At 53.8% G+C, this 115,343-nt stretch carries 106 protein-coding genes and 6 pseudogenes (2 of these 112 cut by a window edge); 89 read left to right on the forward strand and 23 right to left on the reverse strand.

Annotated features, from left to right (window positions below):
* From ACHHV8_RS05265 to tenA, 3 genes are all read left to right on the forward strand, one after another.
* Positions 1 to 297, forward strand: the final stretch of a protein-coding gene (locus ACHHV8_RS05265; RefSeq protein WP_395157340.1) for an ABC transporter ATP-binding protein. Its footprint begins 1,239 nt before the window's first position; only the last 297 of its 1,536 coding nucleotides appear in the window; its start codon lies beyond the left edge, outside the window; its stop codon occupies positions 295 to 297.
* A 186-nt stretch (positions 298 to 483) separates the two neighbouring features.
* Positions 484 to 1,293, forward strand: a complete 810-nt coding sequence (locus ACHHV8_RS05270; RefSeq protein WP_395157341.1) for an energy-coupling factor transporter transmembrane component T family protein — start codon at positions 484 to 486, stop codon at positions 1,291 to 1,293.
* Between the two features lie 19 nt (positions 1,294 to 1,312).
* The gene (tenA, locus tag ACHHV8_RS05275) at positions 1,313 to 1,981 is read left to right on the forward strand and encodes a thiaminase II (protein ID WP_395163426.1); all 669 of its coding nucleotides are present in this window, start codon (positions 1,313 to 1,315) and stop codon (positions 1,979 to 1,981) included.
* 155 nt (positions 1,982 to 2,136) lie between these two features.
* Here tenA and ant(6) read toward each other — a convergent pair whose 3' ends face one another.
* Positions 2,137 to 2,991 carry an aminoglycoside 6-adenylyltransferase gene (gene ant(6), locus ACHHV8_RS05280; RefSeq protein WP_395157342.1) on the reverse strand — a complete coding sequence of 285 codons (855 nt, stop codon included), beginning with the start codon at positions 2,989 to 2,991 and terminating at the stop codon, positions 2,137 to 2,139.
* A 121-nt stretch (positions 2,992 to 3,112) separates the two neighbouring features.
* Between ant(6) and ACHHV8_RS05285 the strand changes: the two genes are divergently transcribed.
* On the forward strand, positions 3,113 to 3,565 hold the full coding sequence (locus ACHHV8_RS05285; RefSeq protein ID WP_395157343.1) for an HIT family protein: 453 nt from the start codon (positions 3,113 to 3,115) through the stop codon (positions 3,563 to 3,565).
* A gap of 11 nt (positions 3,566 to 3,576) precedes the next feature.
* Here ACHHV8_RS05285 and ACHHV8_RS05290 read toward each other — a convergent pair whose 3' ends face one another.
* From ACHHV8_RS05290 to pyk, 3 genes and pseudogenes are all read right to left on the reverse strand, one after another.
* Positions 3,577 to 3,921, reverse strand: coding sequence for a cupin domain-containing protein (locus ACHHV8_RS05290; protein WP_395157344.1), 345 nt, complete (start codon positions 3,919 to 3,921; stop codon positions 3,577 to 3,579).
* A gap of 8 nt (positions 3,922 to 3,929) precedes the next feature.
* A complete protein-coding gene (locus ACHHV8_RS05295; RefSeq protein ID WP_395157345.1) occupies positions 3,930 to 4,754 on the reverse strand; it encodes an EcsC family protein in 825 nt (274 codons plus the stop codon).
* Between the two features lie 231 nt (positions 4,755 to 4,985).
* Positions 4,986 to 6,405: pseudogene (pyk, locus tag ACHHV8_RS05300) on the reverse strand (pyruvate kinase).
* Positions 6,406 to 6,531: 126 nt separating this feature from the next.
* Between pyk and ACHHV8_RS05305 the strand changes: the two are divergent.
* A complete protein-coding gene (locus tag ACHHV8_RS05305; RefSeq protein WP_395157346.1) occupies positions 6,532 to 7,329 on the forward strand; it encodes a helix-turn-helix transcriptional regulator in 798 nt (265 codons plus the stop codon).
* A gap of 36 nt (positions 7,330 to 7,365) precedes the next feature.
* On the opposite strand, the gene ACHHV8_RS05310 is transcribed toward ACHHV8_RS05305, so the two are convergent.
* Positions 7,366 to 7,824 (reverse strand): Lrp/AsnC family transcriptional regulator, encoded by a 459-nt coding sequence (locus tag ACHHV8_RS05310; protein WP_395157347.1) that lies wholly within the window; start codon positions 7,822 to 7,824, stop codon positions 7,366 to 7,368.
* 309 nt (positions 7,825 to 8,133) lie between these two features.
* On the opposite strand from ACHHV8_RS05310, the gene ACHHV8_RS05315 reads away from it, so the two are divergent.
* The 10 genes from ACHHV8_RS05315 to ACHHV8_RS05360 all read left to right on the forward strand — a co-directional run bounded on the left by ACHHV8_RS05315 (position 8,134) and on the right by ACHHV8_RS05360 (position 18,907).
* A complete protein-coding gene (locus ACHHV8_RS05315; RefSeq protein WP_395157348.1) occupies positions 8,134 to 9,519 on the forward strand; it encodes an amidohydrolase family protein in 1,386 nt (461 codons plus the stop codon).
* A 66-nt stretch (positions 9,520 to 9,585) separates the two neighbouring features.
* Positions 9,586 to 10,599 carry an aromatic ring-hydroxylating dioxygenase subunit alpha gene (locus ACHHV8_RS05320; RefSeq protein WP_395157349.1) on the forward strand — a complete coding sequence of 338 codons (1,014 nt, stop codon included), beginning with the start codon at positions 9,586 to 9,588 and terminating at the stop codon, positions 10,597 to 10,599.
* A 306-nt stretch (positions 10,600 to 10,905) separates the two neighbouring features.
* Positions 10,906 to 11,406 (forward strand): 2-oxo-4-hydroxy-4-carboxy-5-ureidoimidazoline decarboxylase, encoded by a 501-nt coding sequence (uraD, locus tag ACHHV8_RS05325; RefSeq protein WP_395157350.1) that lies wholly within the window; start codon positions 10,906 to 10,908, stop codon positions 11,404 to 11,406.
* 82 nt (positions 11,407 to 11,488) lie between these two features.
* A complete protein-coding gene (gene uraH / locus ACHHV8_RS05330) occupies positions 11,489 to 11,866 on the forward strand; it encodes a hydroxyisourate hydrolase (protein ID WP_395157351.1) in 378 nt (125 codons plus the stop codon).
* A gap of 95 nt (positions 11,867 to 11,961) precedes the next feature.
* Positions 11,962 to 12,375, forward strand: a complete 414-nt coding sequence (locus ACHHV8_RS05335) for an amidohydrolase family protein (protein ID WP_395157352.1) — start codon at positions 11,962 to 11,964, stop codon at positions 12,373 to 12,375.
* Positions 12,320 to 13,384, forward strand: coding sequence for an allantoinase AllB (allB, locus tag ACHHV8_RS05340; RefSeq protein ID WP_395157353.1), 1,065 nt, complete (start codon positions 12,320 to 12,322; stop codon positions 13,382 to 13,384). Before ACHHV8_RS05335 ends, allB begins: the two co-directional genes overlap by 56 nt.
* A gap of 77 nt (positions 13,385 to 13,461) precedes the next feature.
* A complete protein-coding gene (allC, locus tag ACHHV8_RS05345) occupies positions 13,462 to 14,772 on the forward strand; it encodes an allantoate deiminase (protein WP_395157354.1) in 1,311 nt (436 codons plus the stop codon).
* Positions 14,769 to 16,001 carry a pyridoxal-phosphate-dependent aminotransferase family protein gene (locus tag ACHHV8_RS05350; protein ID WP_395157355.1) on the forward strand — a complete coding sequence of 411 codons (1,233 nt, stop codon included), beginning with the start codon at positions 14,769 to 14,771 and terminating at the stop codon, positions 15,999 to 16,001. Before allC ends, ACHHV8_RS05350 begins: the two co-directional genes overlap by 4 nt.
* A 65-nt stretch (positions 16,002 to 16,066) precedes the next feature.
* Entirely contained in the window at positions 16,067 to 17,662 is a 1,596-nt protein-coding gene (gene ggt / locus ACHHV8_RS05355) for a gamma-glutamyltransferase (RefSeq protein WP_395157356.1), read from the forward strand.
* 669 nt (positions 17,663 to 18,331) lie between these two features.
* Positions 18,332 to 18,907 carry a DNA-3-methyladenine glycosylase I gene (locus tag ACHHV8_RS05360; RefSeq protein ID WP_395157357.1) on the forward strand — a complete coding sequence of 192 codons (576 nt, stop codon included), beginning with the start codon at positions 18,332 to 18,334 and terminating at the stop codon, positions 18,905 to 18,907.
* Between the two features lie 43 nt (positions 18,908 to 18,950).
* Here the strand turns inward: ACHHV8_RS05360 and ACHHV8_RS05365 are convergent, their stop codons facing one another.
* On the reverse strand, positions 18,951 to 19,820 hold the full coding sequence (locus ACHHV8_RS05365; RefSeq protein WP_395163427.1) for a YheC/YheD family protein: 870 nt from the start codon (positions 19,818 to 19,820) through the stop codon (positions 18,951 to 18,953).
* A complete protein-coding gene (locus ACHHV8_RS05370) occupies positions 19,748 to 20,101 on the reverse strand; it encodes a hypothetical protein (RefSeq protein ID WP_395163698.1) in 354 nt (117 codons plus the stop codon). The genes ACHHV8_RS05365 and ACHHV8_RS05370 overlap by 73 nt, the downstream gene beginning before the upstream one ends.
* A 275-nt stretch (positions 20,102 to 20,376) precedes the next feature.
* On the opposite strand from ACHHV8_RS05370, the gene ACHHV8_RS05375 reads away from it, so the two are divergent.
* From ACHHV8_RS05375 to ACHHV8_RS05385, 3 genes are all read left to right on the forward strand, one after another.
* Positions 20,377 to 21,543 carry a glycosyltransferase family 4 protein gene (locus tag ACHHV8_RS05375; RefSeq protein WP_395157358.1) on the forward strand — a complete coding sequence of 389 codons (1,167 nt, stop codon included), beginning with the start codon at positions 20,377 to 20,379 and terminating at the stop codon, positions 21,541 to 21,543.
* Between the two features lie 186 nt (positions 21,544 to 21,729).
* Positions 21,730 to 22,389 (forward strand): chromate transporter, encoded by a 660-nt coding sequence (locus ACHHV8_RS05380; protein WP_395157359.1) that lies wholly within the window; start codon positions 21,730 to 21,732, stop codon positions 22,387 to 22,389.
* 26 nt (positions 22,390 to 22,415) lie between these two features.
* Positions 22,416 to 22,952 (forward strand): chromate transporter, encoded by a 537-nt coding sequence (locus ACHHV8_RS05385; protein ID WP_395157360.1) that lies wholly within the window; start codon positions 22,416 to 22,418, stop codon positions 22,950 to 22,952.
* Here the strand turns inward: ACHHV8_RS05385 and ACHHV8_RS05390 are convergent.
* Positions 22,926 to 23,264 carry a hypothetical protein gene (locus ACHHV8_RS05390; protein WP_395157361.1) on the reverse strand — a complete coding sequence of 113 codons (339 nt, stop codon included), beginning with the start codon at positions 23,262 to 23,264 and terminating at the stop codon, positions 22,926 to 22,928. The genes ACHHV8_RS05385 and ACHHV8_RS05390 overlap by 27 nt on opposite strands.
* A gap of 111 nt (positions 23,265 to 23,375) precedes the next feature.
* Between ACHHV8_RS05390 and ACHHV8_RS05395 the strand changes: the two genes are divergently transcribed.
* The 29 genes and pseudogenes from ACHHV8_RS05395 (at position 23,376) to ACHHV8_RS05535 (ending at position 57,690) form a co-directional block, all read left to right on the forward strand.
* A complete protein-coding gene (locus ACHHV8_RS05395) occupies positions 23,376 to 25,145 on the forward strand; it encodes a hypothetical protein (protein ID WP_395157362.1) in 1,770 nt (589 codons plus the stop codon).
* 101 nt (positions 25,146 to 25,246) lie between these two features.
* On the forward strand, positions 25,247 to 27,880 hold the full coding sequence (locus ACHHV8_RS05400) for a WIAG-tail domain (RefSeq protein ID WP_395157363.1): 2,634 nt from the start codon (positions 25,247 to 25,249) through the stop codon (positions 27,878 to 27,880).
* A gap of 425 nt (positions 27,881 to 28,305) precedes the next feature.
* Complete coding sequence (locus ACHHV8_RS05405) at positions 28,306 to 28,734, forward strand: MarR family winged helix-turn-helix transcriptional regulator (protein ID WP_395157364.1); 429 nt, start codon at positions 28,306 to 28,308, stop codon at positions 28,732 to 28,734.
* A 9-nt stretch (positions 28,735 to 28,743) separates the two neighbouring features.
* Positions 28,744 to 29,400, forward strand: a complete 657-nt coding sequence (locus tag ACHHV8_RS05410) for an HlyD family secretion protein (protein ID WP_395157365.1) — start codon at positions 28,744 to 28,746, stop codon at positions 29,398 to 29,400.
* A gap of 13 nt (positions 29,401 to 29,413) precedes the next feature.
* The gene (locus ACHHV8_RS05415; protein ID WP_395157366.1) at positions 29,414 to 30,733 is read left to right on the forward strand and encodes an efflux RND transporter periplasmic adaptor subunit; all 1,320 of its coding nucleotides are present in this window, start codon (positions 29,414 to 29,416) and stop codon (positions 30,731 to 30,733) included.
* Positions 30,734 to 30,744: 11 nt separating this feature from the next.
* Positions 30,745 to 32,436 (forward strand): DHA2 family efflux MFS transporter permease subunit, encoded by a 1,692-nt coding sequence (locus ACHHV8_RS05420; RefSeq protein ID WP_395157367.1) that lies wholly within the window; start codon positions 30,745 to 30,747, stop codon positions 32,434 to 32,436.
* 47 nt (positions 32,437 to 32,483) lie between these two features.
* Entirely contained in the window at positions 32,484 to 34,265 is a 1,782-nt protein-coding gene (locus tag ACHHV8_RS05425) for a hypothetical protein (protein WP_395157368.1), read from the forward strand.
* A 213-nt stretch (positions 34,266 to 34,478) separates the two neighbouring features.
* Positions 34,479 to 34,919 (forward strand): MarR family winged helix-turn-helix transcriptional regulator, encoded by a 441-nt coding sequence (locus ACHHV8_RS05430; RefSeq protein WP_395157369.1) that lies wholly within the window; start codon positions 34,479 to 34,481, stop codon positions 34,917 to 34,919.
* 171 nt (positions 34,920 to 35,090) lie between these two features.
* Positions 35,091 to 36,452: a hypothetical protein gene (locus tag ACHHV8_RS05435; protein ID WP_395157370.1), complete on the forward strand. Its 1,362-nt coding sequence runs from the start codon at positions 35,091 to 35,093 to the stop codon at positions 36,450 to 36,452.
* A gap of 231 nt (positions 36,453 to 36,683) precedes the next feature.
* The gene (locus tag ACHHV8_RS05440) at positions 36,684 to 37,487 is read left to right on the forward strand and encodes a DeoR/GlpR family DNA-binding transcription regulator (protein WP_395157371.1); all 804 of its coding nucleotides are present in this window, start codon (positions 36,684 to 36,686) and stop codon (positions 37,485 to 37,487) included.
* Positions 37,488 to 37,522: 35 nt separating this feature from the next.
* Entirely contained in the window at positions 37,523 to 38,497 is a 975-nt protein-coding gene (locus ACHHV8_RS05445) for an ROK family protein (protein ID WP_395157372.1), read from the forward strand.
* A 268-nt stretch (positions 38,498 to 38,765) separates the two neighbouring features.
* Positions 38,766 to 39,479 (forward strand): response regulator transcription factor, encoded by a 714-nt coding sequence (locus ACHHV8_RS05450; RefSeq protein WP_395157373.1) that lies wholly within the window; start codon positions 38,766 to 38,768, stop codon positions 39,477 to 39,479.
* 114 nt (positions 39,480 to 39,593) lie between these two features.
* A pseudogene (locus tag ACHHV8_RS05455) lies at positions 39,594 to 41,021 on the forward strand (PAS domain-containing protein); the annotation flags it as partial.
* Entirely contained in the window at positions 41,019 to 43,082 is a 2,064-nt protein-coding gene (locus ACHHV8_RS05460; protein ID WP_395163428.1) for a hybrid sensor histidine kinase/response regulator, read from the forward strand. The pseudogene ACHHV8_RS05455 and the gene ACHHV8_RS05460, both read left to right, overlap by 3 nt.
* Positions 43,083 to 43,367: 285 nt before the next feature.
* Positions 43,368 to 44,927: a putative bifunctional diguanylate cyclase/phosphodiesterase gene (locus tag ACHHV8_RS05465; protein ID WP_395157374.1), complete on the forward strand. Its 1,560-nt coding sequence runs from the start codon at positions 43,368 to 43,370 to the stop codon at positions 44,925 to 44,927.
* Between the two features lie 295 nt (positions 44,928 to 45,222).
* Positions 45,223 to 45,945 carry a sugar phosphate nucleotidyltransferase gene (locus tag ACHHV8_RS05470; protein ID WP_395157375.1) on the forward strand — a complete coding sequence of 241 codons (723 nt, stop codon included), beginning with the start codon at positions 45,223 to 45,225 and terminating at the stop codon, positions 45,943 to 45,945.
* A complete protein-coding gene (gene rfbB / locus ACHHV8_RS05475) occupies positions 45,942 to 46,964 on the forward strand; it encodes a dTDP-glucose 4,6-dehydratase (protein WP_395157376.1) in 1,023 nt (340 codons plus the stop codon). Before ACHHV8_RS05470 ends, rfbB begins: the two co-directional genes overlap by 4 nt.
* On the forward strand, positions 46,961 to 47,851 hold the full coding sequence (gene rfbD / locus ACHHV8_RS05480; protein ID WP_395157377.1) for a dTDP-4-dehydrorhamnose reductase: 891 nt from the start codon (positions 46,961 to 46,963) through the stop codon (positions 47,849 to 47,851). The genes rfbB and rfbD overlap by 4 nt, the downstream gene beginning before the upstream one ends.
* Positions 47,838 to 48,299, forward strand: a complete 462-nt coding sequence (locus ACHHV8_RS05485; RefSeq protein ID WP_395157378.1) for a dTDP-4-dehydrorhamnose 3,5-epimerase family protein — start codon at positions 47,838 to 47,840, stop codon at positions 48,297 to 48,299. The genes rfbD and ACHHV8_RS05485 overlap by 14 nt, the downstream gene beginning before the upstream one ends.
* A gap of 88 nt (positions 48,300 to 48,387) precedes the next feature.
* The gene (locus ACHHV8_RS05490; protein WP_395157379.1) at positions 48,388 to 48,678 is read left to right on the forward strand and encodes a hypothetical protein; all 291 of its coding nucleotides are present in this window, start codon (positions 48,388 to 48,390) and stop codon (positions 48,676 to 48,678) included.
* The gene (locus ACHHV8_RS05495; RefSeq protein ID WP_395157380.1) at positions 48,642 to 49,460 is read left to right on the forward strand and encodes a CgeB family protein; all 819 of its coding nucleotides are present in this window, start codon (positions 48,642 to 48,644) and stop codon (positions 49,458 to 49,460) included. Before ACHHV8_RS05490 ends, ACHHV8_RS05495 begins: the two co-directional genes overlap by 37 nt.
* A gap of 1 nt (position 49,461) precedes the next feature.
* Entirely contained in the window at positions 49,462 to 50,592 is a 1,131-nt protein-coding gene (locus ACHHV8_RS05500; RefSeq protein ID WP_395157381.1) for a CgeB family protein, read from the forward strand.
* A gap of 64 nt (positions 50,593 to 50,656) precedes the next feature.
* Positions 50,657 to 50,962 carry a FliH/SctL family protein gene (locus ACHHV8_RS05505; protein ID WP_395157382.1) on the forward strand — a complete coding sequence of 102 codons (306 nt, stop codon included), beginning with the start codon at positions 50,657 to 50,659 and terminating at the stop codon, positions 50,960 to 50,962.
* Positions 50,963 to 51,289: 327 nt separating this feature from the next.
* Positions 51,290 to 53,098: a glycosyltransferase family 4 protein gene (locus ACHHV8_RS05510; RefSeq protein ID WP_395157383.1), complete on the forward strand. Its 1,809-nt coding sequence runs from the start codon at positions 51,290 to 51,292 to the stop codon at positions 53,096 to 53,098.
* A gap of 25 nt (positions 53,099 to 53,123) precedes the next feature.
* Positions 53,124 to 54,205 (forward strand): annotated as a pseudogene (wecB, locus tag ACHHV8_RS05515) (non-hydrolyzing UDP-N-acetylglucosamine 2-epimerase).
* A gap of 1 nt (position 54,206) precedes the next feature.
* Positions 54,207 to 55,195, forward strand: a pseudogene (locus tag ACHHV8_RS05520) (polysaccharide biosynthesis protein).
* Complete coding sequence (locus tag ACHHV8_RS05525) at positions 55,192 to 56,037, forward strand: dTDP-4-dehydrorhamnose reductase family protein (protein ID WP_395157384.1); 846 nt, start codon at positions 55,192 to 55,194, stop codon at positions 56,035 to 56,037. Before ACHHV8_RS05520 ends, ACHHV8_RS05525 begins: the two are co-directional and overlap by 4 nt.
* Positions 56,034 to 57,011, forward strand: a complete 978-nt coding sequence (locus ACHHV8_RS05530) for an SDR family oxidoreductase (RefSeq protein WP_395157385.1) — start codon at positions 56,034 to 56,036, stop codon at positions 57,009 to 57,011. Before ACHHV8_RS05525 ends, ACHHV8_RS05530 begins: the two co-directional genes overlap by 4 nt.
* The gene (locus ACHHV8_RS05535; RefSeq protein ID WP_395157386.1) at positions 56,971 to 57,690 is read left to right on the forward strand and encodes a glycosyltransferase; all 720 of its coding nucleotides are present in this window, start codon (positions 56,971 to 56,973) and stop codon (positions 57,688 to 57,690) included. Before ACHHV8_RS05530 ends, ACHHV8_RS05535 begins: the two co-directional genes overlap by 41 nt.
* 148 nt (positions 57,691 to 57,838) lie before the next feature.
* Here ACHHV8_RS05535 and ACHHV8_RS05540 read toward each other — a convergent pair whose 3' ends face one another.
* A complete protein-coding gene (locus ACHHV8_RS05540; RefSeq protein ID WP_395157387.1) occupies positions 57,839 to 58,912 on the reverse strand; it encodes a glycosyltransferase family 4 protein in 1,074 nt (357 codons plus the stop codon).
* 300 nt (positions 58,913 to 59,212) lie between these two features.
* Here ACHHV8_RS05540 and ACHHV8_RS05545 point away from each other — a divergent pair, with 300 nt between their 5' ends.
* From ACHHV8_RS05545 to ACHHV8_RS05595, 11 genes are all read left to right on the forward strand, one after another.
* Positions 59,213 to 59,983 (forward strand): glycosyltransferase family 2 protein, encoded by a 771-nt coding sequence (locus ACHHV8_RS05545; protein ID WP_395157388.1) that lies wholly within the window; start codon positions 59,213 to 59,215, stop codon positions 59,981 to 59,983.
* Positions 59,984 to 59,990: 7 nt separating this feature from the next.
* Positions 59,991 to 61,283: a glycosyltransferase family 2 protein gene (locus ACHHV8_RS05550; RefSeq protein WP_395157389.1), complete on the forward strand. Its 1,293-nt coding sequence runs from the start codon at positions 59,991 to 59,993 to the stop codon at positions 61,281 to 61,283.
* Positions 61,283 to 62,011: a glycosyltransferase family 2 protein gene (locus tag ACHHV8_RS05555; RefSeq protein ID WP_395157390.1), complete on the forward strand. Its 729-nt coding sequence runs from the start codon at positions 61,283 to 61,285 to the stop codon at positions 62,009 to 62,011. The genes ACHHV8_RS05550 and ACHHV8_RS05555 overlap by 1 nt, the downstream gene beginning before the upstream one ends.
* Before the next feature lie 192 nt (positions 62,012 to 62,203).
* Positions 62,204 to 62,494, forward strand: coding sequence for a nucleoside-diphosphate sugar epimerase (locus tag ACHHV8_RS05560; protein ID WP_395157391.1), 291 nt, complete (start codon positions 62,204 to 62,206; stop codon positions 62,492 to 62,494).
* Positions 62,495 to 62,570: 76 nt separating this feature from the next.
* Complete coding sequence (locus ACHHV8_RS05565; protein WP_395157392.1) at positions 62,571 to 62,909, forward strand: alpha-helical endospore appendage domain-containing protein; 339 nt, start codon at positions 62,571 to 62,573, stop codon at positions 62,907 to 62,909.
* Positions 62,906 to 63,295, forward strand: a complete 390-nt coding sequence (locus tag ACHHV8_RS05570) for a hypothetical protein (RefSeq protein WP_395157393.1) — start codon at positions 62,906 to 62,908, stop codon at positions 63,293 to 63,295. Before ACHHV8_RS05565 ends, ACHHV8_RS05570 begins: the two co-directional genes overlap by 4 nt.
* A gap of 103 nt (positions 63,296 to 63,398) precedes the next feature.
* Positions 63,399 to 63,890, forward strand: coding sequence for a ferritin-like domain-containing protein (locus ACHHV8_RS05575; RefSeq protein WP_395157394.1), 492 nt, complete (start codon positions 63,399 to 63,401; stop codon positions 63,888 to 63,890).
* 193 nt (positions 63,891 to 64,083) lie between these two features.
* Entirely contained in the window at positions 64,084 to 65,184 is a 1,101-nt protein-coding gene (locus ACHHV8_RS05580; protein ID WP_395157395.1) for an S-layer homology domain-containing protein, read from the forward strand.
* A gap of 44 nt (positions 65,185 to 65,228) precedes the next feature.
* On the forward strand, positions 65,229 to 67,691 hold the full coding sequence (locus ACHHV8_RS05585) for a CARDB domain-containing protein (RefSeq protein WP_395157396.1): 2,463 nt from the start codon (positions 65,229 to 65,231) through the stop codon (positions 67,689 to 67,691).
* A gap of 97 nt (positions 67,692 to 67,788) precedes the next feature.
* Entirely contained in the window at positions 67,789 to 71,703 is a 3,915-nt protein-coding gene (locus ACHHV8_RS05590) for a glycoside hydrolase family 78 protein (RefSeq protein ID WP_395157397.1), read from the forward strand.
* A 123-nt stretch (positions 71,704 to 71,826) separates the two neighbouring features.
* Complete coding sequence (locus ACHHV8_RS05595) at positions 71,827 to 73,701, forward strand: adenylate/guanylate cyclase domain-containing protein (protein WP_395157398.1); 1,875 nt, start codon at positions 71,827 to 71,829, stop codon at positions 73,699 to 73,701.
* Between the two features lie 111 nt (positions 73,702 to 73,812).
* Here ACHHV8_RS05595 and ACHHV8_RS05600 read toward each other — a convergent pair whose 3' ends face one another.
* The 3 genes from ACHHV8_RS05600 to ACHHV8_RS05610 are packed head-to-tail and all read right to left on the reverse strand — an operon-like array spanning position 73,813 to position 75,062.
* Positions 73,813 to 74,142 carry an ROK family protein gene (locus ACHHV8_RS05600; RefSeq protein ID WP_395157399.1) on the reverse strand — a complete coding sequence of 110 codons (330 nt, stop codon included), beginning with the start codon at positions 74,140 to 74,142 and terminating at the stop codon, positions 73,813 to 73,815.
* Between the two features lie 37 nt (positions 74,143 to 74,179).
* On the reverse strand, positions 74,180 to 74,818 hold the full coding sequence (locus ACHHV8_RS05605; RefSeq protein ID WP_395157400.1) for an ROK family protein: 639 nt from the start codon (positions 74,816 to 74,818) through the stop codon (positions 74,180 to 74,182).
* Positions 74,772 to 75,062, reverse strand: coding sequence for a MarR family transcriptional regulator (locus ACHHV8_RS05610; RefSeq protein ID WP_395157401.1), 291 nt, complete (start codon positions 75,060 to 75,062; stop codon positions 74,772 to 74,774). The genes ACHHV8_RS05605 and ACHHV8_RS05610 overlap by 47 nt, the downstream gene beginning before the upstream one ends.
* Before the next feature lie 165 nt (positions 75,063 to 75,227).
* Between ACHHV8_RS05610 and ACHHV8_RS05615 the strand changes: the two genes are divergently transcribed.
* The 16 genes from ACHHV8_RS05615 (at position 75,228) to ACHHV8_RS05690 (ending at position 89,045) form a co-directional block, all read left to right on the forward strand.
* Entirely contained in the window at positions 75,228 to 75,653 is a 426-nt protein-coding gene (locus tag ACHHV8_RS05615; protein WP_395157402.1) for an RbsD/FucU family protein, read from the forward strand.
* A gap of 23 nt (positions 75,654 to 75,676) precedes the next feature.
* Positions 75,677 to 76,450, forward strand: a complete 774-nt coding sequence (locus tag ACHHV8_RS05620; RefSeq protein WP_395157403.1) for an aldo/keto reductase — start codon at positions 75,677 to 75,679, stop codon at positions 76,448 to 76,450.
* Positions 76,342 to 76,725 (forward strand): aldo/keto reductase, encoded by a 384-nt coding sequence (locus ACHHV8_RS05625; RefSeq protein ID WP_395163429.1) that lies wholly within the window; start codon positions 76,342 to 76,344, stop codon positions 76,723 to 76,725. The genes ACHHV8_RS05620 and ACHHV8_RS05625 overlap by 109 nt, the downstream gene beginning before the upstream one ends.
* 54 nt (positions 76,726 to 76,779) lie before the next feature.
* Positions 76,780 to 77,388, forward strand: a complete 609-nt coding sequence (locus ACHHV8_RS05630; protein ID WP_395157404.1) for a sugar phosphate isomerase/epimerase family protein — start codon at positions 76,780 to 76,782, stop codon at positions 77,386 to 77,388.
* A gap of 209 nt (positions 77,389 to 77,597) precedes the next feature.
* Positions 77,598 to 78,572: a Gfo/Idh/MocA family protein gene (locus ACHHV8_RS05635; RefSeq protein ID WP_395157405.1), complete on the forward strand. Its 975-nt coding sequence runs from the start codon at positions 77,598 to 77,600 to the stop codon at positions 78,570 to 78,572.
* 77 nt (positions 78,573 to 78,649) lie between these two features.
* Complete coding sequence (locus tag ACHHV8_RS05640; protein ID WP_395163430.1) at positions 78,650 to 79,576, forward strand: ABC transporter permease; 927 nt, start codon at positions 78,650 to 78,652, stop codon at positions 79,574 to 79,576.
* Positions 79,577 to 79,592: 16 nt separating this feature from the next.
* Positions 79,593 to 80,486 (forward strand): carbohydrate ABC transporter permease, encoded by an 894-nt coding sequence (locus ACHHV8_RS05645; RefSeq protein WP_395157406.1) that lies wholly within the window; start codon positions 79,593 to 79,595, stop codon positions 80,484 to 80,486.
* Positions 80,487 to 80,551: 65 nt separating this feature from the next.
* The gene (locus tag ACHHV8_RS05650; protein ID WP_395157407.1) at positions 80,552 to 82,234 is read left to right on the forward strand and encodes a type 2 periplasmic-binding domain-containing protein; all 1,683 of its coding nucleotides are present in this window, start codon (positions 80,552 to 80,554) and stop codon (positions 82,232 to 82,234) included.
* A 119-nt stretch (positions 82,235 to 82,353) separates the two neighbouring features.
* On the forward strand, positions 82,354 to 83,349 hold the full coding sequence (locus ACHHV8_RS05655; RefSeq protein WP_395157408.1) for a hydroxyacid dehydrogenase: 996 nt from the start codon (positions 82,354 to 82,356) through the stop codon (positions 83,347 to 83,349).
* A gap of 239 nt (positions 83,350 to 83,588) precedes the next feature.
* Positions 83,589 to 84,437: a sensor histidine kinase gene (locus tag ACHHV8_RS05660; RefSeq protein ID WP_395157409.1), complete on the forward strand. Its 849-nt coding sequence runs from the start codon at positions 83,589 to 83,591 to the stop codon at positions 84,435 to 84,437.
* Positions 84,434 to 85,108: a response regulator gene (locus ACHHV8_RS05665; RefSeq protein ID WP_395157410.1), complete on the forward strand. Its 675-nt coding sequence runs from the start codon at positions 84,434 to 84,436 to the stop codon at positions 85,106 to 85,108. The genes ACHHV8_RS05660 and ACHHV8_RS05665 overlap by 4 nt, the downstream gene beginning before the upstream one ends.
* Positions 85,109 to 85,191: 83 nt before the next feature.
* Positions 85,192 to 85,839, forward strand: coding sequence for a YcnI family copper-binding membrane protein (locus ACHHV8_RS05670; RefSeq protein WP_395157411.1), 648 nt, complete (start codon positions 85,192 to 85,194; stop codon positions 85,837 to 85,839).
* A gap of 118 nt (positions 85,840 to 85,957) precedes the next feature.
* Complete coding sequence (locus ACHHV8_RS05675; RefSeq protein ID WP_395157412.1) at positions 85,958 to 86,722, forward strand: CAP domain-containing protein; 765 nt, start codon at positions 85,958 to 85,960, stop codon at positions 86,720 to 86,722.
* Positions 86,723 to 86,917: 195 nt separating this feature from the next.
* Positions 86,918 to 87,391, forward strand: coding sequence for a large conductance mechanosensitive channel protein MscL (gene mscL, locus ACHHV8_RS05680; protein WP_395163431.1), 474 nt, complete (start codon positions 86,918 to 86,920; stop codon positions 87,389 to 87,391).
* 129 nt (positions 87,392 to 87,520) lie between these two features.
* Positions 87,521 to 88,651, forward strand: coding sequence for an alginate lyase family protein (locus tag ACHHV8_RS05685; RefSeq protein ID WP_395157413.1), 1,131 nt, complete (start codon positions 87,521 to 87,523; stop codon positions 88,649 to 88,651).
* 169 nt (positions 88,652 to 88,820) lie between these two features.
* Positions 88,821 to 89,045: a helix-turn-helix domain-containing protein gene (locus tag ACHHV8_RS05690; RefSeq protein WP_028547616.1), complete on the forward strand. Its 225-nt coding sequence runs from the start codon at positions 88,821 to 88,823 to the stop codon at positions 89,043 to 89,045.
* Positions 89,046 to 89,159: 114 nt separating this feature from the next.
* Here ACHHV8_RS05690 and ACHHV8_RS05695 read toward each other — a convergent pair whose 3' ends face one another.
* Together ACHHV8_RS05695 and ACHHV8_RS05700 are read right to left on the reverse strand one after the other, a co-directional pair.
* The gene (locus tag ACHHV8_RS05695) at positions 89,160 to 89,654 is read right to left on the reverse strand and encodes a hypothetical protein (RefSeq protein WP_395157414.1); all 495 of its coding nucleotides are present in this window, start codon (positions 89,652 to 89,654) and stop codon (positions 89,160 to 89,162) included.
* Positions 89,614 to 90,291: a hypothetical protein gene (locus ACHHV8_RS05700; protein WP_395157415.1), complete on the reverse strand. Its 678-nt coding sequence runs from the start codon at positions 90,289 to 90,291 to the stop codon at positions 89,614 to 89,616. Before ACHHV8_RS05700 ends, ACHHV8_RS05695 begins: the two co-directional genes overlap by 41 nt.
* A gap of 489 nt (positions 90,292 to 90,780) precedes the next feature.
* Here ACHHV8_RS05700 and ACHHV8_RS05705 point away from each other — a divergent pair, with 489 nt between their 5' ends.
* The 8 genes and pseudogenes from ACHHV8_RS05705 (at position 90,781) to ACHHV8_RS05740 (ending at position 99,869) form a co-directional block, all read left to right on the forward strand.
* On the forward strand, positions 90,781 to 91,779 hold the full coding sequence (locus ACHHV8_RS05705; protein WP_395157416.1) for a cache domain-containing protein: 999 nt from the start codon (positions 90,781 to 90,783) through the stop codon (positions 91,777 to 91,779).
* A complete protein-coding gene (locus tag ACHHV8_RS05710; RefSeq protein WP_395157417.1) occupies positions 91,703 to 92,482 on the forward strand; it encodes a sensor histidine kinase in 780 nt (259 codons plus the stop codon). Before ACHHV8_RS05705 ends, ACHHV8_RS05710 begins: the two co-directional genes overlap by 77 nt.
* A 16-nt stretch (positions 92,483 to 92,498) precedes the next feature.
* The gene (locus tag ACHHV8_RS05715) at positions 92,499 to 94,055 is read left to right on the forward strand and encodes a response regulator (RefSeq protein ID WP_395157418.1); all 1,557 of its coding nucleotides are present in this window, start codon (positions 92,499 to 92,501) and stop codon (positions 94,053 to 94,055) included.
* Positions 94,056 to 94,205: 150 nt separating this feature from the next.
* Positions 94,206 to 95,522 carry an ABC transporter substrate-binding protein gene (locus tag ACHHV8_RS05720; protein ID WP_395157419.1) on the forward strand — a complete coding sequence of 439 codons (1,317 nt, stop codon included), beginning with the start codon at positions 94,206 to 94,208 and terminating at the stop codon, positions 95,520 to 95,522.
* Positions 95,523 to 95,859: 337 nt separating this feature from the next.
* On the forward strand, positions 95,860 to 96,768 hold the full coding sequence (locus ACHHV8_RS05725; RefSeq protein ID WP_395157420.1) for a carbohydrate ABC transporter permease: 909 nt from the start codon (positions 95,860 to 95,862) through the stop codon (positions 96,766 to 96,768).
* A gap of 19 nt (positions 96,769 to 96,787) precedes the next feature.
* The gene (locus ACHHV8_RS05730; protein ID WP_395163432.1) at positions 96,788 to 97,612 is read left to right on the forward strand and encodes a carbohydrate ABC transporter permease; all 825 of its coding nucleotides are present in this window, start codon (positions 96,788 to 96,790) and stop codon (positions 97,610 to 97,612) included.
* A 32-nt stretch (positions 97,613 to 97,644) separates the two neighbouring features.
* The gene (locus ACHHV8_RS05735) at positions 97,645 to 98,670 is read left to right on the forward strand and encodes a glycoside hydrolase family 88/105 protein (protein WP_395157421.1); all 1,026 of its coding nucleotides are present in this window, start codon (positions 97,645 to 97,647) and stop codon (positions 98,668 to 98,670) included.
* 31 nt (positions 98,671 to 98,701) lie between these two features.
* Positions 98,702 to 99,869, forward strand: a pseudogene (locus tag ACHHV8_RS05740) (rhamnogalacturonan acetylesterase).
* A gap of 298 nt (positions 99,870 to 100,167) precedes the next feature.
* Here ACHHV8_RS05740 and ACHHV8_RS05745 read toward each other — a convergent pair.
* Positions 100,168 to 100,941 (reverse strand): Cof-type HAD-IIB family hydrolase, encoded by a 774-nt coding sequence (locus tag ACHHV8_RS05745; RefSeq protein WP_395157422.1) that lies wholly within the window; start codon positions 100,939 to 100,941, stop codon positions 100,168 to 100,170.
* Between the two features lie 212 nt (positions 100,942 to 101,153).
* Here ACHHV8_RS05745 and ACHHV8_RS05750 point away from each other — a divergent pair, with 212 nt between their 5' ends.
* Positions 101,154 to 102,167 (forward strand): phosphotransferase, encoded by a 1,014-nt coding sequence (locus tag ACHHV8_RS05750; RefSeq protein WP_395157423.1) that lies wholly within the window; start codon positions 101,154 to 101,156, stop codon positions 102,165 to 102,167.
* On the opposite strand, the gene ACHHV8_RS05755 is transcribed toward ACHHV8_RS05750, so the two are convergent.
* Positions 102,164 to 103,072, reverse strand: coding sequence for a helix-turn-helix domain-containing protein (locus tag ACHHV8_RS05755; protein ID WP_395157424.1), 909 nt, complete (start codon positions 103,070 to 103,072; stop codon positions 102,164 to 102,166). The two genes, ACHHV8_RS05750 and ACHHV8_RS05755, sit on opposite strands and share 4 nt — an antisense overlap.
* 84 nt (positions 103,073 to 103,156) lie before the next feature.
* On the opposite strand from ACHHV8_RS05755, the gene ACHHV8_RS05760 reads away from it, so the two are divergent.
* The gene (locus tag ACHHV8_RS05760) at positions 103,157 to 103,603 is read left to right on the forward strand and encodes a phytanoyl-CoA dioxygenase family protein (RefSeq protein WP_395157425.1); all 447 of its coding nucleotides are present in this window, start codon (positions 103,157 to 103,159) and stop codon (positions 103,601 to 103,603) included.
* Positions 103,587 to 104,288, forward strand: a complete 702-nt coding sequence (locus ACHHV8_RS05765; protein WP_395157426.1) for a phytanoyl-CoA dioxygenase family protein — start codon at positions 103,587 to 103,589, stop codon at positions 104,286 to 104,288. The genes ACHHV8_RS05760 and ACHHV8_RS05765 overlap by 17 nt, the downstream gene beginning before the upstream one ends.
* Before the next feature lie 261 nt (positions 104,289 to 104,549).
* Here ACHHV8_RS05765 and ACHHV8_RS05770 read toward each other — a convergent pair whose 3' ends face one another.
* From ACHHV8_RS05770 to ACHHV8_RS05790, 4 genes are all read right to left on the reverse strand, one after another.
* Positions 104,550 to 105,653, reverse strand: a complete 1,104-nt coding sequence (locus tag ACHHV8_RS05770; RefSeq protein ID WP_395157427.1) for a Ger(x)C family spore germination protein — start codon at positions 105,651 to 105,653, stop codon at positions 104,550 to 104,552.
* Positions 105,646 to 106,728, reverse strand: coding sequence for a GerAB/ArcD/ProY family transporter (locus ACHHV8_RS05775; protein WP_395157428.1), 1,083 nt, complete (start codon positions 106,726 to 106,728; stop codon positions 105,646 to 105,648). The genes ACHHV8_RS05770 and ACHHV8_RS05775 overlap by 8 nt, the downstream gene beginning before the upstream one ends.
* Positions 106,713 to 108,296, reverse strand: coding sequence for a spore germination protein (locus ACHHV8_RS05785; protein ID WP_483874874.1), 1,584 nt, complete (start codon positions 108,294 to 108,296; stop codon positions 106,713 to 106,715). The genes ACHHV8_RS05775 and ACHHV8_RS05785 overlap by 16 nt, the downstream gene beginning before the upstream one ends.
* 141 nt (positions 108,297 to 108,437) lie before the next feature.
* Positions 108,438 to 109,265: a phytanoyl-CoA dioxygenase family protein gene (locus tag ACHHV8_RS05790; RefSeq protein ID WP_395157429.1), complete on the reverse strand. Its 828-nt coding sequence runs from the start codon at positions 109,263 to 109,265 to the stop codon at positions 108,438 to 108,440.
* A 178-nt stretch (positions 109,266 to 109,443) separates the two neighbouring features.
* Between ACHHV8_RS05790 and ACHHV8_RS05795 the strand changes: the two genes are divergently transcribed.
* Positions 109,444 to 110,331: an AraC family transcriptional regulator gene (locus ACHHV8_RS05795; protein WP_395157430.1), complete on the forward strand. Its 888-nt coding sequence runs from the start codon at positions 109,444 to 109,446 to the stop codon at positions 110,329 to 110,331.
* Positions 110,332 to 110,448: 117 nt separating this feature from the next.
* Here the strand turns inward: ACHHV8_RS05795 and ACHHV8_RS05800 are convergent, their stop codons facing one another.
* On the reverse strand, positions 110,449 to 111,378 hold the full coding sequence (locus tag ACHHV8_RS05800) for an HD domain-containing phosphohydrolase (protein ID WP_395157431.1): 930 nt from the start codon (positions 111,376 to 111,378) through the stop codon (positions 110,449 to 110,451).
* Between the two features lie 102 nt (positions 111,379 to 111,480).
* Entirely contained in the window at positions 111,481 to 111,702 is a 222-nt protein-coding gene (locus ACHHV8_RS05805) for a hypothetical protein (protein WP_395157432.1), read from the reverse strand.
* Positions 111,703 to 112,153: 451 nt separating this feature from the next.
* Between ACHHV8_RS05805 and ACHHV8_RS05810 the strand changes: the two genes are divergently transcribed.
* Genes ACHHV8_RS05810 through ACHHV8_RS05820 form a run of 3 tightly spaced genes read left to right on the forward strand, consistent with a single transcriptional unit; the run spans position 112,154 to position 114,499 of the window.
* The gene (locus tag ACHHV8_RS05810; protein ID WP_395157433.1) at positions 112,154 to 112,927 is read left to right on the forward strand and encodes a DNA sulfur modification protein DndB; all 774 of its coding nucleotides are present in this window, start codon (positions 112,154 to 112,156) and stop codon (positions 112,925 to 112,927) included.
* Positions 112,890 to 113,330, forward strand: a complete 441-nt coding sequence (locus ACHHV8_RS05815; RefSeq protein ID WP_395157434.1) for a hypothetical protein — start codon at positions 112,890 to 112,892, stop codon at positions 113,328 to 113,330. The genes ACHHV8_RS05810 and ACHHV8_RS05815 overlap by 38 nt, the downstream gene beginning before the upstream one ends.
* Positions 113,330 to 114,499, forward strand: a complete 1,170-nt coding sequence (locus tag ACHHV8_RS05820; protein ID WP_395157435.1) for a DNA sulfur modification protein DndB — start codon at positions 113,330 to 113,332, stop codon at positions 114,497 to 114,499. The genes ACHHV8_RS05815 and ACHHV8_RS05820 overlap by 1 nt, the downstream gene beginning before the upstream one ends.
* 124 nt (positions 114,500 to 114,623) lie before the next feature.
* Here the strand turns inward: ACHHV8_RS05820 and ACHHV8_RS05825 are convergent.
* A pseudogene (locus ACHHV8_RS05825) lies at positions 114,624 to 115,343 on the reverse strand (formylglycine-generating enzyme family protein) (it continues 304 nt past the right edge of the window).

Consider the following 115,343-nt stretch of genomic DNA (forward strand, 5'->3'; position numbering starts at 1 on the left):
GCGACGGCGATGACGAAAAATCAGCGGCTCATACTGCTGGATGAGCCGACCTTCGGCCAGGATGCGGCCAACACTTTCGCCATCCTGGAGCGTCTGGAGCATTGGCGCAAGCAGGGAACTACACTGATCATGGTCACGCATGATATGGACATTGTCCGCTATTTCGCGACGCGCGTATGGCATATCGAACGGGGACGGCTGACAGCGGACACGGAGCCTTCGCAGTATCTCCGTGCCTTGGAGGCGGCGGACGACAAACAAGCGCTCAAGGAGACGCAGGCGTCTTTGGTTCATTAGCGCGGCGCAGTATCGGGCAGACCCGGGGTCTGGGGCTGCCTGGTCGGCTTGCCGGTTGGCTTGCGGCTGGCTTATGCCGGCGGAAAGCCTGATTTTCTGCGCGAAGCGGGCGCGGCCTGCCTTTGCCAATGCGGTGACCGGCGCGCGTCCGAAAGGAATTTTGTATATAAAGGGAAGTGAAATGCATTGCTTAACCTATGGACCGGCAAGGAAACATGGCTGCACCGGGTCAACCCAAGCCTGAAGCTGCTGGCTTCCCTCGTGCTGTTCTTTATCATCCTGCTGACGGACAACATTAACGTGCTGGTTAACTTGACCGCTGCGCAGCTGCTTTTGCTGCTCTGCTGTTCAGGTCAGCCGCTGCGCCGCCTGGGCATTATGATGCTTCCGTTCGGGCTGCTGTTCGTCTCCTCGTCCGTTTCGATGATGCTGTTCGGTAAAGGCGACACGTCCTGGTTTCAATGGGGTCTCATTCATATAAGTGAAGAAAGCTTTTTCCGAGGGCTGCATATCGGGCTGAAGACCGTCAATATGGCTTTGATGGGCTTGGCGTTCGCTCTCACCACGCAGCCTGTAGCGCTGTTTTATTCGCTTATGCAGCAGGCCAAGCTGCCGTCTAAATATGCTTACAGCTTTATGGCGGCGCTGCGGCTGATGCCGATCATGGTCGGGGAATTCCGCACGCTCGGCATGGCTTTGAAGGTGCGGGGCGTCGAGCGGAAGGCCGGCTTCCGCGGAGTGTATGACACGCTGCGGCAGTATGCGGTACCGCTGCTTGCGCAAAGCATCCGCCGTGCGCAGCGCATCGCGGTGGCGATGGAGGCCAAACGGTTCTCTGCCGCAAAGGAGAGAACCTATTATTACCGGATCGGCTTCTCGGCCGGAGATGTGTATTTGTTGGCTTATTTGGCTTTGGCGCTGGGCATAGCGCTGTATGTGGGGCTGCATTTTCCTTATTTCCATATAGGAGATGTCCGGTATAAAGTAAATCAATAAGGGAGAGAGACTGATGACGATGAAATTTTCACAAGAGCTGCGGCAGGCTGTAGATGCCAGCTGGAATGCGAGCTTCGAGCATCCATTCGTAAACGGCGTTGCCAAGGGAACGCTGCCTTTGTCCAGCTTCCGCCATTACTTATTGAATGACGCCTATTACTTGTCCCAATTCGCGCGGGTGCAGTCGCTGGGCGCGGCCAAAGCGGACAGTCTGGCTGTTTCGAACCGGATGACCGTTCATGCGCAGGGAACCTTCAACGCAGAGCTGTCGCTGCATGAAACCTTCATGAAGCAAATGGGCATTACGGCGGAGGAGCGCGCGGCGTTCCAGCCTTCCCCGACAGCCTACGCCTATACGTCGCATATGCTGCGTGCAGCCTATAACGGCCACCTGGGCGATATTATCGCTGCGATTTTGCCGTGCTACTGGCTGTATTATGAAATCGGGCAGCGGCTTCAAGGCTCGGCGCCGGATGAACCGATCTACCGCGAGTGGATTGCCGCTTACGGCGGCGAATGGTTCGGCGAGCTGGTCCGGGAGCAGATCGACCGGCTGGACGCTTTGGCCGAGGGGCTGTCGCAGGCGGATTTGGCGCGGATGAAGCAGCATTTTATCATCAGCAGTCACTACGAGTACCTGTTCTGGGAGATGGCCTATACGCTGGAAACATGGCCCACTTACGAGTAGGCCGGCCGATGTTCTGCGGTACAAGCGAACAGCTCCTTTAAAGTAAGGATGAGGAGCTTTGCGTCTGGGATTGAAGCCTGAGAGAGGGGACTTCTCGGGCTTCGACCGAGACGGCGGAAGGAAGTTCGTAACAAGAGGACGATTCATTTACATAATTACTTTAACGAGCTATAAATGCTGGCAGTATACCTGGTGACAGCTTCATCGTAATCCGGGTACACATATTCGAGATTTCCTGCCACCGTTTTCGCATATTTTCTAAATAACTCATAGCATGTAAACAACGATTGCCACATTTCTTGACAGCCATGCTGGGCAAAGGTCGAGAGCAATGCTTCCCAATCTTTCTTTGGAAGGTAATGATTAATAAATTTATAGTTTTTTCCCACGCTGAACGTATACCCTCGCTCCGATCCGATCTGCCAGGTCATCATTCTCAACAAATTGGGCCGTGCAATGCCGTTCAAATGGTCAATGGCAAAAAGAATTTCATTCCGCGCCAATCCTTTCACTACATAGGTTGAAACATTCCAGAATTCATTGCAGCAATCGTCAAATTGTCTCGCAGTCGGTTTTTGAATCCAGTAATTACGGTCAGTTGCAACGATTTCCGTGGTGACCAGCGTATCCTTATCGAGCAAAACTTTCACCAGTCCGTCGCTCTGGGCGAAGTAACTTTGCACCTCGTCCATCGGAATCAGCGTGAGATCCAATTTATTGCCGTCCTCAAAAAGAATAATATATGAAAACCAATTGCCCAGCTCCGGCGGAAAAAGCTCCATAGCTTCGGGCTTTTGCATCATCGCGCGTTTACCGAAAATATGGAGCCAGTCATCATTCTCTTTGAAGGAATTCATATCTGTCACAAAGTATGAAATATCAAAATCCTGGAAGGGATCACGGGGAATATGTTTATTCGTTCTGGATCCTTCCAGGGTGACCAGTCGGATTCTGCTGTCATTCTCGGCAAAGCCTATCAGCATACTCATCATTTCTTGTTCGCTTCTCAAGGTTCGGACCTCCATCTTAACAAAATGTTACGCAGCATGCCGTGAGTCTTACAGCAGGCGCATCCCTGCACTGGTCTATGGTATGATGGATAAAAAGGCAAGCGAGTGAGGAGGATGGAAAATGGCGGTTCACCCCCATGCCTGCTTGGGCTGCCGGTTAGCCCTAGGCATAGAGCCGGCGCATATTGTTTATGAGGACGAACGGATCACTTGTCTGCTGGATATCGAACCGTTATCGGAGGGGCATACGCTGATTTTGCCGAAAAGCCACGCCCTGGATGTGGATGAGCTGGACCGGGATACGGCGCTTGCCGTGATGGACGCCTCCATACGGCTGTCGGGCGTGCTAAAAGCATTATACCGCCCCGACGGAATTACGGTTATTCAGAACGGGGGCCGGTTCAACGACCTGCGCCATTATCATATGCACGTATTCCCGCGCTATGCCGGCGACGGCTTCGCCTGGATGGAACCGGCCGCATCCGGCCTCGCCAGAAAGCGGCTCGGGCTCACCAAAGGACAGATGATCCAAGGGCTCGAACGTCTCAGGCAGGAGGCGGAACGGCCGTATTAAACGAAACCGCCTTATTCATCGGCGGCGATCCGGTCTCCGCGCGTTTGCGGGTGGGAAATGACGAGAAACTCCACATCGGCTTCCGACGTATTTTTCATCTGATGCGGTAAGCCGGGCCCGACCTCAATTCCCTCGTGGCTCTGAAGGCGGAACGTCTCGCCGTTCAGCTCCAGCTCAGCCGTGCCGTTCAGCACGAAAAAAAACTGCCTGGCCTGTACATGGTAATGCCGGATTTCGCTCGTTCCGGGAGGCATTCTTTCATGAATGACGCTCAGATCCCGGTTCTTCACCAGATGCCAGCCGTCGCACGCTTCTCCCCATATATAGTGCTCACCGTTATTTTTGCTGATTTTCATAACCTTTCTTACTCCTTGCGCGGCCGCTGACCGGGATTCGGGTCAGGCTGGCTTTCATTCGGGCGGTCGCTGGCAGGCAGCTCGCGTGCGGATTCCTCCAGCCAGCGGAGCCGGTAGCAGTTCATGCCGACACGGCCGAGCTCCTCCAGCAGCCCGTAGTTCGCCCATGCGCCCACGACTGCGCCGATGCCGGGCACAAGCTGAAGCATTTTGCGGAAATCGATCGTATCGCGGTATTCCTGCTGGAGTAGCTGCCAATCGATATGCTTTACATACGACTCGGCCGGCGGCAGGGATCGTGCCGTTTCCGGCCAGCGGCGGATCGTCTCGAACAGAGGCGGCTTTTTGTTCTGGCTGGAGAAGGCGAGCTGGAACACATGCAGTACGAACAGTCTCTCGCGGTAATCGCGGGTGGAATGGCCGTAGAGATGCGCGAGCTCGAACAAGAACTTCATTTTGATCCCGATCAGTATCGGGAAATCCGCCAGACCGAGCAGAATGCCCCCGGCTCCCGTTCCGGCCCCTTCGGCGGCGGCCAGCTTTTTATAAAAGGCGAGCAGCTCCTCGGCTTTGCTGGTCCGCATGGCGAGCGTTAAGCCGGTCAGCGGCGGATTTTTGGGCATATATTCTATACTGAACAGGGCTGTCTGCACGATGCCTTTGACTGCCGCCGTAATCGTCTGGTGCACTTTATCGGGAATCACTTGATTGATGCGGTTGGACACGGCCTTGGACGTCTTCTCCAAAAAGCCGGGCGGCTTGAGCAGCTCCTTCTCCCAATGCTTCAGCGCGCGGGCGGTCTGCTCTTCATATAGACTCCCGTAGGTATTCATGCGGGTGGATGCCTCCTTCTTGTCGTTCCTTCGTCCCCGGCCTTCTCCATCCCGGAGGAGCGGGTATTCTCATTATACATGGCTTCGGCGGCAAATCCATCATCGGCTTGCGGACGGGGAGCAGGTTGCGGCGATGCGCATTCTCTTATAATGAAAGATGAAAAAGCAGCAGAGTCCAAGAGCGGAGACCCTGCTGCTTTATTTTGTTATTTCTATGCTTTACCGTTCGGATTATACGTGCTGAATCTTGATCAAATTCGTCGAGCCGGATTGGCCGACCGGTACGCCCGCACTCACGACAACCAGGTCGCCGGTTTCCAGCAGACCGGATTTTTGCCCCGATTCCAGCGCGGAGGCAAACATGGCGTCGGTCGAAACGACCTTCGGCTCGATTTACCGGAATGACGCCCCAGAACAGGCTGAGACGGCGCTGCACCCGTTCATCTGCCGTGACGGCGATAATCGGCGCTTTCGGGCGGTATTTGGCAACCATTCTGGCGCTAAATCCGCTTTCCGTCGGCGTAATGATCGCTTTGGCATCCAAGTTAAGCGAAGAGCTGACCGCCGCTTGGCTGATCACTTCGGTGATGTTCGTTTTGTGAATCGCGGTCTTCTTCTGAAAAATTTCATCATAATTCAGAGAAGCCTCGATATTCGCTGCGATGGCCGACATCGTGCGAACGGCTTCGATCGGATATTTCCCTGCAGCCGTCTCGCCGGAGAGCATCAGCACATCGGTGCCGTCATACACCGCATTGGCCACGTCGCTCGCTTCGGCGCGGGTAGGGCGCGGATTGTACTGCATGGAATCGAGCATATGCGTAGCCGTAATGACCGGCTTGCCTACGGCGTTGCCTTTTTGAATCATCTGCTTCTGAATGATCGGCACTTCCTCGACCGGAATTTCGACGCCGAGATCCCCGCGCGCTACCATCAGACCGTCGGAAGCTTCCAGAATTTCATCGAGATTGTCGACGCCTTCCTGGTTCTCGATCTTGGAAATGATTTGAATGTGCGAAGCGTTATTTTCCTCCAGCAGGCGGCGGATTTCAATAATATCGCTCGCTTTGCGGACGAAGGAGGCGGCAATAATGTCGATGCCCTGCTCGATGCCGAACTGGATGTGCATAACGTCGCGCTCGGTTACGCCCGGCAGAGAGGTACGGACGCCCGGCAAGTTAACGCCTTTGCGCGATTTGATGACGCCGCCGTTGAGGATGCGGCAGTGAATTTCCGTGCCTTCGATCGCTTCGACTTTCAGCTCGATGAGACCGTCGTCGATCAGAATGCGGGAACCGACTGCTACGTCGCGGGTCAAGCCGTCATAGGAAACGGACACCCGGCTAGCTGTACCTTGAATCTGCTCCGTCGTCAAGGTGATCGTCTCGTTCGTTTGCAAATGGTAAGAAGGCTCCTGCAGGACGCCTGTCCGGATTTCCGGGCCTTTAATATCGAGCAGAATGGACACGGTGGCGCCCAGCTCGCCGGCTGCTTGACGCACGCGGTCGATTCTTCCTTTATGTTCGTCCAGGTCGCCATGGGCCAGGTTCAATCTCGCGGCGTTCATGCCGGAGCGGATTAATTCTTTAAGAGTTTCTACGGAATCACAGGCCGGGCCCATGGTACACATAATTTTCGTTTTACGTAACATTGGTCAATTTCACTCCTTAGTTAGCTGCTGTTGACCTCATTGTAGGGAAAAATGTCGAATCGCGCTATGAACTATAGTACGATAAATGTATAATAGTACATAATTGATACGGGACGGGGGTTTGTTATGCTGCAGGTTCACTCGGTAGTTCAAGATACGGGCGTCCATTGGTTCGATGAGGGAGAGCGCGGCGTTCATCTGCACTCTATCATCCTGATGACTTACGGCAAATGCTTGTATTGGGTGGAAGGGGAGAAAAAGATGCTCGACAAAGGCGATCTGCTGTTTCTTCCTCAGCAAGCCGCCTATTACGGCAAATCGATTCCGACGGTAACGCATGCTAAATACGTTGTTACCTTCAGCTATGCGGAAGGGACTGCGGGGGAACCGGCGCTGCTGCCCATTCTGGAAGAGCTTCAGCCAAGGCAATGGAAGACCGAGCGGTTCGAGCTGCTTCAGCAGCGGTTCAAGACGATGTTCGATCAGTGGAACGAACGGCTTCCGTACCGCGAAGCGATGTGTCAGGCGCTGCTGCTGGAGTCGCTGACCCACTGGAACCGGGAAATCGACGAGGGGCACCGGTCCGACGTGAAGCACCGGCATGCGGAGCAGATGAAGCAGTATGTGCAGAATCATTACAGGGAACGCGTGACGAAGGAGGAGCTGGGCACCGTTATCGACAAAAGTCCGAACTATGCTGCGGTGCTGTTTCGGGAAATGACCGGGCAGACGATCGGAGATTATATTCATGCGGAGAGAATCCGGCGTGCTATCTACCTGCTTCAGCATTCCCGGATGACGGTTGCGGACATCGCCGAATATTTGGGCTACTGCGATCCTTCTTATTTTCACAAGGTATTCAAACGGAAAATAGGGCTGCCCCCGTCCTCCTACATCAAGGAGAGGGAGCATCCCGCTCAATAGCTTTTCCTTGCGGAATCGTCCAGGCTTGGCTGTGACTCACAGCTCAAGTCCGGTACCCTGCTTGAATCTCCGGATTGTCAAATGCGTTTCCACACGTACTACGCCCTCCAGGGCATATATTTTTTTGTACAAAAACCGCTCCAGATCCGGCTCGTCTTTGAGCAGGGCGTGCATATGAAGCGTGCTGGGGCCTGTCATCTGATAAATGCTGACCACATTTGGATCCTCCGCCAGAGCATTGCCTACCGCCTCTGCATAACGAGGCTCCACCTCCACCTCAAAAAAAACAGGCACCGATTGACCGAGCTTCGTCGCATTGACACGGATCGTGAAATTTTCGATAATTCCAGCCTCCACCAAAGCCTCTACCCGTTTTTGAATGGCAACGCGGGACAATTTCAACAGTTCTCCGATTTTTGAATAAGACATTCTGCCGTTTTCGAGCAGCATTTTTATAATTTCTTGATCGGTTTGATCGACAGCAGGCTGTTCCAACGCAGAGCGCCTCCTTTTTTTATATTCCATGAACCTCTGAAATCGAATGAGAAATAGGATTGTTATCGATTATAGCATGTTTAAAAGGTTTTGTTCTCTCTCGGCAATGAATTTGTTATAAATCGTAACAAAAAACGGATGTTTATATGTTATTCGTAAACAAACAGATGAAAACGGGTTAACAATTTATTGACGGCCTCTCTGAAACCATTTTATAATCATGTCAAGAAATCTGACATAAATTATTGAAGTATTCAACGAGCAGCCAGCGTGAAAGAGCAGGATGCAATTGGTGAGGGAGGCGGCGGAGTGACCAAGAAGCTTATTTATAATGGAACGGTGCTGACAATGAATCCGGATCGCAGCGTATATAAGCCCGGCTATGTGTATATCGAGCACGATACCATTCGGGAGGTCGGCGAATGGCCGCAGGACGGCTCCAAGCAGGCGCTGCTTGAATCTGCAAGCTGGGTCCATGATGCGGAAGGGAAGGTCATCGTTCCCGGACTGGTCAATACGCACACGCATTTGTTCCAGACGTTCATCCGAGGCGTGTCGGACGATATGCCGCTGGCCCAGTGGCTCAGACAAATTATTTGGCCGTCGTCCCTTGCGATGGAGGCGGAAGATTTTTATTTGGCCGCTCTCATCGGCTGCATCGAGAATTTAAAGTCGGGCGCTACCTATATCATGGACCATCATTATGTGCATACGTATCCGGAGAATGACGACGGTGTACTGCGTGCGATGGAGGAATCGGGCATCCGGGGCTGTATGGCGCGGGGAGGCGTAGATTTAAGCTACGAACCGAAACTTCGCGAGACGGAGGAAGAGATTTTCGCTAACACCGACAAACTGCTCGATCAATGGGACGGAGCGGCGTCGGGGCGGATCGAAATTGCGATGGGCCCGCTGAATTTGTACGGATGCTCCAGAGCATTTCTTGAGCATGCGGCCAAATACAGCGAAAGGCGGCAGCTGATTTCCCATATTCACGTAGCTGAAACCAGCGATCAAATTGAAAATACGAAGGCGCGGTTCGGTCTGCGCAATCTGGAGCTGCTGGAAGCTGTCGGCCTCCTTGGGCCGAAGACGCAGGTGGTGCATGGCGTCTGGCTGGACGACGGGGAGCTGGAATCGATCGCCAGGGCAAAGGCTTCAGTCGTGCACTGCCCTGTATCCAATATGTATCTGGCCTCAGGCGTAGCCCGGGTGCCCGATATGCTGAAGCTTGGAATCAACGTCGCGCTCGGAACCGACGGGCCGGGCAGCAACAACTGTCAGGATAACCTGGAGGTATTGAAGTTTACCGCTTGTCTGCACAAGGTCAATCAGCTGGATTCCACCCTGCTGCCTCCGATGGAGGTACTGCAGCTGGCCACCGTGAACGGGGCCAGGGCGATGGGGCGCGAGCGGGATTTGGGCAGCCTGGAGCCTGGGAAAAAGGCGGACGTGGTCGTTGTCGATCTGAGGAAGGCGCATATAAGTCCCGTTCACCGGGCCAGCTCCGCGCTGGTGTATAACGCTAACGGCAACGATGTCGACACGGTGCTGGTTAACGGTCAGGTTGTCGTGGAGCATGGCGCCTGCACGCTGGTGGATGAGCAGGAGATCATACGCCGCGCGCAGGCGAGAGTGGACCGGCTGAGAGCCAAGCTGGCGCCGGAATATCCCGTTTTTCGTGTGGTGGAGTAGATAAGAACAGCCTTGCCGGACTGACTGAATCCTAATTATACATTGAATCTATGGAGGCGTTGAACGATGAAACAACAAGCTGCTGTGCAATTGGAAAGATTGGCCGATCCGGTATTGGAAAATGAATGGCATCCTGTGCTTTCCGCTCAGGAGCTGGGCGAGAAGCCGGTCGGCGTGATCGTTTTAGGCGAACGCGTGGCGGTTTATCGTACGCCCAAAGGGGTTCACGCCGTCCGCGATTTATGTATCCACCGCGGGGCTATGCTGTCCAAGGGCTGGGTAGAGGACGGGGTGCTGGTCTGTCCTTACCATGGCTGGAAGTACGATACCGCAGGCCAATGCGTCTGTATTCCGGCGCAGCGCAAGGACGAGAAGATTCCGGTGAGAGCGAAGGCGACGACGTATGCCTGTGTGGAGAAATACGGTTTGATCTGGGTATGCATAGGAGAGGCGAAGAAGCCTTTGCCCGATTTTGAGGAATTCGATAACCCTGCATTCCGGCCGCTCGCCTGCGGGCCTTACCATGTGAATGCCGCCGCCACCCGCATCATTGAAAACTTCACCGATTTCGCCCACCTGATGTTCGTGCACGGGGGCTTGCTGGGCCATCCGGATTTTGCCGAGCTGCCTGATTTCAAGATTTTCAAGGAGCCGGACCGGATCTACACGGAGGATATTCCGATTTTTCAGCCGGTCGCTCATTCCGGATCGGATGCCGAGGAAGGAACGACTTACGTCTATGTGAAGGAAGTATTTCGTCCGCTGGCGGCCAGATTGTCCAAGAAGGATGCGGATACGGGGCAGACGCTGTGGATTTTGCTGACGATCAATCCGGTAGGTGACAAAGAGAGTGTTGTATACATGGTTGTATCGCGCAACTATGCATTCGATGTGCCGGATGAGCAGTTTATCCATTTTCAAAACACGGTGTTCGAGCAGGACGCCTGGATTATCGAAACGCAAAAGCCGGAGCTGCTGCCGCTGGATCTTCAGGCGGAGCTGAATCATAAAGCGGATGTGCTTTCCGTGGCGTACCGCCGCTGGTTAAACGAGCTGGGCGTCAGGGTTGGGACGGTATAAGGACAAGAATCAATCGGGGAATGGGGCGAGGGATTGGAGGGATTCTCCAATCCCTCGTTTTTTAGATTAAAGGCGGGGGCCGAAGCCCACAGGGGATTGCGCCGGGCGTATCCATAAGGACTGAAAGCGCGCTTGTAAAATACGGTTGGGCTCACCGAATAATTTAGGTTTCATTAGTCCCGATGCACAAAAACGGTCTGAATGCCACGGGAGTCTGTTGACACCTTCCCTCTGCGACCTCATAATCGTGTAATAAAACATAACATATCATAAAGCGATTTATATAAAAAGGAGGCGATATCTATCATGGAAATCACATTGGGACAAGTGAACCGAATGACCTCCGAAGCATTCGCGGAAACGCTTGGCTGGATTTTCGAGCATTCGCCCTGGGTAGCCAAACGGGCATGGACAGCCCGGCCGTTTCAGTCGATCGAGCAGCTGCACCGGGCCATGGTCCGCGTAGTGGAGGAGGCGGCGCTTGCAGAGAAGCTGGAGCTGCTTCGGGCGCACCCCGATTTGGCGGGCAAGCTTCATATGACCGACGCCTCCGTTAAAGAACAGCAGGGAGCCGGTTTGGATCAGCTTTCACCGGAAGAGTTCGAGGCTTTCACCGCCTGGAACCGGACTTATACGGAAAGGTTCGGGTTTCCGTTTATTATGGCGGTCCGCGGGCAGACGAAGGATACCATCGCCGCGTCCATGCGGGAGCGGGTAGACAATGAAGCCGATGCCGAGCTTGCTGCGGCGCTCAGGGAAGTATTCAAGATCACGCGGTTCCGTCTCGACGATCTAATCTCCTTATAAAGCAATAATGATCTGGCACAACGATGCCTTAGTGAATGTTAAGTCGCGCGGCACGAAATGAATGGTGAAAGAGGGGAAGGCGATGGCGGGAAGGTTAACGACGCACGTGCTGGAGCTGTCCTGCGGCCGTCCGGCCGTAGGCATGCGCCTGGAGCTGTTTCGATTGAGCACAGGAGGGGAGCGAAAGTATCTGCTGGGCAGCAAAACCAATGCGGATGGCCGCGTAGATAAGCCGCTGCTGGAGGGAGAAGCGCTGCAGCCCGGCGCGTATGAGCTGGTATTTCATGTGGCGGAATATTATCGGCTGGCGGGGCAGGACCACGGCGATGAAATCTCCTCCGGGCAGTTCCCGTTCCTGGATCAGGTACCTGTCCGCTTCGGTGTCGGCGACTCCGCGAGTCACTATCATGTGCCTCTTTTGGTCGCTCCGGGCGGGTACAGCACGTACAGAGGAAGCTAGTTCTTCTATATAAATAGATAAATGTAAGCAGCCTTAATATAAATTTCCTCAAATAAGCTAAACAGCCAATCAAACGAGCGAAGGAGGAGCCGGCCATGTCTGACCGATTGGATACTATTATTAAGAACGGTTTGGTTGTGTTAAGAGGCGGGACACGGAAGCTGGATATCGGGATTCGAGACGGCTTGATTGCGCAGCTGGCGGACCGTCTGGAATCGGAAGCTTCACGGGTTATCGACGCTGAAGGGCATTATGTGCTTCCCGGTCTGGTCGATGCGCACGTGCATTTGAATGAGCCCGGCATGGGGCATTGGGAAGGGTTCGCCACAGGCTCGGCGGCGCTTGCCGCAGGGGGCGTCACGACTTACATCGATATGCCGCTGAACGGAACGCCTCCGACGGTCAGTTTATCCGCCCTTCAGCAGAAGCTGGATGCCGCTAAAGAGCATTCGCATGTGGATTATGCGATATGGGGCGGTTTCGTGCCCCGGCAACCGGGACCAGCTTGAAGGGCTAGCCGAAGCCGGCGTGGTCGGCTTCAAGGCCTTTCTGTCCGCTCCGGGTGGCGAAGGCGAGGACATTTTCCGCGAGGTCGATGACCTGACCCTGTACGAAGGGATGAAGCGGATCGCCGCGCTGAATGGTGTGCTGGCCCTTCATGCGGAGAGCGACTCGCTCACCTCCCGCTTGGCGGAGCGGGCCCGGAGCGCAGGCAAGACGTCCGCGCTCGACTACGCTGCGACCCGCCCGGTGCTGGCGGAGCTGGAGGCGGTCAACCGGGCGTTGTTTTACGCCCGGCATACCGGCTGCGCGCTGCATTTCGTCCATATCAGCAGCGAGGCGGCGATCGAGCTGATCGATCGGGCGAAGCAGGTGGGGATGAATGTGACCTCGGAGACATGCCCGCATTATTTGGCATTCACGGAAGAGGATATGGAGCGGCTCGGAGCGGTGGCTAAGTGCGCGCCTCCGCTGCGCAGCGAGTCCGAGCAGGAGAAGCTGTGGCGGGCTGTGGAGCAAGGGCGCGTCGATGTTATCGCTTCGGACGATTCGCCCTGCCCGGCCTGGATGAAATCGCCGGAGAGCGGCAGCTTCTTCGACGCATGGGGCGGCATTTCCGGCGCTCAGAACACGCTTGAAGTGATGCTTCATGAAGCGCATGTGCTCAGAGGCATGCCGCTTGAGAAGCTTGCCGAGATGCTGTCCTACCTGCCGGCCAAACGGTTCGGGTTGGATTACCGGAAGGGCGAGATCCGGATCGGCGCGGATGCCGATATCGTTCTTGTCGATCCGAAGGCCGATTATACGCTGGAAGCGGCGCAGCTGTATTCGCGCCATAAGCACAGCCCTTATACAGGCCGGACATTCAGCTGCCGTGTGGCTGTGACTTTGTGCCGAGGGCAGGAAATATACAACAGCAAGGATGGCGTAGTAGGTCCGCTTGGATTCGGCCAGCGGGGCCTGTCATCCTCCGCAGGGGCCGGCGCTGCAGCTCAGAGCGCCGCCGCGGTTGAATAGCGCCGCCCGGAAGCCGGCGAGGTTACCGGGGGGCTCCAAGCGAGCGTCATGCGCAGAACAAGCAAGGGGGAGCAGCGATGAGCGAATGGATGTCCGTTACGGATGAGGAGATGAAGGAGCTCTGTGCGGGCTTCGGGCAAAAGGCGGAGCAGCTGCTGCAGCGGCTGTCGGGCTACGGCGCCGACGCCGCAGGCGGCGTTACCCGGCTGCTCTACTCGGAGAGCTGGGTTGATGCGCAGCAAGCGCTGGCTGAACGGATGGAGAATGCTGGCTTGACGGTCAGCTTTGACCGGTCCGGCAATCTATACGGCCGTCTGGAGGGAACGGACAGCGAAGCTCCTGCTATCTTGACAGGCTCTCATATCGATACGGTTACGCAGGGCGGACGGTACGACGGCGCTTACGGGATAGCCGCTGCGCTGCTGGCCGTCAGCTTTTTGAAAGAACGGTATGGCCGGCCGAAGCGTCCGGTCGAAATCATTTCTTTGTGCGAGGAAGAAGGCAGCCGCTTCCCGAAAGCTTATTGGGGCTCGGGTAGCATAACCGGGGCTTTCCGCGAGGAGGATATGGAAGGGCTCCGGGACGGAGCGGGCATCGGTTTTATGGATGCGATGCGGGCTGCAGGCTTCGGACGGGCGGATCAGAAGGAAGCGGCCCGCTCGGATTTCGCCGCTTTCATCGAGCTGCATGTGGAACAGGGAATCGTGCTGGAAAACGAAGCTTTGTCCGTAGGTATCGTCGATGCGATAGTTGGGCAAAGGCGGTTTACCTTCGAGGTGTACGGCGAAGCCAATCACGCGGGCACGACGCCGATGCTGATGCGCAGGGATGCACTGGCCGGTGCGGTAGAGATGATCCGGCAGCTGCGCTTGTCCGCATTGCAGGAGGGCGCGCCGCTGGTTGCGACGGTAGGCCGCTTGGAGCTGGAGCCGAACACGTCTAACGTTATTCCGGGCAAGGTGACGTTTACGGTCGATGTCCGGCATGACCGGACGGATGTGCTTCACGGCTTCTGCTCAGCCATGCTGGAGCAGTTCTCGGCAATCGCGGCCGCCCAGGAGCTGAGGCTCTGCCATTCGCTATGGATGGATGTGGAGCCTGCGCCGATGACGGCAGCTTTATCGGCAGAAACGGAAGCCGTATGCCGGGAGTACGGCATCCCTTACCGCCGCATGGTCAGCGGTGCAGGGCATGATGCGCAGATGTTTCAGCGCAGCTGTCCGACGGCGATGCTTTTCGTGCCGAGCCATCGGGGAATCAGTCATTCCCCTCTCGAATATACGTCCCCAAGGGACTTGGGAACCGGTGTTTTTGTGCTGGCCCAGCTGCTGTACTCATTGTGTTACACGAACGCCGGCACCGGAACGAACAAAGGAGCGATACTATGAAGACCTACGGCGATTTATCTCCTTCCCCGCGCACCATTATGACTCCGGGTCCGGTAGAAGTGGATCCGCGGGTGCTGCGGGCGATGTCATTCCCGATTCTAGGGCAGTTTGATCCGGAATTTACCGGACTGATGAATGAAACGATGGAGATGCTCAGGCATCTGTTTCAAACGCATAACCAATGGGCGTATCCGGTCGACGGAACGTCGCGAAGCGGGATTGAAGCGGTATTAACGAGTGTAATCGAGCCTGGTGACAAGGTGCTGATTCCGATTTACGGCCGTTTCGGCTACCTGCTGTGGGAAATTGCCGAGCGCTGCGGAGCCGAAGTAGCCACGATTGAAAAAGAATGGGGACAGGTCTTCGACCCCCGGGAAATCATCGAAGCCATGGATCGTGAACATCCGGCCATTGTAGCCGTTGTCCATGGAGAAACATCTACCGGACGCATACAACCGTTGTCTGAGCTGGGCGCTGCCTGCAGAGAACGTGATATATTGCTGATTGTTGACGCTGTCGCTACGATCGGCGGCGTGGAAGTGAAGACGGACGAATGGATGCTCGATGCGGTTATCGGGGGTACGCAGAAGTGCTTGTCCGTTCCGAGCGGAATGTCCCCGATTACGTACAATGATCGCATCGAGGCGAAGGTGCTCCGGCGTAAAAAAATCGAGCGGGGCCTGCGGGACAAATCGGCTCCTCCTGCTGCGCCGGGCCGCACCATTCAAAGCAATTACCTGGACTTGAGCCAGCTGCAGGACTATTGGAGCCCTGCCCGTCTCAATCACCATACGGAAGCGACTTCCATGCTGTATGCGCTTCGCGAAGGTCTTCGTATAGCGCTGCTGGAGGGCCTGGAGCCAAGGTTCCGGCGCCATTTGCTGCACGAGCGGGCGCTGGTGGCCGGTCTTGCCGCGATGGGGCTTGACTTCTATGGAGATCCGGACTGTAAAATGCCGGTGGTGACCTGCATTGAAATTCCGGCAGGGATTGACGGCGAATCCGTCCGTTCCATGCTTCTGGAGCAGTTCGGCATCGAAATTGCGAGCTCGTTCGGTCCGCTGAAAGGGAAAATATGGAGAATCGGGACGATGGGCTACAGCTGCAATAAAAAGAACGTGCTCCATTTGCTCGGAGCGCTTGAAGCGGTGCTTATCCGGCATCGTGCCGATGTGCATGCCGGCAGCGCTGTGCAGGCTGCTTTGGACGTATACGCCGACCAGCTGTAGCCGTTCCGCTTCGTATGAATAATAGGAACGTGTTCGGTAAAATGAACTTAATGGAGGGAGATCCAATGAATCCGATCATGCCGACGGCTTTTCATGCAATGATTGCGACGCCTCACTATCTGGCCAGCATGGTGGGAGGAAGGATTCTGCAGCAAGGCGGCAATGCATTCGACGCCGCGGTTGCGATCAGCGCCGCATTGGCTGTCGTTTATCCTCATATGACAGGCTTGGGCGGAGACGCTTTTATGCTGATGTATTCTGCCAAGGAGAAGTGTATTACCGGTCTTAACGGCACGGGAAGGTCCGGCCGCCGGGCGACGCCGGAATTTTATTTGAGCCAAGGGCTGACCGCGATCCCGCAGAGGGGGGTACAATCGGCCGTAACGGTACCGGGGATGGTCGACGCGTGGTGGGAAGTATCGGCGAAATACGGACGCCTGCCGTGGGACGCGCTGCTTGCCCCTGCTGCCGCTTATGCGGAGGAAGGCTTCCCGATTTCCCGCAATTTGTACTATTGGATATGCCGCAACGAACAGCTCATCCGCGGGCAGGCCGGGCTGGCCCGTACGTATATGCGTTCCGGCAAGCTGCTGCTTCCGGGCGACCGGCTGGTGCAGCCGGAGCTTGCCGCTGCATTGAGGGCCGTACAGGAACAAGGCCGCGATGCGTTTTATAAAGGTAAGGTCATGCAAGCTATCGTAGATGCCATCCGCAAGGATGGAGGCTGTCTGGAGGAGGAAGACTTTGCGAGCCATCGGAGTGATTGGGTGAAACCGCTGTCGACGGCCTACCGCGGTCATGAAATATATCAGATGCCGCCGAATTCGCAGGGCTTCTCAGCTCTGATGATGATGAATATGCTGGAATCGCTCGATTTGGCGGCTGTCCCCAGGGAATCCGCACAGTTTTATCATCTGATGACGGAAGTGGTCAAAAAGGCGTTTCGCGACCGCGACCGGTATCTTACAGATCCGGATTTCGCGGATATTCCGCTCGACAGGCTGCTGTCCAAGGAATATGCCCGCAAGCTGTTTCAGGAGCTGCCGCTTCATCCGCCGCAGGGAGCCCCGTTTCTGTCGCGGGCGATCGGACAGGATACGGCCTATGCCGCTGTGGTGGATGACGAGGGCAACGCGGTTTCTTTTATTCAAAGCTTGTATTTCGACTTTGGCTCCGGATATGTGGCCGGTGAGAGCGGCGTGCTGATGCAGAACAGAGGCTCCTTCTTCTCCTTGGACGCCGGCGAGGCCAATGTGCTGGCTCCCCGCAAACGGTGCTTTCATACGCTGATGCCTGCGATGATCTGCCGCGGCGGCAAGCCGACGCTGCTGTTCGGCACGCAGGGAGGCGAAGGACAGCCGCAGACCCAATTGTCCGTGATGACCGGGGTCTTGGACTACGGCTGCACCATCCAAGAAGCGCTTGCGCTGCCGCGCTGGGTATACGGCCGGACCTGGGGTGAAGACGGAGACGCGCTCCGTATCGAGAATCGCGGCTTCGAGGCGATTGGCGCCCAACTTCAGCAGTGGGGGCATAAGGTTGAGCTGATGCAAGCATGGGACGGCATGATGGGTCAGGCGCAAGGCATTTCGATCGGTCCGAACGGGCTGCTTAGCGGCGCCGCCGATCCCCGCGGCGACGGGATTGCCTTCGGCTGGTAGTCACAGAACCGACATAGAGCCGCTCCCGCGCTTCCTTGGGCGTTAAGCTCTTGCCGAGCGGGCGGGTGGAATCATCGTACGGCGCGGCGCTGTTGACGGGCGGCGGCGCGTTCGGTACGAAGAGACTTTAACGAAGGCGGCGAGAGACGGATCGCGCTTAATTTTCCGACATGCGCGATGCGGTGCTGTGCAGCGGCCGGCCGAGCCCCGCGTGCGGTGCGGAAGGACACCGCTCCGGGGCGGTCTGGTCCGCATTTTTTTCTAGGCCCGTACGGGGCGAGGCCGCTGTAACTAGAGGAACGTAATGTAGAAGCGCGAGCGTTCGCCCTTGCTCCCGGATTTCAACCGCTGCAAGCGGAAGATAACCCAAGAAATCCAGGGACAACAGCGAGCGTAAGCATGTTCCGTACTCGCAGCGATGACTTTTTCAGCGGCCTCCACTGGGCAGGGGCCTTTTTGCTAAGGGTTGATTGGCCGATTTTGTTCTCTTATACTTCAGCGGCTGGACTTCGCTCTTTACGGGACGGGGTCTTTTCGTGCTGTGCGCTTATTCACTTCAAGGTAAATTGGCAGCTTGATTTGCGTTTGTTTTTCCTTAACTATGACAAAACTTGTCCATATGATATGGTATGATCGTTTTAAACGAAGAGAAAGGGAGCGAACAGGCTGATGCAGAAAGAACGCTGTGGGTGGGTCAATTCCGATCCGTTGTACATAGACTATCACGACAAGGAATGGGGGGTTCCCGTTCACGACGACCGCAAGCTGTTTGAAATGCTGGTGCTGGAGGGCGCGCAGGCCGGGTTGAGCTGGTACACGGTTCTGAAGAAGCGGGCCCGTTACCGTGAAGTGTTTGACGGATTCGATCCGGAGCGGGTGGCTCTCTACGATGAAGCGAAAATGGCGGAGCTGCTGCAGGATGAGGGGATTATTCGCAACAAGCTCAAGGTGCAGTCGGCTGTGACGAATGCACAGGCTTTTTTGCGGGTAAAAGAGGAGTTTGGGAGCTTTGACCGGTACATTTGGCAGTTTGTTGGGGGCAGTCCATTGCACCATCACCGGCAATCGCTCGGCGAGGTGCCGGCGCGCACGGCAGAATCCGACGCGATGAGCAAGGATTTGAAGAAGCGGGGCTTCAAATTTATCGGCACGACGATTTGCTACGCGTATATGCAGGCGACCGGGATGGTAAACGATCATACGATCCGCTGCTTCCGGCATGCCGAGGTGGAAGCCGCACGCTAGAGCGTCCCGGGTTCGGGATCTGCGCATTGAACCGGTCCGGACTTTAAAACGAGGGGATGCTGCCTATATCCGGAGCGACCCTGTTAGGGATCGCTCTGGGGGGAGCGGAGGCTTTGTCCAGCAAATATTTGGCATAGGCCATAGGGGTGAAATAAGTAGCTCTCCACTCTTGATTCATGCCTGCCTCCCGGAAGCTGTACCGCTGATCCTTGCTATTGCATTCAATGAAAAGCGGGAAACCGTCTGCGGTTATGCCGATATCCAGCCCGAGATCGGCGATATGAGGCAGCTTTTGTGCCAAATAACGAGCGATGCGAATCGAGAAATCTTGAATATCCCGCACGACTTCGTCCATGTTGAGATGGGAATATTCTTGGCTCAGAATCTCCTTCAGCTTATGAACGGAGCCGCCCTGCGCTACATTCGTTAAAAATGTTTTGGTGGAGGCCACCTTCGCGACAATACCTGTAACCTGCCATGTGCCCGATCCGCCGCGCTGGACCGAAACCCGCAGATCGAAGGGACGGCCGCGGTAGGTAGCGAGAGGAAGACGCTGCTGTACGATGTAGCTTGTGCTTCTTAATCTTTTTTGGAGCACCGAAGGCAGCAGTGAGCCCTTGAAGCGAACGGTTTTCCACTTTTGGTTGTGAATGCTTAAGCTGGCCGGGTACGTCAGCTTCCAGCCGGACGAAATCCGTTCCATCTTCATCACGCCCCGCCCGATGCTGCTTTTATTCGGCTTGATGATAAGCTCATCGTAAAGCCGCATCATGATGGCAATATTGCCGGCCGTCGCTTTATAAGTTCCCGGCAGGTGCGGACGCAGGTTAGGATCCTGGTTTAGCAGCTGTTGAATACGAAGCTTGCCGTATCGGTTCCAGCGGTTGAAAATCTGCTTGCCTGCAAGGGACAGGACCTCAGCTTGCGGTTCTGGCTTAAGCTGGAATAGATCGCGCGGTTGTGAATGACATTCGGCGCCGGGACGTCTTTTTTGGTGAACGCTCCGGATTCCATTACATAAGCGCTCATGAGCCGTCCGGGACGGTAATCCTCGATCCGGAAAAAACAAGGCGTAAAGCCGTATTTTTTTCCTGCTTCTACATAGAATTCAATGGCTTCGTATTTGGTTTTCCCTAGAGGGATTCTGCGGTGTAGCTTGTTGTTAACGAGGATGCCCACATAGGGAGATTGCATGGGATTCACTCCTTCCGCAAAACGGGTATGGTATCTGCCTGACTCTACAGCATATGTCGTCCTTGCCCTCAGTGTATGGACAGGTGCGGTGGGCATTGATTGATCTCTGTGATGCCTGTCTCATATAATCGGTCCTGATTCTGGCTTTGGTCCGTAAAATTACATTTCCGGACTCATTTTGCCTGATCCATAACCTCCCGGCTTCCACCTGAATATAATGAAGCAATTTTCCGAACGATATCGCATTCGGTAATCTTCTAGGAGGGGGCAACAATATGAGCCGACCTGTGGTAGTGATCGTGACCCCGGGCTCTTTTGCTATTCCGTCTGCGGTAAGCAGCTCGGTGGAGCTTGTGGTGGAGCAGGTGGCCAAGCGGATGACGCAGGAGGTGCAGCCGGTCGTATTTGGCAAAATAGTGAAGGGGAGAGCGCTCTCCGAAACTATCGAAGGCGTCCAGTACGTCAGGGTTCCCTGCCCGTCTCCGTTGGGCTACATTCGCCAGGTTGCCCGCAGGCTTGCCGAGCTGCGTCCCGCTATCATTCAGGTGGAGAATCGCCCGCGGTTTATCCGTCAGCTTCGCCAGGCTTATCCGAAAGCGAGACTGTGGCTTTCCCTGCATTCCCTGACCTTTGTTTCACGGCCGCATATCGGTGAAGCCGAGCTTCGAAGCTGTCTGGCTGCCGCGGACCGCATTGTGGTCAACAGCTATTTTTTGAAGGAGCAGCTTATTCGCAAAGTGCCTGCCGTCAGAGGCAAGGTGGCCGTTAACCATCTAGGGGTCGACAGCGGCGCCTTTCTATCCCGGTGGTCGGAGGAGGGGGAGCGGCAGCGGCGGCTGAAGCTAGCGGAGCTTGGCTATACAGGTAAAAAGATCGTTTTGTATGTGGGCCGTTTAATCGAGATGAAGGGCGTTCATCACCTGCTTCGGGTTATGCGGCAGATTGCGGCTCAGGTGCCGGAAGCTGTGCTTCTGGTAGTGGGCAGCGCTCATTACGGCTCGAATAAAATGACGCCTTATGTACGGAAGCTGCACCGGATCGGCGCGCAGATGCCCAAGCACATTCGTTTCGTGCCGTTCGTTCCGCATTCGGAGATCGCGTCCTGGTTCCGTCTCGCCGACGTGCTTGTCGTTCCCTCCAATCATAAAGAAGCGTTCGGCCTGGTGAATGTAGAAGCGATGGCTTCCGGCGTGCCGGTGGTAGCGACGAGGGCTGGGGGCATGAAGGAGATTATCGGCAATGGAGTTACAGGATATTTAATTGGCCCTTCCCAGCTAGACAAGGAGCTGGCGCCCAGAATTGCTTCCCTGCTGACGAACGAAGCGTTGGTACGCCGTATGGGGGAAGAAAGCGTTCGAAAGGTAATGGAGCAATTCACCTGGGAACGGACGGCCATGAGATGGCTGGAGATGTATAGACGAGCGCTCAGGATGAAAAAATAAAAATGAAATAAAGTAGGAGTTTAATTCATAGTATCCCGCTGAAAAAAGAAGCTTTTTCTGTTGTGAAACGATTATAACCATCCCTTTTATCTAAAATAAAAAAGAATTATACTATAGTTTATTTCAAAAAGATAAAAAGTCAGTTATAATGGACATAACAGGTCAAATGAACAGGGGATGCTGTAGATGATTGGGGAACGCAACGGGGAGAAAGCGTCTTTACTGTGGAATTTGTTAATTTCGTTTAGCAAAATAAGCCCGGTAACATTCGGCGGGGGCTACGCTATGATCCCGGTTATAGAAAAGGAAATCGTAGAAACCCGGGCATGGATGGATTCGGAGGAAATGAACAATGTGCTGTCTATCGCTTCGTCCGCTCCGGGCGGGATCGGTGTCAATACGGCTACTTTAATCGGATTCCGATTAGCCGGTCTGCCGGGGGCGATTGCCGCCGTTCTAGGCATTTCATTGCCTACTTTTGTTATTATGCTTCTGTTAACGATCGGATATTCCGCAGTGCAGGACAACAAGAAAATAACAGCGGCTTTTGAAGGTATTCATGCCGCGGTCGTTGCCTTCATTGCCGTCTCCGGCTGGAGAATGTGGAAGTCGGCGGTATATGACAAAACGACTATGCTGATCGTATTGGGGGGCTTAGCTGGACTGCTGTTCACCGGCCTTCATCCCGCACTGCTCCTGCTTATGGGGACAACTGCCGGTTATGCGGTATATAAGTGGAAAGAAAAATGGGGTGTCTTCTTAAGCCGGGAAACGTCCGCCAAGACAAAAACAAGGGCTTCCGCCGTTGTCGATCCAGGTCAATATATTTGGGGCGACGGGATATGAGCCGCGCTGAGAGGGGGCGTTGATCTGTGCTTTGGGCTTTGTTTTGGACTTTTTTTAAAGTAGGCTTGGTTTCCTTCGGCGGAGGCTTTGCCATTTTATCCGTCATTGAGCATGAGGTGGTGTCCCAAGGCTGGCTGACGCCGGGAGCGTTTGCGGATGCCGTCGCTCTTGCGGGCATGTCGCCCGGACCGATAGCTACGAACAGCGCGGTATTAATCGGTTACAAGGCTGACGGGCTTCTCGGAGCGGTTGCCGCATCGGTAGGCATGATTGTACCATCCTTTCTTATTATAATAGCGTTAGCCTTGTTTTTTTATAAATCGAGCAGCGAAAAGTTTATGAAGGCTATATTTTACGGCTTGAAGCCAATGGTTGCCGCTTTGGTACTGTATGCGGCCTACCGGGTCGCAAGAAACGGACAGCCTTTGCTCGGCTTGAATCTGCACACACTGCTGATGGTATTTATTTTTGTCTTTGCGGTGCTGGGGATGGCCAAGTTTAAGCTTCATCCATTGATCGTGCTTTCCATATCAGCGTTAATGGGAACAGCCTTTTTCGTATAGAAAAAGGCTGAGCTTGTCGAAGCCTGAATTTGTGTGATACTCCGGTGGGGTATCCTCCTCCAGCCGCTGTTGAAACTCGTGAATTGGATTAGATTTGAAGGTATTTTCACGAATTTCAAAGGCGGACGTAAACTCTTCCGGAAAGATACCCCACCTGCGTTGGTACGCATGGTTCACTTCGTGTGGCTTTCTTGACAGCCTGAGCCTTTTTCGTATAGAAAAAGGCTGTTTTTGTTTTTTGAAATAAATAGCGGTTCGAGATGGCTGCTGCACGAAGCCGGCTGGGTTTCCGCCTATTTTTACCGGACGCAATGACTTCCTTCTGGGTGAATGCATATGTTACAAATGACTACTTATGGTGAATTCCAAGGAATCGATTCGAGGCAGACAATGCCGTGGAACCATAAAGGGAGGATGCACAGCATGAGGAAGCGTAACGGAGGAAGAGAGGTCACGGGCAAGCGGACCCAGCGAAGAAGTACGTTTATCAACGAATTGAAATGGCTTGACCGGATCACGGAAGAAAATAAATCAAGTAAATCAAGTAAACCGACCCAGGAGGGGAGCGTGCTGACGGATGTTTCGGTCAGTCAGCTCTCCGCGGTTGAAGCCAAGCCGGAATCGGTTCCGGCTCCTGCGGCTGTCGCCCCGCCGGCCCGGTCGCTTTCTACAGGTCCCGTGCTTAAGGAGCGCAAGCTTGCGTCCGAGTCCACGGCCATTGTGTACACGGATGATCTTGCGGACGAAGCCGTGACTCATGAGAAAATCGCCCGCAATGCCATTGACGGAAGCAATGTGAAAAGAGGCGGAATCGGAGGGGAGCAGCTGGGGGATTACGCCGTCAGCACTTCAAAGCTCGCAGACCGAAGTGTCACCCAGCAAAAGCTGGCGCATCGTTCGGTGACGGAGGAGCATATCGCTCCCTTTTCGATTACAAGTGAAAAAATTCAGGAGCGGGCGATCAGCGGAGAAAAGCTGCAGGACAACAGCATCACCTCCGATAAGCTTGCAGATAAAACCATCGATGCGATGAAAATTGCCGAACGCTCGATTCAAACCAAGCATTTGGCCGAAGAAGCGATTACGGGCGACTTGATATTGAATCAGTCGATCACCTCGGAAAAAATCAAGAGCGGCACGATCCAGACGACGAATCTGGCTAACTATAGCATCAATACCGCCAAGCTTTCCGACTTATCCGTGACGACCGAAAAGCTGCGCGATCATTCGGTGACCGGCAGAAAGATTGTCGACGGAGAAATTTCGACGCAGAAGCTGTCCGATCATGCGGTCACCGAAGAGAAGCTGGCCCCATGGAGCATTGCATCGGAGCATTTGCAATCCAATGCGGTGCTGCACGAACATTTGTCCGGCGGCATTGTAAGGAGTACGAACATCGCTCCCAAGCAAATTTTGACGGAGCATATCGCGTCGGCTTCCCTCCTTACGGATCATTTGCTGGATGGTGCCGTAACCTCCGAAAAGCTGGCGAAGCAGTCCGTAGCGGGGGTGCATGTTCAAGAAGCTTCTATTGAAGGGAAGCATCTGCACAATAAGTCGGTAGAGGCGCGTCATTTGGCGGAAAACGCGGTGACGGGCAGCAAGCTGGCTCCCCAGAGCGTAGGCGCGGAGCAGCTGGCGGATGTGTCGGTCGATGCGTCGAAGCTGGCGAATCAAGCCGTCACTTCAACGAAAATTGCTCCCAAAGCGGTAACGGGAGAGCATCTGTGCACAGGGATCGTAGGGAGCATGCATGTCGCGGATAGAGCGGTGCAATCCGGTCATATCGCCACGCAATCGATAGGAAAAGAACATCTCCAGGATCAAGCGGTAATTGCTTCTAAGCTGGCGGACCGGTCGGTTACCTCGGAGAAGCTGGGCATTGCATCGATTCAATTTCAGCATATCCAGGAAGGTGCCGTGCTGTCCAACCAGCTGGCCAATCACAGTGTCACGACTTCGAAGCTGGCGAGCGAATCCGTCTCAACTGACAAATTAACGAATTTGTCAGTCACCACCGCCAAGCTTGCGCAGGGCAGCGTCACTTCCGATAAGCTGGGCCGGGAAATGGTGCTCGGAGAGCACTTGTCGGCAGGTGCCGTACAAGGAATTCATATTGCAAAAGCGGCGGTAAAATCGAGTCAGCTGAGCAATGAAGCGGTCACACGGGATAAATTGGCGGGCCGCCCGTAACCCAGGAAAAGCTGGGCGAAGGAGCTGTCGGCACGGCTCAGCTAGCTGCCGGTTCGGTTACTGGAACGCAGCTGGCGGCAGGGGCTGTAGCCGCGGAGCACGTGTCCCTGGGCGCCATTACTTCGCAGCACATCTCCGCCGAAGCGATTGGACGTGAGCAGCTCGCCGAAGGAGCTGTCGGCGCTGCCCAACTGGCCGTCGGCGCGGTAACGGGCTCACGGCTGGCTTCGGGGGCTGTGACCTCCGAGCATTTGGCTGCAGGAGCGGTAGGCTCCGAGCAGCTGAGCAATGGCGCCGTCGGAACAGAGCAGCTTGCAGCGGAAGCGGTAACGGGAGCTCAGCTTGCTTTCGGCACGGTAACCGGATCCCATTTAGCATCCGGAGCGGTAGGGCGAGAACAGCTGAGTGAAGGCGCCGTAGGCACAAGACAGTTGGCGATCGGCGCGGTGACGGGATCTCGGATTGCTTCAGGCTCGGTGAACACTGAGCATTTGGCAATCGGAGCGGTAGGCCGTGAGCAGCTCGCCGAAGGGGCCGTCGGCACCGCCCAGCTGGGAGAAGGAGTGGTGACAGGAAAGCAGCTGACTCCTGGAGCGGTGAGCGTCGAGCACTTGGCGGCAGGCTCTGTGGGCCGCGAGCAGCTGATCGAAGGCGCTGTCGGGACAGAGCAGCTGGCAGAGCGTTCGGTGACGGGAGCACAGGTAGCTATAGGAGCCATCACGGCTGCGCACTTAGCGGCTGGAGTTGTAAGCGCCCGGCACCTGGCCGCGGGCTCTGTAGGCCGCGAGCAGCTGATCGAAGGCTCGGTAGGAACGGAGCAGCTGATCGAAGGCTCGGTAGGAACGGAGCAGCTGGCTGAGGGCGCAGTGACGGGAGCACAGCTGGCCTTTGGCTCGGTAAGCGTCGAGCACTTGGCCGCAGGTTCCGTAGGCCGCGAGCAGCTGATCGCAGGCGTCGTGGGGACGGAACAGCTCGCCGAGGGATCGGTGACAGGAGAGCAGCTGGCCTTTGGCTCGGTAAGCGCCCGGCACTTGGCCGCGGGCTCTGTAGGCCGCGAGCAGCTGATCGAAGGCTCGGTAGGAACGGAGCAGCTCGCCGAGGGCTCGGTGACAGGAGAGCAGCTGGCCTTTGGCTCGGTAAGCGTCGAGCACTTGGCCGCGGGTTCTGTAGGCCGCGAGCAGCTGATCGAAGGCTCGGTAGGAACGGAGCAGCTGGCTGAGGGCGCAGTGACGGGAGCACAGCTGGCCTTTGGCTCGGTAAGCGTCGAGCACTTGGCCGCAGGTTCCGTAGGCCGCGAGCAGCTGATCGAAGGCTCGGTAGGAACGGAGCAGCTGGCGGAAGGCGCAGTGACGGGAGAGCAGCTGGCTTTTGGCTCGGTAAGCGTCGAGCACCTGGCCGCGGGCTCCGTAGGCCGCGAGCAGCTAATCGAAGGCTCGGTAGGCACGGAGCAGCTGGCTGAGGGCGCAGTGACGGGAGCACAGCTGGCCTTTGGCTCGGTAAGCGTCGAGCACTTGGCCGCGGGTTCTGTAGGCCGCGAGCAGCTGATCGAAGGCTCGGTAGGAACGGAGCAGCTGGCGGAAGGCGCAGTGACGGGAGAGCAGCTGGCTTTTGGCTCGGTAAGCGTCGAGCACTTGGCCGCGGGTTCTGTAGGCCGCGAGCAGCTGATCGAAGGCTCGGTAGGAACGGAGCAGCTGGCGGAAGGCGCAGTGACGGGAGCACAGCTGGCCTTTGGCTCGGTAAGCGTCGAGCACTTGGCCGCGGGTTCTGTAGGCCGCGAGCAGCTGATCGAAGGCTCGGTAGGAACGGAGCAACTGGCGGAAGGCGCAGTGACGGGAGAGCAGCTGGCTTTTGGCTCGGTAAGCGTCGAGCACCTGGTCGCAGGCTCTGTAGGCCGCGCGCAGCTGATCGAAGGCTCGGTAGGCACGGAGCAGCTGGCTGAGGGCGCAGTGACGGGAGCACAACTGGCGGAAGGTGCAGTAAGCGTCGAGCACCTGGCCGCGGGCTCCGTAGGCCGCGAGCAGCTGGGTGAAGGCGTCATTGACACCATCCACTTGGCTAACGGCTCCGTCGGTACGATGCAAGTGCAGACCGATGCGATTGACGGGCTTCATATTAGACAGGAGTCGATCTCCGGATATCATCTGCTGCCGGGAAGCATTTCGGCATTGCATCTGGACCCTGGATTTCTTCAGCAATGGCAGGAACGGATCCTCTCGGTTGTACTTCCTGCCGCGCAAGCGCAGGAAACCGCAGCGGAGCCGGAGACTTTAGTGAAACCGGAGACCGTAGCGGAACCGGAAACAGCCGAGATATTAGCCGAAACGGAACCTGTAAGCGAGAGCGACACGCTAACAATCCCGGCCATCTCGGGCGATCAGCTTGCGGACGGCATCATTGAATCCAGGCACCTGGCGGAGGGAACCGTAACGCCGGAACATCTTTCATTCACGCCTGTGCAGTGCGCTCAGAGCCTTCCTGCGCTGCAGCAGTTTGGGCTTGCACCGTTTCAGGTGCGCGTGGAGCAGGAATTCGCGGAGCTCCGGATCGAGTTCGACCAGCCTTTTGCCAACACGGATTATGCGCTTGTAGCTATGACGAATGAAACGGCCTGCTATGCGACTGTGCACGAGAAGCAGCTGGACTGCGCCATCCTTCAAGTCGTCAGAAGCAAATATTCGCCCGAGCTGCGGGGGATCGTAAACTGGATTGCAATGGGAACGCTGAGTGTGCAATAAAGGTTTAAAGAAGGGAAGACTGCCTTTTTTCAACAAAGGGCGGTCTTCTTTTTATATGGTATAAGGGCTGTGAAACGGCGGTTTGCTTAAAGAAGGGAACTCGTCGTTTAATCGTAAAAAATTTACTTTTCAAATCATTTAGTTCGTGGTATATTTCTTTAAGAATTATTTCTTATGCGAAATATATGAAGTAAAGGGCTTCCGGCGGTTGAAGTTTCCTTTCACGAAGGGGGAATTACATAAGAATGGAACCCTGGCTGCTTTACTGCAACAATTACGGCATCTAAGCTTCGGCACATCGGATTTGTCATCAGGCGGGGATAAGTATCCCGTCTGTTCTTTCATCTTGTCGCATCCTCCATCCTATGGTATATTTTTATCTATTAATATTTCGTTTGCGAAATAAATGGAGGTTGCAAAAATTCATGAGTCGAGCAATGCAAATTGGCCATTCCATTCGAAGACTGACGAAAATTTTCAATGTAATCATGAGCAAGGATCTGAAAGAGCTTGGGCTGACGACACCTCAGATTGCCATTATAGGTCAAGTTTATTTTGAACCTAAGACGATCGGTCAAATTTCCGAGCATACCCATCTTTCCTACAGTACCGTATCTGGGATTATCGACCGGCTGGAGCGGGACGGTTGGCTGGAACGGATTCGGGATGAAAGCGACCGCCGTATCGTTTGGATCAAAAAGACGAGCAAGATTGACGGATTGAAAGAGAAATTGCAATTTTTCCAGGAAAGCTTTTATGAAAAGCTGCTGGCCGATTTAAGCTCGGAGGAGCTGGATACGATTATTCGATCCTTGGAGCTTTTGACTACTTACTTGGAAAATAAAGAAGGTTGAGGAGATTTTATGAAGAGGAAACAAGTACTGTACTCCATCTTGGCTATTGCGATCGTTCTTGCATCCGGAGGAGGCTATTGGTTCTGGTATGAATCGCACTATTTCATTAAGTCTGAGGATTCCCGCGTTGCCGGCGATATTTACCGCGTAATGCCGCGTATTTCCGCAAAAATGACCGCCCTTCAAGTGGAGGAGGGGGATACGGTGCTGGCAGACCAGATCGTCGCCCAGCAGGACAGCACGAATCTGGCTACGAGCGTGCTTGATCAAGCCGCACTCCGTTCGCCGATCACCGGCACGGTAATCAAAACGATGGCGAAGGCTGGAGAAGTGGTTTCGCCGGGCCAGACCGTTGCGATGGTCGTAGACAAAAAGCATCTGTATTTGAATGCCAACATCGAAGAAGGCGACATTAACCGGGTCAAAGTAGGCCAGCCCGTTGAGTTTACGGTGGACACCTTTCCGGGGGCAACCCTGATGGGCAAAGTACAGGAGATCGGTGAAGCGACTGCCGCAACCTTCTCGCTGCTGCCTGCAACCAACACAAGCGGTAACTTTACCAAGGTTACCCAGCGCGTACCTATCAAAATCTCGATTGACGATCAGCAAGGACTGGCATTATCGCCAGGTATGAGCACCGTCATCAAAATTCATCTGAAAGGATAGGGAAGAACTAGCCATGAGAACAAAACAAATGACATGGATCCCTGCGATCCTTTCTTTATTCGTTATTGCCGCACTGCCCGGATGCGGAGGGGCGGACGCGCCGAAGACCGGCGCAGCGCAAGAAATTTCCGTCAAAGCGATCAAGCTCGGCCAGAGCGCCGGTTCCGCTCTCAGCGGGAAGGTCATCCCCGACCAGGAAGTGAAAGTCGTTGCCAAAACATCGGGCAAAGTATTCGAAATGAAAGCCAATGAAGGCGACAAGGTGAAAAAGGGCGATGTGATCATTCAGCTCGAAACGGACGATCTTACATCGCAGGTGAAGCAGGCGGAAGCAGCTGTGGTCGCCTCGCAAGCCAAGCTGGCCGATACGCAAGCAGGTGCCAGAAGCCAAGAGATTCAAGGTCTGGAGAGCGCTGTGCAGCAAGCGCAGGCAGCTGCTAATCAGGCGAAAGCAGGCGCAGATCAGGCCAAGGCCGGTTTTGACCTCGCTCAAAAATCGTACAATAAGCTTCGCAACCTGTATGACACGAATTCTTCGGTAACGAAGGAAGATCTGGACAAAGGCACAGCCGATTACGAGAAGGCCCAAGCGGCATACCAGCAGACGCTGGCTTCCCAGCAGTCCGCTGAAGCGGCGGTATCCGCAGCCAAATCGAAGCTGGATCTGGCGCGCAGCGGTGCGACAGGCAATACAATCGAGGCGCTGCAGGCCGATGTTAACCGGCTGAATGCGAGTCTGGAGCTCGCCAACAACGCGCTGGCCAATGCAACGATCGTAGCTCCGATTGACGGCGTGGTCGTGAAGAAGAACATCTCCGTCGGCGAAATGGCGCAGCCTGGCGTAGCTTTGGTCAACATTGTCAAAATGGATCAGGTTCAGGTGGAGCTGAGCGTTCCGGATACCTTGATCAATACATTGAAGCCGGGCATGGATGTGGATGTGAAGGTCAGCAACGTGCCTGACAAAGCATTCCCTGGGAAAATCGATTTTGTGTCCCCGGTTTCCAATACGAACACAAGCACGTTCCCTGTAAAAGTGACTGCGCCTAATCCCGATGGCTTGCTGCTTGCAGGGATGACGGCAGAAGTGAATTTGAAGGATTCGAAGCAAAGCGGTCTTGAAATTCCGAAATCCGCCATTATTAAAAAAGATAATAAATCGTTCGTTTATATCATTCAAGATCAAACCGCCAAGGCGGTAGAGGTTTCCGTCGAAGATAAAAATGCGGACTGGGCTTATATGAAAGAGAATGCTTCGATCAAAGCCGGACAGCAAATCATTATTAATCCGACAGATGCATTGGCGGACGGCAGCAAAGTGAAAGTCGAATAGGGGGAGATCACGTGCCTGACGAATCTCAAAAAGCGCAAGCTCCCGCTGCAAACGGCGAAGCCGAAAAAAAAGAACATAATTTCTGGCTTCCCCTGATTGCCATCATTATGGCGACCTTCGTATCCGTGCTGAGCAGCAGCTTGGCTAACGTGGCTTTACCGAAGCTGGCCTCGGTGTTCGGCGTTCCGACCACAACGATCCAGTGGGTTTCCACAGGCTTCATGCTGGCTTCCGCCGTCGTTATCCCGATGAGCGGATTCCTTGTCGGACGGTTCGGCAGCAAACGGATTCTGATGATGTCCGTAATCGGATTTACGGTCGGTTCCGTCCTGTGCGGTATGGCTTGGAACGATTCCAGTCTTATCGCTTTCCGGATTTTCCAGGGACTTACAGGCGGTTTTATTATGCCCGTCGGGATGGCGGTTATGTATTCCATCGTTCCGAGAGAACAAATCGGCTCGGCGATGGGCGTTTGGGGCGTAGCGGCGATGGTTGCTCCTGCCCTTGGGCCTACGCTGGGCGGTTATATCGTAGAGTATTTCAGCTGGAGGCTGCTCTTCTTCGTCAATGTCCCGATCGGGGTGCTGGCGGCGATCTTATGCTTTGCCCTGCTGAGAGAGAGCCCTACGAACAAAAGCTTGAAATTCGATATTCCCGGCGCGGTGCTGTCCATTCTGTTCTTCGGCTCGCTGCTGCTGGCTTTGAGTAAAGGGCAAACCGAGGGCTGGGGCTCGCTTTATATTGTATCTTTGTTCTATGTAGCCGGCGTCAGTCTTGCGCTGCTGCTATGGGTAGAGCTTACGGTAGAGGTGCCTCTGCTCAAGCTGAAGCTTTTTACGAACATAAGATTTTCATCAAGTACGCTGATCGCGGGATTGCTGATGATGGCGATGATGGGCGGTACGTACCTGATGCCGATTTATTTGCAAAATGCGCTTGGGATGACGGCATTGGATTCGGGGATTCTGCTGCTGCCCCAGTCGATAGCGATGGCATTGATGATGCCGATTAGCGGCAAGCTGACCCAAAAGTTCGGGCTGGTGCCGCTGGCCATTATCAGCTTGGCGGTATTGGGTGTAACCACCTACGAGCTGCATCGTCTTACCGGGGATACGTCGCATTTGTGGATCAACGTCCTGCTTACTATCCGGGGCACCGCGATCGGCGCATGTATGATGCCAATTACAAGCTCGGGCTTGGGCTCAATTCCGAAAAAGGATATTAACGACGCTTCTCCGCTGTCGAACGTGTTCAGGCAGGTCATGGCGACAATGGGTATTGCTATTCTGACGACGATTATGAGCGGACGCCAGACGTTCCACAATGTGCGTATCGCGGAAAATGTGCCTGCTACCTCGGAGCCGGCCAACCAGCTTATTTCGCAGCTGACCGGGCTTCTGGTTCAGGGCGGGATAGATACGGCAACGGCGACAGGCAGCGCAACGACGACGCTTGCCGGTTTGATGGCCAAGGAATCCTTGATTCGTGCAATTGCCGATACGTTCTTTGTCTCGTCGATTCCGGCCTTTATTTGCATCCCGCTTATGTTCCTGCTGTTGAACAGGAAAAAGGCTGCCGACCAGCCTGCGCAGCAGGGCGCGTCCGGCGGAGGGAGCGAATCGGGCCAGGCGCCTGCTTCCGCTTCGCAGACGCCGTCTTCCCAGGGGCCTGGCATGAAAGCGCCGGAGCCCGTAAAAGTATAGAGAAAACAATAGTAACCTGATGCTGACCATTTGGAGGAATTCGATATATGTATAGAATGTGGGGAAAAACGGCGCTGGCGCTAACCTTGGCGTTAGCGGCAGCGTCCGGCTCTGCCGGGGCCGTTCGGGCCGAGCAGCCTGAGCAGCAAGCACAGGAGGCGGCTGCTAATGCTCCGGTATACCAAGCTTTGACGGATGCGCTGCAGGTTCAGGTGAAAAGCATCCTGAATGAACGGACGTCGGACAGCGTCAAAATCGGCGTTGTCGTCCGCTTGAAGAACGAAAGCAACGATAACCGGCGCGTGCCCGATTATGAACTGCGCGCCAAGACGGCGGACGGCGCGGTTTACACGCTGCTTCCAAGCGCAGGCAATATACGCTCGGCTTTGGCTCAATCCGAGAATGAGTTGAGTTATTTCGTCAAGCTCGATAATAAAAAGCCGGTCCGGCTCACGGAGCTGCAATGGGTCGACGTCGATTGGAATGTGTATCCCAAAACGGAGAACGTCATGCTGACGACACCGGTTTCCGGTCAAGGCTGGGCGGGCTCGGACGCGGTATTCCAGGATCCCGCATCGATCAAGCCGTGGGGGGAATCGTTCACCCTGGCTTCAAGCAATTTGCCCCTGACTTATACTCCGGTAGATATCAGCAAACAATATGACGGGCAAAAAACGGAATATATCGTCAAAATGCTTGTCGAAAATACAGGCGAATCGACGGAAACGATCCCCGCTCTGATTCTCGAAGGCAAAGACGGCCAGTCTTCCTTCCAAGGTCCCCGCGTAGAGCAGGGGAGTGTAACCATTGAACCGAAGGAGAAACGGTATATTCATTTCGCCGTCGGTACGGAGCAGGACACAGTTCTAAAAACGATCAATGTGCTGACTCCCGAAAGCTTCGTAACGACGGATGCTAAAGGCCAAGCGGCTTCGGTCGGCTACAATGTCGGCCGGCTGCAGATCGTCCTGCCGGACGGCGAGCTGCCTGCCTCCCAAATTCAGCCGGTGGATTACGCGGGAAGCAGCATCATTTCATTTGATCCGCTGAATAAAATGATGAACCCTGATGTCAACGTATCGCTGGTGGACATTACGATGAACGAAAGTCAGGGCGTAGGCTACAAAACGGCCGTGGCCAAGTTTAAACTGACCAACAAGAGCCAAGCGCCTATTCCGGTGCCTGCCTTTGGAGCGGAATTGAATACGCCGGAAGGCATCAGCTATTCGGGCAGCCGTCAGGTAAGCTCGTCCAAGCAGCTGATGCCCGGATTAACGCAGGTGGTCAGCTATGCTTTTATTATCCCAAGCTCGGAGCAGGGTAACCATCTCGTATTGAAGCTTTCCGACACCCAATCGGCGGCGCCGTTTAAATCGACGATGGCTGCCCTGAGTGTGGCGGCAGTTCCGCAGCCTGAGCCGAAGACGGGGATGGGGGATACGCTGTCCTTCTATCCGTTTGAAGTGAAGGTGGACAGCTGGTCCATCGCAGCGACAACCAATGTGGTGACCGCAGCGAATACGCAGTTAACCTACGGGTATAAGCTCAAAATGCATCTGGATGTCCAGCAAACCGACAATATCGTGGTGGATCAGGATTTCTCCAAGATGAAAGTGGCGCTTGTGGATAGCGCGGGACGCACTGTGGCGGAGCAGAATCTGTCCTTTACCCAAAGCGGCGGCGTCAACCAATTGGTCACAGGCGAAATCAACATCCGATTCGACAACGTCAAAGCAGAGCAGCAGGATAACAACATGACCCTTCAAATTTATGAAGCGGTCAGTACCGAATTCGGTGAAGCCAAACGGCTGCTGGCTGTGTACAAATAAATGGAGCAGGAAAGCATCCAAGGCTGCAAGGAAAAGTAACGGAGCGTATGGAAGCCTTCTTATAGAAGCGCCGGTATTCGCCGTGTCCCCGCGATCGGAAGCGGAATTTCATACGTACAGCAGTTACTTTTTCAGCGACCTTGAAGCATCCCGCGGTTTCTTTTCGGAGAAAACGCGGGTTTTCCTTGCTTATCCAGTGGGAGGCAGTGCGATATGCTTACAAGCCAAGTGATGGAAGAACTGGAATTAACGCTTCAGCACATCATGCGCAAAATGATGCATTATAACAAAATTATGGATAACCATTTCTCAGGTTCGCAGGTGAACGCTCTGGAAACGATTCGCTCTAAGCAGCCGCTGAAGGTTTCCGAGCTGGCCGAGGAGCTTTTCTTATCTTCGAGCGCAGTGACGCTGTTATGCGACAAGCTGATTGAAAACGGCTATGTCAAAAGGGAGCGGATCACCGGCGACCGCAGGGTCGTCTGCATGAGTATTACCGAGCAGGGGAACGAGCTGCTGGAAACACTGCAGGATAAAGAGCGGGATTTGGTATCGCAATGGCTGTCCGGCATTACCGTGCAGGAGCTGCAGGTGCTTAACCAAACCTTAAAGAAAATAAGTGAAAACGCAAAAAAACATAGAATGCGTTCGTGACCCCTTCACATTTTATTCACAATTTGCTTCCGAAAAAGGATTCACAACTCACTTTGATTGTGATATATTTCGTGTAGAAACTATTTAATAAGGAATATTTGTTCTAATAATTTTTCGATTAAAAATATTTCTTATACGAAATAGTTACATTGAGGAATGGAGAGAAACAAAATGAAGAAAAATCAACTGGCAAGAAAAACAATGACCGGCGGTGTAGCTTGTGCACTATTGCTGGGCAGCTTTGTGGGAGGCGGCTTCGGTACCAAAGCTTTTGCACAGACGGCTTCCGTATCCGCAGCGGCGGGATATTCCCCGCTTGTCGCCCAGCATCTGAACAGCATTGTACGTGACACGGCTTGGCTTGCAGACAAAGATGCGGCTGTCATCAACGAGGCGCTGCTTAAAGGCCAGACGCTTGCTGAAGCGTCCGGATTGTCCGCTTCCGAGTTGACCGACAAGCTGACCGGTCTTCTGAAAGAAGACATCAATCACTTATATGAGGATTCGGATGCAAGCTCCTCTGAACTGGATGCATTGAAGGCTCAAGGCGCTGCAGCCATCGCTTCCGCGGTTTCGGAAAAAGGCTTCCAGCCGGCTGCCGCGGCAGCTGTTGTTGATTTGAACGCTGTCATTCAAAGTCAGCTGAGCCTGGTATTCTCGAATGCATCTGCGTTTTCCTCTGAAGATTCGAGTGACATCGAGCAGCGTCTTCAATCAGGCCAATCGCTGGCTCAGGCAGTAGGCCTTTCCCAAGCAGAGTTGACCTCGAAGCTGACGGCACAATTGAATCAAACGATCGATAACGCAGTCAGTCAGCAGCACATCGCTCCGAGTGTGGTTCAGAAGGCGAAGGAAGATGGTGCCCGTCAATTGGCCGAAGTGATTGCAACCGGGAAGACTAGCGCTTCGTTAACCGGCAATTCCGCTACCGTGTCTTCGTCAGTGTACGAGGCCGTATACGCCCGACTGGACAGTATCGTAGCAGATGCTACTTTACTTTCGGATAAAGACTATATCGACGTGACGGATGCCCTGCAATCCGGAGCGACATTGGTTCAAGCGACAGGTTTGTCCGAGAGCGGTCTTTACAGCTCCTTGAAGGCGCTGATGGACAGCGATATCGATCGTGCGGCTCAAGGCGCGGTCTTAGAGGGCGACTTGAATCAAGTGAAGAACGAAGCTTACGACCAAATTCAAACCATCATCACTACACCCGGATTTACAGCAACGGGGAAGAAAGCCGCGGATGATCTGAAAGCAAACGTAGAGGCGCATCTGAAGCTTGCGGCTTCCGAAGCGGCTACTTTGGCGGATAAAGAGCTTTATGAAGTCGAGGATGCCTTAAAGCAAGGATCGAGCCTTGCAGCTGCAACAGGCTTGAACAGCTCCGAATTAACTCAGAAGCTCCTGGCTTCCGTAAACCAATACATTGATGCCAATTCGGCGAACGTGGACGCGGATACGGTAGCTAAAGTAAAGCAGGATGCAGCGGCTTATATCAGCCAGCTTGTACAGACCGGAACTGCTGAATAATTATTATTAAGAAAGAACTAAGCAAAGCGCAGGCTGTCTCAGGACGGTTTGCGCTTTTTTCTAGTCTTTTTCCTGTCAACATTGGAGCTTGCTGCCGATTCGGAAGATTGTATTGTGAACGGTGATGAGCTAAAAAAGCATGGTTATGATTGAAAAAGTCAACCGAAAGCCATATAATAGCGTCATAATCAGGGATGTGGGAGCTTCCCGCGCAGTTGGAGTGTGTAAAGAATGAGCGAGCAGGAATTATCCAAAGGCGAAGAACGCCGAAGCAGGATCATGAACGTGTTGAAGACCCAGGGACGTATTACGATTCAGGAAATTATGGACAAATACCAATGCTCCGAGGCGACCGCCCGCCGCGATTTGGATTATCTCGTTCGTACGGAAGCGGTGATCCGGACCATCGGCGGCGCGCAATTCGAGGGGATAGGCGGCATGCGCGAGGTTTCCTTTGACGAGAAGAAACAGCTTTTATGGCTGGAGAAGGAAAAGATTGCGGCGAAGGCCGCGGCATTGATCGAGGAAGGCGATGTGATCGGTTTAACCGGGGGAACCACGACGTATTTGATCGCAAGGGCCGTCAAGTCCCGAAGAAATATTACGGTGGTGACGAACGCAGTCAATATCGCGATGGAGCTTGCGGACAGCGAGGGCGTGCAGGTCGTGCTGACGGGCGGCGTGCTTCGCAAAAATACGTTTGAGCTGTGCGGTCCGCTTGCGGAAAAAATCGTCGGGGATCTGAACATCGGCAAAATGTTTATGGGCGCCGACGGCTTTGCCCTCGCGCAGGGAGTGACGACGTACTCGGAGCTTGAAGCGCAGATCGCGCGCCTGCTAATCAAACGCTCGTCCCGGACGATTGCGGTCGTGAGCCACTCCAAGGTAGGGAAGGCGTCCTTGTTCGGTATCGTTCCGTTGTCGGCGCTGGACGGCTGTATTACCGACGCGCCCTTAACGCCGGAGCTGGCTTCCGCCTTGGAGGCGTCGCAGGTCGAAGTGTACCTTGCCGGATCAGACGAATCACCGGCATAAACTAATTAGAGGCTTTCAGGGAGCGGAGGATGGGCATGAGCAAGTTGATTGGGATGGACATCGGGGGGACGAATATCGTATGCGGCTTAGTGGACGTTCAAGGCAGCCTAATCCATAAAGTTAAGCAGCCGACGGAGGCGCTCAAGGGAAGCGGCTACGTATTTGATAAAATTGGGGGAATGATCGATCAGCTGCTTCGCGAGACGAATACCCCGCGTACGGACGTTTCAGCGGTTGGCGCGGGGACGCCGGGCTTCATCGACCCGGAGCGCGGCGTAACCTTGTTCGCGGGGAACCTGAAGTGGACGGATATTCCGACGGCGGAGGAAATCCGCAGGCGGACCGGCATCCCAACCTTTATCGATAATGATGTGCGAATGTACGTATACGGCGAGACGGTATGCGGAGCTGCGCAAGGATATGAGCATGTGCTGGGCATTACTATTGGAACCGGCCTCGCGGCGGCTTCGGTGAACCGGGGGCATTTATTTTACGGCAGCCGTTATATGGCGGGGGAAATCGGGCACCTCATCTTTCCGGAGCAAATCCCTTATACTTGCGGATGCGGTATGACAGGATGCCTGGAGACGGTTGCCTCCGCAACGGGAATAGCCAGACAGGCCCGCGATCTTATCCGCAGCGGCAGATCCAGCGTGCTTCGGGAGTGGTTCCGGGATACTTCCATTGAAAGCATAACGGCGGCGGACGTGTCCAAAGCCTATGATGTGAACGACCCGGTTGCCGTCGAGGTCATGAATCATACGGGACAGCTGCTGGGCAGAGGCTTGGCCTATGCGGTAACGCTGTACAGCCCGGATATGATTGTGATAGGGGGAGGCGGGGCATTAGCCGGAGAGCGGCTGTTTGCGCCGATGAGAGAACAACTGCAGCAGTCGGTTTACAGCGGCTATTGGGAGCGTCTGACGATAGCGCCTGCACGGCATATCGACGATGCCGGCATTATCGGAAGCGCCTTGGCTGCCGGACAGCGGCAGGCTGCTATGAACTAGGCAAGAAGACCTAATAGAGAAGAAGCTCTTTTATTGTGTACAATGGAGCTTCTTCTTTTTTATTTGCGGGGAACGGGTATTTTTTCCTCTAATTTTATGGACGACCTTTTACGACATATAGTATATTAGAGTAGGAGCAATTAGCTAGATTCGACAATCAAATCTATATCTTACTTGAAATTCATGTAATAAATATCAATTGATCGTTAATAAATTGCTAACTTTGCTAACACTTTACTAACATATGAGCGGAAACAGGTGGTTCGGGATGTACAAAGTACTACTTATTGAAGATGATAATATGGTAGGCGACATGTCCACGATGTATTTATCGGAAGAAGGCTACTCGGTAAAGAGAGCGGTCGACGGTAAGGAAGGCATGCAGCAGCTGGAGCAATTTCATCCGGACCTGATTATACTGGATATCGTGCTTCCTGACATTAACGGGATCGAGCTGTGCAAGGAGCTCCGCAAAATATCCCCGATCCCGATCCTGGCCGTTTCGATGAAAACGGATGTGCTCGATCGTGTGGATGCCCTGATGGCAGGTGCGGACGATTATTTATGCAAGCCCTTCAGCATGCGTGAGCTGACCGCCAGGGTAGCGGCGTTAATCCGGCGCACGAATATGAACGCGCATGAATACGCCTACAGCTCGACTCCGCTGATGAAATTCATGGAGGACGGAGATCCGATCACCTTGGATTATGAGCGCAGAGCGATTTTCGTTCATCAGAATTTTGTCGAAACGACATATTCCGAATTTGAAATCATGAAGCTGTTTGTCGTAAATAAGGAAAAAGTATTCAGCCGGGACGAGCTGATCAATGCGCTGCGCGGCATCGATTCTTTCGTCAACGACCGGTCAATCGACGTACATATAGCCAACCTCCGCAAAAAAATCGAACAGGATCCGAAGGAACCGAAATTAATCAAGACCGTATGGGGCATCGGTTATAAATATATGGGTGGAAACTCTTAGGGAGAGCGCTCCTTAAGAGTTTTTCTTTAACTACCGCCTCTGGCAGGCAGGGGCGTACCATTTGGCAGGGAGCGGATACAAAGCATGAAGACATGGTCGCTGCGCTTTAAAATGATGGTGGTTGTATTTGTGATCACAAGCCTCTCTTTTATTGTGGTAGGCATCGGCAATTATACTTCAGCCAAAGAGCTGATTATCGAGTCGCTGAAGGACAATGCCGATGCGAAGGTGTCGACGCGGGCATACAATCTGTCCGTATGGATTCAGAACCGGCTGGCTGAGGTTGAGGTGATGAGCCGCACGGAAAAGGTGCGCTTTGGCAGTCAGGAGGAACGGCTGCAATATTTGAGCAAAGAGCTTGAGAGGAGCCAGGGCAATTTTGACTGGATCGGGTTTTCCGATGTGACGGGCCGTCTGACGTTTACGACGGGCAAGCAATTGAATATACGGCAGGAGCCGACCTTCAATGAAGTGCTGAAAGGGCGGAGCATGATATCCGATGCTTTTCGCGGACAGGATACGCAGGCCATGCTGTTCACCATCCAGGTTCCGGTGTTAGGAGACAGCGAGCAGGTCATCGGCATCGTTAACGCATCGATCCGCGTAGAGACCGCTTTCAGCCAGGTCACCAATTTCAAGATCGGCGCCCGGGATACCATTCTGTTGTTCACGCAGGGCGGGCAAATCATTTATCATCCGGATGCCTCGCTGATTGGGAGCGCGAATATCAAGGACAGCGCTTCTTTGCTGAGGGAAATGGCAGAGGACATGATGCAGGGGAAGCAGGGCTCGGGGGAAGCGGGCCGGGGAACGGAGCAGCAGCTCGTATTCTACTCTGAGGTCGCGGGTACGCCTTGGCATCTGGTTCTTGAGGTGCCGGTCGTCGAGTTCGAGAAGCCGCTTGCCTCCTTGTTCTGGAAAAATCTTTTAACGATAATTGCCGCCGAAGGGGTATTGATCTGGCTGCTTATCGTGCTGTTCAACCGGGAGATCAAGCGCATCCGGGACATCGTCTCCGTAACGGAAAAAGTGGCGGAAGGGCATTTCGATCTTCATCCGATTCCGATCCAGCATCAGGATGAAATCGGGGCGCTGGCCCTTTCCGTCAATGGGATGATGGCCCATCTGAAGGAAATGTTCGAGCGCCTGGAGGCGATCATCAACCAAAATGATTTTGCAATCATGTCGCTGGATGAAAATTACAAGATTAATTACTTTAGCAAAAATGCCGAAAAAATGCTGGGCTACAAGGCCGAGGAGCTAATTGATAAAGGGGATCCGAGCTGTCTCATTGCTCCTGAAGAGCTGGCTCAGACCGCGGCAGAGCTTTCCGAGATGCTGGGCAGACCCGTCGCTGCGGATGTATCGGTATTTCATGAGCTGCGGCTGCTGCAATTTTCATATGACAGGGAGTGAACCTTTGTCCGTAAGGACGGCACACGGTTCCCGGTCGCTCATAATTCGAACGGACTGCGGGACCGCAGCGGCAAATTTATCGGAGTCGTCAGCATTTCCCGGGATATTACGGAGCATAAGCGGGTGCAGCAGGAGCTGATTCAAGCTAAGCAGGAGGCGGAGGAAGCGAATCTGGCCAAAGGCGACTTCCTCGCGAGAATGAGCCATGAAATCCGGACGCCGTTGAACGGCATCGTCGGTTTATCCCAATTGATGCAAAAAACCGAGCTAAACGATATACAAGCCGATTATTTGCGGAAAATAGTCTCTTCTTCCCGTGCATTGCTCCGGATTATTAACGATATTCTTGATTTCTCGAAGGTGGAGGCAGGCAAGCTGGAGCTGGACTCGGTCGTCTTCCATCCGGAGAAAATTATGAACCGGCTGTCGGAGCTGCTAAGTGTCTTTATGGGCGGCAAGGAACAGTTCGAGGTGATTATCGATACGCCTCCCGTCGTTCCCGATGCGCTGATCGGTGATCCGATCCGCCTGCAGCAAATTTTGCTGAATATTAGCAACAATGCGGTCAAATTTACTCACAAGGGTTATGTCCGAATTCAGATGGAGGTTGCCGGAGAGACATCACAGCGGGTTCATCTGCGCTTTACGATTGAAGATACGGGGATCGGCATCTCGAAGGAGCAGCTCGACAAGCTGTTCCAGCCGTTCACCCAGGCCGACGGTTCTACGAGCCGTAAATACGGAGGGACCGGGCTGGGCCTTGTTATCGCTGACAGCCTGATCCAAATGATGGGCGGACAGCTGGAGGTTACGAGCCAGCCCGGCGCCGGCAGCACGTTCGCCTTCACGCTTTCGTTCGAGCGTTCCCCGCAATCGCATGGGGTGGAGCACAGGCTGAGCGAAGCCTACGGGCAGCTGCCGGTATGTATTGTCGAGGATAATGAAAAGATGACGGCGCATTTGGCAGATCTGCTCCGCTCGTTCTCCCTGGAGCCGGCAGCCGCCTTCAATTCATGGAAGACCGCGGCGTCCAAGCTGTCGGAGGAAGAATTTGCGGCTCCGGAGGGCGGCAAGCCCTGCCGGCTGGCTCTGCTCGATATGGAGATGCCGGATATGTACGGCGCCGAGACGTGGATTCAATTCCAGCAGGCGGCCAAGGCGGCTGGTATGATTACAATCGCTATGACGACCGCCTTCGGAAGGGATGAAATGCTGGGGATGCCGCCGGAGGAGCGGCCGGACGGGATCATTGTCAAGCCGTTCAGCCGCCCGGGCTTGTTTCAGACGCTGGAGGCAGTGCTTGCCCGCAGCCTCACGCTGAGAGAGAGCGGGGCCGCAGCGGAGCATGGGCACCATCTCCCTGAACCTGCCTCGTTCCATGTGACGGGACAGCGTATTCTGCTGGCGGAGGACAACGAGATTAACCGGCAGGTTGCCGTAGAAATGCTGACCCATCAAGGCTACCGGGTAGAGGTGGCGCACGACGGCCGGGAAGCATTGGCCAAGCTGCAGGAAGCCGACTGGGATTTGGTGCTGATGGATATCCATATGCCGGAGATGGATGGAATCGAAGCGACGCGAGCCATTCGCAGCGATCCCCGGTACCGCCGGCTGCCGATCATCGCTATGACGGCCAATGTGATGAAGGGCGACCATGAGAGCTATTTGCGAATCGGGATGAACGATATTATAACGAAACCGTTGGAAAGTACGCCGATGTTTGCGACAATCCGCAAATGGCTTGGGAGCTCCGCCTCGGAAGTCCTTCCTCTCCATGATGACGGGTCGCATGCTTTGGAGGAGGCTCCTGCCGAAATGTTCCCGGTCGTGCCGGGGATGGACGTATCCAAAGCTATGGCTCGTGTCAACGGTAAAAAGCAAATTTTATTCCAGATGGTCAAAATTTTCGAGCATGACTACAGAGATTTTGCAGCCCAGCTTCATGCGGCGCTGGAGGAAGGCAGAAGCCGGGACGCCAAACGGCTGGTGCATACGTTAAAAGGCGCTGCAGGCAGCCTCTCGGCCGCCGGGCTATATGAAGCTTCCGTCCGTCTGGAGGAAGCGATAGCCGAAGCGGCCCCAGACGCCGAAGGAAGTGCCGGGACGCCGGAGCTGGAGCAGGCGCTTCGGGAGATGACGGAGAGCCTCGGGCAGCTGTTAACGTCGTTCCGGCAGTTTTTAGAGTAGCCGGATCGTACGAAGCGGCTCATACTTTTTTAATAATTAACGGAATTTCCCCTGGATTATGAATTATATGCGACCTTGGCTAACAATTTATCCGATTGTGAGAACGGAAGACGCATTGCAAAGAAATTTAATACTAATTTCATACAGATTCGTAAATTTACTGTATATTTTGTTGGGATAATACCTCTCGGCCCTTCAAACAGGCTTACATTAATATGACGAACATGAACGGTATTTCATAAATAGCGGGCCCACTTTAGTTCTTCGGTGCGGGAGGTATTGGCTTTGGTTGCTTTGAAAATGCTCGTTCAGTTTTCCAATCATGCGGCGCTGATGACTGTATTCGTTTTATTGGTTAACGGGTTAACCGTCAAATGGTCAGGCCGCTCCTGGTGGTACAGACGTCTGTGTGCCGGAGGCTTGTACGCGGTCTCATTGGCGATGGGGCTGTCGGGATGGTTGTTATGGGTTCGTCCGGTTGCCTTCGGCTGGGTTATTGCAGCCATGCTGCTGGCTACGGCGCTTGGATGGATCATCGGGAAGGGATGGACCGATTCAGCGAAGCGGGCGCTGGCCTACAGGCTGCGGATGCTGGACCAGGCCGAGGCCGAGGCGGCAGCCTATCGGCAGACCGCGGCCGCTGCATCGGAATCGGCCTTCTGCCCGGACTCGCATGAGGCTCGTCCTTCCAAGGCAGAAGCCTTACTGCAGGTACAGGCTGCGGTACAAGAAGGGGCGGCCAGCGAGCGGGAGCAAGCTTCGGCTCAGGCCCAAGCCCTAGTACAAGACAGAGTCCCAACTCAAGCACAAGACCGAGTTCAAGCACAAGACCAAGCACAACCGAAAGTCCAAATTCAAACCCAAGCACAAGACCAAATGCAAGATCAAGCACATCTCAAAGTCCAAACCCAAGCTCAATATCAAGCTCAAGTAGGAGCTTTAATTCAGGCTCAAACCCAAGCTCAAGCTAAAGAAGCACTGTCTGTCCAGCACCAGCAGGCGCTGCTTCTCGCCCAGGAGGCAATGCCGCTCTCCGCAGCGGATGCATACCCTATGCGCCTTCGCCAGGAGCTGGCCGGCGCTCTGCAGCGGGAAGAATTTCAGCTGCTGTATCAGCCGCAATTCGAGACGGGGACGGAGCGCATTCGAGGCTTCGAGGCTCTGCTGAGGTGGCATCACCCCGAGCTGGGGAGCATTCCGCCGGACAAGTTCATCCCGATTGCGGAGGAGACCGGCTGGATCGTACCGATCGGGGAATGGGTGCTGCGCGAAGCGTGCCGGTTTAACCGGCTTCTGCAGGAGACGGAAGGCATAACAGCGGTGATGTGCGTGAATATCTCAGCCGTTCAGCTGCAGGAAGCGTCATTCGCGGACAGCGTCTGCCTTGTTTTGCAGGAAACGGGGCTTTCGCCGGAAGCGCTGGAGCTTGAAATTACGGAAAGCATGCTGATTCTGTCCTGGGCTGCCGCCGCTGATAACTTATGCCGCCTGCAGGAGTACGGTGTCCGTATTGCGCTGGACGATTTCGGCACAGGCTATTCTTCGCTCAGTTATTTGCAGCGTCTGCCGGTCCATCTGGTCAAGATCGACCGTTCGTTCATCCATGGCATTCCCCATTCCGCACGGGAGAAGGCGCTGGTGGAGTCGGTAATTCATTTGGTGCATCAGCTCGGCATCGGAGTATTGGCGGAAGGAATCGAGAAGGAAGAGCAGCTGTGCTGCCTCCGGGACATCTCCTGCGATTGTGTGCAGGGCTTCCTGCTCGGCAGGCCTATGGATGACCGGGCGCTCTCCTCCTATGTACAAGCTTACCGTGAAAGACAGGAGCCTGTTCTGATTAGTTGAAATTAGAAAGACGAAGAACCCCAGCCGGGCGCTGGGGTTCTTCGTCTTTTTTTATTTAATGAAAAGATAATGATTGTGAAACGGAATTTATAATAACTAATTTATTTTCCATTTAATTACAAAATATAGGTGATTTTAACGATCCATACTGGCCCCTTTCATGACAAATACACGGGTCATCAGCCAATTTTGAGAGGATCGTGGTATTCGTCCATTTGGAGGCATCGGCATACGCATATCATATCAGCAGGCATTTGAACAGAAACTGAAATTCCGCGTGGAAAGGGGAAAAAGCATGAAAGGCGTCATCTTGGCTGGCGGAACGGGCACCCGGTTACGTCCTTTAACGGATATCGTTAACAAGCATTTGCTGCCGGTAGGGAAATATCCCATGATCCATTATGCCATTGCAAAAATGGCCGAGGCCGGCGTGAAGGAGCTTCTGCTTGTCCTGGGTAAGCATTCGGCAGGTTTATATATGGAATATATTGGAAATGGCAGGCGGTGGGGGCTTGAGGTCAGCTATAAAATCCAGGAAGAGGCCGGAGGTATCGCTCAAGCTCTGGCTCTGGCGGAGTCATTCGTTCGTCCGGATCAAAAGCTGCTTGTCCTTTTGGGCGACAACTTATTTGAGGATTCATTGAAGGAAGCGGTGCTGTGGTTCGAGAGACAGCCGGATGGAGCCCACGTGTTCTTAAAAAAGGTGCCGGATCCGCATCGGTACGGCGTACCTGTTTTGCAAGGGGATCATATCTCGACTATCGTTGAGAAGCCGGAGCAGCCTCCATCCCAATATGCCGTCACCGGGATCTATTTATATGACGCGAGGGTGTTCGATTATATTCGCATGCAAAATCCTTCCGCTCGCGGTGAAATGGAAATTACCGATGTAAACAATGTTTATGCCGGGCAAGGTCAGTTGACATGGACGCTGCTGAACGGCTGGTGGACGGATGCAGGAACACATCGGTCGCTGCAGGAAGCCGCAGCCCGCTTGATGGGGAGTGAAGAGTCATGACCTTGCTTAAAAGAACCCTGCTTGTGACCGGGGGCATGGGGTTTATCGGCAGCAATTTCATACGCTATTGGCTGCATCGTTACCCTCAGGACCGGGTCATCAATTTGGATGCGCTGACCTACGCTGGAAATCCTGAAAACCTGGCTGAGGCGGAAGCTCTTCCGAATTACAGGTTCATTCATGGAAATATTGCGGATACGGCAGCGGTACAACGCTTGTTTAAGGAAGAGCTGATCGATTATGTCGTTCATTTCGCAGCGGAATCGCATGTAGACCGCAGTATTCTTCATCCCGATGCGTTCGTAAAAACCAATGTGCTGGGGACCCAGTGCTTGCTGGAGGAGGCACGCAAGCAGGGGAAGATCGCCAAATTCGTCCACGTATCAACGGATGAGGTTTACGGCACCTTGGGTCCTGAGGGAATGTTCACGGAAACGACGCCCCTCGCACCGAACAGTCCCTACTCGGCAAGCAAGGCGGGATCGGATCTGATGGCGCGCGCTTATTACGAAACGTATGGACTGCCTGTCGCCATTACCCGCTGCTCCAACAATTACGGCCCTTATCAGAATCCGGAGAAGCTGATTCCTTCCCTCATTACCCGGCTGCTGATGGACCAGCCTGTTTCCATTTACGGCGACGGGTTACATGTACGGGATTGGCTGCATGTGGAGGACCACTGCGCTGCTATCGATTGCGTCATACAGCGGGGAGTGCCGGGCCAGGTATACAATGTCGGGGGAAACAACGAGCAGACCAATCTGCAGATAACGAGACAGCTGCTGGCCGAGCTAGGGAAGCCGGAATCGTATATCCGCTATGTGACGGACCGTCTTGGTCATGACCGCCGGTATGCGATTGATTCCTCCAAGCTGCAGCGTGAGCTCGGCTGGCAGCCTCAATGGACACTGAACTCCGGGCTGAAGCAGACCTTGGATTGGTACGTCCGGCATACCGGCTGGTGGTCGAAGCTGGTACCAGCTCCTCCTCTGAGAGAGAACGGAGGAGAGACGCCGTGAACATTCTTATTACCGGAGCCGGCGGGCAGCTCGGACACGACTTGGTCCGGGTCTTTTCGGAGCAGGGACTGCACCGGATCAACGCGTTTACCCGCCAGGAGCTGGACGTAACGGAGGAAGAGGCCGTGTTCCGCACCGTCGCGGCGGTTCGCCCCGACGTTATCGTGCATGCGGCGGCTTACACGCAGGTGAACCTGGCGGAAACCCGGATGGAAGAGGCTTATAAGGTCAACTCCCTCGGTACACGCAATGTGGCGCTGGCTGCGGTTCAGACGGGGGCAAAGCTGGTTTACATCAGCACGGATTACGTCTTTGACGGGACGAAGCGGACGCCGTATAACGAGCAGGACCGCACGAACCCGATCAGCATATACGGCCACTCCAAGCTGCATGGAGAGAAATTCGTTCAGCTTTCCTGTGAGAAATACTTCATCGTTCGAACCTCCTGGCTTTACGGCAGGCAGGGCAGCAATTTCGTAACCAAGGTACTGTCCTGGGCTGAGCAGAAGAACGAGCTGACCATGGTCAGCGATCAGTATGGCTCGCCGACTTATACGTATGACCTTGCGCAATTTATCGGCAGGCTCATCGAGACGAACCGGTACGGAATTTATCATGCGGCGAACCGCGGGGGCTGCTCACGCTTGGAATTCGCGCAGGAAATTTTGAGGCTCGGCGGCAAAAGCGAAGTCAAGCTGCTGCCGGTCAGCTCGGAGCAATTTCCTGCGCCGGCGCGAAGGCCGGAATATTCGATATTCGACGATATGGCGATTCGAGCGAGCGGACTGAAGCCTCTTCCCTATTGGCGGGAGGCACTGCAGACATTTTTGTTTGAGGATTGGCCCGGTAAACAGGATAAGGAGGAAAACGGCAATGGGCAAAATTAACGGGGTTCAGCAAAAAAATCTTGTGAAGCACTGCGATGACCGCGGGTATTTCATGGAGCTGCTGAGAGAGGATGACCCGATCTTCGGCCGGTTCGGCCAGGCGTCGCTGTCGATGTCTTTTCCCGGCGTTATCAAGGCCTTTCATTATCACAAGCTGCAGGACGACATTTGGTATTTCCCTAACGGCCACGCCCAGGTCGTGCTGCACGATATGCGGGAGGATTCTTCGACCTATGGACAGACGGACGTTTACTATATGAACGCCGGCAATCCGTATCTGCTGTTTATTCCGCGCGGGGTAGCGCACGGCTACAGGGTGCTGGGGAATGAGCCGGTGACTATCGTTTATTTTACGAATATGGCCTATGATCCGAAGCAGCCGGATGAATACCGGATTCCGTACAACGATCCGTCCATCGGCTTCGATTGGACCACAAAGTTCAAATAAAAGGGCTGAGGAGGGGAGCATATGCAGCACACGGCAGCGGAAGGCGCCATCGCAGGGGAAGAAGCGGGAAGACAGCTGGGTTTTAAGCATGGATATCATTTGGGCCGCTGCGAGGCGATCCTGGACCCGGTACACGCCGGTTTCCCCTCCGCCTGCGCCATTGAGACTCATGTATGTGCCTCAGGGCTTTCCTGCTATCGATCAGGGCATCATCTCCGCGCTGCAGCGGACCGTGCGGGAGGTATTCGTCGGCTCGCCTCAGCACATGCTCGAACAGGCGAGACAGATGAAACCGGATATCGTGCTGGTGCTGAACGGCCTGCATGTGTTTCCGGCGACGATTTGCAGCAGATCAGCGATATCCGAAGGCTCGGAATAAGAACGGCCATCTGGTTTGCGGATGATCCGTATTTTACCGATGACACGGTGGGGATTGCTCCCCATTATGACGTGGTGCTGACGCATGAGCAGAGCTGTGTCCCGTTATACGCTTCGCTCGGATGCAAGCGGGTTGCCTACCTGCCTCTGGCGGCGGATACCGAGCTGTTCCGTCCTCAGCATGTGGAACCGAAGTACCGGTCGGATATTTGTTTTATCGGCATGGGCTTTTGGAACCGGATCGAGCTTATCGACCGGATTGCCCCGTATTTAGCCGGCAAACGGCTGGTCCTGGCGGGAGGACTGTGGGAGCGGCTGTCCCATTACAAGCAGCTGTCGCCTCATATCCGGGCAGGCTGGGTACCTATCGAGGAGACGGTGAAATATTACAGCGGAGCCAAAATCGTACTGAACCTGCACCGCGGATTTTTGCATGAAACGGATAATCGCAACAGCAGAGCGATTCCTGCCCAGTCTACTAATCCGAGAACCTACGAAATGGCCGCTTGCGGGGCGATGCAGCTGACGGATCTGCGTGCGGATCTGCCGAAGCTGTATATGCCGGGGCAGGATATGGCCGTCTATCAGACGCCGGAAGAGCTGATCGCGAAGCTTGAATATTATTTAAGCCATGAGGAAGAACGGAGCCGAATCGCCTATAACGGCTTGCAGCGTACACTGCAGCAGCATTCGTTCCTGTCCCGGGTCAGTGAGCTGCTGAAGCTTCTCGGATACGCGGAAGCATCGGACGCCGGAATTATCAAGGAAGAAGGAGGAGCCTGATATGGCAAAAAAAGCTATGCGTGCCAAGGCGGCTGCCGCCCGATCCCCGAGAGGCTGGCGGTCGGGCTGGGAGAGGGGTTATCGGCTTGGAGCCGGCTACGGCTATCATTACGGCCGCTGCGAGGCGGTTGTCCGCAAAATAAAGCCTGCGCCGCTCGGCTGGTGGAACGTGCGCGTACTTTATATTACTTCAGGCAAAGGCTTCCCCTATTCGCCGCTGGATCAATCCATAATAGAAGGATTGAGGGGGCTGGTGCGCGAGCTGGTTATCGTGACGCCGGCGCAGGACTTTGCAGCCGCGGCACTCAAGCTGCGGCCCGATTATGTTCTAGTGCTGGACGGACTGAATGCGCCTGTGGAGGAGATCGATAAAATTCGCGCAGAGGGAATCCGGACGGCTGTCTGGCTGACGGACGATCCTTATTATACGGACATGACGCTGGAAATGATCCGGCATTATGACGTTGTGTTTACGCTGGAGCTGGAGTGCGTGGAGTTTTACCGGCAGAACGGTATCGCCCAAATCCATTATTTGCCCTTTGCCGCCAATACGGCCGTATTTCGTCCCAAAATGATTCCGATCCAATACCGCAGAGACATCAGCTTTATCGGGTCGGGCTACTGGAACCGGATTGCCGTTTTCGACCAGATCGCGCCGTATTTGGCCGGAAAGAACAGCTATATCTCGGGCATTTGGTGGGAACGTCTGCGGCAGTATAAGCTGCTGTCTCCCAAAATCGATTTGAACAAATGGATGAGCGCTGAAGAGACGGCCAGCTTTTATAACGGCACCAAGATCGTCTTGAATATGCACCGGGCCCATGACGACATGGAGTTTAACAACAACAGCCGTTTGATCCGTGCACTCTCGCCAAACCCGCGAACATTCGAGATTGCCGCTTGCGGTACGCTCCAGCTGACCGACATGCGCGACGATCTCGTACGCTTCTATGTACCGGATAAAGAAATCGTCACGTACAGCTCTCGGGAGGAGCTCGTTCATAAGATCGACTATTATCTGCATCATGAGGAAGAGCGCCGGATTATCGCGTTAAATGCGCTCAAGCGGACGATGTCGGAGCATACCTACCCCCATCGCCTTTCCCAAATGCTGCGCCTTATCTTCGGGTAAGCTCCTTTTTCGGAGACGTCCGTCCAAGGAGCGCGATCCGGCTATGAACCGTTGAAAGGAGACGTTGTATGAAACGGTCTGGAACAACCAAAAGAGCCAAGCGGCGTATTTCCGCAAGAAAGCGGACACCGCTGTCGGCACGACGCAGGATCGCCCGCCGGAAGCGGGGAGGAACGGACCTCTCCATAAGACTCGGAGGTCAAATCCGATCAAAGGCAGGGCGCGCCGCACGGTGAGACCGGTACTGCGCAGAAAAAAACGGGCGCCTGGCTATAGCAGAGCTTACAATGCTGCCTTTGATCAAGCGTATAACGAAGGCTTTAGCGCCGGCTTCAAGCAGGGGCTCGAGGACGGTCAACAAGCGCCGTAGTCTTCATCTCGATGGATGCCGGGGGATACATTCTCTCGGTTCTTTGGCCTGCGCTGCAGGATGTACCGCCGAGCTGAAGCACTGTCACGGGAATCCCATCGGCACACCGGCCGCTATTGGAAAACCGATGGAATACAGTCGTAATTGTACGAATGGACGGGGGGTATATGTCGTGCCGATACAGTTGTCCACCTAATATATTGTAATACCTAAGCAGTCCAAAAAGGGATTGTACCGCTGCTTTGATGCATGCCGCAAAATCATGCACGAATGATTATGGTACAACAGCATAATACAACCAATACACGGAGGGATGTGGGTCCATTCATGAGCAGGCCCAAGGTCATGCTGTTCTCCCACATTTGCGGCGACAGCTTTATTACAGGTGCGGAAAAGTATCTGTTGGTGCTTGCCGGCGAACTGAGCCAGCATTTCGACTGCACGCTCGTCGTTCCCGCTGAAGGGCTGCTCCTGCAAGAAGCCGGTCAGAGAGGGCTGAACACCATCGTTCATCCCATACCTTTAGTGTGGAGTATGTTCAAACCAGAGGGCAGCGTAACCAAAGAGCTGGAGGAGAAAATAAGCCGTCATGAGCATGGCGGCATCGTCAATCTGCTGCATATGCATCAGCCGGATCTGGTCATTACCAATACAATCGTTAACCCGATGCCGGCCGCAGCCGCCAAAGCGTTAGGCATACCGGTAGCTTGGTTTATTACGGAAAAAGCATCCGCCGAGCGGGACACGGCCCCAGCCGTACGATGGATAGACAGGTATGCGGATTGGATCATCGGAATATCTGAAGCTACGCTGCAGCCGTTCCGTGCGGAGGGATTGACCAGCAAGCTTTCTCTTCTGCCTCCTACATGGCGCAAGGAAGAGCTGCACCCGGAGCAATGGACGTACAACAGGCTGCAGAGGCGCGCGGAATGGGGGATCGCCCCGGAGCAGCGGCTGGTCGGCTACATTTCTTCAAGCCTGCATCCGGAAAAAGGCTTGGAGCACTTCATTTATATGGCTCTGAAGGTTTGCCCTGCCGTACCTGACGTCCAGTTCCTGATTATCGGCAACACGACGGATAAGGATTACATGGAGCGCTGCGAAAGAAGAATACAAGCATCGGGGTATACCCACCGGTTTCATCGGGTCTCCTTTGAATCGAACATTGAAATGCTGTATCCCGCAATGGATTTTGTTGTGATTCCGAGCCTGATTGAGGAAGGCTTCGGCATGACGGCCCTGGAAGGGCTTATATTCGGCAAAACCGTCATCTCCTACCGGGCGGGGGGACTCGACGAAATTTTACGGACAACAGGCAATGCATCGGGACTTGTAGAGAAAGGGGACGTCATCGGCCTGGCGATGAAAATGCTGGAGAAGCTGACGGCAGCCCCGTCCGAGCTGGGCAATCAGGCGAATAGACGGGAGGCGGAGGAAGCGTTCGGCTTCGATACGTACCGTCTGCGATTAAGCCGGTTGATGCACCAGTTTCAATTAAGGTGCGCTGCCTTAACGGCTGAACGAATGGCCAGTCCGCTGCCCCCCTTATGGATGAATGCAGTCTATAAAAGTCCGACAGCCTCGGCGGCCTTTCTGATAGAAAACGGCGTAAAGCGCCCCTTTCGTTCTTCGGAGGCATTTCTGTTTTACAAGTACCGGTGGGGCGATATCCATGAGGTTCATGATGCTGTGCTGCACAGGTATCCTACCTCGATTCCGGTCTCTATGGAGGCCCCGTTTCACAGTCATCGCCCTTCCGTCATGCTGGCCAAAGGAAGCGGGCCGACGGTATATCTGCTGATGGAACACCGGCGATTTCCTTTCGTCTCGGTCCGCAGCATCCGGCAGCGCGGTTGGGACCCGGAAAGGATCGTGACAATCCCGGACAAAGAGCTGACTGCACTTGAATTGGGCGGCACCTTGACGGAGACGGCTTCACCGAGCGTCAAGAGGGCGCGCCGAAAACGGAAGAAGCAGCGGCCGGTCTCCAGGAGAAAAGCGCAGGTGAGGCCAGGGAAGCGGAAGCGTAAAACATTAACGAGAAAACGGCCGGCGAAGAAACGGTTATCCGGCTCGAAGAAGGCCTCCGGGCGCAGTAAGCGAAAGGCGGCCGGAAGGAGACGGAAGGCAGCATAATCGGGAAGAGGAGAAGGAGAGAGCTATGAAAATTGTTACAATTCTCGGACCCGGCCCGAGATTATCCGGCTTAGTCTCATTATGCGCAAGCTGGATGAGCTGGCCGAGCGGCATGTTATCGTGCATACGGGACAAAATTTCACACACACGCTCAGCGATATTTTTTTCCAGGAAATGAAGCTGCGGGCGCCGGATTATACGCTTCAGCATACTAACCATTCCCTAGGCAGCCAGTTGTCCACCATGTTTGCCGAGGTAGAAATTATTCTGCAGAAGGAAATGCCGGATAAGGTGCTGCTGCTGGGGGACACGAACAGCGCGTTATGCGCGATTCTGGCCGAACGGATGGGCATACCGGTCATTCATATGGAAGCGGGAAACCGGTGCTTTGACCTGGAGGTGCCCGAGGAGAAGAACCGGCGGGTCATTGACGCTATCTCCTCCATTAACATGCCTTACACACCGCAGAGCAAGCAGAACTTGCTTCGGGAAGGCATTCCGAGTCAGCGGGTTGTGCTGTCCGGCAATCCGATCCATGAGGTATTGGAATATTACAAGAAACAGATCGCTGCCAGCTCTATTCTACAAAAGCTTGCCGTGGAGCCGAAAAGCTATTTCCTTGTCACCGCGCACCGTGCAGAGAATGTAGACAATCCGGTGCATCTCAGGGCGATATTACAGGGCTTGAATGAGATTGCCGATTGGTCGGGCCGCAGAGTGCTCTGCAGCATTCACCCCCGCACACGGGCAAGAATTGCGCATCTATCCGGTTTATCCATGCACCCGCTGGTGGAATTTTATGAGCCCTTCGGATTTTTCGATTTCGTGTTCTTGGAGCAAAACGCCTTATGCACCATTACGGACAGCGGTACGGTGCAGGAGGAATGCTGTCTGTTCCATGTGCCGACGGTCACGATCCGCAACAGCACGGAGCGTCCGGAAACGGTGGATTGCGGAAGCAATGTCGTCACCGGTCTGCATGTGGACCGGATTGTCGAGGCCGTGAAGCTGATGATTCAGCTTCCATGCGATTGGTCCTGCCCGGACGGCTATCTGGATCACGATGTTTCCGGAAGGGTTGTTAAATTTGTACTGGGAGGAAAATAGAATGTTTACAAACAGCAGGATTTTGGTAACCGGGGGCACAGGTTCGTGGGGGCACGAGCTGGTCAGCCAGCTGCTGACGCACAACCCGAAGGAGATCGTCATTTTCTCCCGTAACGAATCGAGCCAGGTAGCCATGAAGCGAACCTTTGAGGATCCGAGGCTGAGCTTCTGCATCGGGGATGTGCGGGATAAGGAAGCCTTGGTCCGGGCCTGTCTGGGCATCGATTATTTATTTCATCTGGCAGCGTTGAAGCATGTGCCGGTATGCGAGTGAACCAGCCGTATGAGGCGTTGCGGACGAATGTGGTCGGCACGCAAAATGTAATTGAAGCGGCGATCGAAACCAAGATTAAAAAAGTCATCAACATTTCAACCGATAAAGCGGCCAATCCTTCCAACTTTTACGGGATGACCAAAGCGATCGGCGAAAAGCTTATCATATATGCCAACCTTCTTCATTCACAGACGACGTTCGTTTGTGTACGGGGAGGCAACGTGCTCGGTACTAACGGCAGCGTGATCCATTTGTTCCGCAGACAAATTATGGAGAAGAATCAAGTAGGAATTACTCATAAGGACATGACGCGCTTCTTCTTAACGTTGAAAGAGGCGGTCGGCATGCTGCTGAGGGCTACAGCGGAAGGCAGGGGCGGAGAGATCTTTGTGCTGAAAATGCCGACCTGCAAAATTGTTGATTTGGCCGAGGTGCTTGCGAACGCGTTGGGCAAAAATAATGTGGAATTTGTAGAGCTGGGGGTTCGGCCCGGGGAAAAAATACACGAAATTTTATATTCGGATTATGAAGCCCAGAACACGATTGTGTACGATGACGATTATCTCGTCATTTTGCCGACGCTGGACATTCCTGGTCTGAAGGCGCATTACAGCGGTTACCCGCGCGTCGGCTCGGACAGCTACTCCTCGGCTCATTCCTTAATGAGCAAGGATGAAATTCGTACGATGCTCATGCAGGGCGGGTTTTTGCCATGAGAGTGCTGGTGATCGGCGGTAACGGGATGGCCGGTCATTTGATGATCCAATATTTAAGCCGAACCACCTCTCACGAAGTATTTCATACGGTGAGGGCAGGTAAAGGACGATCCATTGGTCCGCGGGGGCTTAATTTGGACGCAAGGGACTCTGAGGCCGTGAAGCATCTGATGACGGCTTTAAAGCCGGATATGATCGTCAACTGCGCAGGCATCTTGAACGATTTTGCAAGACAGAATGAAGTGGACGCTTACCGCGTTAACGGACTGCTGCCGCATGTGCTGGCGGAGCTGGCGGATCGTCTCGGAGCAAGACTTGTGCATATCAGCACGGACTGCGTTTTCTCGGGGGAGCGCGGCTCCTATGAGGAGCGCCATGTGCCGGACGGTACTTCCGTATATGCCAAAACAAAAGCGTTGGGCGAAATCTTCCGCGCTCCCCATGTGACGGTAAGAACTTCCATCGTGGGACCTGAAGTTCGTGAGAAAGGCATCGGTTTGCTTCACTGGTTTATGCATCAGCGCGGGGAAATTAAGGGCTTCCTGCAAGTGCCGTGGAATGGAGTGACGACTCTGGAGCTGGCCAAATTCGTCCATCATTTGATGGAAGAGGGACGAGAAATCACCGGCCTGGTGCATTTGACCGCAGCGAAGCCGCTGAGCAAGTGCCGGATGCTGGAGCTGTTCCAAAGCGTATTCGAGAAGAGGGATGTCGTAATTCGTCCGGACGATGCTATCGTTCTTGACCGTACGTTGAAATGCACACGTTCCGATCTGGGCTACTCGGCTCCCGATTTCGAAAGGATGCTGTATGAACTGCGCGATTGGATGGCAGAGCAATGAACGGCCGCCGAATTGTGATCACCGGCGCCAGCGGGTTCACGGGAAGGCATGCGTGCGCGCATTTTGCCGCGCTTGGGTATGAGGTGGTGGCAGCCGTACGGCAGCCCGGCAGCCTGAGGCTTGCTGCAGGGACTGCGGGTTTTCGGGTGACCGAGGCGGTCTGCCGCCTTGATCACCCGGACGAGGTCGAGCGGCTGCTGGCCGATTACCGGCCGCATGACCTGCTCCATCTGGCCGGGCTCGGCGAGGTGGCCGTATCCTGGCGCGAGCCCATGGCATTCATCGATACGAATGTTATGGGTACCCTGCGTCTGCTGGATTCGCTGAAGCGGCACGGAGACGGCGGCAGCCGGGCGCTTATCGTTGGCTCCATGCTGGGCATGGCGTGGGGGCAGGGTGCTGGAGAGGCCTCTCCTCCGCATCCTTACGGGATGAGCAAGGCCGCCCAGGTGCTGCTTGCCCGCTGGTGGGGCTCGTTGTTCGGGCAGTCCGTCATGATCGGGCAGCCTTCCAATCTGATCGGCCCGGGCCGGCCGCAGGCCTCTGCGGCCTGCTGGCCGAGCGGATCGCGCGAGCCGAAGCCGGGTTATGCGAGCCGGAGTTCCGGCTCTCTTCGGCGACAGAGGCACGCGATTTTGTTGATGTGCGCGATGCGGTGCGCGCATACGAGGTCATTCTTTGCCGGGGGTGGCCCGGCGCGGTATATGGCATCGGCTCAGGCTACAGCCGCACGCTCGGTGAAGTCGCCGAGCGGATGCTGGAGCGGGCCTCCGTGCCGCTGCGTCTGGAGATCGGCGATGCTGAAGCGCCGCCTCCCGCCAAGGTGGATTTGCGGCCGCTTCGGGCGCTTGGCTGGCAGCCGTCCACTCCTTTTAAGAAATCCATCCAAGACATTCTGGCTTATTACCGGAATGAAATTCAGAAAGGGGCTAGATGATGCATCCGTTGGTTTCCATCATCATACCATTTTATAACGACCCGTATGTTCCTCAAGCGATTGCCAGCGCGCTGGCGCAGACCTATCCCAATGTGGAAATCATTGTGGTTGACGACGGCTCGACACAGCATGCGGAGCTGATTCAGCCTTATGCCGGCCAGGTCTATTACCTCGGCAAGGCGAACGGAGGCACGGCCAGCGCATTAAATCACGGGATCCGCATGGCCTCCGGCGAATATATCGCATGGCTCAGCTCCGACGATCTGTTCTACCCGCACAAGCTGGCGGTGCAAATACCGTACATGCAGGCATGCGGAGCGAAGTTCTGCTTTACGGCCTTCGATATCATCGACGAGCACAGCCGGGTTACCCAGCAGGGCGTCGCCGGGCGGTTTCCCAGTGTCCAGTCCTTTTACACCGCCATGCTGAGCCACAACCCGATAAACGGCTGTACCGTTGTTATAAAGAAGGAGCTGCTGGGGTATGTCGGCCTGTTTAACGAACGCCTGCCTTACACGCACGATTACGATCTGTGGCTGCGGATGATTCTCGCCGGCCAGGATATGGTCTTTTTGGATCAGTCTCTGACCCAATACCGCCAGCATGCACAGATGGGCACAATCCGGCATCAGCAAAGGATTGCGCACGAGGTTCAGAGCGTCCAGTCCTTCTATACTCCGCATCTGAGCGCCTATATCCAGAAGATGGGCGGATAAATTCGCGACGCTGCGGTTTGAACCCCCATAACCATCATCCAACAAAAATATAAGCATCCTTTTCGCTCGTTTGATGACGAAAAGGATGCTTATTCACGTTTCGGATAAGATATCGCGATCGGGCTTATTCCTTGAATGAGCCGAGAGCCTATAAGGAGAGGCCGAGCTCTCTTAGCACTTTCTTGAACCGGACGCAGAACAGATCAGGGTTGAAATTTGTGTGGATATGGGCCTCGCCCTGGCTTCTGAGCCGCTCACGCAAGGCGGTATTCTCCATCAGCTGGATAGCGTGATGCACGGCTGTGTTTATCTGGCCGATCGGATAAAATTTGCCTGTTTTATCATGCACAATAAAGCTTCGTACGCCGTCGGAGTCGGTGGAGAGCACGGGACACCGGCAGCTCATCGCCTCGGATACTGCGTAACCGAAGCCTTCAAGGATGGAGGTGGAGAGAAGAAAACCGCCGGAGTCGCCGATTTTAGAGTACATGAGCGGCATTTGTTTGTGCGGGATATTGGAATGCCGGATCACGTAGGATTCCATGCCCAGCGTGCGCAGCTTTTGCTCGAAGGCCGCTTTTTCTGCAGGTTCGTACAGATCGGCGTCCTCGAACATCCACAGCCGCAAATTCGGATACCGTTTACGCAGGGCAAAGCCGATGGATAGAAAGTCGCGCCAATTTTTGTTTTTTTCAATTCGTCCCACCCAGCCGATAATCGGATAGGAAACGCGTTTGTTGGTCTTGTAGCGGAACTGCCGAGTGTCCAGGAAATTCGCCATCTTAAACTGCTTCAAGCCCGGAAGCATCGTTCTGAACAGCTCGATTAAATGGCTGGTATCAGGATACAGTGCTGCCGTACTGTATTTATGAAGATATGGAATGGCCTCGGTAAGCGTATGGACTGCATGCTCGCGTTCGCCCAGTCCTTGTGCCTCATAAATGACAGGACCTTTAAAAGCCCCGTTCCGTATGCGCTCAAGCATAAAAAAATCGGAAGAGACGAAGATGGCATCATAGCGTTCCTTCTGCACCAGCCGATGGAGCTCCTTGTCTTTATTGGTGATATAAGTTGGAATTCCGGAAATATTTTGAAGCCCCGCCGCCGGTTTCTGGTAATGAAGATGGCATTGAATGCCTTGCTGTTTGAGAGCTTCCGCGCGCAGACGATGCAAGGTTTCTACCCCGCCGCTTGGAAGATAATAAGAGAGTAGCAGCTTCATGCTTGTTATAACCTCCTTCGGTATTCATCGTTATGCCGGGAATAGGGGATATGAACACCGATGCGTCCTTCTGATAGTTTATGTAGGACATGAGCTTCAGGTGTGGATACTCCGGGGACAGACGCCCTAAAGAGACGCTTTTTTTTCTTCCTATCTGCAAATTTCGGCCATTCGCCGCCTTTTTTTCCCCTGCTATGCACCTGCCCTCGCTCCCGTGACAGAAGTACATAGACTAAGGAGAGGCCATGAAACTTGCCTGCTTCAGCCTAACAAACTGCAGCTATGGAGTTGAGTCAACGGATGCGTATCCTGAACAAAAACCATTCTGCGCTTCTGAGGGCGCCTACTTCCAAGGTGTCCGTCATTCTTCCTGTCATGAACGAACGTAAAACGCTGGCGGCTGTGCTTCGGGAAGTGAAGAAGCTGAAGCCGCTGGAAATCATTGTCGTAGCTAACGGGTCTACCGACGGTTCGGCAGCTATCGCCTCGAAATGCGGGGCAAAGGTATTGACATTTGATCAGCCCTTAGGGCACGATGTCGGCCGCAGTATCGGCGCCAGGCATGCTGCGGGAGAAATTCTTTTGTTCCTGGACGGGGACATGGTTATTCCCGCCGCCCAGCTTAGGCCTTATCTGCGCGCAGTCGAACGAGGCGTGGATGTCGCCCTGAACCGGTATAACGGCAAGCTGAGCCGCTCTACCGTGCATCCGGTCGTTCTGGCGAAGCATGCGCTGAATACGGTGCTGGGGCGTCCGGATTTAAAGGGAGCTTCGCTGACGACTATCCCCCATGCGATGAGCCGCCAAGCGGCGCAAACAATCGGCTTCGAGCAGCTGGCAGTGCCGCCGAAAGCCCAGGCGATAGCTATACAGCATAGATTGAAGGTAAAAGCGGTGCATTTGATTCAAGTCGGGAAGCTGAACCCCGTACGCCGCAGGGAAAAAGGCGCAGACCCTTTGGGCAATTTAATCGTCGGCGATCACCTGGAGGCGATTAACTGGTATGCCAAGGCGACGAATGATCGCGGCCTGCGTTCGGATTTATCGAGAAACCGCCATATTGTGAGGTGAATATCGGATGCAGCAAAGAGCAAGAGCAACTGCAAGCAGGGGGAAGCCTTCTTCGAGCCGTGCGGCTGTACAGGCACATGGGGCGGGAAAACCTGCGGGGGGAAGCGCCGCTCCCCGATCTAAAGCCCGCCGCAATACCCGTACGGCTGCGCGCAAGGCCGGGGCTCGGCCGGGCCAGGCGGGCCGGGTGAAACGCGCGAAGGGCGCCGGCCCCGCTCTGTCTTCCGGCCGGAGGGCAGCGGCGGCGAAGCGGGGGAAGCGGCCTGCGGTGTTGCTCCGGCGCCGCAGAGTCATGCGTGCCGCCGCAATGCCGCGCATTTCTTCCGCCGCTTATCAAGCGGGCTATCGCGCGGGCAGGGAGGATGGTTTGCGTGTATCGCTCGAACACGAGCCTTTTCGGATTAAGGCGCTGAACCGCCATTGGATGGCGCGGACCCAGCCGCAGCAGCGGGGTGGCTTGTCATGGAGACAATTCAATGAAGCGTCGAAAGGGTATGTGCATGGTTACTTTCGCGCCAGAAAGCAGGTGCCTCCGCCTTGGGTGCTGCTGCCGACCGATAAATCGGTGGCTGCCATCGTCTCCGTCCGCAACGAGGAAAAGACGATTGGATCGGTTGTGCGTCAGCTGAACCGGCTGCCGCTGGATGAGGTATACGTTATTGTGAACGGTTCGACGGACCGCAGCTTCCAACAGGTGCGCGAGCGGTCCCAGGCTTGCGTGCTCTCTTTTCCGGAGGCATTGGGACACGATGTCGGCCGCGCCATGGGGGCGAAGCTGGCCCAGGCGGATATTCTGCTGTTTCTCGACGGGGATATCGTCATTCCGGCCGAGGCGCTGGTTCCTTTTATCGGTGCGGTGAACCGGGGAGCGGACTTGGCGCTGAACGACATCGGTCCTTATTTGAATCCTTTTGCGAAGCAGGATCAGGTGACGCATATGAAGCAGTTCCTTAATGCCTCCCTGGGAAGGCACGACCTGGGCGCCAATTCGCTGACGGCTGTACCGCATGCGCTTTCCCGGAAGGCTGTGGAGACGCTGGGGCTGCCCAATCTGATGGTGCCGCCTAAGGCACAGGCGCTGGCGGTGCATCGTGGGCTGCGTATCACGGCTCCCGGCAGCGTGAATGTGATCCGGGGCAACAAAAGACGGCGGGAGAACACAGGGCGAAACAACCAGGTGGCGGATCTGATCATTGGCGATCATGTAGAGGCGCTGAAGCTGGCGGGGGATTTGGCCGGCGAGCGGCTCGCCTTCGTGGACGCTCTGCGCAAACGCGAGCAAACGGGAGGCGAGGGCTGATGCAGACGACCAGCATCATTATTCCGAATTATAACGGATTGAATTGGCTCCAACGCTGCGTTCATTCGATCCGCCAGCATACGCATACGCCATATGAAATCATTGTCGTCGATAACGGCTCCAAGGACGGATCGGTGGAATTCTGTCTGCATAATAAAATAAAGCTGGCCTCGCTGCCGTTCAACAAGGGCTTTCCTGCGGCCTGTAATTTGGGACTTCGCATGGCCATAGGGGATGCGCTGCTGCTGTTGAACAACGACACTCTGATGACGCAGAGAGCTCTATCCAATATGCTGACCTGCTTATACAGCAGTGAAGATATCGGGATTGTGGGTCCGATGACCAATTATGCCAGCGGCAAGCAGCAGATCGAGGAGCCTTTTACGAATGTCGAGGCGATGGCAGCCCGGATGAATGTGCCCGACAGCGCCAAGTGGCTTCCGGTGGACCGGATTGTCGGGTTATGCTTTTTGTTCCGCCGGGAGCTGATGGAGCGGATCGGGCTGCTCGACGAGCGCTTTTCGCCGGGGCATTTTGAAGATGACGATTACTGCTATCGCGCCCGGCAAGCGGGCTACAGGCTGATGATTGCCGGAGATGCCTTCATCTACCACCATGGAAGCGCCAGCTTTCAGAAGGAGAACGAGCACAAGGTCAAGCAGCTGATCCAGCAAAATTACCACAAATTTGTTGAGAAGTGGGGCGTGGATCCGCATCAGTTTATTTAGTGAAATAAATGAGCTTGCTGCGGTTATTTTCGCGCGGGCCGCAGGGTCGGATCCCGGCTTGAAGGCCCGGCCGTTCCTTTCCCGTTTTACGCAATCCTTTGGGCGGATGCCCGGTCGTACCAAGGTAAATCCGCATATGTTATGGGAGTATAAGCAGATGAGACGAAGCGCGGAATCCGGGGAGGTGAACCCATGCACAGACAAGTGACCAAAATAATAGAATATATGGCAGCCTCCCAGCAGGAGATGGCCAATATTTTGGAGGCGAAAAGACTGATCGCTACCCGGATGTCGCAGCTCATGCTGGAGATACCGGAGAAAAATCCGTCTTTTACCGATATTGAGGAGCTGGCCGAAAGCTCGCTGAGCATGACCAAAAACATCGCCGCATATTTAAGCAGTCTCGCCGATCTGGAGGATGCTTTAGCGGATAATTTAGCTGTCGTGATGAAAGAAGTTAACCTTCCTGACGGGGAAGAATAGCATGAATTACAGACGCTGCAGCCTGCAGCGGTTAAGCCGGCCGGACGATTCCGATATGCAGAAATGAGGTGTAACCTTGAACAGAGAGGATTCCTATCACAAAATGCTGAAAGCGGCAGCGCAGCTGCAGTGGAACGTTTCTTTAATTCTGGAAGCGAAAGCAGCGGAGGCTTCCCGCTCCTGCCAATGGATTTGTCAGCATTTATCTTCATCCCATTTCGAAGATCACGGCGTTCAAGTGAAGAAAACGGTCGAAGTGCATGAGCAGCTGATCGAAGTAATTGAGGGCATTACCAAAATGGAGCAGGCCTTGGCCAAAAATATGCACGTGCTGCTGGGGCAGGGAGAAGACGGCGCCGATCAAGCCGGAGGGGAGTATGGAGACATGTTTCCGTTTGGAGGCCAGTCCAAATGAATTGGCATCAAGCGGAAAACGAAGTCAAGCTTCATCTCCTGCGCTCTCTGGCGAGGAGCCAGAGAGCCTTGGCCCGCATTCTGGAAAGCGTGGCCGATACAGCTGCGGCGGCTCAGCCAGGCCCGCGTCCGGGCTCGGATCGTTCCGATCCTCGGCCCGGGCAGGCATCGGGCTTCTCCTCCGGGGACAACGTTGACTTGCTGATCCGTCAGCTTACCGTTCTAAGCAGTTGTCAGCAGCAGCTGACCGAAAAGCTGACGGGTATCCGCCTTCGCAAGTTTCGCCGGGGCCGTCCGGGAAAGCTGTGGCTGTGCCGCCGCGTAAGGATGGTTACCGGGACGGCCGGATATCCGCCGGAGATGAAATCCTCCTTACCGCGGGGGTGAAACAGGCTGTGCTATCTTTTTGGTGTCAGGGGCGAGCTGTGGTGAATACGTTAAAATATGGGGATTCACCTATCTTGGCTTTGCACGAAAAGGAGGTTGCCGCATGAATAAGAAAGCCCTCTCACCTCAAGAGATGACTGTTTATCCGTCTGCCAAGCTGCCGTACCGCGATTTTCGCCGGCTGATGTCTCAGCTGCAATGGAGTGTGAATCATACCGCATCGCGCGTCCGCACCTATGCCGCCTTGATGAAGCTGGCTCCGAGCGAGGAGCAGGCTGCCGAGCTGGAGCAGATGATGCGCGAGGAAAAAAGCTATTTTGCGATGCTGGAGCAATTTTATATGGAGCTGCATGGGATTCAGCCGAAGGTTGAACCGGCAGCCCTTGCTTTTGACACATATGAGGGAGGCCTGCGTCAGGCCATCCTGTGGGAACGGGAAGCGATTCGACAGTTTCGCGATACTTACTTGCTTACCCCGAGCAGGAGGGTGAGGGATTTGTTCTGGTACGGCATGAGCGACGGAGCCGATCATTTGGCGGGATTGCTGCTGCTGCTGCAGCGTCCGGCAGGCGAACCAGCCGAAGCGGGGGCCTAATGTCCTAGTTTTTATCATTTAGGTATTGCCGGATCAGACAATTTTCGAGTATAATCGATCTGCATAGGAAAGTTTTGGAAGCTATAACTATATATACAACATGGACGGAAGCACCGCCAATCAGAGGGATTTTACCTATGTTTGGGGTGCTTTTTTTATGTTTTATTTCAGAAGCCAAAGGAGAACGAAGCGTATGAATAAGATCAAGACCAAGCTGATTCCCGTTGTTATCGCATCAAGCCTTATCGCAGGCCTGACTGCTGGGACAGTGCAATCTCCTGCAGTACAAGCTGCAGGGAAGCCTGCGACCTTGTCCGATATTGCCGGACATTGGGCATTTAGCTCCATCCAGTCCGCTATTACGAAGGGAGTTGTAGACGGCTATCCCGACGGTACCTTTAAGCCGGATCAAGGCATCAGCCGTGCCGAATTTATTACCATGCTGTCCAAAGCGTTGAATCAACAAGCGGGCGCAGCCGGGGAGGATTGGTTCGCTCCTTACGTCGCAGGCCTGCAGCAAGAGAACGTGATCTATGCCGGCCAGTTCGATGATTACAACGCGCCGATGACCCGGCTGGAGCTGGCAACCGTTGCTCTGCGGGCCATCAAGGAGGAGTTTCGAGTCCCTGAGGGAGCGGAGAACGCGGACGCCTCGAAAGTTATGTACAACGCCGTCGGCTCAGGCCTGATTCAGGGCATGGCAGGCGGAGCTTTGGAGCCGGAGGGGCAGACGACGAGGGCACAGTCGACGACGATTATCGACCGCGTGCTGCGGGTGAAGAACGGCGAGACGCTGCCGACGGATGAGGCGGCTAAGGAGCTGTCGGAGCTTGCGGCGACAGGGACGAATTTGCGGAGCACGAAGAACGTGACTCCGGCCAGGCGAATGCCGATTACATATGATGTCCCTTATGGGACGATGACGATAAAGGAGATTATTTTTATTGATACGGATAAGGAGTCGCCGTTTAGGTGGATGTTGGATGGTTTAACCCGTCATGGATTGGGAGATGGTAGCTTTAATAATAGCTATGTACTTGTCTATAAAGTTAAGTTTAACATTAAAGAAACACCTCAAATACCTATACGTATTGCGGATTTCTTTAATATGGTAGGATGGGATATTAACTATAAAGGGGGATTCACAGAAACCCAAATATCTAAAACTGGAGAATTTGAAACGTATCGGATTTATGCAATTGATAAAATCAAATACAAAGGATTAGATTTTTCACCTTCTTATAATGTCATGAATGAGAATTTCCCAGTTATTGCTGTTAATTTGGAAAGTTAGTTTATATGAGTTTAAGGCTTTATTGCGAGGGGAGTAAGAGTTGTTTGAAAAAAAGAAATAGATTACTTTCCATGCTTTTGATAATTATATTAACATTAGAGTTAGTGTTGTCGCTGCTTCCAGAGGAAATCGCGGAAGCTGCTGCACAGAAAACTCTTTATATTGATTTTAAAAATAATAAGCTGCTTGAAAATCAACCTACTCCCCCTATAGATTTTTACAACTCATCAAAAACATTTTCTATAAATTTTGATGTTTCAAACTATATTAATGGGGCGATAACAAGCTGTCAAATTGAAGTTAATTCTGTAAAAATTAGTTGTAACAACAATGATAATAGAATAAGTCGGATTCTTATAGGACTAGAAAAGACAATTTATGCAAAAGGCTTAACTAATCCAGGTCATCATATTTATAGACTACCAGGCGGCTTAGATTGGGAACATAAAGGTGAGAGAACTAACATCATGCAGTTTGAAGCAGCAGATAGCACTAAAGAAGGTACCGCTAAAAGTATGTATCCTGGTTTGATACCAAATGAAGGGCACATAAGGCAACTAGGTAATGAGATGGCGAACCCGGAAATAACGTACTATAGTGGATGGTTATATTCTACTAATGATCTTCGTTATAACAAAGGAACTCCTCCGAGATTAAATGAATCCTCAGCTCTACCTGATTATAGGCCGGAGGAGAATATGAATGGAGCAGCTGCAACCAGATCATACGATGTCGCGCCACCTACAAAATTTTATAAGTCACTAGGAGACGCAGCAACTAATAATGCTTCAGCAGAAGTATCATCGTATGATGTATCCTCTATACAATTGGTAGGAGCATCACCAATTAACAGTGGTGTAGAACCATATTCTTGGGGGAAGTTCATAGCAGAAGGAGCAAGTATAGCTACAAACCAAGTTGCTGTTCGACGACAACTTACTCAAGAATGTGACGGAGATGATACCCTATGTTTATTCGATATCCCTTCAGGAAATCATGAAGACTCTGATGGTGGTTACCCAATCAACTATGTAATGGAAGTCAATACAGAGTGGGAAGCAACAACTTATCTCTATTCCGATGCAAAAATCATCATTGATTATACAGCACCGGTTCAACCAGACCTCGGCTACACCGCAGCCAGCGGCCCGCCTGCCTGCGTCAAAGTCGGCTCTTCAGCCGATGTTACTTTTACTTACAAAAATTTCGGCCCAAGTACTCCAGCTGTGTTTAAAGTCGAATACAAGGTAAATGGTATAGTTAATCCATCCTACACAGAAACAATCCATGGCGCCTCCAACGGCCAGACATTCACGAAAAAAATTACTTATTCTTTTAATAACACGTCACCTCAAGATTTTACCATGGTGATTGATGCCGTTAATGCGGTGGGAGAAGCTTCGAGCACATTGACCAATAACAGCACGACCGTTTCCGTTACAGCTAAATCCGACTGCGGCGGTGGAGGAACCGGCGGATGCTATGCTCCCGATCTGATCGGTACGGTGAAAGCCGAAAAAAGCTTTATCAGCTGGGGCCAATCCAACTACGTTACCGGTACGCTTCAGAATACTAGTGTAAATTACAAATATAAGTTTAGATTTTGGCAAAACGGTACATATGCTGATTTGCCTGATGGCACTTGGGCGAATAAAGGAACAGGGGCCTTTGAAGCCAACTATTATAAGCAATTGGACGGAGCTTATCCCGGCGGTTTTATCGACGGGGATGTGGCAGTCGAGTTTGTCGTCTGGGATCAGTCAACCAACTGTATCACCAGTATTGGTGGAGCTCATTTTGAAGTCGGTCCCAAGCCGGCCAATCGTCCGCCTAATTTTCAAATAGGCTGGTTTAAGGCAAGCAACACGACGGGAACACAGCCGGACGCCAATAACGATCCTCCCGTTGTCGTCGGGGATAAGGTCAATTTAAGAGCTTTTAACATCAGCGATCCCGATGGAGATCAGGTTACAGTCAGCTGGCAGTTTTCGAGCAGCTCGAGTACCTGGGTTCAAGGCTTGAAAAGTACACATGGTCTCAACGTAAACGATCTAAAGTTCACAAATTTAGGCACAACCACCAAGGGAGCTCATATTGTAACGGCCAAGGCCTGCGATCCTTCCGGGTTATGCAGCACCCAGTCCGATACGCTTAACGTCGTTTCCCCTTACCCGATACCTTGTATCAATGTGCCGTCCCGCGTGGTTGCCGGTAGAACGATCCCAGCCAATGCGATAAACGGCGACTGCAGCACAGCGGCACCTGGAAGAACGGTTGATCATACCAAAGACGAGTGGACCAATAAAAGAGAGGTATATCCGACACCCGGACCTGAAACCGTTATGTTGGAAGTAACGGACAATAGAGGGATTCATTCCTTGCCCGAGGATAAAGCGGTAAAGGTCATCAATGTTGTAGAGGACAAGCCTCCCGTGGCGGAGCTGATGTATCCTTCCGTTATGACTCGCGGCACGTTTTCCGTTACGAACAATACGAGGTCCGATTGACGGGGATATCATCGTTGACGGTAAGCTCAAATATTGGTTTGACAGCGATAACGACGGGGATTTTACGGACGAAACGGAGCAGGTAGTAGATCATTTTATGCCGGGACAATCGTATTCAATTCGGGCAGCGAGTGTAGGGAAGATCAAGTTTTACGTTTGGGGGATCGAGGATTACGGATTAAGTGACTCTAAGACCTATACGGCGGATGTCATCAATCAATCGGGCGAAACGGATGTCCGTCTTATGGGTTCCAATCCGGAGCCGCCTGAATTGGATATCGTACGTTATACAACGAAGGACTTGCTGATTAAAGATAACTGGAAAGGGTCTATAATTCGCATCGGTGATACGGACAAAATTAAACAAAACGGTCTGCAGCTAAACCTGGCTGACGACTCTTTAGGAGTAATGAATTCTTCTAATCCCTATTCGATGGGCCCGCTGCCAAGCAGTATGACTGCGACGCATTATCGTTATGAAGGACTACCGAACGATTACGCGGATGTGGCGCTGCTTGAAACCTTACCCAAAGGTTTTACTTATGGCGGATCCGATTTGCGGATTCCGGTTGCCGGGACGATGGCGCATGCATCGAATCCGGGCAATAAAACAGACCTTCAGATGCTGAACGGGAATTTGGGCTCTTATGCTGCGATGAGCGGAGGGCGGGACAATGCCGGTAATACGTTCTCTTTTGACTGTTTATACAGCGGCAATGGCCCTTACCAATATACATGCTCCATCGTGGTTCAGTTGGCTGCCGGCGGAGGCTATACGATTCCTTACAACAACGGACAGCCCATTACGACGACGGACTTAACCAAAATCACGAGTTTATTTGGCGATATCCGGCATCTAAACGATTCTTCCTACTGGGGGTTCATCTATAATGTTTGCCAATATTGGGATGATGAAAGCAGTTCTTGCGGATACAGCGTACAGAAAAGTGATTATTACAAAACATCAGATGGCACCTATGCCTCGTCTGTTCCGTATAATCCAGGCGTCACGTTAGATCCTAACCCATTAGTTTGGGAGAGCCCGGCCTATATGCTGAATGGGAAGAGCGTAACGGCAAAAACAACTATTCAACCCGTTTCATCCTCCAGCAATGATGATTATTACACGTTTTCACTTGAGTACTATGATGCCAATACCAAAACGAGTAAAACAGTCAAGGTTAAGGACAAGGTAAAGTATAACCACGGGTACACATCGATCGGTAAGGATAGTGCTACGGTCTCCAACAATAACTTAGTGTTTCAAATACGGGTATCGTCGGATGGCTACGTATTTGCCTTGGTCAATGCCGAGTACGTTATGGTATATGATATGAATGGAGCGTTCATCAAATCGTATTCTATCGGTAAGTCTTTTTTTACAAGTTATCTTCATTACAATAACCGTGATAATGAAGAGGAATCACGACAGTTTTCCCTGCATTATTTTGATTTTGAACAGGACGGTACGTTAACGGTAGCTTTAACTGAACGGGACTATGCGAAGTATCGGGATGGGGACCGCGGTATTGTCTATAAGCCGACAACGGACAATTTCAGGGAGTACTGGGTGTACCGGATTCAAGCAGCCGGGTTGGCAAGCGTACCGTACGAAACGATCGCCGGCGGCCAATTGCGAAATGAAGATCATGTGGTTGCAGAAGGAGACTACGCCTTCTATATGAATCCGGGTCAGCGGGTATCGACGAACAATTCGACGTCCGGATTCTCCTTTCGGATGCAGGATTATAAGAATATGTATCGTTTTGAACTGACGAGCAGTGCGGTGTTCCTGAGCAGAATTGTAGACGGGAATCGTATGCTCATCGGACAAGCGGCGTACAGCTTTACAGAAAATACTTGGTACGGGATATCCGTTACGACAAAAGGCAGCAAGATCAAGGTATCCATTAACGGCTCGCTTGTATTTGACGCTTCGGACGGAACGTTTACCGAAGGGAAATACGGCCCTTTTATAAATCTGTATGGGATGAAATTCAAAGGATTAACTGTCACGACACCGAAACCAAGGGAATCCAAAATCGACGGAATTGCAGTAGTGAACATGCCGATTCTTACAACAACGAGCTACAGCGACCCGGAAGGAGACCCTCGGTTGCCGGATCAGGACCGCTATTATTACACTCAGGTTGACGGCGGCGGTTTTCTGGACGCAGGTGACGGAGCCAGCGGGACGTTCAGTCAAAACGGACAGTCCCAAAACCCTTCTCTTTCCCGCATCGATAAAGTGGGGAATTACAAGGTTCAGTACATTGCAAAGGATGATCCGGCTCCGCTCCCGGCACTCAGTAATGCGTATGCAGCTTACAGGCAGGATACGACAGGCAGTGTCAGGAATTTGCTGGTACATCGTAAACCTATCGCCGATTTCTCGGTAACTCAAGGCTCCGACTATACGATTACGTGGAGCGATCGGGACAGCCATGATCCGGACCGATGGCTGGCGCCGTGGAATTATATTGCGGGCTATGGTGCGAATAAAGGGATTTTCGAGGAAAAATATAATTATACCGATTCGGAAGGAACTACGCATGACGGCAAAATTACGCGTCCGAATCAGCCGGGGATGTATATTCTCCGCAAAGCGGTAAAAGACGAGTACGGTGCATGGTCCGACTGGGCGGTGGCGTCCGTTTACTTTAACGCGGCCCCGCCGAACAATCCGCCAAGCGCCGTGCTGACGTTTCCGAACGGGAATCAGAGCGAGCCGACGCCCGTTTCGCTGACGCCTACGATACGATGGAATCAAACCGATCCGGACCCTGGGACGACCTTTACCGCATTCCATCTTCGGTTAAAGAATGAATCCGGCAACGAAGTAGACGATATTCAGAATCAGCCGATGAATACGACCGATACAAGTTGGTCCTGGACATTGGACAAGCCTTTGGAAATGGGCAAAAGATACCAGACCGACGTACAAGTCAGCGACGGTTTTGCTTGGTCGGCATGGAGCAACATCGGCTGGATGATAACGAACAGCCCGCCGCAGGCTTATATGAGCTTTCCGTATGGGACACAGGATCAGCCGACGATGATCAATACGCTTCGCCCTACCTTGCAATGGAGTCAAAGCGATCCGGATGCGGGGGCCGTCTTCGAGCATTTTGAGCTGCAAATTACGAATGAAGAGAATACGGTGATGATTGTAGACAGCGGCAAGCTGGTTCAGCATACTTCCGCTGGAAGCAACCAATGGACGGTGCAGACTGATTTGCCTGCAGGTCAAAAGCTTCGTGTCAGGGTAAAAGTATCGGGCCAATACGGAGCCGAGTCGGCTTGGTCGCCGCAAGTATGGCTGCGAATCAACCGTGCGCCGACAGCCGACTTCGATTGGTCGCCCAAGCCGGCATTCGAAGGGGATATGGTAGCGTTAAGGAACCGATCCTCCGACCCGGACGGAGATCCGCTGGTCTACCGCTGGGAAGTGACAGGCCCCGGTTACACGGCCCCGGCATTGTCCGCATCACTGGATGTGGTGATTGCGGCCGAGGTGACTGACGGGCATCCAGGCGATTATATCGTCACTCTGACCGTAACGGATATTTATGGAGCAACGGATTCCATTACACGAGTTGTACCGGTAGGCGATTTGACCCTCGACGGCTTTGTTAAGCATACGCCTCAATGGGAAGCCAAAAGAAAGGCATATAACTATTATAAAACGGGCAATGAGGAGCGGCCCCGGACTGCGGATACCTTTTGGGCCGGAGAGGCCTTTGTATTACAAGCGGTTACGAACCAGGCTGCCGCTAACGTGACGGTGCTCATGAGCTATACGGACAGACAGACGGGATTAATTGCGTCCGACGGAAGCCGGACAGGCTGGCAGGGGGAGCTGTACGGTGACGATTTCGAACGGCTGCCCGATGCGTCGTATACGTTCCGGTTTACCGCGGTGTGGCCGAACGGGCACAGGGAAAAGGCCGACAGGGTAATCATCGTCAGGGAGCCCTGGACCGATTTTTCCAGCAGCGTACGCAAGGAATAGCTTCACAATGCAATCAACCCGAAGGACTACTCAGAGCCTTCGGGTTTTCTCATGGTATAAGGAATGCGCAGCCCAGGGAAACGTGTATAATTAGTCTTACTTGGACAGAGCGGAGGCAGGACCATGAGATTATCTGAGCAAAAGCATGTATTGGAAGAAGAAGTCCCTCTATCCCGCCGACAGGTATGGGATTTGCTTGCCAGGACGGATCATTTGAACCGGGTGATCGGCTTGTTTCCGGTAAACACCCGGCAGTGGGAGAAGCCGGGGATTGATGATCCGTACATCCGGGTCCTTACTGCAAAAGCTGCGGGAATCGTTCCCGTGAGCTGGAAGGAGCACCCATTTGAATGGGTAAAGGAAGAACGGTATGCGGTCACACGCGAGTATACCGGCGGTCCGTTGAAACGGTTTTATGGCGGCATTGAGCTGGAGGATGCCGGAACGCTGCTGAAGGATGGCTCACGGGCAACCCGGGTGCGGCTGTTCGCTTATTTTACGCCGGCAAATCCGGTAGGGCTGCTTGCCATTCCTCTGCTCGGCGTCCGCTCCATGCAACAAACGATGCGCTACCTGCATAGCTTTATCCGGTTGAAGGAGCAGCATAAGGCGCATCTGCTGCCGCAGCCCCAATCGGGGTATTCCGTTAATCAGGCGGAATTAGACGCGCTGCTGGACAAGCTTAGAAACCTAAGCTTTGCAGAGGATGCGCTTCTGCAGCGATTGGAGGAGCATCTGTACAGGAGCGGGGACGACGAAGTAGTGGATATGAGGCCTTATGTGCTGGCAGAGAGCTGGGGGGCAGACCGTGAAGCCGTGCTCAGCCTGTTCCTGCATGCAACAAAGCTTGGGGTGACCAACCTGCGCTGGCATTTTATTTGCCCGAACTGCCGTGTGGCGAAGGCGGGAGCGGATACGATGTCGGAATGGGACTCGAAATACCATTGCGATTATTGCGGTATTAGTTATGAAGTAAATTTCGACCGCTATGTCGAGCTGTGCTTTTCGGTTCATCCATCTATCCGGCGGGCGGACAAGCAGGTATTTTGCGTGGGAGGCCCCATGCTGACCCCGCATATTTATACGCAGCTGGACATTGCGGACGAGGGAGAAGCGGTGCTTACTTACCCAAGAACGAATGAACGGCTGCGGATTCGGGTGCTGAGGCACAATCAGATTGTCCGGCTGTATGAGGAACAGGAGCAAGAGCAGAAGCAGAGTTCCCGTAAGACATCCGTTCATCCTTCGCAAAAGATGACAGCTGATGATCTGCAGGCGCAGTCTTCCTTGTCCGGGCACCCCGGCGAACGGAAAAGGGCAGCCTTGCCCGAGAAGGAGGGAAGCGGCAGCCTGCTAAGCCTCACCTTTGACAGCAAGGGATGGTCAGAAGAGACCTTGGCGCAGGTGGAACCGGGCAGACCGCTCCGCTTATTGAATCGCAGCGGCAGCCGGATCGTCGTTGCGCTCGAAAGAGAAGAGTGGGACGATTATGCGGTCAGCGCGGCCCAAGTAACGACGATGCAGGAGTTCCGCAGTTTGTTTGCCTCGGAGGTACTATCGCCGGGCCGGCAGGTTGGAATTGAGAGCGTGACCATTTTATTCAGCGACCTGCTGGGCTCCACGGCATTTTACGAGCAGGTCGGAGATGCGCTTGCATATAGTCAGGTGCGGGAGCATTTTGACTTTTTGCAGCATTGGATCCGGATGAACCGGGGAACGCTTGTGAAAACGATCGGTGATGCGGTTATGGCGGTATTCCAAAGTCCCGAGCAGGCAGTCAAAGCCGCGGTGGACATTCAGACCCATGTGGACGGCTTCAACCTCGCCCATTCTTCGAGCCTGCCGATCGTCGTCAAAATCGGTTTATACAGCGGCCCGGCCATCGCCGTACACTCCAATGGGCAGCTGGACTATTTTGGCAGTGACCGTGAATCTGGCCTCAAGGACGCAGGGACTCAGCCTTGGAGGCGATATTATGCTCAGTCAGGAATGTGTTGACAGGCCTGGAGTTCAGGCTTTGCTTGAAGCTTACCGAATCGGGTTGGACAGATTCGAGCAGCGGTTAAAGGGGATTGACGAGGTCATCCCCTTGGCAAGAATACAAGTGCTTCAGCCGATATCGATCGGCTCAGAGGGGGAGGCGGCGGCTTCGGCCGATTCCGACTGCTGAAAGATGGAGATCGACATATTCCTGTCGAGCGCAAAATTGGCCGCCCCCAAGGCGCCGCCAAATTCCTTGAATTGTGCTGTGCGGACGATGGTATGCGCCGACAAGGGGCGCATGGCCCGCTGCCGCATGACCTTCGTTGCGCAATCGGCGAACAAGGGGCTGGATTGCGGAATGACACCGCCCAGAATGATCGCTTCCGGGTTGAATGTATTTAATAAGTTCGCCATGGCGATGCCCAGATACGAGGCCGATTTATGAACGACGCTCATGGCCAGCTCATCTCCCGCCTCGGCTGCCGCACAAACATCATGGACCTTCAGAAACTGCAGGTCGCATATCGGAGGAGAGATCGATACGCTCCGAGGAACGGACCAGCTTGCGGTATTCCTGCTCCATGGCGGCTCCGGCCGATAAAGCCTGCAGACAGCCGTGATTTCCGCAAGGACAGAGCGGTCCCTCCGGCTCGATCGTCGTATGTCCGATTTCACCGGCGCCTCCGAGCGAGCCGGATAACAGCTGCCGGTCGATATACAGACCGGCGGCAATCCCCATGCCTACCCCGATATAAATCATATGATTGAATTGACTTCCTGCCCCGTACCTGCATTCCGTCAAGCCCCGTGCCCGGTGCCGGTTGACCACGACTGTCGGCCAATCGAGCGCCTGCTCCATCATTTGAGCCGCCTCCACTTGATGCCAGCCCGATTCAGCCGCACTTCGAATGGTTCTGTGCTCCCCGTCGACCAGGCCGGGAACGCCGAGTCCAAGCAGCTTCAGCGGCGTTTGCTCCAACGAAGCGGAGAACCGGGGAATTTCCCGCGCCAAGGCGGCAAATGTTTCTACCGGATCCGCCGTGCCGACGGCAATGTTGACCGAACGAATAACGTTGCCAAGCAGATCAAAGGCTCCGAGCTGCCCAAGCCCCGTTATCCAGATCCGCGCCAAGAATTACTCTCGATCCCGGAACGAGCTCCAGCGTCGTGGCGGGGCGGCCTTTGGTCATGAGGCGGTTATCCGTTTCATAGACAAGACGGTGCTCCAGCAATTCGGCGATAGACAATGAGATAGTAGCCCGGCTCAGACCCGTCAGACGGGTCAGTTCAATGCGGGACATGCCTCCGTGGACGCGCAGCGTCTGCAGGATGGCGAGCTTGCTTCCTTTTTGATCGCGCAGTTCGATTGGGTTCATGGGCTCTTATCCTTATCTATATAGAGATAGTGGCAAAACAAAAAATATCGTTTGATATTAACATATTTACAGCTCTTCTCAATAAAATAGAAGTACATAGTTCAAATATTTACAAAAGATGGTTAAAACGAATCGAAATCCATTTGTTCAAGGAGGAGAGCTTGATTGCTGAGAGGCATACCTGCCGTTTTTTCTCCGGAGCTGATAAAAATCTTAATGGAAATGGGACATGGGGATGAGTTGATCCTGGCGGACCGCAATTTTCCCGCAGCTTCCCATGCACAGCGCCTGCTCCGGTGCGACGGAATTGCGATTCCCGACTTATTAAGCGAGCTGATGCCGTTCTTTCCTTTGGATCATGCGGTAGAATGCCCTGCAGCCGTCATGTCGCTGCTGCCGGGAGACCCGGTTCCAGAGGTATGGGAACGATACCGAAGTATCATTGGGGCAAATGAGAGCGGTTTCCGCGAGTTCGAATACGTCGACCGCTTTGTTTTTTACGAAAGAGCGCGCAATGCTTATGCCATTGTGGCTACCGGAGACCGTTCATTTAAAGGAAATCTTCTATTAAAGAAAGGCGTTGTTCGTTAATGCTGCCGAAAGGGAGGAAGCCGATGGAAAAAAGAACGCTGGGCTCGTCTGAGCTGCGGGTAGGCCGGCTGGGCATGGGCTGCTGGCAGTACGGCGGGGGAGTTTATTGGGGCGCGCAGAGTCAAAAGGACGTACAGGAGGTTGTCCATCAGGCGCTGGATTTGGGTGTTAATTATTTTGATACGGCCGAGGTATACAACGATGGAGAAAGCGAGCGTTCCCTGGGAGAAGCATTAAAAGGGAGAAGACATGAAGCGATCATCGGGAGCAAGGTGAGCACGGCCCATACGCGGGCCCAGGTGCTTAGGGAGCGCTGCGAGGGCAGCTTGAAGCGGCTGCAGACGGATTATATCGACCTGTATATGCTGCATTGGCCGATGAACCCGCTGTCCGTCAAGCATTACACGGATGATCCCGAGCTGATCCAGCATCCTCCCGACGTACAGGAGGTGTTCGAAACGCTCCAGCAGCTCCAGCGCGAGGGCAAAATCCGTTACATCGGCATCAGCAATCATGGGATAGCGCAGATGAAGGAGGTACAGGCAACCGGGGTTCCGGTTGTGGCCAACGAGCTGGCGTACAACTTATTTTCGCGGGCCATTGAGGACTCGATTCTGCCTTACTGCATGCAGCACGAAATCGGCGTGATCGGCTATATGCCCTTAATGCAGGGCCTGCTTTCGGGCAAATACTCGAGCCTTTCGGAAATGAAACCGCTGCATACGCGCACACGGCATTTTCATCACAGCAGGGGGAAGGAAGCCGGCACGGAGAGGAAGGAGCCGAGGCGGAATTGACGGCTGCGCTGCAGGAGCTGCGTACGCTGGCAGGCGGGCTGGGCGTCAGCGTGCTGACGTTGGCTTTGGCCTGGACGACAGCGAACCCGGCCATCGCTACGACCATCGTCGGATCGCGGACGAAAGAACAGCTGGTATCCAATTACAAGGCAGCCTCCTATGAGCTGACGCCTGATGTTATCGCCCAACTTCATGCCATTACCCAGCCGGTGCTCGATAAGCTCGGCAGCAACCCCGACTATTACGAAAACCGTAATAACAGCAGGGTGTATTGAGTCTACCCGAACCATAATTTAAATCCCTACATTAGAAAGGATGCGTGGCTTGCAATGAGTTTATCCGAATCGACTGTTTCGTTTTCCATCTTTACGAAGCCATGGAGAACCAAATCGGTAGCCGAGCTGGGCAGCTTCGTCCAAAGCCTGGGCTTTGACGGCATTGAGTTTCCGCTGCGGGAAGGGTACCAGCTGGAGCCGGGTGAGGCGCATAAGCTTCCGGAGCTGGCGAGACAGCTGGAGGACTACGGGCTGCGCATCTTCAGCGTGGCGAGCGGCACGGATGAAAGAATCTTCGCAGGCTGCGCCGAAGCGGGCATCCCGATGATCCGCGTGATGCCTGCAATCCGCCAGGCGGAAGGCTATTTGGCCTCCGAGCGCAGGGAGCGCGAGAAGCTGGAATCGCTGCTGCCGTTATGCAAGCAGTACGGCGTCCGCATAGGCGTGCAGCAGCATTACGGAAACCACGTGACGGATGCGATGGGACTGCTTCACCTGCTGGAAGGACTCGATCCGCAGTACGTGGGGGCGATATGGGATGCGGCGCATGACGCGCTGGCCGGACAGCAGCCTGAGTATGGGCTGAATATCGTATGGTCGCACTTGTGCATGGTTAACTTCAAGAACGCTTATTATCACCGGACGAACGGAACCGGAAGCTGAGGCGGCGGAGTGGAAGCGGTATTTTACGTCCGGCAGCCAAGGGCTGGCTTCATGGCCTCGGGCAGCGTCTTATCTGCAGGGGCGCCAGTACAACGGCGTGGTCTGCTTGACGGCGGAATATACGAATGAACAGGACGTAGAGCGGCTTATTCGTCAAGATATTGCCTACGCGAAATCGTTATTTAAATAAGGGAAGGAGGCTGAGCTCGATGGGAAAAGGAAATAAAATAAGAGCTGCGATGATCGGGGCCGGGCGCATGGCCAACTCGGTGCATTATCCGTCGCTTGCTTCGTTCGACGATGTGGAGATCGCCGGCATCTGCGACGTGCGGGAGGAAGCGCTGAAGGCGACGGCGAACCGGTACGGGATTGCCAACCGTTATACGGATTATAAACGGATGATTGAGGAAATCCGGCCGGATGCCGTCTACGCGATCGGCCAGCCGCACTTGATGTACGACATATGGATGTGGTGCCTGGAGCAGGGGCAAAATCTGTATATCGAAAAACCGCTGGGCATTACGATCCATCAGGCCAGAGCGCTCGCCTATACGGCCGAGAAGAACGGCTGCACGACCCAGGTCAGCTTTCAACGGCGCAGCTCGCCGATGGTCACCCGGCTGCGCGACCTTTGTCTGGAGCGGTGCTCGATCACCCATGCGGTATGCCGCTTTTACAAGTCCGAGATGCAGCCGTTCCTGCATGCGAGAGACCGGATGATGGACGATACCGTTCATTCCATCGATACGGTCCGCTGGATGTGCGGAGGCGAGGTCGTCCGGGTCGAGAGCGAGATGAAGCGGGTCGGCGTCCCGGACTTTAACTTTATTTCCGCTACGCTGCATTTCGATAACGGGGCCACCGGTTATCTGATCAACAGCTGGTCGAGCGGGAGACGTATTTTCGAAGTGGAGATGCACGCGCCTAACATTTGCGCAGAGGCCGAGCACGAACGCAGCGGTTCTCTCTACGCCGACGGGGATACGGTCGGCATCGAATATGACGCGCGTACGATGGCCGGCGGCGAGGAGCTGTTCCAATACGGCGGATTCCAGGCGAAGCACCGGGAATTTATCGATTGCCTGAAGGCGGGAACGCAGCCTTCCTCCCATTTTGGCGATGCGGTGAAGACGATGGAGGTTGCCGAGATCATTCTCGCGCAGGCTTTATTGTCAGGGAAGTGAGCAGGCTTTCGAGAGAGGAGGGGTTAAGCTTGGAATCCGTAAGCGCGGAAGCGAAGCCGGCCGAGCAGGGGATTGCCATGCACAGGAAGAGGAGCGTCAAGCTCCTCCGGGACATGGCGAAGGTGTGGCAGCTGTATGTACTGATGGCGCTGCCTTTTGCTTACATCATTATTTTTAAATACGTTCCTATGTATGGAGCCCAGATCGCATTCAAAAACTTCGTCGCCACCAAGGGCATCTGGGGCAGCTCCTGGGTCGGCTTCAGTCATTTTACCCGTTTCTTTCATTCCTATGAATTCTGGAACATCATGAGCAATACCATTACGCTAAGCTTTTATCAGCTTGTGGCGGGGTTCCCTTTTCCGATTCTGCTTGCGCTGAGCTTGAACTATGTCATGCATGACAGGTTCAAGAAATTGGTGCAGATGGTCACGTATGCGCCGCATTTTATATCGGTCGTGGTCATGGTCGGCATCATTTACCAGGTGCTCGATCCGCGTATCGGCATCCTCAATGTGGTGATGGGCTGGTTCGGCGTGCAGCCGGTCGATTGGCTCGGCAAAGCCGAATATTTCAAGAGCATTTATGTTTGGTCGGGCGTATGGCAGAATGTCGGCTTCAGCTGCATCATCTATTTGGCGGCATTGGCGGGCATCGATCCGGCTCTGCATGAAGCGGCGGTTGTCGACGGGGCGACCAAGGTCAAGCGGATGTGGCATATCGACCTGCCGGGCATTTTGCCCATTGCGATCATTCTCCTGATTCTGGATGTCGGCCGGATGCTCGAGATCGGCTTTGAAAAAGCGTTTCTCATGCAAAATCCGCTCAACCTGCGCACCTCTGAAATCGTGGATACTTATGTGTACAAGGTCGGCCTGGCGTCGGCAGCCGTGAACTTCTCCTACTCCTCGGCCATTGGGCTGTTCAAAAATGCAATCAATCTGGTCCTGCTTCTGGTCGTCAATCGTTTCGCCAAAAAAATGGGGCAAAGCAGCCTATGGTAGAAAGGGGGAGAAGCGATTGAATACATCGATCAAGGAGGCTGCCGAAGACCGCTGGTTCAATGTGTTGAATTATACTGTGCTGACCTTATTTTTCCTCATCGTGCTGTATCCCCTCGTTTATATCGTAAGCGCTTCCTTCAGCTCAACCAATGCCGTCGTCTCCGGCAGAGTATGGCTGTGGCCCGTGGAGCCGGGCTTGAAGGGCTATGCCGCCGTTTTTGAGTACAAGGCCATCTGGACCGGCTTCGGCAACTCGTTATTTTATACCGTTGCAGGGACATTGCTGAATGTTGTTCTGACAATTATCGCGGCTTATCCGTTATCCCGCAGAGATTTTATCGGACGGCAGTGGATCATGTTCGTGTTCGTCTTCACGATTATGTTCTCCGGGGGCATCATTCCGAATTACCTGCTGGTCAAAAGCCTGGGCCTGCTGGACACCCGCTGGGCGCTGATCCTTCCTTCTGCGTTGAGCGTGTTCAATGTCATCATTACCCGGACGTATTTCCAGACCAATATTCCGCAGGAAATGTTGGAAGCGGCACAAGTGGACGGCTGTTCGGACTGGAAATTTTTATGCAAAATTGTGCTTCCGCTGTCCGGGCCGATCGTGGCCGTGCTGATGCTGTTTTATGCCGTAGGCCACTGGAATTCCTACTTCAATGCGCTGCTGTATTTGAAGGACCGCAGCCTGTACCCGCTGCAGCTCGTGCTTCGCAGCATCCTGATTCAGAATCAGATCGATCCCAGCATGGTGACGAGCGAGGAGGATCTTGTCGCCCGGCAGGGGCTTGCCGATCTGCTGAAATATTCGCTGATTGTCGTGGCGACTGCGCCGATGCTTGTCATTTATCCGTTTGTCCAGAAGCATTTTGTTAAAGGAGTGATGATCGGCTCGATTAAAGGCTAGTTCGTTTTTTTGCAAACGGCTGTAGTCGGAAGGCGGCAAGGAAAGCGAAAAGGAGGTCGAGGAGTTTGAAAAGGAAGCTCGGTAAAACAGCTCTGGCGATGCTGCTTGGGGGAACGGTAATGCTGTCGGCGTGCACGCAGGATACTGGGGATGCGGGCAATACGGGAAATGCCGGAGATACCGGCAAGGAGAGCGCGACCGCTGCCAAGGTCAATCCGCCCGGGCAATTCCCTATTGTGAACGATAAAATTACGCTGAAGGTGCTGGTCAAGGGCAACAGCCTTATTGAGAACTTTGATACGAACGGTTATACGAAATGGCTGGAGGATAAGACGAATATCCATGTGGACTGGAAGGTGCTCGACGAGAAAAACTTCCAGGAGCAGTTGAACCTGGTGCTGGCCAGCGGAGATTTGCCGGATGTCATTATGAATCTCGACGTGTCCCCCGAACAGCAGATGATTTACGGGGATCAGGGCGTCTTCGTCTCCTTCACCGATTTGATCGATAAGTACGGGGACAACACGAAGAAGATATTCCAGGATATGCCTGAAGCCAAAAGCGCGGTCACAGCCCCAGGCAACAAAATTTACAGTCTGCCTTATATCAACGACTGCTACCACTGCTCGCTCGATTACAAAATGTACGTATACAAACCATGGCTCGACAAGCTGGGGTTGAAGGAACCGACGAATCTGGATGAGTTCGAGCAGATGCTGAAGGCGTTCAAGGAGAAGGACCCGAACGGCAATGGGAAGGCGGACGAGATTCCTTTGGTCGGATCGACGAACCAGAAATCGCAGCTGGATGTTTTCCTGATGAACTCGTTTATTTACGATGACGGCAACAAGCGGATGCTCGTTCAGAACGGCAAGGTCGACGTCGTGTACAACAAGCCGGAGTGGAAGGAAGGCTTGACGTACATGAACAAGCTGTTCAAGCAGGGGCTTATCGCCGCACAATCGTTTACACAGGATAAGGACAGCTTGAAAAAGATCGCCGAAAATCCCGACATTGCCGTCGGCGGCGCGATCCCTGCGCATTCCCCGTCGGATATTACCATTGTCGAGGGACCCAGCGGAAGATGGCTGGAATACCAGCCGATCGCGCCGCTTAAGGGGCCTAAGGGCTACCAGAAAGCCACATGGCTTGCTTACGATAAAATCCGGCTCGGTCAATTTATTATGACGAACGCGAACAAATATCCGGAAGCGACGATGCGCTGGGCGGATACGATGTATGAATTCGAGGCGCAGCTGCACTCGAACTTCGGCAACGAAGGCTCCTCCTGGGAGAAAGCGAAGCCTGGGGACGTAGGACGCGATGGCGACCCGGCCAAGTACAGGCTGCTCATTCCGTTCGGCCGCGTACAGAACGAATCGTGGGCGCAGTTCGGTCTGAACTACCGTACGGACAAAGACTATTACGCGGGTCAAGCGGTGCTGAAGCAGCCGGATAAAGAGAAAATGTACTACGACATTACGAAGAAAAACTACGAGCCGTACAAACCGGATATCGGCGAAGTGCTGCCGCCGTTATATTTCCCGCCGACTGACGCGCAGCAGCTGGCCGATCTGGATAAAACGATTAACGATTACGTGAAAACGATGACGGCCCGGTTTGTCATCGGCGATGCGGACATTAACAAGGAATGGGACACCTATGTGCAGACGCTGGAGAAGATGAATTTGAAGGCTTATGTCGGCATTTATCAGAAAGCGATCGATGCCAAGAACAGCAGTAAGTAAAGCAGGCGGCAAGCCTGCCCGGTTGAACGGAGATCCAAAGGAAGCTTGCCAGGCTGAACGAGAGCAGATGCAATCCCTTGGCGCAACGCCTATTTCCCTAAAAAAGCGAGGTTAATCGAATGCCTAAAATGAAAACGCTGGTGCTTCCTCCCGAAACGAGATTGTCGGAGGTATGCTCGGAACGCTGCGTGCAGCTGCTGAACGAACGGTTTGATCCGGTATGGAACGATAAAGGACGGGATTATACGCCGGAGGAGCTGGCGGAGCTTATACCGGAGGCGGAGGTCATTCTGACGAGCTGGGGCTCGCCGATTCTCACCCGGGAGCTGCTTGAGCGTGCCGGGAAGCTGCAGGCAATCGGGCATGCAGCCGGCTCGCTCAAGGGGCGAATCCCTTCGGATACGTTTGACAGAGGCATCAAAGTATTCTCGGGAGCGCAGCGCATCGCCCAAAGCGTCGGAGAGTACTGCCTTGGAGCACTGCTGACGCTGCTGCGCCGGCTGCCCGATTTCGACCGGGGGCTTCATCAAGGCATCTGGAAAAACGGCAGCATGCGGGGACACGAGCTGAAGGGGCGGACGGTCGGTCTGGTCTCGGCCAGCTCCACCGCAAGAGTGTTCATTCAGTTGCTGAAGCCCTTTGAGGTTCAGATCAAAGTATTCGATCCTTATCTGAGCGATCAGGCGGCAGAGCAGCTCCAGGTGACGCGCGCCAGCCTGGAGGAGATCATGGCTTGCCCGATCATTTCCGTCCATGCGCCGAAGCTGCCGGAAACGTACCGCATGCTGAATAAATCCTTGCTGCAGCGGATTCCCAAAGGCGCGATCTTCATCAATTCCTCGCGCGCGGATGTGCTGGATGAAGAGGCGCTGATCGAGGAGCTGCAGACCGGGCGCTTCCTGGCTGCGCTGGATGTATATGTCAAGGAGCCGCTCGCGCCGGACAGCCCGCTCTGCTCGTTGTCCAATGTGCTGCTGACCCCGCATGTGGCGGGAGATACGGTCGAAGGCCGGCTTGCGCTGATGGAGGAGATCGTCGAGGACATCGGCCGGAGCTTCCGGGAAGAGAAGACGAAGTATGAAATCTCCAGAGCCGTATGGGACCGGCTTGCATAAGGCAGGCAGGGCTAACGGACAGAGCGGCGGAATAACGGCATAAATGGGCAGAAAGGGTCGGCTCGCTGCAGAGCCGTCTCTTTTTGCTATGCTAACGGGTTCTCTCTAAATGCCCTAGTCTCATCGGAGCAGTGAGATTTCCCGATGGGAAGCCGCCCCTGCCGTTTATTGGAACAGCGGGCTTATGTTATACTAGCACCATATTTGCATACTGAAACAGGAAAGCGGGTGAAGCTGGTATGTCCTTACGGACCTTGAAAACGTTGACGATTCTCATCCCGCCGCTCATTATCGGCGGCTTCGAATACATCCGGCACGATTTTTTGCTGTCGGAGCTTTCCATGGAATCCGGCAATTTATATATCACGCTGCTGACGCTTCTGCTGTCTTATGTGTTCGCCTCCTGGATGTTCCACAGTATCGGGCGGACGAATGAGCAGCTTGCCGCAGAGGAAGCCAAACGTGCCGTTTACGAGGAACGGGAGCGGCTTGCGCAGGAACTGCACGACAACATTGCGCAGATTTTGTTTTTCCTCAACGTTCAGCTCAAAAAAGGCCAGCTGCAGGAAGCGCGCTCCGCCGTCGCCGAAATCGATCACCATCTCCGGCAGGCTATCTTCAATCTGCGCACCCCGCCGGAGGAGGCAGCGGATTTTCCGGCGCGCCTGAGCACCTGGCTTGAGGAATGGAGCGGCATTACCGGGATCGCCGTCGAGCAGTCCATCCGGGTGCCCGAAGAGATACCGCCCTCCTCGGAGGTGCAGCTGTTCGCGATTATCCGGGAAGCCTTTACGAACGTCCGCAAGCATTCGGAGGCCGATCATGCAGTGATCGAATTGGGACAAGCGGAGACGGAAGGCCGCTGGATCTTACGCATCCGGGACAATGGAATCGGGCTAAGCCCCGAGCCCAAGGAAACGGCGGAAACTCCGGCAGCAGCTCAAGGCTCCAGCTCCTCCAACCGGTACGGCTTATTTCAGATGCGCAAGCATGCTGAAGCGCTGGGGGCGGAGCTGACGGTGACAACAGTGGAGCAAGGGGGGACGGAGGTTTGCGTCACTGGTACGATGAGAGGGAGGAATGTATGATGAAGTATAGGGTGCTGATTACCGATGACCACCCGCTCGCACGCAGAGCGGTGCGTACGCTGCTTGACGGCGAGCCGGAGTTCGAAGTGGTCGGGGAGGCGGACAGCGGGGAGCGGGCGCTCGAGCTGTGCCGGGAGCTGCTGCCGGATCTGGTCCTGATGGATATTCAAATGCCGCACATGTCGGGCCTGGAGGCGACCCGCCGAATCAAGCAGCACAATCCGCACATCCGTATCGTCATGCTGACCGTATCGGATGACGTCGCCGACTTGTTCACGGCCATCCAGTATGGCGCGCAGGGCTACCTATTGAAAAATATGGATCCCGACGATTGGTTAAACTATCTTCGCGGGCTGCTTGACGACCAGTCCGAGATCGCCAGGGGATTGGCCGACCGGTTGTTTTACCAGTTTCGGACAGGCCCTAAGCTTCAGGAGGACGAGATCAAGCCGGGCGTGCTGTCCGAGCGGGAGGGCGAGATTCTCGTACAGGTAGCCAGCGGCCGCAGCAACCGTCAAATCGCTGAGCTGCTCTCGATTACCGAGAATACGGTAAAGAACCATATCAAAAATATTTTGAGCAAGCTGTCGCTCGATAACCGCGTTCAGCTGACCTCTTATGCAATCCGGCACGGGTTGACACAGATTAGTCAAAAAAAATCCCGCCAATAGCCCGATGGGGTCATGTGCAGTGCGTCCGGTTTTAGGTAAATTAGAAGCAGATCAAGGACGAGAACGAAAGGATGACATTGTACATGAAGAAAACCCATTTGTTTATCATGCTGTGCCTGTTTTTCACATTGGTCGGGGGAGGCGTCGCGAGCGCGCACGTCACCGTTCAGCCTGCGGAAACGACACAGGGCTCCTATGAAAAATTCGCGGTCCGTGTGCCGACCGAGAAGGACATTCCGACCGTGAAGGTCGAGATCAAGTTCCCGCTGGATTCGGTTTCGATTTCCCGCTTTGAGCCGAAGCCGGGCTGGAAATACGATTTGGCCAAGGATGCTTCCGGCAAAATTACGGGAGTGACCTGGACCGCTACGGGCGAAGGCTTATCGCCTACGGAGTTCGGGGAATTTTACATGCAGGGCAAGGTTGCCGATAATGCTACCAGCATTTTATGGAAGGCTTACCAGACCTACAAGGACGGCAGCGTAGTGGAATGGGTCGGCGCGCAGGGCTCGGATAAACCGGCTTCCGTGACGAAGGTGAACGCGAAGCCAGCGGGCGCCGCTTCCGACAGTCACGGCAACACGGCAGCCCCGGCCGCCGGTCATGACCAGCCTGCTCAGCAGGCAGCAGGCAGCGCTTCGCAGGTGCCGCTGTATCTGTCGATCATTGCTCTTATACTGGGCGTCATCGCGCTGTTGCTTTCTTTAACGAAAAGAAAAGCAAGCCGCTAAAAGCGCCGGAGTTCACAACGGATTTCCCTTCGGGGAAGTCCGTTTTTTTTGGCTAAAATCCGGCCTTTCAGGGGATGCTTTGGTATGAAACCAATTTGTAACATGGAGGAATGAATGGATGCTTGGCAAGTGGAAAAAGAGCAAGCCGTTAGCCGTCCTTCTGCTTAGTCTGCTGCTGCTGTTCTCGTTGAGCACAAGCGCTCTCGGCTTTGGCAGCGACGCGAAGGGCCCGGATGTATTCGCAGTTCAAGGGATGCTGAAGTCTATGGGGTATTTCCCGGGCGAGATCAGCGGTTATTACGGCCCTGAGACCGTTCAGGGCGTCAAAGCGTTTCAGAAAGCCTACGGTTTGCCCGTTACGGGCGCCGTCGACGATAAGACGCTCCAGGCTATTTTGTGGGCGTACGGGAACCTGAAGCTGCCGAAAGCGCCGGCTCCTAAAGAGGAACCTGCTCCGGCCCCTGCGCCGAATCCGCCGCCGTCGGATAATGACTCCAGCTTGACGCCGGAAGAGCAGCAAATGGTCGACTTGGTGAACGAGGCCAGAAAACAAGAGGGGCTTCAGCCGCTTGCGGTAGATCCGGAGCTGACGAAAACCGCCAGATTGAAGAGCCAGGATATGGTGGACAAAAACTATTTCTCGCACGACTCGCCAACCTACGGCTCGCCGTTCGATATGATGAAGCAGTTCGGCATCAGCTACTCCACCGCAGGGGAAAATATCGCCTGCAATCAGAGCGTCGAAGCCGCGCATAAAGCGCTTATGGAGTCGCCGGGCCACCGCGCCAATATTTTGAGCAAGGATTTCACGCATATCGGCATCGGCATTGTGAACGGCGGATCCTGCGGCAAAATGTTTACCCAGCAGTTTATCGGCAAATAAAGACGAGAAGATAAGGTCACTCAAGCTCCTCTGATCCGGCCAACCGGACAGAGGGGCTTTATTTTGTTGTCCGGATGCGTTCCAGCAAGAATGCAGGCAAAAAGAACGGACTGGGCCCGTCCCATCGACCTTGTGCGGAAAATCGGGTATGATAGAGGCAAATAGGGATAAAGGAGTTACCGTATGCCAACGAAAATGATTAAAGAGTTCAAGGAATTTGCAATGAAGGGGAATATGATTGATCTGGCGATCGGGGTCATCATAGGAGGAGCTTTCGGCAAGGTGGTCACCTCCATCGTCAATGACGTGGTTATGCCGCCGATCGGTTTGCTGCTCGGCAAAGTGAACTTTGCCGATTTGTTCATCAGCCTGGACGGAAAGCACTATGAGTCGCTGGCGGCGGCGAAAGGTGCGGGCGCGGCCACATTAAATTACGGGCTGTTCATCAATACGCTGCTCGATTTCCTGATCGTTTCCTTCGTTATTTTCATTACCGTCAAGCAATTGAACCGGCTGCGCAAGAAGCAGGAGGAGAAGCCGGACCCGAAAAAGGAAACGAAGGAATGTCCGGAGTGCCTATCTGAAATTCCCAAGCTGGCGGTACGCTGCAAGTATTGCACGGCTTACGTCGAGTCGACCGGCAGCATTTCGTCCAGAACGATGAACTAGCTCTAAGCCGTTCGGCCCGGAGTGAGATCTGAAAATAAGCCAAAAACAGCTGAGTATTGTCACTGTTCGGCTTCAAGTCCTATCCTTTATACTGAAAGGATACTTGGTGATTGAAGGAGTCGGATGGAGATGTTAAATAGAGCATGGAAAACGGGATCAGGCGCGGCTGCTGCGGCTTCGTGGCTGGATTCCGCCTGGATTATAAAGCAGGGAGACGCCGCCTTGGCCGCATCGCCCGTTCATATTACCCAAGCCGCGGCTCCGATGAGCGAAGGCGGCATCCACGATTATTATTCCAATGGCGACTATTGGTGGCCGAACCCGGATACGGCGGACGGATTGCCTTACATACGCCGGGACGGCGAAAGCAACCCCGGTAACTTTGACCGCCACCGCCTCCTGCTGCGCGGCATGCGGACGCATGTGGCGAACCTGGCCGCAGCCTATAAGCTGACGGCGGATGAAGCATATGCAGAGCACGCGGTGCGCATGCTGAGAGCTTTTTTTCTGGATGCCGAGACGCTGATGCATCCGCATTTGCTGTATGCGCAGGCGATCCCGGGCGTTTGCTCCGGCAGAGGCATCGGCATCATCGATACGCTGCATTTGATCGATGTGCCTTTGGCCGTTGAAGCCTTGCGGGATTCTTCAGCTATGGCCGAGGATGTGTACCGGGGGCTGAGGGATTGGTTCGCCGCTTATTTGCATTGGATGTGCACGCATCCCAACGGGATCGAAGAGATGAATGCGGACAACAATCACGGGGTATGCTGGTTCGTGCAGGCTGCCGTTTTCGGATGGTTTACGCGGAACGAGGATGTCCTTCAGCTGTGCAGAGAACGGTACAAAACCTCGCTGCTGCCGGACCAAATGGCTGCCGATGGCAGCTTCCCCCGCGAGCTGGCCCGAACCAAGCCGTACGGCTATTCGATTTTTGTGCTGGACAATATGACGACGCTGTGTCATGTGCTCTCCACGCCGGAGGATGATCTGTGGGCTTATGAGCTGCCGGATGGCAGAGGCATTCGTCTGGGGCTCGACTATCTTGTCCCTTATTTGAAGGATAAGGCGCTGTGGCCGTACGCTCCGGACGTGGAGCACGACGAAGGGTGGCCGGCGCAGGTATCCTCGCTCCTGTTCGCAGGGCTTGCCCTTGGACGGCAGGACTACCTGCAGCTGTGGTCCCGGCTGGAGCGGGACCCGGCCGACCCGGAGGTGCGGCGTAATATCGCGGTTCGCCAGCCGCTGCTTTGGCTGTAATAAGTATGAGGACGTCTTCTATCGAAGGCGTCTTTTTTATATTTTTCACTTTATAAAAGCCCATTTTTCCAAGCTATTGCACCATTAATTGGCGCTCTTCATAAACTGAATTTGACTGTATCCCTACACCTTGTAATGATACAAAAACCCGGGCAAGGAGGGGTGACACTTGAAGGGCAGCGACCATAAAAGTAAATTTTTACTAACGAATCGTGAACGCGAAGTTTTTGAATTGTTGGTGCAGGACAAAACGACCAAGGATATCGCACAACAGCTGTTTATCAGCGAAAAAACGGTGCGTAACCATATTTCCAACGTCATGCAAAAACTAAATGTGAAAGGTCGTTCACAAGCAGTTGTCGAGCTAATCAAGCTTGGGGAATTAACGATTTGATGGTCTGACAACCCCGATTTGCATATGCTTAACCCGCTCAAGCCTTCTGGCACAAGTTCCCTTCGGGGAGCTGTACGGAAGGCTCTTTGGTTTGAATAGCGGCTTCGGCCCGCTTCAGGACACCATGCCGATGGAATCGATTTTCCACGGTTCCGTTATCGAGCTGCGTTTGAGCTCAAACGTCATCCGCAGGTGGACATCCTTGTGATTTGTACGCTTCATGCGGACATCGACCGGGATTTCCATAGCGAGCGACTCGGTGGCATCCGGCTTACTGCCTGCTGCCCCTTGATTTTCATGAATCCAATGTGCGGATGGCGAAGACTGCAGAAAAAACGCAAGCTGCTGCTGCTTCCCCTGAGCGAAGCTCATTTTGGCAATTTGCATTTCCCGCATGTTCAACGCCAGGAAGAAGATATCGATCAGCTGGTCCGGAGCGGCTTGGTTTAAATAGTCCCCGATTTTGCCGCCGGCCTTGTAGATCATTAATTGATGATCCGGATCGACCTTGCCGGAACGATGGGTCGTGCTCCCCAGAAAGTGAATGCAGAAATGGCCGGAAAAGTCGTTATCCGGGATGCCGTCGCCCCCGTGCGGCATGCCGTGCATTGAAGCGGCGAGCTTGTGCCCTTCGCTCTCCACTAGGATCTAACCGGCGTGCCCAGCTCCAGGCGCCGCCATAAATTTGTTTCATAATGGCCGTATCTTCCTTGGTCAGCGGCTGTACGTCGGCGTGGCTGGAGCCGGCCCTTCTCTGGACGTGAAAGGACAGTCCCGTTTCCATATCGGTTACTTTGAACTTGGTGAATTTCGGAAGGATTTGCTTCGCTTGCTCCCATTCGACGATAGTGCCGTAATGCGCTGCACGCATTTTTGCGGCATGCTTCAGGAGCATTGCGCTCCATTTGCGCTTCAGTTCGAGCCTTTCCATCGGAGACTCGCTGTACAGGTAGCCTTGCGTATCCATTGCATATGTTGTGGTTTGACCGTCGGCCGTGACGGTAAGATAAGTGTCGGTTGCGGGAATTTCGACGGCGGATGACCGCTGCTCCGGCTGCTCCAGAGCCTGCAGAAGGTGTGAATCCGTCAGCTCAAGCCGCGCCGCCCATGCGGATTCTGAAGAGACCTTGACGGTCAGCTCCAGTGTTGAGCCGGAGCCCGGGGCTGCCTGTGCTGTAGAGCAGAACAGAAAGAATAGGAAAAGGAAGGGTGCGGCAAGTGCCCAACGCTGTACGAATAGAACCATGGTCATCTCCCTCTAAATGAATTGATCCATAGTCATTTTTTGCATAACATTGAAAAACAAATAGAGGAAAATGAAACCATACGTCTATCGAAGAGAACTCATGAACCGGTTAAGCCAATTTTAAAAGATTGCCCAAATATTGAATGAGGCCCATAGCAATACCGCCGAACAAAAAATAACTAATTGCCAGACTGCACAAAACGAGAAACAAATTTTTGAAGAAATTCAATATTTTATTCAACTCCAATACATTTTGGCGCCGCAGGGGACGCTCGTATTACGATACCCCATTTACCGCGATGGCGCAAGGTTCTTCAAGCCTACCATGGCGCGGTTAGTGACACGTAAGGGGAGTATGCTACAATGGGAGCAATTAAGGAAGCGGCAGAGCCGAAAGAGGGAGAAGGCTTGGGGGGATGAGGATTTGATATGAAAGGCTCTAAAATGACGCTACGGCAAAGATATTTAAACCTGAGGATTAAGCATAAGGTGTTTTTATTGATAGGCAGTATCATGGCTGTCTGTTTTTTGATCACCTATTTGGTGCTGCAATACGCTTATACGATTTACGATGAGCAGCTGTACTCGAAGTCGTCGCAAATATTGAATTTGTCGGCCGGGGGGATTGAGAATGAGCTTCGCAAAAGCGAGCGGCAGTCGTTCAGCATGGCGACGGATTCGCAGATTCAGAGCCTGCTGATGTCTTTGAAGCCGGAGACGCCCGAATATGAGCAGTACCGGATCCGTTCCTATATTGTGGACAAGCTCGTCCAGTATGCGGGCTACGAGAAATATATCGAATCCATTGAAGTAGTAGACCTGCTGGGCGTTTCTACACGCGCCGGTGTGAACAAGGCGACGACGCCGGAGCGGGAGCAGTTCATTATCGACGAATCGATCAAAGGCTCGGGCGAAATGAGGTGGATTTACCCGACGGAAGCGGACTCTACTTTAATCGGCGCGCGGGAAATCCGGTCGTACGAAAATTTGAATCTGAACCGGCTCGGGACGCTCATCATCCGGTTTAAGTTCGACAAGATCGTGGATGACCTAACGGCAGGCACGGACCTAAGAAACGGGGAAATGCTGATCACGTCCGGGCAAAATACAATCTATCCTCTTGATGCGGATAAACGTATTTTTTCAGATCGTTTATTCAACCGCTCCGCGCAGGGCGGATATTTTATCGGCCAGTGGAACGGCCTGTCTTATTTCTCTACGCATATTCAATCCGGTTACTTGGGCTGGTCCGTATTACAGCCTGATTCCGTTCGAGCAAATTTTCCAAAAAATTATTTTCATGAAAAATATGCTCTTGATCGGGTTCGCCGGCAGCCTGCTGATCGTCCTCTTCATGGCGGTCGCTTTCTCCCGCAGCATTACGAAGCCGATCGAGCTGCTCATCTCGCGGATGAAGCAGGCGCAGCTCGGCGATTTCAGCCAGGCCCAGACCGAGCTTGTCGAGATGGCGGCGGTGCCGATGGATGAGGTGGGCCAATTGCATCGGACGTACCGCTTGATGATTCAGAAAATTAACGAGCTGATTACGGAAAACTACGCGAAGCAAATCGTGATTAAAGAAACGCAGTTCAAAGCGCTGCAGGCGCAGATTAATCCGCATTTTTTATATAACACGCTGGAGTCGATCAACTGGCTCGCCAAGGCGAACGGTCAGAAGCAAATTTCCAGTATGGTGGAGGCGCTCGGCTTTTTGCTGCGAAGCTCTATCAGTTTGAAGGAAACGCTCATCACAGTTCAGGAAGAGCTCGACATTGTGACGAATTATTTGATTATTCAGAAGTACCGGTTTGAGGACCGGCTGCTGTTTGAGCTGGATATGCCCGAGGAGGCGAAGAGCGCTTATCTTCCCAAGCTGACGCTGCAGCCGCTGCTGGAGAACGCGATTCACTATGGCCTGGAGACGATGCTTGAGCCGTGCCGTATCCGCATTACAGGAGAAGTCGAGGGCGACAGGCTGCGCATCACCGTGGAGGATAACGGACAGGGGATGAGCGCGGAGCTGCTGGAGCAGGTCCGGGCGGGAGCTGCGCCTACACGGGGAAGCGGGATCGGCTTGAAAAACATCGAAGAACGGATTATTATCGCGTTCGGTGAAGCTTACGGCATCCGGATTGAGAGCGAGCCTGAACGGGGCACCCAAGTCAGCGTAATGATCCCCTATACCAGATGAAATGAGGGAGCAGAGAATGTATAAAGTGTTATTGGTAGACGATGAGCGGATTATTCTGGACGGTATTTCGAATGTGGTTCCATGGCAGGAGGCCGGAACGGAGCTGATGGGTACCGCGCGCAACGGGATCGAGGCTTTCGAGAAAATCCAGCAGGACCCGCCGGACATTATTATCAGCGACATTCGCATGCCGGGCATGGACGGGCTTCAGCTGGCGGAGAAGGTCAGCGAACAATTTCCGGGCATCCGGATGATACTGTTGTCCGGCTTCAGCGAGTTTCAGTATGCGCAGAGCGCCATGAAGTACGGCGTCCGACATTATTTACTGAAGCCCTGTAACGAGAGCAAAATTACCGAGGCGCTTCAGGAATTGGTGGACGAGCTGAAGCAATCCGAAGAGGAAGAAGATTTTATCCGCAATATGAGGTACGGGCTGGAGAAAATGCTGCCGCAAATGAAGGAGCAGTTTTTGAAGGAATTCGTTACGAATAAAACGTATGGTGCCCACGATTGGGCATACTATGCAGACCTGTTCTCTATCGATTTGGGCAGCCGCAGAGTCCGCCTGATTCTGTTCCAGCTGGAGGGCCGGTTCGAGTTCGAGCATCTGTTTGCGGTCAAGAATATCGCGGGCGAGCTGCTGGAGCATCCGGTGCTCAGCTCTACGGTGGGCGATCATGTGCTGATGGTCGTAGAGGACAGGGAGGACGTGAGCCGGCTGCATGAGCGGATTGAGCAGATTCGTACGACATTCCTGCATTATTACAAAATCGATCTGACGATTGCGCTGAGCGAAGCGGACGAAATCACCAGAGCCCGGCTGCTGTACAGGCAAACGGTCGAGTGTCTGAATTACCGCTTCTATTTGGGCGAGGGCAGCTTGATCACGCCGCGAGATATTGTCGATGTTCAGTCGCGCGAGGCGGCCAAGGAGTGGAGCTACGACGATGAGAAGCTGCTGCTGCAAATCAAGACGGGCCAACGGGAAGAAGCGGTAGAGGAAATCGATGCGTTTTTTGCCAAAATCGGCGCGCTCCGTCTCGATATCGAGACGTCCAAATCGTACGTCATCCAGCTGTTTATGGCTGTGGTGCGCCTCGCCGATCCCGAACGGATGAATGATTACATGGAGAAGCTGGTCAAGCTGGCCGAGATGAACACACTTGCCGCTATTCAAAGCTTGTTTAAGGAAATGGCGGGAGAGATTGCGCTCAACAACTATGATAAGCACAAAAACAAGCACAGCGCGATAGTGGAGAAAGTGACCGAGATTATTGAGGAGCAGCTGGGCAATCCCGCGCTTTCGCTCAACTGGGTAGCGCATCAGATGCTGTATATGAACGCCGATTATTTGGGCAAGCTGTTCAAAAAAGAGACCGGGGAGAAATTCTCCAATTACGTCATGCGGCTGCGGATCAAAAAGGCGACGGAAGTGATCGAGAAGAACGAGGACGTGAAAATATTCGAGATTGCGGAAATGCTCGGTTTTGGCGATAATCCGCAATATTTCAGCCAGGTTTTTAAAAAATATGTCGGATGCACTCCGTCGGAATATATGAAATCCCCCTCATAAGTCTGTTTTTTAAACAAAGAAAACGGTTTTTTGGATTAACGATTTAGGCTGAAAGTAAGATAATGAACATGTAAGCGCTACGAAAAAGGTTGAACAAACAACAAGCGAAGACATTTACCGGACTTTACGACAAAAGGGGAGGAAATAAATATGAAGAAAGCGATTGGACTGATCCTTTCGGCAGCTCTTGTATTCACAGGCTGTTCGAGCGGCGGCGGAGCCAGCACGGCGCCGGCCGGAGATAAAACAAATGCGGCGGCGGGATCGAGCAGCGAGCCTGTAAAACTGCGTATCGCCTGGTGGGGCGGTCAAGCAAGACACGATTACACGCTGAAGGTTATCGAGCTGTATCAGCAAAAAAATCCGAACGTCAAAATCGAAGCGGAATACGCGGCATTCGACGACTACTGGAAAAAGCTCGCTCCGCAGGCGGCGGCCAACGATTTGCCGGATATTATCCAGATGGATATGAGCTACCTGGCTCAATACGGCGGCAGAGGCCAGCTTGAAGATTTGCGTCCATATACCGAGAAAGGCACGCTGGACGTGAAGGACGTTGCGGCGAACGTGCTCTCCGGCGGAGAATATAACGGCAAAATGTATCAAATCTCGCTCGGAACGAACGCCCTGGGCGCGACGGCAGATACCGAGCTGCTGAAGAAAGTCGGCGCAGATGTACCGTCCACGAGCTGGACTTGGGACGACATGGCGAAGATCGGGGAAAAGCTGAAAGCGAACGGCAAGCTGATTTCCGACTACATGCGCTATGACGTATTCTTCCCGTACTACCTGAGAACCGTCGGACAAAAAATGTACGCAGCAGACGGCACGCAGCTGGGCTACACGGACGACAAAGCATTCATCGACTACTACAAACGTTACCAAAGCTGGTATGACAACGGCTACTTCCTGAGCCTGGATAAGCTGGGACAAAAGAAATTTATCCCAGAGGATGATGAAATGGTTATGGGCAACGCGTTCGCGTCCATCGCTTGGTCCAACCAATATGTAGCGATGTCCGCAGCGGCGAAGCGTCCGCTGGATCTGCTTCCGATACCGGGACCTGATGCGAATAAAGGCTTGTTCCTGAAGCCAAGTATGGGCTTCTCCGTCACGAAGAACTCGAAGCAAAAAGAAGAAGCGGTTAAATTCATCAACTTCTTCGTGAACGATATCGATGCGAACAAAATCATTAAAGGCGAGCGCGGCGTACCGATCTCATCCAAGGTGAAGGAAGCGTTGAAGCCGCTGCTGTCCCCGGCCGAAGTCAAAGTATTTGACTACGTGGCATGGGCTGAGAAAAACAGCTCCCCAATGGATCCTCCGAACCCTGTAGGCTCCGTTGAAGTAGAGAAGCTTTTGAAAGACTTGAGCGAGCAAATATTGTACAAGAAAATTTCCGTTGAAGACGCCGCAGCGAAGTTCCGCAAAGAGGCGAATGCCATTCTGGCGAAAAACAAAAAATAATACAAACAGACCGGATGCTGACGGATACGACTCAGTGTCCGGTCTTTTTTTACATGATAGAAATTTATATGTTTTCGGGGTCCCCGCAAAGTACCTGAGTCCGCTTCGAAGCATAAGCCTCACTTTGTGGGGTTATTTTTTGCTTGTTTAATGACGCAGGAAGCATGCAACGGTATACGTCGGATTTTAGCGAAAACACACGGAAGGTGTAGTCTGTTTTTTGAACAAAATGAACGGTTTTTTGCCTTCTTATTCAACCTGTAATCCTTATAATGAAAAGTAAGAGGTAAGGAACACGCGCTTCCTTCGCACACTTTAAGCATAGGGGTTGAAGCTCATGAAACTATCGAAGCTGCGGGATCATGACAATACGGTCGGCTACGTATTTGCGGCACCGTTCATACTCGGGTTTTTGATTTTTACTTTATTTCCGATGTTCTCATCGCTTTATTATTCGTTCACCGATTACAACCTGCTCGAGGCGCCAAGATGGGTCGGCTTCGACAATTACCGTAAATTGTTCACGGACGACGAGAAAATATGGAAGTCCTTTCAGGTGACCTTCACCTACGTATTCGCCAGCGTTCCGCTCAGATTAGCGTTCGCGCTAATTGTCGCTATGCTGCTGAACAAAGCCGCACGCGGCATCGGCGTCTACCGTTCCGCTTACTACCTTCCGTCCCTGATCGGGGGCAGCGTCGCCGTTTCGATTATGTGGACGCAAATTTTCGGCGACAAAGGGCTGCTGAACTCGGTGCTCGGCATGATCGGCATCCATTCGGACACATCCTGGATCGGAAGCCCGGGGACGGCGCTGTGGACCTTGATTCTGCTGTCGGTATGGCAGTTCGGCTCTTCGATGCTGATCTTCCTGGCGGGCTTGAAGAACATCCCTCAGTCGCTGTATGAAGCGGCGGGCGTGGATGGAGCGAACAAGGTATACCAGTTTTTCCGCATTACGCTGCCGCTGCTCAGCCCGATTATTTTGTTCAACCTGATTATGCAAACGATCTCAGCCTTCATGACCTTTACTCCGGCTTATGTCATTTCCAGAGGCGAAGGCGGGCCGCTCGATAATACGCTGCTCTATTCCTTGTACTTGTACCGCCGGGCGTTCTCTTTCTTCGAGATGGGCTATGCATCGGCGATGGCTTGGGTGATGCTTATCATCATTGCTGTGATTTCCCTGCTTATTTTCAAAACATCCTCGTTCTGGGTGCACTACGAATCGAAAGGAGAGAAGTAAAATGCCGAACAGTCGTAAAATGTGGAAGCCGTGGATTTATCATTTAAGCGTCGGTATTTTGGCCTTCTTGATGATCTACCCGATTCTGTGGCTCGCCGTCAGCTCGTTGAAGCCGAATGACGAAATCTTTTCCCAGGCCTACAGCCTGATTCCGAGCCGTTTGGAGTTTTCGAACTACCTGACCGGCTGGAAAGGGTTCGCGGGAACGACATTCGCCACCTTTTTCAAGAACTCGTTCATTATCGTTATCTTTTCCACCATTGGCGCCGTCGTATCCTCCGCACTCGTTGCCTATGCTTTCGCCCGTATCCCGTTTAAAGGGAAGGGCTTCTGGTTCGCCTGTGTCATGATGACGATGATGCTGCCGAACGATGTAACGATCATTTCGCAGTACATTATGTTTGCCAAGCTGGGCTGGCTGTCTTCCTTTAAGCCGCTCATCGTGCCTAACTTTTTCGCAAAGCCGTTCTTTATTTTCCTGATTATGCAGTTTGTGCGTACGATCCCAATGGATCTGGACGAAGCGGCCAAAATGGACGGCTGCAGCAAGTACACAATTTTCTTCCGTGTCGTGCTTCCGCTGATCGTGCCTGCGATGGTGACTTCGACGATTTTCTCGTTCTACTGGAGCTGGGACGATTTCATCAACCCGCTGCTGTACTTGAACAAACCGACTTTGTACCCGGTATCGCTTGCGCTTAAATTGTTCCTGGACGGCGATTCGCTCAACAACTGGGGCGGGATGTTCGCGATGGCAACTCTGTCGCTTGCGCCGATTGTAGCCGTATTCTTGATTTTCCAGAAATACATTGTGGAAGGCATCAGCACCAGCGGTCTGAAATGAGAGGGAATCCAATGAGAGGAGAGGTTGAAGCTATGCCAGCATTACAATTCGACGAACAACAAATCCGTGAGGTGATTGACCGTGTCGTTCACCGCACGTTTCAAATGGACTTTAACTGGGATTGGCCGGGCGGCGTCGCTTATTACGGCGTAACCGAGGCTTACGAAGCGACAGGGAAACAGGAATATTTGGACCTGCTGAAAGGCTGGGTCGATGAGCAGCTGGAGGACGGTCTGCCGAAGCTGACGATCAACGGAGTATCTATCGGCCATTCCCTGCTTACCTTATATCAAGCGACAGGCGAGCAGAAGTATATCGATATTGCCGTGCAGATGGCGGATTTCCTGAAAAATGACGCGGAGCGTTTCGCCGATGGCATCTTCCAGCATACGGTGAATTCCGAAGCGTACAACTTCCCCGAGCAGGCTTGGGTCGATACGATGTTTATGGCAGGCTATTTCCTCGTGCGGATCGGCACGCTGCTCGGACGCGAGGATTACCTGGAGGATGGCATCAAGCAGTACCACGGGCACGAAAATTTCCTGCAGGACCCAGTAACGAACCTGTACTACCACGGCTGGGACAACCTGGCGCAGAACCATATGTCCGGCATTTTCTGGGCGCGGGGCAATTCCTGGGCCGCTATCACGATGGCTAGAGCGCTTCGCTTGATCCATGTCACGCACCCGTCGTTCATGGTCATCGAAGGCTCGCTCCGCGACCAATTGGCTGCGCTGGTTCGTCTGCAGGCTGCCGACGGCATGTGGCACACCGTATTGACAGATCCGACCTCCTACACGGAAACCTCGGGCTCGACAGGGATTGCGGCGGCGCTCTTGTCGAGCGGCAATATGTACAATAAATATGTGAATCCGGCGATCGAAGGCATTCTCTCCCGGATTACACCGGACGGCTCCGTGCTCGGCGTGTCCGCAGGTACGGCAGTCATGCGCGACATCGACGGTTACAAAGGCGTACCGCACAAGCGCGTACAAGGCTGGGGACAAGGCTTGGCCTTAACGTTCCTGTCGTCGCTGCTGCAAAGACAATTGTGGTAGAATCATATTAAAACATAACAGAAGTCTGTTCATGGCGGAGAAATGCCGGAACAGGCTTCTGCTGCGAATTGGGGAGGGAATTGATTTGAGCATCAAATCCTATCAGTTTGATTTCGGTCTGGGCGAGCCGGCGGAAGGCTATACGAAGATCACTCCGGAGACAGGCTATACGGCGGAGCGCGGATACGGCTTCGAGGCCCGCGGGCGGATTGCCGCGAGAGACCGCAAAGAGCCGGCGGCGCTGCGCCGGGATTTCTGCATCCCGGTAGATGCGGCATTTCGGCTGGATGTGCCGAACGGCAGGTATAACGTCACGCTGCTGATCGGCGATGAGCTTACCGAGACGTTGACGACCGTCAAGTCGGGTCCGGGCCGCTTGATGCTGCACAAGCTTAGGCACCGGCGCGGGGCAGTTGGAGAAGCAGAGCTTCTCCGTCCAGGTGGACGACGGACAGCTGAGGCTCGTATTCTCGGGGCTGGCGCCCCGCGTCAATGCGCTGGAGGTCGTCCCTTCGGTGCAGACGACGACGATCTTCCTGGCCGGGGATTCGACGGTGACGGACGAGACGGAGGACAACTATCCGTACGCCGGCTGGGGCCAGATGCTCCCGCAATGGTTCCGCGCCGAGGTAGCGGTATCCAACCATGCGAAGTCGGGCCGAAGCTCGAAGAGCTTTATCGGCGAAGGCCGGCTGGACGCGATTCTGGCTTCCATCCAGGCCAACGACTATTTGTTCATCCAGTTCGGGCATAACGATCAGAAAAGCGACGAGGCGCGCCATACCGACCCGTTCACTACGTATAAGGAGTATCTGAAGATATATATTGATGCGGCAAGAGAACGGGGAGCGCATCCCGTGCTGGTGACTTCGGTGCACCGGCGGTTTTTTGAGCCGGACGGCCGGCTGGCCGATACGCATAAGGATTATTTGACGGCGGTGAGGCAGCTGGCCGAGGAAGAGCAGGTGCCTTTGATCGACCTGGCCGAGCGGAGCAAGGCGTTGTTCGAGGCTTTAGGACCGGAGGAAACCAAAGCGGTCTTTATGTGGGCGGCGCCGGGTGAATTTATTCATTTTCCGGCAGGAACCGAGGATAACACGCATTTCCAGGAGGCCGGCGCGATCCAAATCGCGAAGCTGGTGGCGGAGGGCATCCGCGAGCTGCGGCTGCAGCCTTTGACTTTATACCTGCGTTCTTAAGCCGTTACGTTTAAGGCGAATGCAGGGGTTACGGCTTCATCTTTATCTTTATAAAGCAGAAAAAAGGGCGGTTCCCTTATCTGATAGGCTCTCCTTACCGCAGACAGGCGAAAATAATAAACCTGCCGCTGTAAGGGAAGCCTATCCAGTCATTTTGGATGACGCGGGGAACAGTCCTTTTTATATACGGCAGGATCGCTGCCGGGAAAGACGGATCAGAGCAGCCCGCCAGAGCCTCTCGGTCAGTAACATCCGGTCAGACACTCTGCTCAAAGAAGCCCGATCAGAAAAGTTGGAATCAGAGCAGCCCGATGGCTTTCAGCCCGTTCGCAATACCGTCCTCATCAACGGAAGTCGTAATGTAATCGGCGTAAGGCTTTAACCCCTCTACCGCATTGCCCATGGCGATGCCCATGCCGACCAGCTCCAGCATTTCCCGGTCATTAAGTCCGTCACCGAAAGCGGCGGCCTGCGACGGTTCAAGCTCCAGCGCGCGCAGCAGATCGAGAATGCCTCTTGCTTTCGAGCCTCCGACAGGCATGACATCAATCGCATACGGATGCCAGCGGACCAGACGGAGGTTCGGGAAAGCCTGCTCGTACCGGTGCTCGTCCGCCTCTGTGCAGTGAAGAAAGGCCTGGCAAATATCCGCTTCCTGCCAAAAATTCGGATTATATCCCGGCAGCTCCACTTTGAGGGAATGGATAGAATCGAGCACATGAGGGTGGTTCTCCGTATTGGCGAAATAGGAGGCTTCGCCCTGGAATACGAGCGGATGCCCGTGGGATCCGGCCAGCCGGTTCAGCAGCTCCAGATCTTCTTTGGGGATAGGGTATTTTTGCACGACCTTGCCTTTATACACAACATAGGCGCCGTTCAGGCTGACATAGGAATGAATGTCGAGCAGCTCGGCAATATGTGCAAAGAAGTAAGGCGCCCGTCCGGTTGCGATAACAGGCTCGATGCCCTTTGATTTTAGCTGACGAATGGCATGAATGGTCGATTCGGGAATTTCCTTGTTTTCATTGACCAATGTCCCATCTATGTCAAGGAATACGATCTTATAATCCATTTGCGTTCACATCCTCTGAATGATTTGGGATGATCCCGGGAGCGCGAATCGCTTCCTTCCCGGACCCATTTCTTTAGTATAACACTTTGTGTGTGCGGGAGCGGCGCCGGATGCAAAGATTTTTCCCGGATACGGCATAAAAAGGCATTGATCTGCTTATCCGTTTCGCATATATTGAGGCTATGTTAAGTTGAGGAAAGGGAAGTGGCAGGGTGGACACAGTACAATGGAAGCGTTATGTACGGGAGGACGGGACGCTGGATGAGGAACAGCTCGCAGGCAGGGAAGTACTGTACATCGGGCGTAACGGCAAAGCGGTTGAACGATTTGTTGGCATAGGTATGAATGTAAGCGTCATCTTTAAGCCTTTAACGAATCTCGACACGATAGGGAGGGAAATTTGGGTCTACGAGCAGCTTCTGCCTTCGCTGGCGGTTCGTTACCCGTATTTGCTGGCCTATGAGGAGCATCGGGATCCGGATCGCTTCTGGGCGATATATGAGGATTTGGGAACGCTGAGGCACAGCTGGGACTCCGGCATTCTCCTGCAGGCTGCGCAGCAAATTCCTTCGTGGCATGCGCTGCCTCCGGAGCAGATTCCTGCCTCGTTTGAGGGGCATTCGCCCCAAGTTAACGAGGTGCTGAGGCAGGTGACCGAGGTCCGGCCCGGCTGGTCGCTGAAGAACACGTTAACGGACTTGTCATGGCCCGTAGAACGTATACGCAGCGTATTCTCGCTGCTGCAATCGTTTCCGTTCGGGCTGGAAGGGGAGACGGTCGTGTCTCATGGAGACTTCCATCCGATGAATCTTGCGCTGCTTGCTGATGGAGAGCTTGCCGTCATGGATTGGGAGTACGTCCATCGGAACTCCGTCTTCTGGGATTTATACAACCTGATGGATATCACGAGTCCCCGCTACCGCAAGCCGGTCATTGCTCCTTCTCTGCGCAGCGAGGTGCTGGCGGCTTACATGCAGCGCCGGAAGCAGCTGGGGCTGGGATTCATCCTCATCGAGGAGGCCCAAGGGAACATCTCAGACCCAGCACAATTCCAGAACGCATACTGCCGGTATGCTCTCGTATACAGCCTGTGGATTCTGCTGCTGATTGAGAAAGATTTGGCGAACGAGCAGGCGAAGGAGGAGACCGAAGCTCTCAAGGAGCAGCGCAGAGAGACCGTCCAAATCTGTTTCGATTTGTTGGACGCTTTGGCCCCATTGACTTAAACCATCGGTTTTTCTCCTGACGATTCGGGCAGCGCCCCCTCATTTTCGTTTTCCAGGGTGCGCTGCCTTTCTTTACGGTAATGCGAAGGGCTCGAGCCATAGCGGGCGGTGAACTGCTTGGTGAAATAAAACGGGCTGTGGAATCCGACCTCTTCCGCGATTTCGGTTATTTGCAGCGAGGTATGCTCCAGCAGCCTGGCCGCATGGCTCAGCCTTAATCGGAGCAGGGCCTCCATAATCGATTCGCCGACCTGCTCCTTGAACAGGTGCGATAAGCGCGAGGGGGAGAGAGCGACCCGGGCCGCCAGCCGTTCCAGGCTGTGCGGCTCTTTCCGGTGCTGGCTCAAGTAGCTCCAAATTTCCTCCACTCTCGGATCGAGAGTGCTGCCGGTCCGGCGCGACTGCATTTCCGCGAGCACCAGCAGAATCTCCTCCATGGCGTTTAAAGACAGCTGCCGCTTATAGAAATCAAGCTCCAGGCTGTCGCGCAGCAAGCGCGCGAAGGCGGCGCGGACCCGCTCCTGCCTGGCGCCGGACTCCAGGTGCATCCGAGTGCAGGCGCCAGGCTCCTGCGGCAGCGTCAGCCAGGCGGACCAATGGGGCAGCGGCACGAAGTGCGCCCATACAAACTCCCAGACGCAGCCTTCGGGCGTCCGGTAATCATGCGGCGTGCCCGGCGGCAGGATGACCATGTCGCCCTCTATGCAGCGAAACCGGCTGTCCTTCAGCCGGTATTCGCCCTCCCCCGACAGGGTGAACGTGATCAGCCAGTCCCGCGTGCCCTGAGAGCGGTAGGTCTGGTAGCCGAACGGCTGGGTGAAATGTCCCGAGACCAGAATTCCGGCAGGCGGGGCGGCTGTCTCCATTAAGCTAGCGGCAGCAGGATCGTTAAGGTTTTCAGCCATTTGCTGGATTCCTCCGTAGCACGGTTGTTAGTATAATGAACTCACTGAAAGCGTTAAACCTATTATGGGCAGGAGGATGGGATCATGTCAAACCGCACGCTGGGAGGCGCGCTGACGGCGCAGCAGAAACAGCAGTTCGAAGAGGAAGGATACCTGATCGTCAAGGGGTTGTTTGCGGAGGAGGCCGCTGAAATCCGCGAGGAGTTTATGAAGCTGCATCAGCTTGGCTCTATTCCGGGTTGCTTTCACGCCGTCTCGGAGGAAGAAGCGAACGGCGATATTCTGAAACGTTACCCGCGGATGATGCATCCGCATAAGGTGAATGATTTAGCATTTAAGTATATGGTTCATCCGAAGGTGATGAACATTCTGGCCGACTTGTTCGATGCCGATCCGCTCGCGGCTCAGAGCATGTTTTACTTCAAGCCCCCGGGTGCGAAAGGCCAAGCGCTGCATCAGGACCAGTTTTATTTGAAGGTCGGACCCCGGCACCTGTATTGCCGCCTGGACGGCGGTGGATCCCGCGGATGAAGAGAACGGGGGCCTGATGGTTGTGCCCCGCTCCAACCGGTTTGCCGTTGAATGTCCGAATACGGCGGACCCGGCTGTGTCGTTCACGAAGGAGGAAGTAAAAGTGCCTGAAGGCTACGAGGCGGTGCCCGCTGTGATGGAAGCGGGAGACGTGCTGTTTTTTAACGGCAGCGTGATCCACGGCTCTTACCCTAACCGCTCCGCCGATCGTTTCCGCCGGGCGTTCATATGCCACTATTCCGATGCCGATACGAACCGGATCGGCAAATATTATAAGCCGCTGTACCGGCATGACGGAACCGAAGTGTTTCTGGAGGACAATGAGGATGCGGGTCCGATGCGGAACCGAGTTCCAGGATGCCGGAGCCGCTCATTAAGTCAACGCTCGGCATCCTGCCAGGCCGGTAATGCGCTCAGGCTGGGGGACGCATCGCCGTCCGGCAGCCGCAGCGCAGGGCCGGAAGGTTTCGCCGCCGCCCAAAGCAGGCTAATATTTATCCGCAGGACAAGGCAAGGTCAAGCCTGCGGGAGCTTCTGTCCAAGGAGGCTCCTGCAGGCTTGGTTGCGTCTGCAGGCAGCGGCGAAAATATTTTCGCCTATTTTTGAAAGCGGTAACATACCTGTAATGTTTCTCCTGTATACTATGGGAAAAGCGATCAAAGGAGTGCTGGCCGATGGGAGTTGAACCCATGAATCCCTTTGAATTGTATGCTGACAAACGATGTTCCTGTTGCGGGACTATTCTGGAGGAACAATCCGACTGCTACCAGACAACCTGTTATGACTGTGAAGGCAAAACGTTTTACCCGCTTTCTCCGCTTCAGCCGGAAGGCAAGCCGGTTCGATTCATGCAGGGATGCCGTATCATAGACGATTACTGCTTATAAAACGAATGGACAGCCATGCGGCCCTTGGCCCTGCTCTTTTAGGAGAAGGGGGACAAGGGCTATTTTACCTTTCCTTGATCCTTGATCTTCAGGTTGATTTTGACGTTTGTCTTGATTTGCGGATAGACCGACTTCCAATCCAGAGATTTCCACTCCTTATAGCTCAGGCTGTTGCGTACGGCCTTGCCCAAACCGAGGCTGTCGACATGGTGCTGTTGAATCGAACGAACCAAATCGTTGATTTGCTTGGCGAGATGCTCCGCCATATCTTTCTCCAGCTTCTTCCTGTCCTTCGTTTCAGACAGCTCCAGTGTACCGATATATTCCCGAATCGACCCATGAATGGAAATCGTCATATCGATTTCAAAGGAAGAAGCGCCGCTCCGCCGTGTCTTCAGCTTGCGCTTGCTTTCAATCGAATCGAGCATAATGGATTGCGTCCCATGGGCTCCGCCTAAATCGATGCTCATTTCTCCTTTATCCAAATCGTTGTGGGCTAACGAGAACAGCAGAATCTGATCCGTATGGATTTTCATTTTATACTTATCCTCATCAAAAAGCGCAATGCCGCCAATTTCGGCATTTTTTTCCCTTTCGACAATGAGCGGAGCGATAGGATCGATGCCGTCGTCATAATACTCTCTCGCGAAGTCATACAGCGTCACTCTGGGAATGGCTTCGCCCCGGGACGCTTTTTCAAGCATGCGGTCAATATATTGCCCCGTCCGAGGATGCTCCGGAAAGTTACGTTCGAGCAGCTTGTAGGCCTCACCTTCCACAATAACAATCTTCACCCTCGGTGAGATCGAGGGATCGCGCTGAAGCGTATCGAGATGCTTCCACAGCCCGCTTTTGGCCAGGGCCGAGCCGTAAATGGTCGTTCTCAGCTGCCCGCTGACCAGGATCAGATTCGTTTTTCGCGATAATAAAATGCGCGCCTCTTTGCTTGTTCTCGCAACGGTGGTCAGCACTTCTCTGCGCACCGTCGAATCCGGGTCTGTTTTGGGAATGCTGACGCAAATTTTGAGCCGTCCGTCTTTCATCAAATCGTAGGAGGTCGACTGTGTAAAGCCGAGCCGTTCCAGAATAAGCTGGTCACCGCAGGCGGTTAACAGCAGAGCAAGCGATAAGAGCGAGGATAGAACGATAACTTGCTTAGCCATAAGGCTGCTGCCCCTTTCTTTGAAGCCACGCCATGCCTATCACGATAATCGGGAGAAATACGGCGACATACAGCGCTCCATGACCGATCACATACAGCCAGTCGGAAATTTCCTTGAGGGTTTTCGGCAGGAACGAGACGGCGAACGTACCGAACACGATGACAAAAGAAAGCCATTTGTTATTGCCTTTCGGAAATACCCGCTGCAGTGCGGTTTTTGCAGACCAGTAATACAGAACCGAGGTGTCGAGCGTATTCAAAAGCAGGAAGCTGTACAGTAAATTTTCGAGTCTTTCGATAAAGGGCAGGCGGATATAGGCTAGTGTATCCAGCATGGGAAACGTCAGATGGCGAAGCTGTTCGAAGCTGAAGAACATAAAGCCGACCAGGCAAATTGTCGTATAGATAAGGATCACAGCCAGATTCCCGATCTGCGCCGAACGGTGCCATTTGCCTGTTGAATCAAAATGCGGAAACAGGAGCAGGCAAATCTCGTAGCCGAGAAAAGCGGTATAAATTTTGACGCTGCCCTGAAACCACTGTCCTCCCTCCTGAAACAGAAAGGTCGTCAGCCTGCTCGCCTCGAGATCGGGAATAAAGGCCAGCATCAAAAGGTTCATCCAGATAAAGAGCCAGAAGAACATAGTAATCGCCTTGGAAATGGTATAGATGTCTTTAATCAGCAGCAGAAAAGCCAGCAGGCTAATACAGAACTTGAACACCATCGGATTCGTGGTAGGGAACGAGATCATTTGGAAAATCAGCACATACTCTTTGACGACCATACAGCCCAGCAGCGCCCAGATTGCCGCACAGAGCAGATAGAACGGATAAAGAATGATTTTGGGGCAGACGTTCTCCATGATCTCGAATATCGATTTGCCTTTACATAAATTGTACGCCTTCGAGATGAGCCAAAGGTTCAGCGCGGAGAAGAGACCGAATCCGGGGATGGCAAGCCAGCCGTTGGTGCCGAACGTTTCGGCGACGAGCCGTGGCAGACTGAAAATAACAATGCCGGATTGTGCCATGAATACAAGGATCGCGGTATGATATGGCGTTATTTTCTCCTGCACATCGGATCCATCCTTATTTTCTCATTTTGTTTTTTACCGGATTGGGGCTTTTCGGCTGGGAAGGCCTGTCCTTGATCATCCAGAGCGGTGCCCGGATAAATACATCCCGCCAATCGTTCCATTTCATAGGAGCTACCGGAGTCAAGTAGGAGCTGCCCAGACTCGTCATGCTGGACATATGAATCGTTAAAGCGGTTACCCCGAGAATCAAGCCGAAGTTTCCCCAGATCCCTGCCAGCACAATAAGTCCGAAACCGAACCAGACGGATGGAGGCGCTCATGACGTAGCTGGGTACGACAAACGATGCGATAGCCGACGAGGCGACGGCGATGATCAGAATGTTGCTCGTCAAGCCGGCTTGCACGGCTGCCTGTCCAATGACGATACCGCCGACGATACCGATGGTTTGGCCGATTTTGGTCGGCAGGCGGGCGCCCGCTTCCCTTAACAGCTCAATTGTCGTTTCCATAAGCAGCGCTTCATACAACGGCGGAAAGGGAACCCGGCTGCGGGATTGGGTCAGGGTCACGATCAGCGTTTCCGGAATCATTTCATAGTGATAGGTTGTTACCGATACATAGAATGCCGTAAACAGGACGGTAATGAGAAAAGCGATCAGCCGAAGCAGCCGTGTGGCTGTGCCGAGCATCCAACGCTGATAGTAATCGTCCGGAGATGAGAAAAACTCCAGGAAAGCGGCAGGCGCGGAAATAATGGTCGGACTGCCGTCTACGATACAGAGCACGCGTCCCCCTACGAGCTTGGATGCAGCTGAGTCCGTCCGCTCCGTCGTCATAAATTGCGGAAAGACCGAATTGGGCTGGTCGTCAAAAAACTGTGTCAGCATATTCCCGTCGACAACGGCATCGATTTCAATATTGCCGATTCTCTCAATCATCAGGTCCACGAAATGGTTATTGGCGATATCTTTAATATATAAAATGTAGACGTCGGTCTTTGTAATTTCGCCTACTCTTAGCTTGATTACCTTCAAGTGCGAGCTTTTGATGCGGCGCCGGAGCAGAGACAGGTTCGTTTCGGCCGTCTCGACGAAAGCGTCGTGGGGACCGGTAATGACCGATTCTGTCTCCGACTGGTTGACCGTTCTCGTTTCCCCGCCTGTAATAAATGCCAGGTAGACCTGGTTCTGATAAAAAACAGCCGTAGCCCCGTTAAGAATAGCCAGTACGATATCTTTATTATGGCCGGAGGCGGGTGTAAACGGCGCCTGATTTAAAATATAGGTTAACCGTTCGGCAGGCGCCTGGCTTAAAGTCTCCAGAACCTGGCGGTCCCACAGCTCCTTCTGAATCATATGCGAAAAGAAAAGCAGATGCAGCCTGCCGTCAAGCAAGGACAAATTGCTGAAATCGTAGCAGTCTTCAAATTCCGAAACGATGTGCGCCAAGGTCGCCGGCTGCCCGGTCGCTTGAGGCTCTTGAGCGGATGCCTGTTGGGATACGCTGTCCCTTAAATCTTGGCCGGCCTTGTAAGGCTCCGGCTGCTTGTTATCCGGATGGCTGCTATCTCGTTTAAAGAAGGGAGGTAGGAAAGGGAGTTTGATCATGGCGTCAGCTGGTATCCTCATTTCCCATAATGGTAATGAGGATATTTTACCCAGAGCAGTTTAAATCATGCATGGGGCGGGGGAAGAAAGAAGCAAGCCTGGGGCAGGGGATCAGCTCGTCTGCTCCAGGCTTGTTTATCGTCAGTGACGCGTATACACGAGCGGATTTAGCGGGCTGGCGGCAGCATCTCCCGGCTTCAATCCGGGGAGCCAGGAGACCAGATCGTTGCCACGGGCTTTGCTGTCCGGCTCCAGTACCCGGGTACGGTCTGCGAAGTAAATGATTGTCATGACCTCACGCATCGTATCGGTCGGATTCCCCGGCGCGCTGTGCAGCGTCCAGCCGGCATGGAACGTCGCGTCTCCGGCAGCCATCGCGCCGTAATTCACAGTTTTCATCTGCTTATGCTCGATATACTGCTTTAACGTTTTGTGGGATTCGTCGGAAATCAGCAGCCGGCTGACATGCCCCAGATGATGCGAGCCCGAGGCGAAGGTCATGGAGCCCACCTCTTCGGAGATCGGCACCAGCGGCATCCACAGCGTAATTGTGTCGGCGGTATCCAATGGCCAATAAATCTGATCCTGGTGCCACGGTGTATGCCCGCCTCCCGGCTCCTTGAACAAAGCCTGGTCGTGATAAATCCGCACGCCGTCCACACCCATCAGCTCGGCGGCAATTTTGGCGAAGCGGTGTGCAAGGATGAACCGCCGTACCGTCTCATCGTGCGCCCACAGATTGCCGACCTGAATAAACGCTTTGCCGTAGGTGTCGCGTTCGTGAAGCGGCTTGTCATGCTTGTTAAGCCGCTGTACAAGCTCACGAATCGGCGGGCGGTAAGCGGCAATCTCCTCCGGTGAAGCTACCTGCTTCAAGAACATGTGACCGTTTTCACGATAAGCAGCGGTTTGGTCGCCGGACAGAGCATAGCTGTCCTTAAAGTCAAAAAGGGATGCGTCGGTTGTCATTGGGCATACCTCGCTTTGTATTGGAATGGTAGCGATCGCTTTCTGGTTTAAGTATAGGATGCTGCGATGTGAAAAGCATTGTTCAGTCCGATTGAACCCTTTGTCAAAAACAACTGTTACACCGCTTCGGGTTAGGGTATGCTAGGGGAAAGCACAGGAGAAGAGGAGGCGGTGTTCGATGGGGCATTTGGGCGCGCTGCTGGCCAGGCAGCCCTTGGTTCCTTATATCAGAGAAAGCGACTTTGCCGTGCGCCGTCCTTGGAAAATGCCTGCCAGGCGGCTGCTCGATTATTTGCTGCTGTATATTCAGGAGGGAGAGTGCCGGATTGAAGCGGACGGCACGGAATATGTGTGTACAGGCGGAGAGTTTTGTCTGATTCAACCGGGGAGCCTGCTGTTGTTGGAAGGGGTGACTTCGACGATCACGCCGTTTGCGCATCTGGATCTATTTTACAATCCCCTGCGGGAGCAGAGTTTTCCGACGCGTGCGGGCCAGGTGGATTTAACGGAGTATAGGGAGCTGATGCAGCCCAGGCTGAACGATCTGGAGGACGTGCGTGTCCCTGTCCGCTTTACCCCGGCCCAGCCGGTACGTTTCCGGGACACGATGCTCAGAATGATCGCCTCCTGGCAAAGATCCGATCCGCTCAGCCGGCTGGAAGCGCAGCACGATGCTACGGAGCTCATATTGACGGTGCTGCGCGAGCATGGCGGCCAGGAAAAACAGGCCGCTTCTGCGGAGCCGACGCTGAATTGGATTACCTCTTACTTTTCCTTCAACTTGTCGGAACCGTTATCGGTTGAACAGATGGCGGGACGTGCCCATTTGTCGCCCTCCAGATTCAGCGCCGTATTCAAAGAACGGTTTGGCGTACCGCCCCATAAGTATTTGCTTCAGCTTCGAATTCAGCATGCCGGAGAGCTGCTGAAGACGACCGGGCTGGGTCTTCAGGACATTGCCGCCTATTGCGGCTTTGCCGACATCCATCATTTCTCCAAAGCGTTCAAGCGCAGCACCGGCCTGTCGCCCGGCGCTTATCGTGAAGCGCAGCGAACGCGGGACTAGGGAACGCCTTGTTGACCGGCCCGCCCGCTCCTCGTTGTCCCTCAGCATAAGAAGGAAGGAGCTATCCGCAGCCTCACACGATCTGGAGGAAGCTGTCCACCAGCTCCGGGTCGAAGCTTATTTCTTTTTGCTCCCGCAAAAACTGAACGGCCTTGTCTTTCTGAACCAGGCGTCCTTGTAGGCACGACGGCTGGTCAGCGCGTCGTAGACATCGACTATGGATACGACGCGGGCCTCGAAGGGGATTTCTGTCTCCTTCAGCTTGGCGGGATACCCGGTGCCGTCCCACTTTTCATGATGATAATGAATGATATGCCTTGCCGTTTTCAGCTCTTCCTCCAGAATGTCGTCCTCCAGCTCCTGCGAGATTTTATTGATGATCTCGAGTCCGATCAGAGGGTGGGTCTCCATAATGTGTCTCTCATAGTAATTGAGCTTGCCCGGCTTATATAAAATCCCCTCGGGAATGCCTGATTTGCCGATATCGTGCATAATGCTCGCATTCACAATATGATGAATCGCTTCCTCGGTTAAATCGAGCTTCATTCTTTGGTTATGGGCCCTGAGCAGCTTTTCGGTGCCAAGCTGAACCTGCTGGAGGTGCTCCTCGATTTGAGGGTCCCGGATCTCGCATGAAATCGCCAGAACCTTTAAGATTTCGTTTTGCAGCTTCATCTTCCGGGTTTCGGACAGATAGCTTCCCTGCGGTATTTGGTCCAAATTGCGGACAATCCCTATGTAAAACAGCTCGTTCATATGAGTAATCGGTGTGATGGTTATATTCGTATGCCACAGATTCTGATTGCGCTTGCGGTTAATAAACACGCCGGACCAGCCTGTCCGGCCGGACAAAGCGAGCTTCATGCTATCATAGGTTTTCCGGGGGGTGAGCCTGGAGCTAAGGAAGTTGGCCCGCAGACCGACCATGAAAACACGGGAATAGCCCGTCATTTCCTCGTACTTCGTGTTGACGTCGACAATCCGGTGATGCGCATCCGTAATGATGACGCCATCGGCTAATTGCAAGTAGTAAGCCCATGGTGGCATGATCGCTTCTCCTTTTAATTACATTTATAATTCAACAGCTAGTTTATCACAGGAACGAACCTGTGTGTCGAGTGCATAAGACAAAAATATGAAGGTTGAAGCTTAAAAAATTGTTTTAGCAGCCTCCCCTGCTGGGCGCACGTCGAATGAGCAGTGCATACAATACAGCAAAGCCGCAGATGCAGTGTTGTCGACATTCGAATGAAGGTAGGGGTGTCTTTCATGTGGATCGATATTTTGTGCAGTTTCATTGTTTTTCTTATCATCGTTGGCATGTTTATACTGCTTGGCTTGAAGGATGGCGGCGGTAAATAAGCGCTTCATCCGGATTCGTGAACTCCGGCTCCGATCCGGTCGGATCGAGCGCGATTTTTTCAAAATTTTACAGTTTCTGCTGATAGGAATTGAAATCAATAGGGAAGAAGCTTTATTATATAGAAGAGGCAAAAGCCTTTATGCTGCTTGATCGTTTCTTTGGTCCTGCAACCAACAGCCTGTAGGGTGATGAGGTTTTAGGAAAGTCAATAGGACACGGCGAGAATATTGGACAACTTTGAAGAATAACTTTTAGAAAACGTGTAATATTCTGCCTATACACTGAATGTTTAGCGATAATTCGGTGTATAATGTAACTATATGAACCTATTATAGTAATTATCTATAGTAAGGATAAACGGCTGCACCATCCTTCCAGGCGGGCGGTTGGCAGCATTGAGTTGGGAGCAAGCGCTTCCTTTCATTAACTCCAAGTCCAAAATAAGGAGGCAAGACAGGTATGGATACCATTTCATCATTGTCGGAACTGCTAGCTGAACAAAAGGCATCGTCCTATATTGAGATCCCAGGTGTAGCTTCCAGAACATTCGGTCAAACGACGTTGTCAACCACATTGCCAATGAGCAAATTGTTCTCAATCTACGAAGTGGATCTTGAGGTCCAGCGGGCTATCGTTCCGCAAAACTTATCCAAGCTGATGGATTACATTATGCTGTATATGGATCATCAGCAGGGGATTTATTTTCCAGGCATTATCTTATCGGCCCGTGGAGCGGGGGAATATGATGAGGAGCAGAAGGTGTACCGTCTTCAGGCTATTGAGAAATTGTACGTCGTCGACGGACAGCACCGGCTGGCAGCCTTCCGTCGTCTGATGGAGACGCTGCAGAGCAATATGGCCCGGGCCAAGGATCGCAGGGAATACGACCGGATGGAGGAAATCTCGGCGAAGCTCAGCAAGCTTTATACGTTCCCTATGTCCACGATGATTTACCTGGATATCAACGCCCGCCAGGAGCGCCAGCTGTTCTCCGACATTAACAAGCTTCCGCGAAAAATCGGCGGCAATCTCGCCGTACTGAGGGAGCAGCGCAGATTTTATCATGTGCTCGCTTCGCAGGTGGCGGAGAAAGCCCCGGCGATGAAACAAATTTCGGTAGACCGGTTTACCGAGCGGGGCAAAGTGACCCGAGTTTCTGTTCTCCTATCATCTTCTCGTAGAGATTATGGCAGGCTTGTTCGAAGGCCGCTTGAAGTCCGCTGCGCGCAATAACGGCTATTATTTCAAGGATGAGGAAGTGGAGGAGCACCTGAAGCTGGCTGCTTACTACTTCGATACCTTGCTGCGTTACTTGCCGGATCCGGAGAAGGGCGAGCTGTGCTGGTCGGAAAATATTCAGATTGCGCTGGCGCTGTTCTTCCATGACGAAGTGACGAAGACAGGTAAATTCAACCGGTACGCGCTTGAATACGCAATGAAAATTTTGCCGCATATCGATTGGAACGCCATTTATGTAGGTGATGAGAAAGACCGTCTGCCGAGACGTTCCCGGATTATGAAGGCATATCAATACATTAAAGACTTTTATGAAGAGCATCATTTGTTCTTGATCCGTGAGGAGCAATTACTGGAGAAAGCTTTCGCAGACGAAAGCGCTGAGGAGGATGCCGGCTGATGGATGGACTTTGCCTCAATATGACGATTCACCCGTTTTGTGAAAAATTCGGTCTTGCCACGGTTCCGATCCAGGTGCAGGATTTATTGAACTATACATCGATTGATCCGATGGTTCAGCGGAAGCTGAGCGGAGGACAAAGGCGCAAAATTTCCAAATATTTGCAGGAGCGGGAGCTGAACCGCGTATTTTTCGGGCCGGTTACCTTGTCCTTAAGAGAAGTCAGCTCGCTGGCCAAGTCGGAGAAAGGCTTGTACCTGCGCCCAGGCTCCAAGCTGAGCATTCTGGACGGACAGCACCGGATTCTCGCGCTCGGCTATGTCAATGAGCAGCTGCTGAAGGAAGTGCGCAGCCACGAGAAGAAAGTGGCAGCCTTGCTCATCAAGCAGCGCAGATCTCCCGAGAATGAGGAGATTGCTCTCGAGCTGGAGCAGATGAAAGGTTTGGTCGAACAGATCGAGCGCCGCCGTCTCGAGCTGATGGAAAGCGAGCTGGCCGTGCAAATTTATATCGGCTTAAGCGAAGAGGAAGAGAAGCAGCTGTTTGGAGATATTAACTCCAAGGTGCAGCTGGTCAGCAAGGAGCTCGGCCATTCGTTCGACAGTATCGATCCGTTGAATCTGGTCATTCAGCAGGTGGTCGATCATAACGTGTTCCTTAAAGGAGCGGGTGTCGAGTGCCGTGCGAACCTGACCTCTTACAATAAAAACTTCACATCGTTCAGCTGGCTTTATTCGACAGCAACGATGCTGTTTACCGGTAAAATGCAGCCGTCTTATGAATTGGCCCGTAAAATTCGTCAGGATCCTTCAACCTATATCGAGATTCTGCACCAGTTCTTCAGCACGCTTCTGCCTTTAATGCCGGAGCAGCCGGGATTGCCGCAGTACAGCTCGTCCAGTCGGGCCATGCAGGAAAGTATTGCCTTGTATGCGAATGGACATTTGTTCGAAGATGGTAAATATACCAAAAATTGGACGTCCTGTCTCGGTATTTTCGAAGGCTTTGACTGGACGCATGAGAACGAGCAGCTGATCGAACGCTTCGGCCTGCTGGACAACGGCAAGCTGAATTTGATTCACGAAAAATCGCTGCGCAAGCATGGAAAGCTTGTACAGTTCTTCCAGGAGCTTCACGGCGATGCCGTTAGCGACGAAGCTACCGCTTAATCGCTGAAGTAAAGCGAGAAGCGACCGGCTAAACATACAACAAATAACCCGCTGCCTATGTATAGGGACAGCGGGTTATTTGTTGTAGGAGCCTTGGGCTCGCTCGTAAGAGAGCTGCCGTCAATTAAGACTTGGCGTCGGCGGCACAGCGGAAGCCCATATTGCCTGAGGAGCTGTCCGGCGTGTTCGAGCTCCGGGCCGCTACACGATAACGGTTACAATATGATTTATGGCACAAGTACGATCCGCCTCTCATCACGCGGGAAGTGCCTTGCGCGGGACCTTTCGGATTTACCGGGGAAGCTTTGACATGCCAAGTGGGGTTAAACCAGTCGGCGCACCATTCCCAGACATTGCCGGAGACGTTATAAAGTCCGTATCCGTTGGGCGGGAAGGAACGAACGGGAGCGGTTCCGGCATAGCCGTCGCTTTGGTTGTTCTTATCGGGAAATTTCCCCTGCCAGATGTTGCATAAATGTTCGCTGCCCGGCTTCAGCAGGTCGCCCCACGGATATCTTTTTTGCTCCAGTCCGCCCCGGGCCGCATATTCCCATTCGGCTTCCGTAGGCAGCCGCTTGCCTGCCCAGCTGCAGTATGCCTGCGCGTCATTCCAGGAAATGTGGATGACAGGATGGCTCAGCCGGTCCCGCAATGGAGGAATCGGGACCTTCGGGATGCGCCCAGTCGGCCCCCTCCACGTTCCACCACCATGGAGTTCTTTGGGCAACCTGCTGCACTTGGGCGGCGGTTTGCTCGGACACGAACAGGTGGAATACGAACGACCAGCCGAATCGCTCGGCTTCCGTCCGGTAGCCCGTCGCTTCGACGAAGGCGGCGAATTCGG

Origin of the sequence: Paenibacillus sp. TAB_01, assembly GCF_043945595.1 — a bacterium.
Classification (GTDB): Bacteria; Bacillota; Bacilli; order Paenibacillales; family NBRC-103111; genus Paenibacillus_S.

Coding starts and splice junctions, on each gene's coding strand:
- tenA (WP_395163426.1), top strand. CDS start 1,313: ATGAAATTTTCACAAGAGCTGCGGCAGGCTGTAGATGCCAGCTGGAAT.
- ACHHV8_RS05795 (WP_395157430.1), top strand. CDS start 109,444: ATGGGGCATTTGGGCGCGCTGCTGGCCAGGCAGCCCTTGGTTCCTTAT.
- ACHHV8_RS05525 (WP_395157384.1), top strand. CDS start 55,192: ATGAGAGTGCTGGTGATCGGCGGTAACGGGATGGCCGGTCATTTGATG.
- ACHHV8_RS05380 (WP_395157359.1), top strand. CDS start 21,730: ATGATTGGGGAACGCAACGGGGAGAAAGCGTCTTTACTGTGGAATTTG.
- ACHHV8_RS05555 (WP_395157390.1), top strand. CDS start 61,283: ATGCAGACGACCAGCATCATTATTCCGAATTATAACGGATTGAATTGG.
- ACHHV8_RS05665 (WP_395157410.1), top strand. CDS start 84,434: ATGATGAAGTATAGGGTGCTGATTACCGATGACCACCCGCTCGCACGC.
- ACHHV8_RS05685 (WP_395157413.1), top strand. CDS start 87,521: ATGTTAAATAGAGCATGGAAAACGGGATCAGGCGCGGCTGCTGCGGCT.
- ACHHV8_RS05770 (WP_395157427.1), bottom strand. CDS start 105,653: ATGGCTAAGCAAGTTATCGTTCTATCCTCGCTCTTATCGCTTGCTCTG.
- ACHHV8_RS05535 (WP_395157386.1), top strand. CDS start 56,971: ATGATGCATCCGTTGGTTTCCATCATCATACCATTTTATAACGACCCG.
- ACHHV8_RS05735 (WP_395157421.1), top strand. CDS start 97,645: ATGCCAGCATTACAATTCGACGAACAACAAATCCGTGAGGTGATTGAC.
- ACHHV8_RS05580 (WP_395157395.1), top strand. CDS start 64,084: ATGAATAAGATCAAGACCAAGCTGATTCCCGTTGTTATCGCATCAAGC.
- ACHHV8_RS05470 (WP_395157375.1), top strand. CDS start 45,223: ATGAAAGGCGTCATCTTGGCTGGCGGAACGGGCACCCGGTTACGTCCT.
- ACHHV8_RS05490 (WP_395157379.1), top strand. CDS start 48,388: ATGGATATCATTTGGGCCGCTGCGAGGCGATCCTGGACCCGGTACACG.
- ACHHV8_RS05790 (WP_395157429.1), bottom strand. CDS start 109,265: ATGACAACCGACGCATCCCTTTTTGACTTTAAGGACAGCTATGCTCTG.
- ACHHV8_RS05540 (WP_395157387.1), bottom strand. CDS start 58,912: ATGAAGCTGCTACTCTCTTATTATCTTCCAAGCGGCGGGGTAGAAACC.
- ACHHV8_RS05410 (WP_395157365.1), top strand. CDS start 28,744: ATGAAGAGGAAACAAGTACTGTACTCCATCTTGGCTATTGCGATCGTT.
- ACHHV8_RS05630 (WP_395157404.1), top strand. CDS start 76,780: ATGAGTTTATCCGAATCGACTGTTTCGTTTTCCATCTTTACGAAGCCA.
- ACHHV8_RS05375 (WP_395157358.1), top strand. CDS start 20,377: ATGAGCCGACCTGTGGTAGTGATCGTGACCCCGGGCTCTTTTGCTATT.
- ACHHV8_RS05590 (WP_395157397.1), top strand. CDS start 67,789: ATGCCGGGACAATCGTATTCAATTCGGGCAGCGAGTGTAGGGAAGATC.
- ACHHV8_RS05405 (WP_395157364.1), top strand. CDS start 28,306: ATGAGTCGAGCAATGCAAATTGGCCATTCCATTCGAAGACTGACGAAA.
- ACHHV8_RS05320 (WP_395157349.1), top strand. CDS start 9,586: ATGAAACAACAAGCTGCTGTGCAATTGGAAAGATTGGCCGATCCGGTA.
- ACHHV8_RS05810 (WP_395157433.1), top strand. CDS start 112,154: ATGGATACCATTTCATCATTGTCGGAACTGCTAGCTGAACAAAAGGCA.
- ACHHV8_RS05450 (WP_395157373.1), top strand. CDS start 38,766: ATGTACAAAGTACTACTTATTGAAGATGATAATATGGTAGGCGACATG.
- ACHHV8_RS05660 (WP_395157409.1), top strand. CDS start 83,589: ATGTCCTTACGGACCTTGAAAACGTTGACGATTCTCATCCCGCCGCTC.
- ACHHV8_RS05485 (WP_395157378.1), top strand. CDS start 47,838: ATGGGCAAAATTAACGGGGTTCAGCAAAAAAATCTTGTGAAGCACTGC.
- ACHHV8_RS05360 (WP_395157357.1), top strand. CDS start 18,332: ATGCAGAAAGAACGCTGTGGGTGGGTCAATTCCGATCCGTTGTACATA.
- ACHHV8_RS05805 (WP_395157432.1), bottom strand. CDS start 111,702: ATGAAGCGCTTATTTACCGCCGCCATCCTTCAAGCCAAGCAGTATAAA.
- ACHHV8_RS05415 (WP_395157366.1), top strand. CDS start 29,414: ATGAGAACAAAACAAATGACATGGATCCCTGCGATCCTTTCTTTATTC.
- ACHHV8_RS05800 (WP_395157431.1), bottom strand. CDS start 111,378: ATGCCACCATGGGCTTACTACTTGCAATTAGCCGATGGCGTCATCATT.
- ACHHV8_RS05530 (WP_395157385.1), top strand. CDS start 56,034: ATGAACGGCCGCCGAATTGTGATCACCGGCGCCAGCGGGTTCACGGGA.
- ACHHV8_RS05675 (WP_395157412.1), top strand. CDS start 85,958: ATGCTTGGCAAGTGGAAAAAGAGCAAGCCGTTAGCCGTCCTTCTGCTT.
- ACHHV8_RS05445 (WP_395157372.1), top strand. CDS start 37,523: ATGAGCAAGTTGATTGGGATGGACATCGGGGGGACGAATATCGTATGC.
- allB (WP_395157353.1), top strand. CDS start 12,320: ATGTGGATTATGCGATATGGGGCGGTTTCGTGCCCCGGCAACCGGGAC.
- ACHHV8_RS05545 (WP_395157388.1), top strand. CDS start 59,213: ATGCGTATCCTGAACAAAAACCATTCTGCGCTTCTGAGGGCGCCTACT.
- ACHHV8_RS05425 (WP_395157368.1), top strand. CDS start 32,484: ATGTATAGAATGTGGGGAAAAACGGCGCTGGCGCTAACCTTGGCGTTA.
- ACHHV8_RS05395 (WP_395157362.1), top strand. CDS start 23,376: ATGAGGAAGCGTAACGGAGGAAGAGAGGTCACGGGCAAGCGGACCCAG.
- ACHHV8_RS05285 (WP_395157343.1), top strand. CDS start 3,113: ATGGCGGTTCACCCCCATGCCTGCTTGGGCTGCCGGTTAGCCCTAGGC.
- ACHHV8_RS05370 (WP_395163698.1), bottom strand. CDS start 20,101: ATGCAATCTCCCTATGTGGGCATCCTCGTTAACAACAAGCTACACCGC.
- ACHHV8_RS05760 (WP_395157425.1), top strand. CDS start 103,157: ATGTCAAACCGCACGCTGGGAGGCGCGCTGACGGCGCAGCAGAAACAG.
- ACHHV8_RS05620 (WP_395157403.1), top strand. CDS start 75,677: ATGGAAAAAAGAACGCTGGGCTCGTCTGAGCTGCGGGTAGGCCGGCTG.
- mscL (WP_395163431.1), top strand. CDS start 86,918: ATGATTAAAGAGTTCAAGGAATTTGCAATGAAGGGGAATATGATTGAT.
- ACHHV8_RS05820 (WP_395157435.1), top strand. CDS start 113,330: ATGGATGGACTTTGCCTCAATATGACGATTCACCCGTTTTGTGAAAAA.
- ACHHV8_RS05335 (WP_395157352.1), top strand. CDS start 11,962: ATGTCTGACCGATTGGATACTATTATTAAGAACGGTTTGGTTGTGTTA.
- ACHHV8_RS05510 (WP_395157383.1), top strand. CDS start 51,290: ATGAGCAGGCCCAAGGTCATGCTGTTCTCCCACATTTGCGGCGACAGC.
- ACHHV8_RS05655 (WP_395157408.1), top strand. CDS start 82,354: ATGCCTAAAATGAAAACGCTGGTGCTTCCTCCCGAAACGAGATTGTCG.
- ACHHV8_RS05440 (WP_395157371.1), top strand. CDS start 36,684: ATGAGCGAGCAGGAATTATCCAAAGGCGAAGAACGCCGAAGCAGGATC.
- ACHHV8_RS05785 (WP_483874874.1), bottom strand. CDS start 108,296: ATGATCAAACTCCCTTTCCTACCTCCCTTCTTTAAACGAGATAGCAGC.
- ACHHV8_RS05720 (WP_395157419.1), top strand. CDS start 94,206: ATGAAGAAAGCGATTGGACTGATCCTTTCGGCAGCTCTTGTATTCACA.
- ACHHV8_RS05350 (WP_395157355.1), top strand. CDS start 14,769: ATGAAGACCTACGGCGATTTATCTCCTTCCCCGCGCACCATTATGACT.
- ACHHV8_RS05610 (WP_395157401.1), bottom strand. CDS start 75,062: ATGAACCCAATCGAACTGCGCGATCAAAAAGGAAGCAAGCTCGCCATC.
- ACHHV8_RS05560 (WP_395157391.1), top strand. CDS start 62,204: ATGCACAGACAAGTGACCAAAATAATAGAATATATGGCAGCCTCCCAG.
- uraD (WP_395157350.1), top strand. CDS start 10,906: ATGGAAATCACATTGGGACAAGTGAACCGAATGACCTCCGAAGCATTC.
- uraH (WP_395157351.1), top strand. CDS start 11,489: ATGGCGGGAAGGTTAACGACGCACGTGCTGGAGCTGTCCTGCGGCCGT.
- ACHHV8_RS05715 (WP_395157418.1), top strand. CDS start 92,499: ATGTATAAAGTGTTATTGGTAGACGATGAGCGGATTATTCTGGACGGT.
- ACHHV8_RS05695 (WP_395157414.1), bottom strand. CDS start 89,654: ATGCACGGCATGCCGCACGGGGGCGACGGCATCCCGGATAACGACTTT.
- ACHHV8_RS05595 (WP_395157398.1), top strand. CDS start 71,827: ATGAGATTATCTGAGCAAAAGCATGTATTGGAAGAAGAAGTCCCTCTA.
- ACHHV8_RS05435 (WP_395157370.1), top strand. CDS start 35,091: ATGAAGAAAAATCAACTGGCAAGAAAAACAATGACCGGCGGTGTAGCT.
- ACHHV8_RS05635 (WP_395157405.1), top strand. CDS start 77,598: ATGGGAAAAGGAAATAAAATAAGAGCTGCGATGATCGGGGCCGGGCGC.
- ACHHV8_RS05575 (WP_395157394.1), top strand. CDS start 63,399: ATGAATAAGAAAGCCCTCTCACCTCAAGAGATGACTGTTTATCCGTCT.
- ACHHV8_RS05600 (WP_395157399.1), bottom strand. CDS start 74,142: ATGAGCGTCGTTCATAAATCGGCCTCGTATCTGGGCATCGCCATGGCG.
- ACHHV8_RS05640 (WP_395163430.1), top strand. CDS start 78,650: ATGCACAGGAAGAGGAGCGTCAAGCTCCTCCGGGACATGGCGAAGGTG.
- ACHHV8_RS05745 (WP_395157422.1), bottom strand. CDS start 100,941: ATGGATTATAAGATCGTATTCCTTGACATAGATGGGACATTGGTCAAT.
- rfbB (WP_395157376.1), top strand. CDS start 45,942: ATGACCTTGCTTAAAAGAACCCTGCTTGTGACCGGGGGCATGGGGTTT.
- ggt (WP_395157356.1), top strand. CDS start 16,067: ATGAATCCGATCATGCCGACGGCTTTTCATGCAATGATTGCGACGCCT.
- ACHHV8_RS05550 (WP_395157389.1), top strand. CDS start 59,991: ATGCAGCAAAGAGCAAGAGCAACTGCAAGCAGGGGGAAGCCTTCTTCG.
- allC (WP_395157354.1), top strand. CDS start 13,462: ATGAGCGAATGGATGTCCGTTACGGATGAGGAGATGAAGGAGCTCTGT.
- ACHHV8_RS05700 (WP_395157415.1), bottom strand. CDS start 90,291: ATGGTTCTATTCGTACAGCGTTGGGCACTTGCCGCACCCTTCCTTTTC.
- ACHHV8_RS05725 (WP_395157420.1), top strand. CDS start 95,860: ATGAAACTATCGAAGCTGCGGGATCATGACAATACGGTCGGCTACGTA.
- ACHHV8_RS05305 (WP_395157346.1), top strand. CDS start 6,532: ATGCTGCAGGTTCACTCGGTAGTTCAAGATACGGGCGTCCATTGGTTC.
- ACHHV8_RS05290 (WP_395157344.1), bottom strand. CDS start 3,921: ATGAAAATCAGCAAAAATAACGGTGAGCACTATATATGGGGAGAAGCG.
- ACHHV8_RS05430 (WP_395157369.1), top strand. CDS start 34,479: ATGCTTACAAGCCAAGTGATGGAAGAACTGGAATTAACGCTTCAGCAC.
- ACHHV8_RS05295 (WP_395157345.1), bottom strand. CDS start 4,754: ATGAATACCTACGGGAGTCTATATGAAGAGCAGACCGCCCGCGCGCTG.
- ACHHV8_RS05670 (WP_395157411.1), top strand. CDS start 85,192: ATGAAGAAAACCCATTTGTTTATCATGCTGTGCCTGTTTTTCACATTG.
- ACHHV8_RS05730 (WP_395163432.1), top strand. CDS start 96,788: ATGTGGAAGCCGTGGATTTATCATTTAAGCGTCGGTATTTTGGCCTTC.
- ACHHV8_RS05500 (WP_395157381.1), top strand. CDS start 49,462: ATGGCAAAAAAAGCTATGCGTGCCAAGGCGGCTGCCGCCCGATCCCCG.
- ACHHV8_RS05755 (WP_395157424.1), bottom strand. CDS start 103,072: ATGGCTGAAAACCTTAACGATCCTGCTGCCGCTAGCTTAATGGAGACA.
- ACHHV8_RS05710 (WP_395157417.1), top strand. CDS start 91,703: ATGAAGCAGGCGCAGCTCGGCGATTTCAGCCAGGCCCAGACCGAGCTT.
- ACHHV8_RS05570 (WP_395157393.1), top strand. CDS start 62,906: ATGAATTGGCATCAAGCGGAAAACGAAGTCAAGCTTCATCTCCTGCGC.